The sequence below is a fragment of the Stutzerimonas stutzeri genome, assembly GCF_013522825.1.
In the GTDB taxonomy this organism is placed as follows: Bacteria; Pseudomonadota; Gammaproteobacteria; order Pseudomonadales; family Pseudomonadaceae; genus Stutzerimonas; species Stutzerimonas stutzeri_AK.
This window is the reverse complement of the sequence record NZ_JAAMQZ010000004.1, coordinates 1-115,343: the sequence shown is the minus strand read 5'-3', so window position 1 is coordinate 115,343 and position 115,343 is coordinate 1. Positions and strand designations below refer to the sequence as shown.

The following is a 115,343-nucleotide window of genomic DNA, read 5'->3' as shown; positions in this document are numbered from 1 at the left end:
CGATCACGTTGGCATCGGCAATACGGTTGTCGCGCAACATCAGGCGGCGCATCCAGTCCTTGCGATACAGATGCAACACACTGGCCAGACAGGCCGTATCCCGTCCGCGCCAGATGGCATAACGGGTATAACCGACCCAGCAGACGACAAACCAGACGACGGCGATCAGATGCGGCAGCAAATGCTCAGGAATGGACATCGGGCCTCCCTCCGACACTGCGCCGCATTATAGCCAGCACGGATACCGGGCTGTCGAGGCCTGCCAGCCGAACCTGAAAGGTCCGGCTGGCGCAGAACTCACTTCGCCGGGCGCACGCCCATTAGCCGATCCACGATGATCGCGGCCAACAAGGTGAGCAGCACCGGCAGCACCCAGCCCATGCTCTGCGCGGCCAGCGGCAGTTGCTTGAACAGTTCTGGAACCAGCTGATCGAAGCCAGCCGCCGCAAAGCCGTCCACCACACCGAAGATCAGCGTAACCGCCATCGTCGGAATGAAGATCCGCTGCTGCGATAACCACAAGCGATCCAGCAGGCTGAGGGCAACCAGCACGATCGCCAACGGATAGAGGCCCACCAGCACGGGCACCGAGACACTGATCAGCTGGGTCAGGCCCTGATTGGAAACCAGCAGACTGAACCCCGTGAACACCACCACCACGGTGCGATAGCTGACGGGCAGTACACCACTGAAAAACTCGCCACAGGCCGCTGTCAGGCCAACGGCAGTCGTCAGGCAGGCCAGCGTAATGACCACAGCCAGGAGCAGGCTGCCGGTGCTGCCAAAGGTGTGCTGCACATAGGTCGTCAGGATCTGCACGCCATTGGATGCATCCCCGGCGATACCCTGGCTGGTGGCGCCGAGGTAGAACAGCGTCAGATACACCAGCGACAGACCGGTTGCGGCAATCACCCCTGCGATCATGGAGTAACGGGTCACCAGTGCCGGCTCCGTTACGCCGCGGTCACGGATGGCGGTGGCAATCACGATGCCGAATACCAGCGCGCCGAGGGTGTCCATGGTCAGATAGCCGTCGAGGAACCCCTTGAGCAACGGGCTGGTGCGATAGCTTTCCGCCGTCTCGCCAATCGGCCCGGCTGGCGCGAAGAGCGCAGCCCCTCCAAGAACCAGCAGGGCCGCCAGCAGAACCGGCGTGATGAATTTGCCGATCCGGTCGATCAGTCGTCCGGGGTTCAGTACCAGCAGCAGGACTGCGACGAAGAACATCGAGGTATAGGCAAACAACGGACCGGCCGAGTTACCCGTAAAGGGCGCGATTCCCATTTCAAACGACACTGTTGCAGTACGCGGTGTTGCGAACAACGGACCGATTGCCAGATAGACTGCAACGGCCAGCCCCAGGCCTGCCCAGCGGCCCAACGGCGCAGTCAGGCGGTCCATGCCACCCCCCACGCGGGCCAGCGCCACCACCGTCAACAATGGCAAGCCGACAGCGGTCAGCAGAAAGCCAATGGCACCCGGCACAATCCGCTCGCCGGCGGCCATGCCGGCACTGGGTGGAAAGATAATGTTGCCCGCCCCCAGGAACAGCGCGAACGTCATGAAGCCAAGTGCCAGAAGATCCTGGCCTTTCAATCGAGTCATCGGAGTTACCACTGCAGGAGACGCGAGCGCGTCCAAGGCTATTCGGTTCAATTGCGGCACGAAACGCACGCAAAAAAGACGTCGCACCTTACTGGAATTGCCGTCTTCAGACGAGTTTATCGCGACAGAATTAGTGACCAGGCGGTCAGGTCCTGACGACTTTCACTCCGAATATGCTGAAAGCTTCGCGGCTGAAGCCGCTTGTATTCCACGGGAATGCTCGTAACGAACTTGTAGGAACGACTTCAACGGCAAATGGCTGGAAATACCAGTCAGTAACCTGACTGGTATTTTCGCGGCAGGACGGTTTCAGGCCTGCTTGCTTTCCCAGCCTGTCACCTCGGCCAGAGCCTTGCCGATATCAGCAAGGGAGCGCACGGTGGTCACGCCGGCATCCTGCAACGCGGCGAATTTCTCATCCGCCGTACCCTTGCCGCCGGAAATGATCGCGCCGGCATGGCCCATGCGCTTGCCGGGCGGAGCGGTCACACCGGCGATGTAGGAAACCACCGGCTTGGTGACGTTGGCCTTGATGTAGGCCGCCGCCTCTTCCTCGGCGGAACCGCCGATTTCGCCGATCATCACGATCGCCTCGGTCTGCGGGTCTTCCTGGAACATAGCCAGGATATCGATGAAGCTGGAACCCGGAATCGGGTCGCCACCGATACCCACGCAGGTCGACTGGCCGAAGCCTGCGTCGGTGGTCTGCTTGACCGCTTCGTAGGTCAGGGTTCCCGAGCGCGAAACGATGCCCACCCTGCCCGGCTGATGGATATGACCCGGCTGAATGCCGATCTTGCACTCGCCAGGTGTGATCACGCCCGGGCAGTTCGGCCCGATCAGGCGTACGCCCAGTTCGTCGCACTTGATCTTCACTTCCAGCATATCCAGCGTCGGGATGCCTTCGGTGATGCAGACGATCAGCTTGATGCCGCTCATCGCCGCTTCGATGATCGAATCCTTGCAGAAGGGAGCCGGCACGTAGATGACCGATGCATCGGCACCGGTGGCTTCCACCGCCTCGCGCACGGTGTTGAAGACCGGCAGACCCAGATGGGTGCTGCCGCCCTTGCCGGGCGTCACGCCGCCGACCATCTGAGTGCCGTATTCGATGGCCTGCTCGGAGTGGAAGGTACCTTGCGAGCCGGTGAAGCCCTGGCAGATAACCTTGGTGTCTTTGTTGATCAGGATGCTCATTATTTGCCCTCCGCAGCTTTGACGACCTGAACGGCTGCATCGGTGAGGCTGTTCGCACCGATGATGTTCAGCCCACTTTCGCTCAACATCCTGGCGCCCAGGTCGGCATTGTTGCCTTCGAGACGTACCACCACCGGCACCTTCACACCCACTTCCTTCACCGCGCCGATGATGCCTTCGGCAATCATGTCGCAGCGCACGATGCCGCCAAAGATATTCACCAGCACCGCCGCCACGTTAGGATCGGAGAGGATGATCTTGAAGGCTTCGGCAACCCGCTCCTCGGTCGCACCACCGCCGACGTCGAGGAAGTTGGCGGGCTTGCCGCCGTGCAGGTTGACGATGTCCATGGTGCCCATGGCCAGGCCGGCACCGTTGACCATGCAGCCGATGTTGCCATCGAGGGCTACATAGTTGAGTTCCCAACGTGCCGCGTGGGCTTCGCGCGGGTCATCCTGGGACGGGTCGGCCATGTCGCGCAGCTTGGGCTGGCGGTAGATGGCGTTGCTGTCGATATTGATCTTGGCGTCGAGGCAATGCAGGTTGCCATCCTTCTTGATCACCAGCGGATTGACTTCCAGCAGCGCCAGGTCGTAATCGACGAACAGCTTGGCCAGTCCGACGAAGATGTGCACGAACTGCTTGACCTGATCACCCTTGAGCCCCAGCTGGAAGGCCAGTTCACGCCCCTGGAACGGCTGCGCGCCAACCAGTGGGTCGACGGTGGCCTTGAGGATCTTTTCAGGGGTGTCGTGGGCGACTTTCTCGATATCCACGCCGCCTTCGGTGGAGGCCATGAATACGATCCGGCGCGAGGCGCGATCGACCACCGCGCCCAGGTAAAGCTCCTTGGCAATATCGGTACAGGCTTCGACCAGAACCTTGCTGACCGGCTGGCCATTGGCATCGGTCTGGTAGGTCACCAGTCGCTCGCCGAGCCATTGCTGGGCGAATGCACGTGCCTCGTCCTTGCTGCGCACCAGCTTGACCCCGCCGGCCTTGCCGCGACCGCCCGCATGCACCTGGGCCTTGACCACCCATTCAGTGCCGCCAATCTTGTCGCAGGCCTCGGCCGCTTCCCGGGGATTGTCTACCGCGTAACCCGCCGAAACCGGCAGACCGTATTCGGCAAAGAGTTGCTTACCCTGATACTCGTGGAGATTCATGCTTGGCTACCATTGGTTGATATGCATCAGACGAGGCACCTCTGCCTCGCCACCCCAAGTCACTGAAAACTATCGTGGATACCTTTCAAAGACCTGATGTTTCAATGCATCTGGTGCCGTAGCCGTATCGGCGCGCCGCGCAGCGAAACGGTACAGACGCCCAGATAGACAAAAGCCCGCAGTGTTCGCGAGAACAAGGCGGGCTTCGTCATTCACATGGCCATTAGCGCTTCTTGCGGTTGGCGATGTGAATTGCATGACCATTTACCGCCAACGCCGCTTCGTGCAGCGCTTCGGACATGGTTGGGTGCGAGAACACCATCATGCCCAGGTCTTCGGCACTGGTGCCGAATTCCATGCCGATGGCGCCCTGCTGAACCAGCTCGGCTGCCGCCGGCCCCATCACGTGGACACCCAGGACACGGTCGGTCTTGGCATCGGCGATGACCTTGACCAGGCCGGCAGTGTCGTTGGCTGCCATGGCGCGACCGCTGGCGGCGAACGGGAAGGTGCCGACGTTGATTTCCACGCCCTCGCCTTTCAGCGCCTGCTCGGTCTTGCCGACCCATGCGATTTCCGGATGGGTGTAGATGACCGACGGAATCAGGTCGTAGTTCATTTGCGACTTGTGCCCGGCGATGCGCTCGGCAACCATCACGCCTTCTTCGGAAGCCTTGTGGGCGAGCATCGCGCCGCGCACCACGTCACCGATGGCATAGACGCCCGGAACGCTGGTCGCACACTGATCATTGACGAAGATGAAGCCGCGCTCATCCATGTCCACGCCGGCATCGGCAGCCAGCAGGTCGGTGGTGACCGGACGACGGCCAACCGCGACGATCAGCTTGTCGAAGGTCTGCTGCTGCTCGCCTTCGGCGGTCGTGAAGCTGACGGTAACTTCGTCGCCCTTGACTTCAGAAGCGGTCAGACGCGCGCCCAGCAGAATCTTCAGGCCCTGCTTGGACAGCACCTTGAAGGCTTCCTTGGAGATTTGCTCATCGGCAGCCGGCAGGAACTTGTCCATCGCTTCGATGACGGTCACTTCGGCGCCCAGACGCGCCCAGACCGAACCCAACTCCAGACCGATGACACCTGCGCCGATCACACCCAGGCGCGCCGGAACGCTCTGGAAGTCCAGTGCGCCAGTGGAATCGACGATGGTGTTCTGATTGACCGGAGCGGGCGGAATATCCACCGGCTTGGAGCCCGACGCCAGAATGACGTTCTCGGCAGCCAGGGTTTCGGTGCTGCCGTCTAGTTTGGTGACTTCGACCTGCTTGCCGGCCAGCAGCTTGCCATGCCCCTCGAACACGGTGACGCCATTGGCCTTCAGCAGCCCGGCAACACCACCGGTGAGGTTTTTGACGATCTGGTCCTTGCGCGCCACCATGGTCGGCACGTCCATCTTGACGTCGCCAGTGCTGATGCCATGCACATTGAAGCTCTCTTGGGCTTCATGGAACTTGTAGGAGCTGTCCAGCAGGGCCTTGGACGGGATGCAACCCACGTTCAGGCAGGTACCGCCCAGTGCTGTCTTGCCGTCCTTGCCTTGGTATTTTTCGATGCAGGCGGTCTTCAGGCCCAGTTGCGCCGCACGGATGGCAGCCACATAGCCGCCGGGACCGGCACCGATGACGACGACGTCGAATTTCTGACTCATTGCAAATCCTCTCTAGCTTCAAGCGAAAAGCGGCAAGCCACAAGCGAGGCTGCCTCGTAGCAGCTCCCGCTTGCAGCTTGCCGCTGCTTTTTTAGATATCCAGCAGCAGGCGAGCCGGATCTTCCAGCAGGTCCTTCATGGTGACCAGGAAGGTCACGGCTTCCTTGCCATCAATCAGACGGTGGTCATAGGACAGCGCCAGGTACATCATCGGCAGAATGACGACCTGACCATTAACGGCCATCGGGCGTTCCTGGATCTTGTGCATGCCGAGAATGGCGGTCTGCGGCGGGTTGACGATCGGAGTCGACAGCAGCGAACCGAACACACCACCGTTGGAGATGGTGAAGGTGCCGCCAGTCATCTCTTCGATGGTCAGCTTGCCGGCCTTGGCCTTCTTGCCATAGTTGTTGATGCCACCTTCGATCTCGGCCAGGCTCATGTGCTCGGCGTTGCGCAACACCGGCACCACCAGACCACGATCGCTGGACACGGCGACACCGATGTCCTGATAACCATGGTAGACGATATCGTTGCCATCGATGGAGGCGTTGACGCCCGGCTGGCGCTTCAGAGCCTCGACCGCAGCCTTGACGAAGAAGGACATGAAGCCCAGGCGCACGCCGTTGTGGGTCTTCTCGAACAGATCCTTGTACTTGGCACGAAGCTCCATGATCGGCTTCATGTTGACTTCGTTGAAGGTGGTCAGCATCGCCATGGACGACTGTGCTTCAACCAGACGCTCTGCAACCTTGGCACGCAGGCGGGTCATGGGCACGCGCTTCTCGACGCGATCACCAACGGCAGCTACAGGTGCGGCGGCAGCGGCGGCAGGCTTGGCAGCCGGCGCGGATTTCTTGGCTTCAATGGCGGCAACCAGGTCTTCCTTGGTGACACGACCATCCTTGCCGGTGCCCTTCACGCTGTTGGGATCGATGCCGTTTTCCTCGGCAAGCTTGCGCGCAGCCGGCGCAAGGATCGCGTCTTCGGCGCTGGCAGCAGGAGCGGCAGCAGCAGCGACGGCTGGTTCAGCAGCAGGTGCAGGCGCGGCTGCAGCGGTGGCACCGGCTTCAAGCTTGCCAAGCAGCTCACCGCTGAGGACAGTGTCGCCTTCGTTCTTGACGATTTCAGTGAGCACGCCATCGGCTTCGGCAAGAACTTCCATCACGACCTTATCGGTCTCGATGTCGACGATCAGCTCATCGCGTTTGACCGCATCGCCTGGCTGCTTGTGCCAGGTGGCAACGGTGCCGTCAGCGACCGATTCGGGAAATTGAGGGGCTTTGATCTCGATAGCCATTAGCTGGGTCCTATTGATTCGGTTTCTACGGCGAGGCCGCGATGTTTCGCGGCCTCTTGCTCGAATGATTAAACGGTGAACGCGTCCTGCAGCAGTTTTTCCTGCTGTTCGGCATGCATGGAGGCATAGCCGACGGCAGGTGCGGCAGAGGCTTCACGGCCCGCGTACTGCAGGAACAACTCTTTCTTGTGCGCGACGGCGACACGACGCATATGGTGCTGACTGCAGTACCACGCGCCCTGGTTCATCGGCTCTTCCTGACACCAGATGATGTTCTTGAGGTTCTGGTAAGGCGCAAGCACCTCGGCCAGATCCTCTTCAGGGAACGGATACAACTGCTCGATACGCACGATGGCGATATCTTCGCGGCCTTCGTTGCGACGCTTGTCCAGCAGATCGTAATAGACCTTGCCGCTGCACATGATGAGCCGTTCGACCTTGGCCGGATCGATTTGATCGATTTCTCCGATCACGGTCTGGAACGAGCCTTCGGTCAGATCTTCCAGCGTGGAGATGGCCAGTTTGTGACGCAGCAGCGACTTCGGCGTAAGCGCTACCAGCGGCTTGCGCAGCGGGCGAATCGCCTGGCGACGCAGCATATGGTAGACCTGTGCCGGGGTGGTCGGCACGCACACCTGAATGTTCTGCTCGGCACAGAGTTGCAGGTAACGCTCCAGACGCGCGGACGAGTGCTCAGGCCCCTGCCCTTCATAGCCATGCGGCAACAGCATGGTCAGGCCGCACAGACGCCCCCACTTGTGCTCGCCACTGGTGATGAACTGGTCGATCACGACCTGGGCACCGTTGGCAAAATCGCCGAACTGCGCTTCCCATACCACCAGTGCGTTAGGCATGGTGGTGGCATAGCCGTATTCGAACGCCAGCACGGCCTCCTCGGAGAGGAAGGAATCGTACAAATCGAAGCGCGGCTGACCTTCGTACAGGTGCTGCAGCGGAATATGGGTGCTGCCATCCTTCTGGTTGTGCAGCGCAGCATGGCGATGCGAGAAGGTACCGCGACCCACGTCCTGGCCACTGATACGGATTGGGTGGCCTTCGAACAGCAAGGTGGCGTACGCCAGTGTCTCGGCATAACCCCAGTTGATGGCCAGGGCGCCGGCACCCATTTTCTGCCGGTCTTCGAGGATCTTCGACACCTGCCGCTGAACCACGAAGCCTTCGGGCACAGCGAGCATCTTGCTCGACAGTTCCTGCAGAGTTTTCAGATCGAAACGGGTGTCATGGCGCGCGGTCCAGGCATGTCCCAGGTAAGGACGCCAGTCAACGAACAGCTCCTTGTTGGGCTCCTTGACCAGGCTCTTGACCACGTGCAGGCCGTTATCCAGTGCGGTGCGATATTCATCGACCTTCGCCTGTACGCCCGTCTCATCGAGCACGCTCGACTGCATCAGCGAATCGGCATACAGCTCGCGCGTGGTGCGCTGCTTGGCGATCTTCTGGTACATCAGCGGCTGGGTACCGCTCGGCTCGTCAGCCTCGTTGTGGCCACGACGACGGTAACAAATCAGGTCAATGACGATATCGCGCTTGAACTGCATGCGGTAATCGACGGCGAGCTGAGTGACGAACAGCACGGCCTCGGGATCGTCCGCGTTCACATGGAAGATCGGCGCCTGGATCATCTTCGCCACGTCGGTGGCGTACTCCGTGGAACGCGCGTCTTCCTGCTTGTTGGTGGTGAAGCCGACCTGGTTGTTGACCACGATACGAATGGTGCCGCCGGTCCGATAGGCACGGGTCTGCGACATCTGGAAGGTTTCCATGACCACACCCTGGCCGGCGACAGCCGCGTCGCCATGGATGGTCACTGGCAACACCTTGTCGCCAATCGGGTCGCAACGACGGTCCTGACGCGCACGCACCGACCCCTCAACCACCGGGGAAACGATTTCCAGGTGGGATGGGTTGAAGGCCATGGCCAGGTGAATCTCGCCACCGGGCGTCATCACGTTGGAGGAGAAGCCCTGGTGATACTTCACGTCACCCGAGCTCAGGCCCTCGACCTTCTTGCCTTCGAACTCGTCGAACAGGTCACGCGGGTTCTTGCCGAAGGTGTTCACCAGCACGTTCAGACGGCCACGGTGGGCCATGCCGATGACGATTTCTTTGGTGCCGTAGGAACCGGAGCGCTGGATGATCTCGTCCAACAGCGGAATCAGGCTCTCGCCGCCCTCCAGACCGAAGCGCTTGGTGCCTGGGTACTTGGTGCCCAGGTACTTTTCCAGCCCCTCGGCAGCCGTCAGACGCTCGAGCAGATGGCTTTTGATTTCCGGCGAGAATTCAGGGCGCCCGCGCACACTTTCCAGGCGCTGGATAAACCAGTTGCGCTGCTCGGAATCAACGATATGGGTGAACTCGGCGCCGATGGTGCGGCAGTAGGTCTCTTGCAACGCCTGGTGAATTTCACGCAAGGTTGCCTCGTCCCGGCCCAGGGCGAGATCGCCGGTACGGAAAACCGTATCCAGATCGGCATCAGTCAGATTGTAGTGATTGATCGACAGGTCGGCTGGAGCCTTGCGCGACTGCAGCCCAAGCGGATCGAGCTGTGCAGCCTGATGACCACGCATCCGGAAGGCCTGGATCAGACGCAGGACTTCAACCTGCTTTTTCTCGTGCTCGCTGCTGACACTGCCTGCGGACACAGGCTGTGTACGACGCTGATTCCTGGCCAGCAGCACGAAATGATCGCGAATCGTAGCGTGCGAAACATCAGCCGTATTGCCGCCGCTGACGGGCAGCTTCTGGAAGTAGGTGCGCCACTCTTCGGGCACAGCGTTGGGATCGTGCAGGTAGAGCTCGTAGAGTTCTTCCACATAGGCAGCGTTACCACCGGATAGGTGGGCACTGTCCCACATGCGCTGCATTACGCTTTCTTGCATGTCTGGTCACCTTCGATAAGGAGACACCACCAGCGTGGAGACCGCAGCATGACTTTCCCAGTTCTGAAGCAGCGACCCAGGTAAAGCCACTACGGACCGCGCAGATAGTTTCCGAGAACCACCCCGGATGCTCCTGCTGGTCATCAAATTTTCAGAGCGGAACCCTGGCTTTGTAAGCTGGGATTCCTACTAAAACTACGGCGCCGAGGTTGAACTCAGCGCCGTAGGTATCGCGGTAAAACATTACGGCCCCATAGCTACACGAATAGCCACAGGCCCTTGCTCATCAAGTCGCGCTCTGCAGCAACATGTTGCGCACATGCCCGATTGCCTTGGTAGGGTTCAGACCCTTCGGACAAACGCTTACGCAGTTCATGATGCCACGGCAGCGGAACACACTGAACGGGTCATCCAGAGCAGCCAGACGCTCTTCGGTTTCGGTGTCACGGCTATCGGCCAGGAAACGATAGGCCTGCAGCAACGCCGCCGGACCGAGAAACTTGTCCGGATTCCACCAGAAGGACGGGCAGCTGGTCGAGCAGCAAGCGCACAGGATGCACTCGTACAGGCCATCCAGCTTCTCGCGATCTTCCGGGCTCTGCAAACGTTCGATAGCCGGTGCCGGTGTATCGTTCATCAGATAAGGGCGAACCTTCTCGTACTGCTTGTAGAAGATGCTCATATCGACGGCCAGGTCACGGATCACCGGCAGACCCGGCAGCGGGCGAACCACCAGCTTGCCGCCTGCGACAACAGCCGACAGCGGCGTGATGCAGGCCAGGCCATTCTTGCCGTTCATGTTCATGCCATCGGAACCGCAGACGCCTTCACGGCAGGAGCGACGATAGGAGAAACCTTCGTCCTGCTCCTTGATGAGCGCCAGCACGTCCAGAACCATCAGATCCTTACCGTCGGTATTGACCTGGAAGTCCTGCATGTAGGGCTTTTCGTCTTTTTCCGGGTTGTAGCGATAAACGCTCACTTGCAACATAACGACGACCTCAGTAAGTCCGAACCTTAGGTTCGAAAGTCGGAACTGTCTTCGGAGAGAAATTGACGCCACGCTTGGCTACGCGCTTCTCACCTGGGAAATACAGGGTGTGGCACAGCCAGTTCTCATCGTCACGCTCTTCGAAATCTTCACGCGCATGCGCGCCGCGCGACTCCTTGCGGGTCTCGGCGGCAATGGCGGTAGCTTCGGCGACTTCCAGCAGATTCTGCAGTTCCAGCGCTTCGATACGTGCGGTATTGAAAGCCTGGCTCTTGTCGGAAATCTTCACGTTGGCGATACGCTCGCGCAGATCGGACAGCTGAGCGATACCCTTCTGCATGTACTCGCCGGTACGGAACACGCCGAAGTAGTTCTGCATGCAGTTCTGCAGTTCCTTGCGCAGCGGTGCAACGTCTTCGCCGCTGGTGCGCTCGTTCAGGCTGGCCAGACGGTTGAGTGCCACGTCCAGATCGGTTTCGGTCGCACCGCGATGCTCGACGCCGTCCTTGAGGGCCTTTTCCAGATGCAGGCCGGCAGCACGACCGAAGACCACCAGGTCAAGCAGCGAGTTGCCGCCCAGGCGGTTGGCGCCATGCACCGATACGCAGGCCACTTCGCCCACGGCGAACAGACCCTCGATGATCTTGTCGTTGCCGTTGGCATCCTGGCTGATCGCCTGACCATGAATGTTGGTGGCGACACCACCCATCATGTAGTGGCAGGTCGGAACAACCGGAACCGGAGCGGTGACCGGATCGACGTGCGCAAAGGTCTTGGACAGCTCACAGATACCGGGCAGGCGGCTGTGCAGCACTTCCTCGCCCAGGTGATCGAGCTTGAGCATGACGTGGTCGCCATTCGGACCACAGCCATTGCCCGCCAGGATTTCCTTGACCATGGAACGTGCAACCACGTCACGGCCAGCAAGATCCTTGGCGTTCGGCGCATAACGCTCCATGAAGCGCTCGCCATGCTTGTTGATCAGGTAGCCACCCTCGCCACGGCAACCTTCGGTCACCAGCACGCCCGCGCCGGCGATACCGGTCGGGTGGAACTGCCACATTTCGATGTCCTGCACCGGCACGCCGGCGCGCAGCGCCATACCAATGCCGTCACCGGTGTTGATCAGAGCGTTGGTGGTCGAGGCGTAGATGCGACCCGCGCCGCCAGTGGCCAGAACCACGGCCTTGGAGCGGATATAGACGGTTTCGCCGTTCTCGATGCAGATCGCGATCACACCGACGATGGCGCCATCCTGGTTCTTTACCAGATCGACGGCGTACCACTCGTTGAGGAACGAGGTACCGGCCTTCAGGTTGGCCTGGTAAAGCGTATGCAGCAGCGCGTGACCGGTACGGTCGGCAGCGGCGCAGGTACGAGCGGCCTGCCCGCCCTTGCCGTAGTCCTTGGACTGGCCGCCAAACGGACGCTGATAGATGCGGCCCTGCTCGGTACGGGAGAACGGCAGCCCCATGTGCTCGAGTTCGAATACAGCTTCGGGGCCAACGGAACACATGTATTCGATAGCGTCCTGGTCACCGATATAGTCGGAACCCTTGACGGTATCGTACATATGCCAGCGCCAGTCATCGTTCGGGTCGGCCGAAGCGATGGCACAGGTGATGCCACCCTGAGCGGAAACGGTATGCGAACGAGTCGGGAATACCTTGGTGACTACAGCGGTCTTGTGGCCACCTTGGGCCAGCTGTAGTGCTGCGCGCATGCCTGCGCCACCGCCACCGATGATGATGGCGTCATAAGAAAGAGTACGAATGCTAGCCATGAATCAGATACCCCAAAGAATCTGCACGCCCCAGACGAAGAAAGTGAACATGGCGATGCCACACACTGCCTGGAACAGGAAACGTACGCTGGTAGCCCACTTGCCGATGGCCATGTTGGTCAGGTAGTCAGTGGAAATGGTCCACATGCCGACCCATGCATGGACACTCAGGGAAACCAGTGCCAGCAGACTGAAGATGCGCATCCAGTTGGCCGAGAACAGGGCATGCCACTGCTCATATTCCAGCCCCGGATTGACAACCAGGTATCCGATCAGAAAGAGGAAATAAACCGCCAGAACAACCGCGGAAACGCGCTGAGCCATCCAGTCATAGAGGCCCGAACGCGAAAAGTTCGTGACGTTGGTTACCATATCCACACTCCCGCCAGAACGATCAGCACCGCCGAAACGGCCAGAACGATTTTCGAGCCCAGCTTGCCGCCTTCCAGCGTCTCGCCATGCCCCGCATCCATAATCAGGTGACGCGTACCGGCCACCAGGTGATACAGCAGCGCAGACAGCAACGCCCAAACCACCAGCTTGGCCAACGGACTGCCGAAGCACGCCTTCACCTCTTCAAAGCCTTCGGCAGAAGAAAGCGAGGAGTCCAGCGCAAACAGCAGAACGGCCACACCGACGAACAGAATGACGCCGGAGATACGGTGAAGGATCGACGTGTAGGCAGTGATTGGGAGTTTTATTGTCCTAAGATCTAGGTTTACAGGTCGTTGGCTTTTCACGGCTTTTTTCACACTTGAGGCCCCAAGGCGCAGGGCAAAGTTGTTGGGAAGAGTACTCAGCGGCACCCGCCACCCACGAGTGACAACCCACAGGAAACTGCCTGTTAGGCCCCTGCCGGTCGGTTTCCGAGTATAAACAGTTAGGTCGCTAATGACAATGTGGTGAAGTGCCACTAAAGGTGGATAGCGACCCTTATATAAATGCCGTAAACAGGCTTCCTGTATTGTGAATTCACCCCGCAACCCCCTCTGCGATGGGGTTCCGCGCAAATTGACTTTGTGATTTATCTCACTATAGTGATGCGGGCCCTGCGTGGGGGGCCATGATGATTCCAAGCATAAAACAGGAGGCCATACATGGCTGACAACAAAGCGCAGTTGATCATCGAGGGCTCAGATGCCGTCGAACTGCCCGTTCTAACCGGTACCATGGGACCTGACGTAATCGACGTACGAGGCCTGACCTCCACGGGTCGCTTTACCTTCGATCCTGGCTTCATGTCTACAGCCTCTTGTGAGTCCCAGATCACCTTCATTGATGGCGACAAAGGCATCCTGCTGCATCGCGGCTACCCTATCGAGCAACTGGCCGCCAAAAGCGATTATCTAGAGACCTGCTATCTGTTGCTGCACGGTGAGCTCCCTACTCCCGAGGAAAAAGCCAAGTTCCTCAGCACCGTCCAGAACCACACCATGGTCCATGAACAGCTGAAGTCCTTCCTCAATGGCTTCCGCCGCGATGCTCACCCGATGGCCATCATGTGCGGCGTTGTCGGCGCGCTGTCAGCCTTCTATCACGACTCGCTGGACATCAACGATCCGAAGCATCGTGAAATCTCGGCAGTGCGACTGGTCGCGAAAATGCCGACCATCGCCGCCATGGTTTACAAGTACTCCATGGGTCAGCCGCTGATGTATCCGCGCAACGACCTGAGCTACTCGGAAAACTTCCTGCACATGATGTTCAACACCCCCTGCGAGATCAAACCGATCAGCCCGGTGTTGGCCAAGGCCATGGATCGCATCTTCATCCTCCATGCCGATCACGAGCAGAACGCTTCCACTTCCACCGTTCGCCTGGCTGGTTCCACCGGCGCCAACCCTTTCGCCTGTATTGCCGCCGGCATCGCAGCACTATGGGGTCCGGCTCATGGCGGCGCCAACGAAGCCGTGCTCACCATGCTGGACGAGATCGGTGACGTTTCGAACGTCGAGAAATTTCTGGCCAAAGCCAAGGACAAGAACGACCCGTTCAAACTGATGGGCTTCGGCCATCGCGTCTACAAGAACTTCGATCCGCGTGCCAAGGTCATGAAGCAGACCTGCGACGAAGTCCTGGGCGAACTGGGCATCAACGATCCGCAACTGGATCTGGCGATGAAGCTGGAAGAGATCGCTCTCAACGATCCGTACTTCGCCGAGCGCAACCTGTACCCGAACGTAGACTTCTATTCGGGCATCATTCTCAAGGCCATCGGCATTCCGACCAGCATGTTCACCGTCATCTTCGCCCTGGCGCGGACTGTCGGCTGGATTTCCCACTGGAAGGAAATGATCGCCAGCGGCCAGAAGATCGGTCGCCCACGCCAGCTCTACACCGGCCACACCAAGCGCGATCTGCCATTCTGATCCGTCCACCGATATGAAGGGCTTCTCCAAAAGCCTTTCAGATCACCCCCAAAACCCCGACTTTCGTCGGGGTTTTTGATTTTAGAGCTACCGGGTTTGAAGCGTCGCGATATTGTGGTCGCCCCAAAGGCCGGTAAGGTGTGCAGCGGCGATGAGAATGCTTCAGGGCTGTATTGAGTGAGCATGCGTGAACGCATCGAGGGCGCTTCCTGGCCAGCTTGCCGGGGGAACGCTCGATGATCACTTCCACACCAGCGCCCAGGCCCATATCCACGGCGTAGCTGCCCGTACTGGCAGCACAGGCAAACGTCACTAGCCAAGCCAATCCAAGGTCAAGACCAGCCGTTTCTCGCTCATTTCCATTTGCGGAGAGCGATGAATAAGCCCCTTCCCTTCGTTACCCAGCCACTTTTCCCCTTTGAACAAGGCCACATGGCCACATCCGAGCTGATGGATGGAGTGTCGTGGCTCTTCTGCGGGATTGCCCAGTTGGGAGCGACACATCGCCCCCTCTTCCAGCCACTGGCTGCCGGCGCCCACATAGGTGGTAATCAAGCGCAAGGGCACATAGTCGACGTGAAAGCGAGGACACATGGTGCGCTCCAGGACTCGCAGCCGTAGTCCAACTCTCCTCGCCCCCAGCAGACAACTGTAGGCTTGCACCAGCCAACCGACATCCGCCATGAAATCCGCGCACCCATCGATATGCCGGTAGCCTGCAACCAGGCCTTGCAGGCCGGGTTGCGCATCCTCGGTAGGCAGCTCCACGGCAAGGCTTTCAGTCAGATGAGTGACTGTATTGATCAAGGTCGAGGTAAATGCCTTCACTGAAGCAGGCAAACGCCGCTCCCAGACAGAGAGGTTGACTCCCTCCTCCAGCGCTGTGGCCAGCACTTCGGGTGTAGGCCCGGAAACCTGTCTCGCAAGCAGCCCAGGCTTGATCGCCAGCATCAGGCAACGACCTCTTGCCATTCGTCGAACGGATCGGGAAGCCACTCCCAGGCTTCCACCCCCGCAGCCAGCTCCTGGTCGTCGAGCAGGCAGGCATCCAGTTCGGTGCTCAGCCGTTCGAAATCGATGTTCTGCCCGATAAACACCAGCTCCTGCCGGCAATCGCCAATCTGGCCGTCCCAGTGCCTGAGAATTTCCTGCAGACCCTCGTCATCCGTCGGCCATTGAGTCTTGGGTACGAAACGCCACCAGCGCCCCGCCAGGCCATGACGCATCAGGCCGCCGGCCTGAGACCAGCTTCCAGCGTCCCGGTGCCTGCTTGCCAGCCAGAAAAAGCCTTTTGAGCGCAGCAGTTTGCCGTTATTCCAGGGGCGATTGAGGAACTCGTGAAAGCGCTGCGGGTGGAATGGCCGGCGAGCACGGTAGGCGGTCGAGGCGATGCCGTATTCTTCGGTCTCCGGCACATGCTCGCCACGCAACTCCTTCAACCATCCCGGCGCCATGGCTGCACGCTCGAAGTCGAAACGGCCAGTGCTGAGGATCTTGTCGAGCGTTACCTGCCCCATGCTCATCGGCAGGATCTCGGCATGGGTGTTGAGGCTGCGCAGGATTGCCGACAGTTCCTCGCGGTCGGCACTGCTGATCAGATCGATCTTGCTGATCAGAATGACGTCGGCGAATTCCACCTGCTCGATCAGCAGGTCGGTAATCGAGCGCTCATCCTCCTCACCCAAGGTCTCGCCGCGGCTGGCCAGACTTTCCGATTCGTGGAAATCGCGGAGAAAGTTGACCCCGTCGACCACCGTGACCATGGTGTCCAGGCGCGCCAGGTCGGACAGGCTGCGCCCCTGCTCGTCGCGAAAAGTGAAAGTCTCGGCCACCGGCAAGGGTTCGGCGATGCCGGTGGACTCGATCAGCAGGTAGTCGAAACGGCCTTCGCGGGCCAGCCGGCTGACTTCCTCCAGCAGGTCCTCGCGCAGGGTGCAGCATATGCAACCGTTGCTCATCTCCACCAGCTTCTCTTCGGCCCGGTTGAGACTGACATCGCGCTGTACCTCGCTGCCGTCGATGTTGATTTCGCTCATGTCGTTGACGATCACCGCGACACGACGGTTCTCGCGGTTCTTCAATACATGGTTGAGCAGCGTGCTCTTGCCGGCGCCAAGAAAGCCGGACAGTACGGTGACGGGAAGTTGAACACTCATAAGGGGAACCTCAGCTATCACGTAGGTGTTTTTCTTTCTTCTCCTGCCGCTCCTTGGCCTCGATGCACAGGCTCGCGGTAGGTCGCAGCAGCAGGCGGCGCAGGCCGATCGGCTCGCCCGTCTCCTCACACCAGCCGTATTCGCCACAGGCCAGGCGTTCGAGGGCCTGGTCAATCTTGTCGAGCAGCTTCTTCTCCCGCTCAAGCAGTCGCAGCTGCCACTGGCGCTGCTCTTCGGCACAGCCGATATCCACGGGGTCGCTGTTCGGTTCGAGCTGACGCAACGCATCGAGCTCACCTGATATCCGCTCCTGTAGCTCGCATCGCTGGTTCAGCAGCAACTCACGGAAAAATATCTGCTGCTGCCCGTTCATGTAGGCATCGGAGGGTTGCCGAAGAAGCTCTTGCTCAGTCATGGACAGCACCATTAAATTCAAAAGTTATAACATAACATTTGAATTGAAAACTGCTTACAGCTTTTCGTCAATATTCAGGGGCACATATAACGACTCCAGGGCAAGTGCGTGAGGAGATCGGTCGCCAGCCCGAGTGCCGGCAGCAACAGGTGATGATCGACGCTGCCCAGCAGCCCACGCGCCACTTGGGCGCCCGAGGCCGAGAAAGCTACCAGCCCGCAGAAAGCAGTGACCAGGCAACAAAGGTATGGGATCAGCCAGAACGGCCTAGAAACGCTTGGAGAGCCTGAGCAGTCAGGCAAAAGAAAACGGCGATCCATAGGTTCGGGTTTGTGCTACAAAAACGCTACAAACCGTTGCTACAAATCGCCGTTTCGGCTTCCTTGTAAATGCTTGATTTACAGGGATTTTACAATAGTGGCGGAGAGATAGGGATTTGAACCCTAGGAACAGTTGCCTGTTCAACGGATTTCGAATCCGTCCCGTTCGGCCACTCCGGCATCTCTCCAGCGGCGCGCATGATATCAGTTCATGCGCTTTTGTCGAACCCTGCGACAGGGCTTTTTTGCCTGTTTTTCAGTGTATTGCACGCCCGCAAGGCTTTTCGCAGGTACAGCAGCCTCAAGCCGTAAGGCGGGTCAGGGCTTCGCGGTATTTGTCGGCCGTTTTCCGGGCGACATCAGCCGGTACCGCTGGAGCGGGTGGCTCCTTGTTCCAGCCAGTGGATTCGAGCCAATCGCGTACGAACTGCTTGTCGAAGCTGGGTGGATTGCTGCCTTCACGGTAGCTGTCTGCTGGCCAGAAACGACTGGAGTCAGGCGTCAGCACTTCATCCATGAGCGTCAGGTTACCGTCTTCATCGAGACCGAACTCGAACTTGGTGTCGGCGATGATGATGCCGCGAGTTGCTGCGTACTCCACGGCGGCACTATAGAGCGCGATGGAGACGTCGCGCACCTGCGCAGCCAACTCCTTGCCGATGATGGCCTCACACTGCTCGAAGGAGATGTTTTCATCGTGATCGCCCACGGCGGCCTTGGTCGAGGGGGTGAAGATCGGTTGCGGCAGCTTGGCCGCTTCCTTCAGGCCAGCGGGTAATTGTATCCCGCAGACGGTGCCGCTCTTCTGGTATTCCTTCCAGCCAGAGCCGACGATATAACCGCGCACGATGGCTTCGACCGCAACCGGCTTGAGACGCTTGGCAACCACCGCTCGGCCTTCCACTAGCGGCAACTCATTGGGACTCACCACATCCTCGACCCTGTCGCCGGTGAAATGGTTGGGCACCAAGTGATTGAGCTTGTCGAACCAGAAGTTGGAGATGGCGGTGAGAATCTTGCCTTTCTCCGGAATCGGTTCGGCGAGAATCACATCGAATGCCGAGAGCCGGTCGGTGGCGACCATGAGCATGCGTCTGTCATCGATTTCGTAAAGGTCGCGAACCTTGCCGGAGTAGATTTTCTTCAGGCTGAGGGCACTTGGAGTAGTCATGTCGATTCTCTGGATTCCGATACGCTGCCGAAACCGGCAACCGTAGCAAAGAAGGTCTGTCATCAAACGAAACAGGCGAAACCAATGGTTTCGCCTGTTTCGGCATTCCGGGCCGCCGCGTCGATCAGCCCAGACTGTCCTTGAGCATGTTCAGTACACGCCGCGCAACATCGGCCGGAGCTACTGTGTCGAGGTCCTTGTCGAGAGTGATCTGAACGTTTCCGCTCACTTCCGTCACGCGAACCTGATAGCGCTCGGCGCGGGCTTCGATTTCCTTGCGGTCCGGGGTTCCGCCGAACAGCCTGGAGAAGAAGCCCGGTTTGTCGTCCGGATTCGCTGCGCCTTCGGCCAGGTTGATGTAGTACACACCCAGGCTTCGATCCAGGTCTTCGACAAGAATGTCGCTGGCGGCCAGCGCACGACCAACACTGGACCAGGCGCGGTTGAAGTCGGTGTCGAGCTGCAACACCGGGCTGCCGCTGCCGGCTTCGCTGAGTGTCACCCGGCTCGGCGCGTCAAATGCTCGCTCAGCCAACAGCGAGGTAGAACCGCCCTGCTCCGCGCTGCTGGTCAAATCGGCCTGCAGCTCATCGAGAAGGACCCGGTCAAGCTCGGCATTGACGGTTTTTTCAGGCCAGCTGATGTCGGCAGTGCTGCCAGCTGGACGCTGGACGCTGAGCAGGAAGATTTCGCTGGTGTTGCGCTGAACACCAGGCTCTACGCGCACCCGAACACGGGTTTCGCCTTCGCCCAAGCCAAGGTTACGCACCAGAGCCGGAGTCAGTTGATCCCGGGTCTGCCAAGCAGTGGTGAATTCTCCGGTCTGCGGACGTTCATCGGCAATCTGGAAACCGTTGTCGGTAAAGAACTGCCGCGCCGCAGCCCAGACTTGCGTCGGCGCACGGAGCGCAACCAGCCAGCGCGCATCTTCAGATGTTTGCAGACTGAATTCACTGGCTTCTTCGGTGACGACCAGCCGTTGTGGTCGTGGCACCTCATATTCGCCTGTCGAGCGGGTGTCGGCGATATGCTGGGGAATTGGCAACAATGGCTCGACCGAACGCAGCTCGGCGCTGGCCGGGATTTGCATGGGCGCGACCTGATGCGCTTGCAGATAATCGCTGCCACGGTCGCGGAAATATCCCTCTTCACCCCACAACCAGCCACAGCCGCTGGTTCCAGAGATGATCAGGGCAAGGGTCGAGAGTCCGGCCAGTCGCTTCATGCGTGTTCCTTCATTGTTAAAACCGGTACACCGGAATGGTTCAAACCAGCACACCGGACTGCCGCATGGCCTGACGCAGGGGATCATGGCAACGCTGGCTGAGCCAGGTCAGGGGCAGGCGAATGCCGTCGGGTATCAGGCCCATTTCGTGCAACGCCCATTTCACCGGTATCGGGTTGGCTTCGATGAACAGCGCCTGGTGCAGAGGCATCAGTTGAGCGTTGATCGCACGCGCCTTTTCCGCCTCACCAGCGAGCGCGGCGATGCACAGATCGCTCATTGCACGTGGCGCGACGTTGGCGGTGACGGAAATATTGCCCTTGCCGCCCATCAGCATCAGTTCCACGGCGGTGGCATCATCACCGGAATAGACGAGGAAATCCTTGCTGACCCGATCGAGCACTTCCTGGCCGCGCTTGAGGTCGCCGGTGGCTTCCTTGATGCCGATGATATTCGGCACCTTGGACAGCCGTTCCACGGTTTCCGGCAGCATGTCGCAAGCGGTGCGACCGGGTACGTTATAGAGGATCTGCGGAATCGCCACGGCTTCGGCGATGTGTCGGAAGTGCAGGTACAGACCTTCCTGGGTCGGCTTGTTGTAGTACGGGGTAACCAGCAGGCAGGCATCGGCACCCACGGCCTTGGCCTTTTCGGTCAGTTCCAGCGCCTCACGGGTGGAGTTGGCTCCCGTGCCGGCGATCACCGGGATACGGCCATTGACCTGATCGACCACACGGCGGATCACTTCGATGTTTTCGCTGTAATCGAGGGTCGCCGATTCGCCCGAAGTACCAACCGCCACGATTGCGTCGGTGCCTTCCTGCAAATGGAAGTCCACCAGTTTGCTCAGGCTGTCCCAATCGAGGCCACCCTGCGCATCCATGGGCGTGACCAGTGCCACCATACTGCCCGCAATCATGCAACCGCTCCTGCCGGAAAAAGAGAGGCGTAATGGTACAAGGCTCCTTTGCGCTTTGCGAGTACGCCGGAGGCATCCGGCGCAATGAAAATCCCGTTCGATTCGATGCCATCCGGGCTGCGCCATCGCTGTAGATTTCCCTCTGGCGGCGCTTTTCGCTACTCTTGCTCGTTTTCGGCTTGGCTGGCCGCCCGATTCATTACCGCCAGGAATGCTGCATGTCCACCCCTCCAGTACCCCGTGAACAGTTTCTCGTCATCAGCGCCATGGGCCGCAGCCCAATGGAGCTCACCAACGTGCTCTGCAGGGCCAGCAACGAGAATCGCTGCGCCGTAGTCAACACCCGACTGACCCGGCATGGCGAATACTGCGCGCTGGTACTGGAGATCACCGGGACCTGGGATGCCCTCGCACGCATGGAAACGGCGCTGCCGGGTCTGGCGAAAAAGCATGACTTCACCACCCACGTGGTACGCAGCGAAGCGCTGGAAGTCCGTCCCCAGGCACTGCCATACGTGGCTTACGTCAGCTCTGTCTACCGTCCGGACATTCTCAATGAGCTGTGCCAGTTCTTCATCGACCATCGTGTCGAGCTGGAAAGCCTGATCTGTGACACCTATCAGGCGCCACAAACCGGCGGCACCATGCTCAACGCCACGCTGACCGTCACCCTGCCGGCCGGTACGCAGATCAGCTGGCTGCGCGACCAGTTCCTCGACTTCGCCGATGCGCTGAATCTGGATGCCCTGATCGAACCCTGGCGCCCGCAGAACCCATAAAAGAGGAAACCATCATGTCCGTCGAGATCGACCAACCGCTACCCGCTTTCCAGGCCCAGGCTACCAGCGGCCAGCTGATCAACCTCGAAGCGCTGCAGGGCAAGCAGGTGGTGCTTTACTTCTACCCCAAGGACAACACGCCGGGTTGCACCACTGAAGGCCAGGGCTTTCGTGATCTGCACGAAGCATTCGCAGCGGCCAACACGCTGGTATTCGGCGTTTCACGCGACAGCCTGAGAACCCACGAGAACTTCAAGGCCAAGCAGGGGTTCCCCTTCGAACTCATTTCCGACAAGGACGAGCAGCTCTGCCAGCTGTTCGACGTCATCAAGCTGAAGAAGCTGTACGGCAAGGAATACATGGGCGTTGACCGCAGCACCTTCCTCATCGACAGCGCAGGCATTCTTCGCCAGCAATGGCGCGGCGTGAAGGTCCCAGGCCATGTCGAAGCCGTATTGCAGGCCGCCCAGGCACTGAACCCGCAATAACGAACGACGGGCCGGAAAAATCCGGCCCTGTCTCTCTTGCCGGCGCCCCCCCGTCAGGTCTTGCGCAGCCAGTAGCGATAAACACCCTCTTCCATTTCTTCATGCAGCAACGCATGACCTGCAAGCCTGGCGAAGCTGCGAAAATCCCGTTGCGAGCCCGGATCGGTCGCCGTCACCTTCAGTACCTGCCCGCTGGCCAGCCCGTTGAGCGCCAGCTTGGCCTTGAGCAACGGCATCGGACAGGCAAGCCCGCTGGCGTCCAGCTCGGCGTCATGAGTTGTGACGCAAGCGTCCTGTTCAGTCATTGATCGTCTCCTCGAAAGGACTGCAGGATACCGAGCCGCAAGCAGCTCTGGCCAGCCACCCGAGCACAAGGCTACAGTAGCGATCCCCCGAATCGATGAGCCCGCCCGGATGAAACTGCTGCGCCCTACCCTGCTGACACTGGCCGTTCTGATCGGGCAGCCGGCAATGGCCAACGACCTGCCTTCCCTGGGCGACTCCAGCTCGGGGATTGTCTCGCCGGAGCAGGAATACCAGCTGGGGCGCGCCTGGCTCAGCCTGTTGCGCGGGCAGGTTCCACAGCTGTCCGACCCCCTGCTCAAGGACTATCTGGAGCGCAGCGTCTACCGTCTGGCCGAAACCAGCCAATTGCAGGATCGACGCCTGGAGTTCGTGTTGCTGAAAAGCCCTCAGCTGAACGCATTCGCAGCCCCTGGCGGGATTATCGGGGTCAATGGCGGGCTGTTCATTCATGCCCAGACCGAGGCCGAATATGCTTCCGTGATGGCGCACGAACTGGCGCACCTTTCCCAACGCCACTTCGCACGCGGCCTGGAAGCGCAGAAACGCATGCAACTGCCGTTGATGGCAGCCATGCTCGCCGGGGTGGTGGCCGCAGCCGCCGGTGCTGGCGATGCAGGTATCGCCGCCATCGTCTCGACCCAGGCTGCCGCCATCCAAGCGCAACGACGCTTTTCCCGGCAGAACGAACAGGAAGCCGACCGTATCGGTCTTCTCAATCTGGAACGTGCCGGCTATGACCCGCGTGCGATGCCGGAGATGTTCGGTCGCTTGATGCGCCAGTATCGCTACGATCAGAAACCGCCGGAATTCCTGCTGACCCACCCGGTCAGCGAATCGCGTATCGCCGACACCCGCAACCGGGCCGAGCAGTACCCTCAGGGCGGCGTGCAGGACAGCTTGCGTTATCAACTGATGCGCGCGCGCGTGGACTTGCAGTTCGAGAGCACGCCCGGCCTCAGCGCCAAGCGTTTTCGCGCCATGCTCAGCGAAAATGAAGGCCTGGATTCCGCCCGCTATGGCCTGGCATTGGCGCAGATCAGGAGCGCTCAGCTCCAGGAGGCTGCAGCCACTCTGCAGCCTCTGCTGCTGAAAGCACCCAACGAAATCAGCTACAACCTGGCACAGGTCGAGCTCGACATCACCGCCAACCGCATGGGCGAAGCGCAGAAACGAACCAAGCAGTTACTCGAACTCTATCCCGGCAGCTACCCGGTGCGTCAGACGCACATCGACTTGCTGATCAAGCAGGGCCTTTTGCAGGAGGCAGAACACGAGTTGGACAGGCTGGTCGAAGCACGCCCCAGGGATCCTGACGTCTGGTATCAGGTATCGGAAGTTCGCGGCCTGACCGGCAACATCCTCGGCCTGCACCAGGCCCGTGCAGAGTTCTTCGCACTGGTTGGCGACTACACCCAGGCCATCGAGCAGCTGGACTTCGCCAAACGTCGCTCCAGCACCTTCCAGACATCCGCCCGTATCGACGCGCGCCAGCAACAACTGGCCGATGAAAAGCGCATGATCGAAGACATGCTACGCTGATTGCTCACCCGCGCAGCATGGGCTTCGTGGGTGGCATCAGGCGTTGCCAGCCTGCTTGAGGCGCGCTGCCCTGGTGAAATCCAGCATGCGCTTGAGCGGTTTGACCGCTCGCGGAATCAACACGGGATCAACGAGTATTTCATTGCTGCCCGTGCGCAGGCTCTGCAGGATGCGCTCAAGGGTATTCATCGCCATCCAGGGGCAATGCGCACAACTGCGGCAGGTTGCACCGCTGCCGGCTGTAGGCGCCTCGATAAAGCTCTTTTCCGGGCACAGCTGCTGCATCTTGTAGAAGATGCCGCGGTCGGTAGCGACGATGAAGGTCGAGTTGGGCAGGGTTTGCGCCGCCTTGATCAACTGGCTGGTGGAACCGACCGCATCGGCCAGGGCAATCACCGCTTCCGGCGACTCGGGATGCACCAGCACGGCCGCCTCGGGGTACAGCGCCTTCATGTCTTCGAGCTGTTTCGCCTTGAACTCTTCATGGACGATACAGGCGCCATCCCAGAGCAGCATGTCTACACCGGTTTCGCGCTGCACATAACTGCCCAGATGCTTGTCCGGCGCCCAGATGATCGTCTCGCCGTTATCCATCAGGCTCTCGACGATTTCCAGCGCACAACTGGAAGTAACGACCCAGTCTGCCCTCGCCTTCACCGCAGCCGAGGTATTGGCATACACCACCACCGTGCGCTCGGGGTGCTGATCGCAGAACGCCGAGAACTCTTCGACCGGACAGCCAAGATCCAACGAACAGGTCGCCTCCAGCGTCGGCATCAGCACGCGCTTTTCCGGGTTGAGGATCTTCGCGGTTTCGCCCATGAACTTGACACCAGCAACCACCACGGTTTGCGCCGGATGCTCATTGCCGAAACGTGCCATTTCCAGCGAGTCGGAGACGCAGCCTCCGGTCTGCTCGGCCAGCGCCTGAACCACCGGATCGGTGTAGTAATGCGCCACGAGGACCGCATTCTGCCGTTTCAGCTCAGCGGTGATCTCGTTACACAAGTGCGCTTCCTGTTCGGGCGTCAACGGTACAGCCTGCCTGGCCGCCAGATGAGCCTGCACAAGAATGCGTTCGGGGATGTCCGTCATGTTCACAGGTCCTGCAAGCACGTTATTGCATGAAGTGCCGAGTATAACCCGAGCGATGAAGTCGACCCTGGGCAGAACACGGTAAGCAAGCGCCACGCGCAGGCTTGCGTGCTCTGGCCGGTCAAAGGGGCAGGAATACTAGCCGAAGCATTCACAAAAGGGAAAGCGAGGCGATTCCATCAGCGTTTTGTCGGCGCCTGCAAGCTGCCAGCGTATGACAAACCGATACCCCTGAGAAAACCAGAGGCATTAAAAAAGCCGGATACCTTGCGGTATCCGGCTTCGCATCTCACAAGGAGAATATGGTGGGTCGTGTGGGACTCGAACCTACGACCAATTGGTTAAAAGCCAACTGCTCTACCAACTGAGCTAACGACCCGATGCGGAGCGCATGATACTGATTTGATTGAGTAAATCAAAGTTTTTTTTGAAAAAAATCAGTGATATCGAGTCGGGTCCTCGATACCTGCTGCCTCGAAGCCAGCCGCGCGCAGGCGACAGCTGTCGCATTTGCCACATGCGCGCCCCATGTCATCGGCCTGATAGCAGGACACCGTCATCGCGTAATCGACACCCAGGCGGACACCTTCCTGGATGATCTGCGCCTTGCTGAGATTCTGCAGAGGCGCACGAATGGTGAACCCCTGCCCCTCGACGCCAGCCTTGGTCGCAAGATTGGCCAGTCGCTCGAAGGCCTCGACGAACTCCGGACGACAATCGGGATAACCCGAATAATCGACAGCATTCACGCCAATGAAGATGTCTCGCGCACCCAGCACTTCAGCCCAGCCCAGCGCCAGGGAAAGGAACAGAGTGTTGCGAGCCGGCACATAAGTCACAGGAATGCCGTCAGCCAGCTCCTCAGGCACATCCATACTGGTGTCGGTGAGTGCCGAGCCGCCAATGCCGTTGAGGTTCATGCCGATCACCTTGTGCTCGACCACACCCAACTGCCGGGCAACCCGTTCGGCAGCATGCAGCTCTGCACGATGCCTCTGGCCATAATCGAAACTCATGCTGTAGCAGGCATAGCCCTGCGCCTTGGCCATTGCGACCACGGTCGCGGAATCGAGCCCGCCCGAGAGCAGGATTACGGCTTTCTTTTCAGTCATTGCAATTACCTTCAAATGCCATCGACGATGGATGCCGAGTGATCAGTGCCCGGGAGCATCGTTCCAGAGAATCTTGTGCAACTGGAGTTGCAGGCGCACCGGGAGGTTATCGCTGACGATCCAGTCAGCCAGTGCTCGTGCATCGACCTGGCCGTGACTGGGCGAGAACAGCACTTCACCTGCACGCGCATCCAGCCGGTACTCGATCAGCTTGGATACTGCCCAGTCATAATCCTCCCGTGAACAGATGACGAATTTCACCTGGTCGTTGGGAGTCAGCCAGCGGATGTTCTCGTAGAGATTGCGCCCCATTTCAGCCGAGCCTGGCGTCTTCAGATCGACGACCCGACTCACGCGCTCATCGACAGCGGAAATATCCAGCGCACCGCTGGTTTCGAGCGACACCTCATAACCGGCATCACACAGCTGCCGCAGCAACGGCACACAGCCCGGCTGGGCAAGTGGCTCGCCGCCTGTGACGCAGATGTAGCGGGGATTGAAGGATGCAACGCGCTGCAGAATCGCTTCGAGCGTCATGATCTCGCCGCCAGTGAAGGCATAGGCGGTATCACAATACTGGCAACGCAGGGGACAGCCGGTCAGGCGGACAAATACCGTGGGCAGGCCACTGGTACGCGTCTCGCCCTGCAGCGAGTAAAAAATCTCGGATATTCGCAGGGTATGGTGCATATCAGCCACGGGCGTAACGGCTAAACAGGCCGTCCGCCTCCGTTGCGGGAATTAGGGGGCAGCAATTCTAACGAAAAAACCCGCTGTCAGGCGGGTTTTGTCAGCCGTGCCATTGATTGCCTATCGATTCAATTGACGCTGGGCCAGCTGTGCAGCCGAACTGCTGGGGTAGTCGGCGATGACCTGACGGAAAATCCCGTGAGCCCTGTCACGATTACCCAGACGCAATTCGACATCGGCAAGCTTGTACAGCGAATCCGGTACCTTGCTGTGCTGCGGATAAGCCTGGCTGACCTTGGCAAAAGCCTGGCCGGCAGCCTGCAGATCACCCTTGGCAAGATTCACCTCACCCAGCCAGTACTGGGCATTACCGGCATAAACGCTCTCGGGATACCTGCGCAAAAACGCAGCAAAGGCCTGACTGGCCTTATCGAAATCCTTGGCCTTGATCAGATCGAAGGCGGCATCGTAATACAGCTTTTCCCTTTCCGGGTCGGCACTCGCCGCCCCTTGCGCCGGAGCACCCGAAGGTGCCTGGGCGGCTCCACCGGCGTTATTGGCGCCAACGGTTGAAGAATTCTGACTGGCCTGGCTACCTGACGCACCTTGCGACAAGCGACGATCCAGATCCTGGTAACGCTCCAGCCCTTCCTGTTGCAGGCGCTGGATATCATTCTGCTGCACTTCGAGCATGCCGCGCAGTTGCGCAATCTCTTCCTGCATCTGCTGCAATTGGACGAAGAGCATGCCCTGTGCCGAGGACGGAGCAACCGCTCCGCCTCCGGCATAGGCACCGCCAGTATCCGAGCCCGCAGAATATCCCGACTCAGGCGCAGCATTTCCGCTGCGCGAGTCATATTCCACGATCGGGACCTGAGCCACCGCGGCAAGCGGCAGCCCAAGCGCGAGAAGCATCAGAGCATGACGGTACTTGAGCATGGCTTATTACTTGCGCAGTTCTACGCGACGGTTCTGAGCCCAGGACTGCTCGTCGTTGCCCATGGCAACCGGACGCTCTTCACCGTAGGAAACCAGTTCCAGCTGTGCAGGAGACACGCCCTGCAGAACCAGGTAGCGCTGAACGGCCTTGGAACGACGCTCGCCCAGAGCCATGTTGTACTCGCGGGTGCCACGCTCGTCGGTGTGACCTTCCAGAACGACGCGGTTACCAGCGGACTGCAGATCCTTGGCGTGAACGTCCAGAGCGCGCATGGCTTCCGGCTTCAGGTCGGAGCTGTCGTACTCGAAGTAGAAGGTGGTGATGGCGCGCAGAGCAGCTTCTTCGCTCATGCTGCCGTCAACGGCACCGCTATCAGCGCCATAACCGGCGTTCGGATCGATGGCAGAGCCTTCGCCGGAGTCATCGCCGCCTTTGGACGAACAACCAACAGCTACGGCCATAGCCAGTGCCAGAGCAGCAAACTTACCGAATTTCAGCATTTCCATGTGTAACAACCCCAGGTGTGTTTATTGGTTAGGTTAAGCGTTGATACCGCATCAGTTCAGGTAAGGGGACCACGATGGCTCACGGACTTCGCCTTGAGCAGTAGGAAGCGGGAGCCTAACTCGACCATTGATTGATACGAGCATCAAGACTCCCCGGCCCTGCTGGCGGGTCGCATAGATTAGCATGGTGCCATTAGGCGCAACAGTGGGCGACTCATCTAAACTTGTGTCAGAGAGTAGTCGCAAATTGCCGCGCTGCAGGTCCTGTGCCGCCACCTTGAAATTGGTATAGCCCTCCTGGCGATGGATCATCACCAGCGTCTTTTCATCTGCCGAAAGCTTGGGATTCGCGTTGTAGTTGCCTACGAAGGTCACCCGCTCGGCGTTGTTGCTACCCAGACGCTGCTTGTATATCTGCGGCTTGCCGGCGCGATCGGAAGTGAAATAGATGGTCTGTCCATCGGCTCCCCAGAAAGGCTCCGTATCGATGGCGTAATGATTGGTCAGCCGCTGCAGCTGACGCGAATTGAGGTCCATCACGTAGACTTCCGGGTTGCCGTCCTTGGACAGCACAAACGCCAGACGGTTGCCATCAGGCGAAAATGCCGGCGCGCCATTGAGCCCCTCGAAATTGGTGACCTGCTCACGGCGACCGGTATCGATGTGCTGGATAAAGATGCGCGGGCGCTTCTGCTCGAACGACACATAAGCGATGCGACGGCCATCCGGCGAGTAGCGCGGCGACAGGATCGGCTCACGCGATTGCAGCAGCGTCACGGCCCGCGCACCGTCATAATCGGAACGCTGGAGTGTGTAGCGGGTATTGGCGCTGCCGAGGCGTTCGGCGGTGACATAGAGCAGCCGCGTTGAAAACGCACCCTTGATTCCGGTGAGCTTCTCGAAGGCCTGGTCCGCCGCAAAATGCGCCATGTCGCGGATTTGATCCTGGCTGCCACCCACCGTACCGTTCATGACCTGCTGCTCGGTGGTGACGTTGAAGACTTCATAGCGAATCTGCAGCTTGCCGGCCGATGGCTCGATATTGCCCACCATCACGTACTGTGCACCCAGTGCTTTCCAGTCACGAAAGATGATTTCACTGCCACGGGTCGGCAGGCTGATCATGTTCTGCTTGGGAATGGGCTCGAATACGCCGGTGTTGCGCATGTCATTACCGATGATCTCGGCCATGTCGTCCGGCAGCACACTGCCGCCCTGCCAGCCAAAGGGCACGACGGCGATGGGAATGGCACGATCAGTACCGCTGGTGACCACAATGTTCTTTTCCTGGGCAACGGCACTGCCCATTACCAGCAGGGAAAGGACGATAAAACCTCGAAGGTAATTGATCACAACGCAAGATCCTCAGGCGTAAATGTCATCATGAACGAGCGGTACGGCTGAAAATCCTGTGCAGACAATCCCTGCATCTCGGTCAGCCGACCGATATTCTTTACCGCAGCCACTGCGGAATTGTCGAATGGTGCATCACCACTCGAGCGGGAAACGCTCACAGCCGTGATGGTGCCATCCGGCAGCATATTGACCCGCAGCGATACCGACATGTTGTTGCGCGCCGAAGGTGGCCGGGTCCAGTTTTCTGCCGCACGCATGCGGATCAGGTCATCGAAGTCGCCAGCCACCTGATCACCCTGGGTATCGGCCATGGCCTGCTGGCGCTGGGTATCCTCCGACAACAGTTCAGCCAGCGCCTGGGCTTTTTTATCTTCCGCCGCCTTGCGTGCAGCATCAGCCGCGGCTTTTTTCTTCGCAGCTTCGGCAGCCGCCGCCTTTTTCTTCGCCTCTTCAGCTGCTTTTTTCTTGGCGGCCTCGGCAGCGGCTTTCTTTTTCGCTTCTTCGGCGGCTTTCTTCTTCGCCGCCTCATCAGCCGCTTTCCTGGCGACTTCCGCCTGTTTTTTCTGTTCAGCTATTTTCCTGGCTTCTTCGGCCTTTTTCGCATCGGCGGCCTTCTTTGCCGCGTCAGCCTTGGCCGCTTCGGCCTTTCGAGCATCCTCGGCCTTCTTTTGTTCCGCAGCCCTGGCAGCCGCCTGCTTCTGCTGCTCGACCTTGCGCTGCTCCATCTGCTCGGCTTCGTACTGTTTGGCAGAGGTCTTCTGTGCTTCGCCAGCGATTTTCTGGTTGGTCTGGGTCGTCGCCTGACTCTGCGACTTGAGCTGATACAAAGTCGCCTGAACGATCGGCTTGGACGGCGGCAGCTCAGGCGTCATGGCGAAGCTGACGAACAACGTACCGAAAATGATGACGTGCAGGCCCACCGCGAGAATCGTGGGCCAGTAATAGCTCTCCGAGCGCGAACGATCAGACTGGCGCATCAAGGTGCCTCGGTGATCAGGCCGACGTTACCGACACCCGCTTCCTGCAGCCCGCCCATGGCGGACATGACCGATCCATAGTCCACAGCCTTGTCGCCACGCACGAACACCTGCACCTGCTTACCCTGACTGCGATTCTGGTTCATGATCGCCGTGACCGCCCGGGTCATCTCCTCCAGCGTCAGCGCCTGGTCCTGCACCGTTTCGGTGTCGACCTCCGTCCCCATGTTCCAGAAGTAGGTCTTGTCGGCCTTGATCGAAATGGTCAGTACCTGGGCATCGTTATCCTGCGGCAACACCTCACTGCTGACCTGCGGCAGATCGACCTTGACGCCCTGATTGAGCATCGGCGCGGTCACCATGAAAATCACCAGCAGCACCAGCATCACGTCGATGTAGGGCACCACGTTCATCTCGGCGACCGGCTTGCGTCTATTGCGAATTCTGGCCATGGCCTGGGGGCCTCAATCTTCGGTGGTGTGGACTTTGCGATGGAGAATCGCCTGGAACTCGTCGGCAAAGGTGTAGTAACGACCGATGAGCAGCTCGCCACGCGCCGAGAAGCGGTTGTAGGCGATGACCGCCGGAATCGCCGCGAACAGGCCGATTGCCGTGGCGATCAGCGCTTCAGCGATACCCGGCGCGACGGTGGCCAGCGTCGCCTGTTGTACCTGGGCCAAACCGCGGAAGGAGTTCATGATGCCCCAGACCGTGCCGAACAGGCCGATATAGGGGCTGGTGGAGCCAACGGTCGCAAGGAACGGCAGGCTTTGCTCGAGTTTTTCCTCTTCACGGGAGATGGCGACGCGCATGGCCCGGTTCACCGCATCCATCACCGCATCGGGATCGACGCCCGGCTGCTGACGCAGACGGGAAAACTCCTTGAAACCGGCACGGAAGATCTGCTCGACGCCCGAATCCGGGTCCGGGTTGCTGCCGGACTGGCGATACAGCTTGGACAAGTCGATACCCGACCAGAAACGCTCCTCGAAGGTATCCAGCGAGCGCTTGGCGGCACGCAGCATATTGCCGCGCTGGAAGATGATGATCCAGGACATCACCGAGGCCGCCACCAGGATCAGCATGACCAGCTGAACCACAAAGCTGGCATTGCTGATCAGGCTCCACATGGACATATGATCGACGTTGGGTTCCACGCTTACTCTCCTGCAGGGGGTAGACCCGACCCGGCGAAGGCTGACCGCAGCGCTTCGGGAATGGGGCGGGGTTTCAAACTCTCGGCGCGTACACAGGCCACCAGAAACTGCCCTTCGCAGAGCAGCAGATCATCCTTGGCACGCTTCACCTGCTGCCTGAAACGCAGGCTTGCGCGCTTTATCTCGACTACCTCGGCAGTAACCAGTAATTCATCGTCCAACCGCGCCGGTGCGTGATAACGCGCCTCGCTGGAGTGCACGACGAACAGCAGGTCTTCGCCCGCCAGCTGCGACTGGGCAAAACCCAGGCTGCGCAACCGCTCGGTACGGGCCCGCTCCATGAACTTGAGGTAGTTGACGTAATAAACGATGCCGCCCGCATCGGTATCTTCGTAATAGACGCGACAACGATGAGTGAACGGCTGAACAGGTGATTCCGCGCGCATACTAGTGCCAGACACTGCAAATTCCAATTGGCTGAAACAAGAATATTTTCATCACATTGTGTCGCCGTCGAAGAGGTCCGCTACTGGCGAATCGCCCAGGCGTTTGGGTAGGTTCAGGCCGAAGTGCAGATAGGCATGACGGGTAACCACACGCCCGCGTGGTGTGCGCATGACGTAGCCCTGCTGGATCAGGTAAGGCTCAAGCACATCCTCGATGGTATGTCGCTCCTCGCTGATTGCCGCGGCAAGACTGTCAATACCGACCGGCCCACCGTCGAACTTCTCGATCAATGTCAGCAGCAGCCGCCGATCCTGGTGGTCCAGGCCCCTCTCGTCGACATCGAGCATGTTCAAGGCAAGATCGGCGGTGGCTCTGGTAATCTCGCCATTGCCCCGCACTTCGGCAAAATCGCGCACCCGTCGCAACAGGCGATTGGCGATACGTGGCGTACCCCGCGCACGGCGGGCGATCTCGAATGCGCCCTCGCTCTCGATGGGCAGGCCGAGAATGCCGGCGGAACGACTGACGATGGTTGCCAGATCAGCTGTGGAATAGAACTCGAGGCGCTGCACGATGCCGAAGCGATCACGCAACGGATTGGTCAGCATGCCCGCTCGGGTAGTGGCACCGACGAGGGTGAAGGGCGGCAGGTCGAGCTTGATCGAGCGCGCCGCCGGACCTTCGCCGATCATGATGTCCAGCTGAAAATCCTCCATCGCCGGATATAGCACCTCCTCGACGATGGGCGAAAGTCGATGAATCTCATCGACGAAGAGCACATCGCCCTCCTCCAGGTTGGTCAGCAGCGCGGCAAGATCACCAGGCCGCTCCAGCACCGGACCGGAAGTGCTCTTGATCGAGACGCCCATTTCCTGAGCGATGATGTTGGCCAGCGTGGTCTTGCCCAGACCGGGAGGACCGAAGATCAGGGTGTGATCCAGCGCTTCACTGCGCCCACGCGCGGCGCGGATGAACAGATCCATCTGCTCGCGTACGACCGGTTGGCCAATATATTCGGCCAGGCTCAGCGGACGAATGGCGCGGTCAAACTGTTCTTCGCGATCACGACCGGTGGCGGTAATCAGACGATCAGCTTCAATCATGGGCTTACACCATTCCCTTGAGGGCACGGCGAATCAGATCTTCACTGCTCAAATCGTCTTCCTGTACGGCGGATACGGCACGGCTGGCTTCTTGTGGCTTGAAACCGAGGGAAATCAGCGCACTGACCGCATCATTCTCGGCGCTTGAGACTGCCATACTCGCACGGGGTTCCATTACCAGAGGAGCAATGGACGGCATGCTTTCCCAGGCCTTGAAGCGATCCTTGAGTTCGACCAACAGGCGTTCGGCTGTCTTCTTGCCGACACCCGGAATCTTCACCAGCACGGACGTGTCCTGCGCCTGAACGCAACGCACCAGCTCGTCCACCTCAAGCCCAGACATCAGTGCCAGCGCCAGCTTGGGTCCGACGCCATTGAGGCGGATCAGCTCGCGAAACAGCTCGCGGTCGCGCTTTTCGGAAAAGCCGTAGAGCAGTTGCGCATCTTCACGCACAACCAGGTGGGTGTGCAGCGTCACCGGCTCGCCAAGCGCCGGCAGACGGTAAAGCGTCGTCATCGGCACTTCGACTTCATAGCCGACGCCATTTACATCCAGTATCAGATGCGGCGGCTGTTTCTCCGCCAGGGTGCCACGCAAACGTCCAATCACAGTATCGCTTCCTCTCTTGACCGATCGAGCGGCTCGAATGACCTGCATGCTCGCTTTTACAAACGCAAGCGACCGCCTCTGCGCTTGGCGCCGGCCAGGCCGTGCGGAATCAGGCTCTGCCGATGATGCGCATGACACAGGGCAATCGCCAGCGCGTCGGAGGCATCGATCTGCGGCTTCTTCACCAGCTTCAGCAGGTGCATCACCATCATCTGCACCTGCTGCTTGTCGGCGCCACCAGTTCCGGCAATCGCCTGCTTGACCTGGGTGGCGGTGTATTCGGCGATTTCCAGACCCAGCTCTGCAGCAGCCACAATCGCAGCGCCACGGGCCTGGCCGAGCTTGAGTGCGGAATCGGCGTTGCGCGCCATGAACACCTGCTCAATGCCCATGGTTACCGGCCCATGCAAGCGAATCACCTCACTGACGCCGACGAACACCGCGCGCAGGCGTTCGGGCAATTCGCCACTGCCGGTGCGAATGCAACCGGAAGCCACGTATTCGCAGCTGCGACCGGTATCACGGACGACGCCGTAGCCAGTAATTCGTGAACCTGGGTCTATCCCGAGGATAAGCGTCATGCTGCCGCCATACTGTCTATTTATCCAGCGGCAAGTATAGGGAGCTCATGGCGCGGCGGCTAGCCACATAACTCCGCGCTCGCGACGAAACCCGCAGGGCCGAACCTGTTCGGCCTTCTCGAATCCATGGCCAAATGAATTCGGCCCTACAGAACCCGAAGACTGTACGGCGACAACAAAAAGCCGGAAGCACCGAGGTACTTCCGGCTTCGACTCACCTAAGGCCTCAATCCAGCTGTTCCACGATCTCGTCCGGAATCTCGGCGTTGTGGTAGACATTCTGCACGTCGTCCAGATCTTCCAGCGCGTCGATCAGGCGCAGCACCTTCTGGGCGGTTTCCAGATCGGCGAGCGGTGCGGCAATCGAAGGAATCATCGCGATCTCCGCCTCCTCGCCCTTGAAGCCGGCAGCACTCAGCGCCTCGTTGACGGCATGGAAATCGGCGAAGCTGGTGGAGACCAGCGCCGAGCCGTCATCACCCATTTCCACATCATCGGCACCCGCTTCCAATGCCGCTTCCATCAGCGCATCTTCGTCAACGCCGGCGGCAAAACTGATCTGCCCCTTGCGGTCGAACATGTAGGCGACCGAACCATCGGTGCCCAGGTTGCCGCCATGCTTGCTGAAGGCATGACGCACTTCGGCAGCAGTGCGGTTGCGGTTGTCGGTCATGGCCTCGACGATGATCGCCACGCCGCTGGGTGCGTAACCTTCATAGCTCAGCTCGACGACATTGTCGGCCTCGTTGTTGCCGGCGCCACGGGCGATGGCGCGGTCGATCACGTCTCGCGACATGTTGGCGACCAGCGCCTTGTCCACTGCCAGGCGCAGGCGCGGGTTGTCCGCCGGGATCGGGCCGCTCTTGGCGGCAACGGTCAGCTCACGAATGATCTTGGTGAAGATCTTGCCGCGCTTGGCGTCTTGGCGCCCCTTGCGGTGCTTGATGTTGGCCCATTTGGAATGACCAGCCATAACTGTCTCCCTCTTTGATCAACTTTCTTCTTGCAGGCCGTTGAAAAACTACCTGCGTTGACAATACGTCGTTAAAAACAGCCTCAGAATGCTCATTTAGAACACCTAAACTCCGCTTCTTCGGCTGTTTTGACTCGCTGCGCTCGCCCTTCGGGTCAGCCTACGACTGTTACTCCCGTTGGTCGTTGCGCCTCGTCTTGCCTGCCTCGCCTACGTTTTTCAACAGCCTGCTAGCTATAACGCAGAAGCCCAGGTTTCCCTGGGCTCCGGCTTTGCCGTTATTCGGCTTTGGGCTGCTCGCGCAGGCGAATATGCAATTCGCGCAGTGCCTTGCTGTCCACCGCACCCGGCGCCTGGGTCATGACGTCCGCCGCGCTCTGGGTTTTCGGGAAGGCGATCACTTCACGGATCGACTGCGCGCCGGTCATCAGCATCACCAGACGGTCCAGGCCGAAGGCCAGGCCACCGTGCGGCGGCGCACCGTACTTCAGTGCATCGAGCAGGAAGCCGAACTTCTCGTTCTGCTCCGCCTCGTCGATGCCGAGGATGCGGAATACGGTCTGCTGCATGTCCTTGCGATGAATACGGATGGAGCCGCCACCGAGCTCGGTGCCGTTGAGTACCATGTCGTAGGCGCGCGACAGTGCGGCGCCCGGATTGGCTTCCAGTTCCTCGGGAGAGCACTTGGGTGCAGTGAAGGGATGGTGCAACGCCGACAGCGAACCGTCGTCGTTTTCCTCGAACATCGGGAAGTCCACCACCCACATCGGTGCCCACTCGCAGGTCAGCAGGTTCAGGTCATGCCCCAGCTTGATGCGCAGCGCACCCAGCGCCTCGGACACGATCTTGGCCTTGTCGGCGCCGAAGAAGACGATATCGCCATCGACCGCACCCACGCGATCGAGGATCGCATCGAGGTTGGCTTCCGGGATGTTCTTGACGATCGGTGACTGCAGACCTTCGACACCCTTGGCGCGCTCGTTGACCTTGATGTAGGCCAGGCCCTTGGCACCGTAGATGCCGACGAACTTGGTGTAGTCGTCGATCTGCTTGCGCGGCATGCTCGCCCCGCCCGGCACGCGCAGCGCGGCAACGCGGCACTTGGGATCGTTGGCCGGGCCGGCGAACACCTTGAATTCGACGTCCTTGAGCTGGTCTTCGACATCGACCAGCTCCAGCGGGATACGCAGGTCCGGCTTGTCCGAGCCGTAGCGACGCATGGCTTCCTCGAATGGCATGTGCGGGAACTCGCCGAACTCGACGCCCAGCACTTCCTTGAACAGCTTGCGCACCATGCCTTCGGTGATGCCGATGATGTCGGATTCGTCGAGGAAGCTGGTCTCGATGTCGATCTGGGTGAATTCCGGCTGGCGGTCGGCGCGCAGGTCTTCGTCGCGGAAGCACTTGGCGATCTGGTAGTAACGATCGAAGCCGGCCACCATCAGCAGCTGCTTGAACAGCTGAGGCGACTGCGGCAGGGCGAAGAAGCTGCCGGGATGGGTGCGGCTGGGCACCAGATAATCGCGGGCGCCTTCAGGGGTGGCGCGGGTCAGGATCGGCGTCTCGACATCGAGGAAACCGTTTTCATCCAGATAACGACGGATGCTGGTCGTGATACTGGAGCGCAACTTGAGCTTCTCGGCCATTTCCGGGCGGCGCAGGTCGATGAAGCGGTAGCGCAGACGAGTTTCCTCGCCCACGTCGCTGTATTCGTTGAGCGGGAACGGCGGGGTCTCCGCCTCGTTCAATACCTCCAGCTCATAGCCCAGCACTTCGATGGCGCCGGAGGCCATGTTCGGGTTGCGCGCGCCTTCCGGGCGCAGGCGGACCTTGCCGGTGATCTTCACGACATACTCGCTGCGCACCCGGTCGGCGGCAGCGAACGTCTCGGCGCGGTCGGGATCGAACACCACCTGGGCCATGCCTTCGCGATCACGCACGTCGAGGAAAATGACCCCGCCGTGGTCGCGGCGGCGATGGACCCAACCGCAAAGAGTGATTTCCTGGCCGTCCAGGCTTTCGTTCAACTGGCCGCAATAGTGGCTGCGCATCATGGTGGGGTTCGCTTCTCGTATCTTGAAATTCATCGGGTCGCGCAAGGTGCGACTGGTCACAGGACACCGCACAAGCATCCTGTCGAACCGCATCACTCGCTATACGGACTGATGCAGGCAATCGTGATCAAGCGCTGGCGTCGCCCACAGGAAAGCGGGTCGCCGGGCACAAGCGCGAGATTATATCCACATAATCGCTCCGACGCAGCCGCTGGCGACACCCTAGCCTCGTCGAGAGCATGTGCAAGAAAATGAAACCGATTCCCCCGGGCGACTTCAAAGAACGAACTCGCCACGCACATATGCAGCACGCCATGTTTTCTGGCATAACTACAGCTACTTCATCGATCAGGAGAAAAATCATGAAAATCGACATCGGTATTGGCGAACAGGATCGCGCCGCCATCGCAGAAGGCTTGTCCCGACTGCTCGCGGACACCTACACGCTGTACCTGAAAACGCACAACTTCCACTGGAATGTGACAGGCCCGATGTTCAACACCCTGCACACCATGTTCGAGACGCAGTACACCGAACTGGCCCTGGCCGTGGATGACATTGCCGAGCGCATTCGCGCCCTGGGCTTTCCGGCTCCCGGCACCTATGCCGCATACGCCAAGCTGTCCTCGATCAAGGAGCAGGAAGGCGTCCCCTCCGCCGAAGAAATGATCAAGCTACTGGTAGAAGGCCAGGAAGCGGTCGTGCGCACCGCACGCGGCATTTTCCCCTTGCTGGAAAAAGTCAGCGACGAGCCGACTGCAGACCTTCTGACCCAACGCATGCAGATTCACGAAAAAACAGCGTGGATGCTGCGCAGCCTGCTGGCCGCCTGAGGCAAGGCATCGCCTCGTTCATCCTGGACAGTTGCGCAAGCGACTGTCCAGAGCCTGCCGGCAATGTCCCGATCACGATACGGCTTGCCACCCCACCCGCCGGAACCACCCCGCCCACCAGGCACGCGATTTGAGCAGCGCTCCCCTTTACTGTTAAATACGCCCGCGCCGCAGCCTGGGCACCTCAAAGCCAGGCAAACGATTTATCGTCTGTCTGCACATTCCTTTCGCCCGGTTCCTGCCGCTTTTTCCATCGTGCTATTCAACTGTGAGTCATAACAATGCTTAAGATCGTTCATGTATTGACGGGCGTTGCCGCCCTTGTGCTGTCATTCGTTCCCAGCCTTTCCAGCGGCTTGTCACCCCTTATACAACCCGAGGCGCTTTGCCTGCTGCTGCTGGGCCTGCTGAACGCACAGTTCGCTTCGTTTGCGCAACCAGACAGCAATGATCGTACCCGTCCTATCATCCTTGCCGTGTCCGCATTGCTGATTGCAGCTGTCGTGATTCAGGCCCTGGTGCTGCTGGCCCCGATAGCCGCCATTGCAGGCCAGCCTGCTACGCTTGCCAGCCTGCTACCGGCATTTATCGCCGTCGTACTGCATCTGGCCACCGCCCAGACCGGCCAGGTACAGCCTGTGCGCCACGCTCCCGTAACGGCTGCACGTACAAAAAGCGCCCCAATGAACACTGCCGCACCTTCCGCCGGTCGCGAGACCGGGACGGTCAAATGGTTCAACACTTCGAAGGGGTTTGGCTTTATCTCACGCGACAGCGGTGACGATGTATTCGTCCACTTTCGCGCCATTCGCGGCGATGGCCACCGCATTCTGGTTGAAGGCCAGCGCGTGGAATTCACCATCATGATGCGCGACAAGGGATTGCAAGCCGAAGACGTAGTGCAGACCAACCACTGACCCCTCGTCAACCTCCGCCGCGAAACCTCAGTAATGCGGCGGAGGCGCCTCATCCCCCTCTATCCCGATCCCGCTCTGCATATCCTCCTGGCGCCTGGCCAGCATCTTCAATTGTGCCTGCAGCCGCTCGACAGCCGCCTGCTGGGCAACCAGCACATCGTTCAGCGCCTGAATCGTGTCGTCCTGGAAGGCCAGGCGCGTTTCAAGATCGGCGATACGTCGCTCCAGCTCCATCTCATGACTCCGCAAAACGAAAATCATCGGTCAACACAAGCCTGAACTTCTGCCGGATGGCCGCAACCTGTTCGTCAGTGTAGGGCCGCGCAGGCTGATGCCCCCAGACGGGCGCCGGCCAGGCCGCATCGTCCCGGCGGCGGGCGATGACGTGCATGTGCAACTGGCTGACCATATTGCCAAGCGTCGCAACATTCATCTTGTCGGCGCCGAAGGTGTCTTTCAGCGTCTCGGCCAGCGCCGTCGCTTCACGCCATAGCGATTGCTGATCGGCACCATCGAGTTGAAACAGTTCACTGACCTCTTCGCGGCGTGGCACGAGGATGAACCAGGGATAGCTGGAATCATTCATCAACAGCAGTCGGCACAACGGAAAATCACCCAGCGGCAGAGTGTCCTGCTCCAGGCGCGAATCAAGAACGAACATAATCGCACTCCTGCTCATGTCGGGAATCGACGCAACATCGAGTGCCGCGCCGTATCGTCGGGTGAAGAATACTCCACCAGCCACCACAGCGGCTCGCACCAGACGAGCGCACGGATGGCTCAAAAGCGCTCTGCTTTGGCGCGATCAGAGGATGGACAGCAACACGTGCGAGGCACAAAATCACCTTTTAAGACTTTGTGCATGATTATTGCTGTAGGTCAGTAAAGGCTGAAAACAGGCAGGAGAAAAGCAGAAGAGCCGGGTTACACTTGCCGTCACGAGCTTCCCCGGCTACACAGTAATTTCAGGAAATATTTTTCTGATTCTGTCGTGACAGCAATCAGCCGGGTCAACAGGAACCGAAATCGAATAGCAAAAAAGATGTCTCTTTCTCTCGAAAGCAGGCAGCCGTTTGAAACCGAGGAGCAATCACAATGAGCGTGATGAAGTGGAGCGTAATCGCCCTGGCAGTCGCCGCGGGCACTTCCCAAATGGCTTTCGCCAGCCAGCAATCCGAATCCAAGGGCTTCGTCGAAGATGCGAAGCTGGATCTGTTGCTGCGTAATACCTACTGGAATCGCGACCATAAAGACGGCAACGACGACGTCAATACTTGGGGTCAGGGCTTCATCGCTACCTTTGAGTCTGGCTTCACTCAAGGCACCATTGGCGTAGGCATCGATGCTTACGGTCTGTTGGGTGTAAAACTTGATGGCGGCCAGGGCGATATGTTCCCAGGCGAACCGAAAAACTGGGAAGATGACCTTTCGGAAGCCGGAGCAGCCATCAAACTTCGCCTCTCCAATACCACTGCCAAGTATGGCAATCAGTTTGTGGGGCTACCGGTAATCGCATCCGATGATTCCCGCCTGCTTCCGCAAGCATTCACCGGCACCCTGGTCACCAGCAACGAAATCGAAGGCCTGGAACTGAATGCCGGTCGTTTCACCGCAGACAGCCCCATGGGCTCTCCTGCTCGCGATGATGGTCGCCTGAAAAGCCTCGACGTTTTTGGCGGCACCTATGCCTTCAATGAAAACCTGAGCGCCTCTCTGTACTTCTCCGATGTCGAAGACACCTACGACAAGAAGTACGCCAACATCAACTACGTCATGCCGCTGTCCGATGATCAATCGCTGGCATTCGACTTCAACTATTACAAAACAGATGATATCGATCAGCGCTTCGCAGGTGCGACCGGCGAGAGCGTGGACGACAACACCATCTGGAGCCTGTCGGCCAAGTATTCTGTCGGATCACACGCTTTCATCATCGCTCACCAGCGCGTTTCGGGTGACACCGGCTACCTGTACGACAACGGTGACGGCGGCGGCGCGATCTGGGTCGCCAACTCCTTCCTTTCCGACTTCAATGCCAAGGATGAGCGTTCCTGGCAAGCCAGCTATGAGCTGGACTTCACCGGGTATGGCGTGCCGGGCCTGTTCTGGAAAACCGCTTATCTGCGCGGCAGCAACATCGATATGGAGTACTACGGCGGCACTGGCGAAGGAACCAACAGGGAAATCTTCAACCAGGTTTCTTACACCGTACAGAGCGGTGCAGCGAAGGACCTGAGCCTGAGAGCACGAAACTCTATCCTGCGTACCAGCAACGGATACTGGAACGACCTGAACGAGTGGCGTCTGTTCATCGAATACCCCCTGAGCATCCTGTAACCCAGGCGCCTCAGCTATTCGAAGCAAAATGGAGCCCGGCGAAAGCCGGGCTCTTTCGTTTCGGCAAAGCTTTCCAATCCAGCCCCGCATTCTGTACGCCGCATTCCCCGCACCGTACAATGCCCAGCCAAATTTTCGCTCTTGCAAGGACACCACGGCCCTCATGCGCACCAGTCAGTTCCTGCTTTCGACCCTGAAAGAAACTCCATCCGATGCAGTGGTCATCAGCCACCAGCTGATGTTGCGTGCCGGCATGATCCGCAGGCTGGCTTCCGGCCTGTACACCTGGATGCCCATGGGCCTGCGCGCGCTGCGCAAGGCCGAAGCCATCGTGCGTGACGAGATGAACAAGGCCGGAGCCCTGGAAGTGCTGATGCCGGCGATCCAGCCCGCCGAACTGTGGCAGGAATCCGGTCGCTGGGAGCAGTACGGCCCCGAGCTGCTGCGCCTCAAGGATCGCCACGACCGCGAGTTCTGCGTCGGTCCCACCCACGAGGAAGTCATCACCGACCTGGCCCGCAACGAACTCAACAGCTACAAGCAGTTGCCGATCAACTTCTTCCAGATCCAGACCAAGTTCCGCGACGAGATCCGCCCGCGCTTCGGCCTGATGCGTGGTCGCGAGTTCCTGATGAAGGACGCCTACTCCTTCCATGCCGACCAGCCGTCGCTGCAGGAAACCTACGACCGCATGCACCAGGCCTACTGCAACATCTTCACCCGTCTGGGCCTGAACTTCCGCCCCGTGCAGGCCGATACCGGCTCCATCGGCGGCACCGGCTCCCATGAGTTCCACGTACTGGCCGAATCCGGCGAGGACGATATCGCCTTCAGCGACAGCTCCGATTACGCTGCCAATATCGAAAAGGCCGAGGCGATTCCGCGTGAAACCGAGCGTGGCGCCGCGACCGAGGAACTGCGCCTGGTCGATACACCCGATACCCGTACCATTGCCGACCTGGTCGAACAGTTCCAGCTCGCCATCGAAAAAACCATCAAGACTCTGGTGGTGCACGGCTCGGAAGAAGGCCAGCTGGTAGCGCTGATCGTCCGTGGCGACCATGAGCTGAACGAAATCAAGGCGGCGAACCTGGCCCAGGTGGCAAGCCCGCTGGTGTTCGCTTCCGAAGCCGAAATCCGCGCCGCCATCGGTGCCGGCCCTGGCTCGCTCGGCCCGCTGAACCTGCCGATCGACTGCGTCATCGACCGTTCCGTAGCACTGATGAGCGACTTCGCCGCTGGCGCCAACAGCGATGACAAACACTATTTCGGCCTCAACTGGGAGCGCGACCTGCCGCTGCCGGAAATCGCCGACCTGCGCAACGTGGTGGCCGGTGATCCGAGCCCCGATGGCCAGGGCACCCTGGTGATCAAGCGCGGCATCGAGGTCGGGCATATCTTCCAGCTCGGCACCAAGTACAGCGAAGCCATGAACTGCAGCGTCATGGGCGAGAACGGCAAGCCGGTCACCCTGACCATGGGCTGCTACGGCATCGGTGTATCGCGTGTGGTCGCCGCCGCCATCGAGCAGAACTACGACGAGCGCGGCATTCTCTGGCCGGAGGCCCTGGCGCCCTTCCAGATCGCCCTGGTGCCGATGAAGTACGAAAACGAAGCCGTCCGTGAAGCGACCGACGGGCTCTATGCCGAGCTTACCGCCGCCGGTTACGACGTTCTGCTCGATGACCGTGACAAGAAGACCAGTCCGGGCGTCAAATTCGCGGATATGGAGTTGGTGGGCATCCCGCATCGCATCGTCATCGGTGATCGCGGCCTCGCCGAAGGCACCCTGGAATACAAGCATCGTCGCGATGCCCAGAGCCAGGCCGTACCTGCCGCCGACATCCTTGAGTTCATCAATTCGCGTGTCAATCGCTGACGGACATCATGCTCAACCGAAGTATTCTGGCTTCAACCAGCGCCACGCTTTGCGTGGCGCTGCTGCTTGGCGGCTGCGCCAATCACCTGCCGCAACGCAGCGAACATGAGGCGCGCACCGAGCGCAAGCTGCTCGATCACAGCCTGCGTATCGAGGTGGGCGAGCCCTTGCTGGAGCTGCCGCAGCGGCGTATCCGCGTACTCGACCAGAAAACCTGGGAAGTCACCGACATCGAAGTGACACGCCGCTACGACCGCTACACGCCGTACCAGGCATGGCGCAAGCTTTACGAAATCCCCCTGGGCGCCGTTGCCGTAGTCGCTGGTGTGGGCGCCAACGTGCTCAACGTGGTGATGCTCGGCAAACTGCCGGAAAGCGCCACACGCGGCTGGATCAACTATGGCTTTGCAGGGCTCAACCCCTTTCTCAACGTCGAATCCAATGGCCGCTCGCAACAGAACCTGGCCAGCCTGGAAGAACAACGCCGGGATGCACGCCTGGAATACTCCAGCCTGCCCTGGGCCGAACGCCCGGTGCTGGTCACGGCAGGCGCCGAGACGCATGAATTGAGCACCGACCGCAACGGCCTGCTGCGCCTGAACCTGCTCGACGGCCCCTTCGCCGAGCAGGACATCAGCCTGATCGGCAAATTGCAACTGCAGGTCGAAGACCCGCAGGACGCCACTCACGCCGATGCCACGCTGCTGGTCAGCCGCAGCCTGCGCAGCAAGCTCCTCGAAGCCCACGAGCTGATCTTCAACGACCTCGAAGGCGACGATGTGGGCCAGTGGGTGCATCGCGTCAAGCGCCTCTCGGAGCTGGGGCTGGAAGAGGAAGCCAGCGAACTCGAACAGAGCCTGGTGGAGCTGACGCGCAATGACCCCGAGCTGCAGCAGGAGTTTCTGCGCAGCCTGCTGCAGGACGCCGGTCGCCAGGCCAGCGACCTCGGCGAAGACGACTGAGGAAGATGAAGCTGCGCGCCTGCCTGCTGATGCTGTGGCTGGCGTTCGTGCTGCCGGCCTCGGCGAATCTGCGCCAGGCGCCCGAGCCGGAACTGCGCGACCTGCTGCAGAAAACCGTCGCCGAGGCGGACAGCTTTCAGGATCGCTTCGAGGCCGAAGTCTGGCTGGTGGACATGTCCGCCCGACTCAAACGCTATCTGCCCGACGCCCAGGAACGCCTGTCCCTGCTGCGCCTGGTGCACCAGGAAGCCAGCAAGGCCGGGCTCAGACCCGAACTGGTGCTGGCGCTGATCCATGCCGAAAGCCATTTCGACCGCTTCGCCATCTCCAGCGTGGGCGCGCAGGGCATGATGCAGGTCATGCCCTTCTGGAAAGCCGAACTTGGTCGCCCACAGGACAACCTCACCGACAACGCGACCAACCTGCGCTACGGCTGCACCATCCTCAGCTACTACCTCAAGCGCGAAAAAGGCGACATCAACCGCGCCCTCGCCCGCTACAACGGCAGCCTCGGCCAGACCCGCTATCCCAGCAAGGTCATCGGCTTCTGGCAGGACTTCTGGTACGTGAAACCTTAAGCAGCTGTAAGCCGCAAGCTACAAGCTACAAGCTGCAAGTTAAGAGCAAGAGCTAGAGTGGCGCTTTTACTTGTAGCTTGAGGCTTGCCGCGCTTAACGCTGCCTTAACTCTTGCAGTTGCGTCTGCAACCCTTCGGCGGTCTGTTCACCCACCAGCCGTTGGCGTACCTTTCCGGCGCTATCGACGAGATAGGTCACCGGCAGTACCGCACTGCGTGGCAGATCCAGGCGCTCGGCGGGATCGAGGCTGAGCACGCGGAAATCGATCCCCAGATCAGTTGCCGCCGTCGCCAGCTCTTCCCCCTGCAGCCCATCGAAATTGACGCCCAGTACGGTGATGTCGCCGTGCGCATCATCCAGTGCATTCAACTCGGGAATCTCGGTGCGGCACGGTCCACACCACTCCGCCCAGTAGTTGATCACCAGCCACTGGCCGTCGAGTTGCTGCGCCGTCACTTGCGCACCATGCTGGTCCGGTCCCCAGTCTTCACTGCAGCCCGCCAACGCCAGGCAGGCCAGCAGACTGAATCCCATCAGGGATCGCTTGATCATTCTCGACTCCTTGCATCATCACCCGCAGGCGCGCTTGCCGACTCCGCCTGCAGCCAATCGGCAACACTACCGCCGAATAGCTTCGACCGCTCTTCCTGCAGCGACTCCATGGCCTGACGCAAAGCCGGGTACCAAGGCTCATCCAACTGCTCAGGCAGCGCGTGCATGCCCGAAAGCGGCCAGGGATTACTGCGCAGCAACTGATCGAAGCTGTAATGATGCAGATCCCGAGACATGACCCAACCGGACGAGCCAGTGCGACAGACCAGACGCTCGCGCTCGAAGAATTCCAGTATCTCGTCCCACTCATCCTCAGGCAACAACCAGCCGTTGCGATGGGCATCTCTGAGCCGCACTGCGCGTCCGGCCTGCTGATGCTGGTAGAAAATCCTCAGCAGCGCCAGCATCACCAGCAAGCGAGGCGCCGGCTGACGTCGCCATTGTTGCGAAGACGACAGGCCGCAGACCAGCTCGGCCCCGAACAGCACGATCATCCAGGACAGGTAAATCCACAGCAGAAACAACGGCACAGCGGCAAAAGCGCCGTAGATCAGCTGATAGCTGGGAAAGTAACTGACGTACAGGCCGAACACCTGCTTGGCCGCCTCGAACAGCACCGCCGTGAAAATACCGCCGACCAGCGCATGCCGCAGCGGCACACGGGTATTGGGCACGGCGGCGTAAATCAGCGTGAAGGCGGCAATGCTCAGCAGCAGCGGCATCGCCTTGAGCATGGTGCCAGCGCCGATCAGCGCGTAGGGGCCGGACAGCAGCGACAACGAGGCGATATAGGTGCTCATGGCGAAACCCGCGCCAAGCAACAGCGGGCCGAGGCTGAGAATCGCCCAGTACAGCAGGAAGCTCGACATCCCCCGGCGCGGCTGACGCACGCGCCAGATCAGGTTGAAAGCCTTTTCGATGGTCAGCAACATCATCAGCGCCGTCGCCATCAGAAAACCCACACCAAACCAGGTCAGTTGCCGCGCCTGATTGGTGAAGGCGACCAGGTATTCCTGAATGGTTGCGCCCGTCGAGGGAATGAAGTTGTTGAAGATATACATCTGAATCTGCTCGCCCACGCCCTGGAAGGCCGGAATGGCCGAAAGCATGGCGAAGGTGACGGTCATCATCGGCACCACCGCGAACAGCGTGGTGTAGGTCAGCGCCGCCGCGCTCTGAGGCCCGTGATCCACGAGAAAACGCTGCACCAGAAAACGGCAGAACTCCACGAAATCGTTGATCCGTTGCTGCATTCCATCTCCTCGGTGAACGCCTGCTGCTGCCTGCCAGCGTTTCAGTCATCGCCGCTTTGAAGGTTAGAATGACCAACTACATTGGCGCGAAGCAACCTCAAATGACCGAACTCACCCTTTACCACAATCCACGCTGCTCGAAATCACGACAGGCCCTGGAATTGCTCGAAGAGCGTGGTCTGCAGCCGACCATCGTCCACTATCTGGAAACGCCGCCCACAGCGAGCGAACTCCGGGTGCTCCTTGCCAGCCTGGGCATCACCCCGCGACAGTTGCTGCGCAGCGGCGAAGAGGAATACAGCAACCTCAACCTGTCTGACCCTGCGCTCAGCGACGCACAGCTCATTGCAGCGATGGCCGCTCATCCCCGCCTTATCGAGCGTCCGATCCTGACTGCTGGCGATGTAGCAGTAATTGGTCGACCGCCGGAAAAGGTACTGGAGATCCTGCCATGAGCGCGCCCTATATTCTGGTGCTGTATTACAGCCGCCACGGCGCCACGGAGGAAATGGCCCGGCAGATTGCCCGTGGCGTGGAACAGGTCGGGCTCGAAGCACGACTGCGCACCGTGCCTGCCGTTTCCACCGAGTGTGAGGCCGTTGCGCCGAGCATCCCGGAACAGGGCGCAATCTACGCAACGCTCGACGACCTGAAGAACTGCGCAGGCCTGGCGCTCGGTAGCCCGACCCGATTCGGCAACATGGCCGCCCCGCTGAAATACTTTCTCGACGGCACCAGCGGTCTCTGGCTGACCGGTGAACTGGTCGGCAAGCCAGCCGGCGCCTTCACGTCCACCGCCAGCCTGCACGGTGGCCAGGAGAGCACCCTGCTCTCCATGCTGCTGCCACTGTTGCATCACGGCATGTTGCTGATGGGCCTGCCGTACAGCGAAAGCGCACTGCTGGAAACACGCGGTGGAGGCACCCCCTACGGTCCCAGCCATTTCGCCGGAGCGGATGGCAAGCGCCCGCTGGACGAGCATGAAATTACTCTGTGTCGTGCTCTCGGCGAACGCCTGGCCCGCACAGCAACCGCACTGGAGTGCAAACGTGGCTAGAAAGAAAAAGCCGTTGCCGACGCTCGAATGGCTGAAACCGCGAGTCAAGATCAGCCGGACGATCAGCATGGTCAGCTTTGTCGCCCTCGCCGCATTACTGCTGGTCTGGAACCTGGCATTTGCCGAACTCTACGGCGCGCGTACCTGGGTGGTGATCAGCATTCAGCTGATTCCCTTGCTGCTGGTCGCGCCCGGAATGATAGGCGGCAGCCCCCGCGCGCATGCCTGGACCTGCTTTATCGTCAATCTGTACTTTATCCAGGGTGTACTTGCTGCCATCGACCCGGCACGAATGATCTATGGCTGGCTGGAAGCGAGTATCAGTCTGACCTTGTTCATCAGTGCCCTGCTCTACACCCGCTGGGGCTATCAGTACGAGCGAAAAGCCGCTGGCGAGAGCTGATCGGGAGCATTTCGATGCAACCTGAACCATCGACTTTCGTATAACTGCCAAAAAAGCAGGGAACCCTAGAATGGGGCGAGCAAGTAGGGCCTGCTCCCGTTCCCTCGTGATTCGACGAAACGGGAATAGCCCCTTGGGGAATGTAAAATTGCATGCACACCACCCTCAATGGACTTCCGCAAGTGCGGGTGGTAAAAGAGTCGGGTTTTTGCCTTCCAGTTTGGAAGACAGCTGCATCCAGCGCCTTTCAGGGCGCCAGGTAAATCACGGATGCAGAACCTCGACAGACATTCATGAGACGAATTCTACGGTGACTTCATGACAACGGATTTGAACAAATACATTCGCAATGCTGCATTCCTGGATAAAGTCGTTTCCGCAGAAGAAGCTGCATCGTGGATCGAAGACGGCATGACACTGGGCATGAGTGGCTTCACTCTGTTCGGTGAGCCAAAAGAATTCCCCAGAGCATTGTCTGAGCGCGGCCAAAAAGAGAAGTTCAAGGTCAACCTGTTCACCGGCGCCTCCATGGGGCCTGCCGCTGACCAATCCATGGCTGAAGCCGGCATCATCAACAAGCGCATTCCCTATCAGGGCAACCCGGTCCAGCGCAAGAAAATCAACGCCGGTGAAGTCCTCTATATCGACCAGCATCTGTCCCACATGGCAGAGCTGATCCGCCAGGGCGTCCTGCCTCAGGTCGACTACGCGATCATCGAAGCGGCAGCCATTACCGAAGACGGCCAGATCATTCCGACCGGCTCCGTGGGTAACTCGCCGATCTTCGTACAGACCGCCAAGCACGTGATCATCGAGCTGAACACCTCCGCTCCGCGCGAGTACGAGGGCATGCACGATATCTATGTGCCTGGCCCTGCCGGTGAAAACGCTCGTAAAGACATCCCTGTCTATGACATCAGTACCCGTATCGGCACCGTGGGCATCCCGGTTGATCCGGCCAAGGTTCGCGGCATCGTCCTGTCCAGCCAGCCGGACATCCCGTCGCCGCTGTTCGAACCGAACGAAGAAACCCAGCAGATCGCCGACAACCTGCTGGACTTCCTCCGCGCAGAAGTAAAAGCCGGTCGCCTGACCAACAGCCTGGCTCCGCTGCAGTCCGGTGTGGGTTCCGTAGCCAACGCCGTACTGAACGGCATGCGCACCTCCGAGTTCAAAGACCTGGTGGTGGCTTCGGAAGTACTGCAGGACGGCGTATTCGACCTGATCGACGCTGGCGTGGTGAAGTTCGCTGCCGGCACCGCCTTCTCGCTGTCCAAGAAGCGCGTCGACAACCTGGCTTCCGACATGGCCAAGTACGCAGGCAAGGTGGTATTCCGTCCGCAGGAAATCTCCAACCATCCTGAAGTCATCCGCCGCCTGGGTATCATTTCCTTCAACACTGCGCTGGAAGCCGATATCTACGGCAACGTGAACTCCACTCACGTCAGCGGTACCCACATGATGAACGGTATCGGCGGTTCGGGTGACTTCGCCCGTAACGCACGCATCAGCATCTTCGTGACCACCTCCACGGCGAAGCAGGGCAAGATCTCTTCGATCGTGCCGTTCGCAACCCACATCGACCATACCAACCACGATGTGGACTGCATCATCACCGAACAGGGCTACGCCGATCTGCGCGGCCTCGCGCCCGTCGAAGCGGCTCAGCGCATCATCGAAAACTGCATGCATCCCGATTACAAGCAGCAAGCCTATGACTATCTGGAAGAGGCCAAGGCGCGCGGCGGCCACACTCCGCACGTACTGGAAAAAGCCTTCTCCTGGCACGCCAACCTGGCTGAGCATGGCACCATGCATCTGAAGAAGTAATCGGCACTGCCAGCAACTGAAAAGGGTCCCGCGAGGGACCCTTTTTTGTGGCCTGCCATCCCTGGCAGCCACCCTGCGGGCCGTCGCTGGCGCGACGTCAAAAATCGCTCCCGGCGATTTTTTGTGGGTATCTTCGCAAGCAGGGAAGCACTTTCCTTGAGAGTTGCAGCTCGCCCTCGTCGGGTTACGCCTTCGACTAACACGACCTGCGAAACTTGCCGCCGCCCTCAACTTTCCAGGCGTTCAGCCGATAGGGTTGGATAGCGCAAGGAGTGCAGGCATGACCCTCTTTCTCGATACCGCTTCCAAAGCATCTTTCATCCAGCGTGCCGATGCGAGCACGTCACGTATCGCCCAAGCCGCTGTCGAGTCCGATGAGTCCACGCCTGATGTACGCCAGACCCTCGGCGCAGCCTTGAAGAAAACAGGCGAAGCCGCCCACGCCTTTGGCAGCGCACTCTCCACTCGCTTCGATGAAGCCCGCAAAAACAGCGCTCGCGAGCAGGTGGCGCAGGTTCATCAACGCATCCAGATGCTCAAGCGGATGATTTTGCTCTTTGGCGGCTCCAAGGCCCTGCTGCGTGAGCTCAAGCAACTGGCTGGCACACTCGCCGCAGCGGCCAAAGTGCTGAACGAAGGCGGCAACGGCATGAGCACGCCGACATTGACCTACAGCGAGACAGGCGCCCTGCCCAGCCAACCCGGCATGCCGACCGACAGCCCTGACACCTCATCCATGCCGGAGAGCAACGAACAACAGCAAGCCCAGACGCTCACCGCGCAAGTCCAGCAAGAACTTGCCGATCAGCAAGCCAGCGCCGAAGAAGAAAACGAAGACGAAGAAGCGCCCCACCCGCAGCCCACCTCGTTCGACGCCCAGCGCCCTGCAGGAAGCCGGCAATCCCAACGCCATTCCGACGCCAAACTGCTCGCAGAGACCCTGCGCGAACTCAAGGCCCTGGTGGCCGCCGCCAAGGCAGCCCAGCGCAAACCCGACCGCGAAGACCAGAAAGACCTCAATAAAATAGAGAGAGACCTGAAACAGGTCGAGCAGACCATAAGCAGCCTGAACGCAACGACAGCACCCATGCCTGGCAGCCTCTCCATCCACGCATAGGCTGGCACAACCCTTCGCGCCTGAAGTCGCTTCCACGAATGCTCCGCCCCGTGGAGCAGCCTGCCTTCAGATCGGCTTGGCGTTTACCAGCCGAGCGTTTCCTTGAGGAAGGGAATGGTCAGTTTGCGCTGGGCCTGCAATGAGGCCTGATCGAGGCGGTCGAGGAGTTCGAACAGGGCGTTCATGCTCCTTGCGCCGCGTGTGAGGATGAAACGACCCACATCATCCGGCAGGTTCAGGCCACGCCGCGAGGCACGCAACTGAAGCGCGCGCAGCTTGTCCTCATCAGAGAGCTGCTGCAGCTGGAACACCAGCGCCAGGCTCAGCCGGGACTTGAGATCGGGCAGCTGCACGGCGATTTCACGCGGCGAGGCATCTGCCGCGAGCAGTAGACGGCGCCCGCTGTCGCGCAGGCGATTGAACAGATGGAACAGCGCCTCTTCCCAAAGCGGGTCAGCGGCGACCGCATCCAGGTCATCCAGGCACACCAGCTCGCATTGCTCCAGATTATCCAGCAGCGCCGGACCATACTCGGCTACTTCAGCCAGCGGCAGATAGACAGCCCGCTCACCACGCTGTTCGACACGCAGGCAGGCAGCCTGTAACAGGTGACTGCGCCCGACGCCAAGATTGCCCCAGAGATAGATCAGCTCATCCGACCAGCCGGCCTCGGGCGAACAGACACGCTCGACATAGCCCATCGCAGCAGCATTGGCGCCCGGATAGAAGTTGGCGAAGGTTGCATCGTCACGAAGACGGATGCCCAGAGGGAGCTGGATGGGTTTCATGGCTGACTTGGCGGCTCGATGGGTGCGGGCGCTTCGACGACGGGCTCGGCGTACAAATCGGAGAGTTTATAGAGATCATGCACATGACGCAGCAGAACCATGATCACCGCCGCCACCGGCAGCGCCAGCAACACCCCGGCGAAGCCGAACAGCTGCCCGCCGGCCAGCACCGCAAAGATCACCGCCACGGGATGCAGGCCGATCCGATCCCCCACCAGCAGCGGCGTCAGCAACATGCCTTCGAGCATCTGCCCCACCGTGAATACCGCCACAACGCCCAGCAAGGGATAGGGATCGAGACCGAACTGGAACAGTACCGCGACGATCGCCGCACCGATGCCGACCACGAAGCCCATGTAGGGCACGATGCTGGCGAGCCCGGCCAGCACCCCGATCAACAGCCCCAGCTCGACACCGACCAGCATCAGACCAGCGGAATAGACCACCGCCAGCGCCAGCATCACCAGCAACTGACCACGCAGGAAGGCGCCGATCACCTCATGGCATTCACGCATCAGCAGCATGATGGTCTGCTCGCGCCGGCGCGGCAGCAGCCCGCGCAACTTGGCCATGATCAGGTCCCAGTCACGCAGCAGATAGAAACAGACCACCGGCACCAGCAGCAGATTCGCCAGCCAGGCCAGCAGCGCCAGGCTCGAAGCCGTCGCCTGACTGAGGATCACCGCCAGCACATCCTTTGTGCTGCCGAGGTTGCCTGAGAATGCGCTCTTGAGCTGGTCGAAGCGCCAGAAGTCTTCTTCGAGGCCGAACCGCGTCTGCACCCAGGGCAGCGCCGTGACCTGCAGCCAGTCGAGCCCCTGCGGCGCCAGCTCGTACAAATGCATCAATTGCTTGCCGAGCATCGGCAGCAGCACCAATAGCAGCAGCATGCAGAGCAAGGTAAACAGCGTGAACACCACGATCACGCCCCAGGTACGGGAAAGGTTCCGGCGCTCCAGGCGATCCACCAGCGGGTCGCCCAGATAGGCCAGCAGGATGCCCACCAGAAACGGCGAAAGAATCGGCGAAAGCCGATAGACCAGCCAGCCGAGCAGCACGAGCGCCGCCAGCCATAGCCAGCGGTTGGTATGCGTAATCGTCATCTTCAGTGTGCCTTGTTCAGATATGTTCGCGGACCGCAGGGTGGCTGCAGCCGCGAATCCAGCATGCGCACCGGAATGCGGCGCGCCATGCGCCGGCCAAAGAGTGAACGTCCATCACCAGCGATAGCGCAGCACTTCGCCTTCGTCGGGCTGCTGCGGTTGCTCGGCGGTAGGCTGATCCGGCTCTGCCAGCGCAGCCTCGGCATCCAGCGGCATTTCGACATCCGCCGATACTCCGGTATCCAGCGGCAGCGGGGCTGCAACCTCGTCGGCTGGCACTTCCCGCAGTCGCGCCAGGGCAAGCTGCGCTCGCAACTGCTCGGGGCTCGCGTTGAGCTGATAGACCAGCCGGTCACTTTCCACCCGCAGCAGACGCGCGCCGAAGGGCTCCAGCAGACGATCCAGCTCGGCAAAGCGCTCGACATCGGCGCCCAGCACCTCAAGGGTGATCTCCGCAGTCGCACCCGGCGCGACACGGTAGTGGGGTGCGAGGAATGCGCTGACCGCCCGCATCACCGCATCGGCCAGCCCGGCGCGATCATCGCCATTCGCCTTGCCCTGGGTCTGCTTGTCGGCCAGCCAGAATATCCAGTCCGCCTCCCAGCGCTCGCCGGACTGGCGCGCCCTCACGGCCAGCAAGCCATCCGCATCGTAGCGTTCGGACAGCTCGCGAAGGGCCTGCGGATCTTTCGCGGCCAGGGTTTCCGCGGTGATGGCAAGCTGTTCGCTCAGATCGGCGAGCGGCAGGCGCAACGGCAGGCCACGGTGCTGGGCGGCGGCCTGCAGATCGGCGGTGCCTTCCTGCGCATCACCCACGAGCCGGGAGCCTTCGATCGATTCGACCAGCCACCAGGCCAGAATACCGGGGCGCTCCGCGCCCCACAGCGACAGCCCGGCGGAGCGCAGCGCACGTTCGGTCGTGAGTGGGTCGAAGTCCACCACCAGCGCACCTTCTTCATAGACATATCGGCTGACCAGTTGCTGCGGGTCCTGGCGCAGCCGCGCAACGGCCTCGCTCGGCATATCCGCATCGCCCGTCAGGCGCAGCAGCAATGTGTCGAATGCCTGGCGCAATGCATGCTCGCGCTCATCCGAGCGCTGCGTGGCAACCGCTTCACGCACCTTGTACAGATCGGCAAGCGGCGCGGCCATGGCTGAAGAAGTGGCCAGCAGTGCGCAGCAGAGAGTCAAAAGACGGGGAATAAGACGCATGAAAGTACTCGCTGGCTGGGCAGACGGGAAAGCCCGGTTGCAACGGCCCATCAGGCCGCCGGGAATCAGGCTCACACCTTAAACAGGCCCCTGAATCAGGGCAACCGCTGCGCTGCATGTTGGGCGACAAACAACGATGGATAGGCAAAACTTCACCGGTCAGGAATCATGCGCGGGATGGCCGCTATGCGGCAAGCCTGATAAAATCGCGCGCTTTCCGCAGACCGGTCTGGCGCCCTCGCCACGTCGAGGCTCAGCCTCGTTCCGACCTGGTCGCCCCGCATTCCCTTCACAGGTCCGGATTCTCTATGAGCAAGCAACCCTCCATCAGCTACAAGGACGCTGGCGTCGATATCGATGCGGGCGAAGCGCTGGTCGAACGCATCAAAGGCGTCGCCAAGCGCACCGCGCGCCCTGAAGTCATGGGCGGCCTGGGCGGCTTCGGCGCGCTCTGTGAAATTCCCGCCGGCTACAGGCAGCCGGTACTGGTTTCCGGCACCGACGGCGTGGGCACCAAGCTGCGCCTGGCGCTGAACCTGAACCGTCACGACAGCATCGGCCAGGACCTGGTCGCCATGTGCGTCAACGACCTGGTGGTGTGCGGTGCCGAGCCGCTGTTCTTCCTCGATTACTACGCCACCGGCAAACTCAACGTCGATATCGCCGCCACCGTGGTCACCGGCATCGGCGCCGGCTGCGAGCTGGCCGGCTGTTCGCTGGTCGGCGGTGAAACCGCCGAAATGCCCGGCATGTACGAGGGCGAAGACTACGACCTGGCCGGCTTCTGCGTCGGCGTGGTGGAAAAGAGCGAAATCATCGATGGCTCGAAAGTCGCCGCCGGCGATGCACTGATCGCGCTGCCCTCTTCCGGCCCGCATTCCAATGGTTACTCGCTGATCCGCAAGATCATCGAAGTCGCCGGCGCCGATATCGAGCAGATCCAGCTCGACGGCAAGCCGCTGACCGAACTGCTGATGGCGCCGACACGCATCTACGTCAAGCCGCTGCTCAAGCTGATCAAGGACACCGGCGCGGTCAAGGCCATGGCCCATATCACCGGCGGCGGTCTGCTGGACAATATCCCGCGCGTCCTGCCCGAGGGCAGCCAGGCGGTCATCGACGTCGCCAGCTGGCAGCGTCCGGCAGTGTTCGACTGGCTGCAGCAGCAGGGCAACGTCGACGAGCACGAGATGCATCGCGTGCTCAACTGCGGCGTCGGCATGGTCATCTGCGTGGCGCAGGAACAGGTCGAAAGCGTTCTCGGTAACCTGCGCGCAAGCGGCGAGTCGCCCTGGGTCATCGGCGAGATCGCAACCGCTGGCGCTGATGCCGAGCGTGTCGTGCTGAACAATCTGAAAAACCGCTGATGAGCGCACCCTGCAATGTCGTCGTACTGATTTCCGGGTCTGGCAGCAACCTCCAGGCCCTGATCGACAGCCTGGGTGACGAAAACCCTACCTGCATCCGCGCGGTGATCTCCAATCGCGCCGAAGCATTCGGACTGCACCGCGCGCAGGCTGCCGGTATTCCCGCCCATGTGGTGCAGCACAAGGACTTCAGTGATCGCGAGGCCTTCGATACCGCGCTGATGGCGATCATCGACCAGTATTCGCCGCAACTGGTGCTGCTGGCCGGCTTCATGCGCATTCTCACACCCGCATTCGTGCGCTATTACCAGGGCCGTCTGCTCAATATCCATCCCTCTCTGCTGCCCCGGCACAAGGGACTGGATACGCATCGCCGCGCCCTCGAAGCCGGCGACAGTGAGCATGGTTGCAGCGTGCACTTCGTCACCGAAGAGCTTGATGGTGGCCCCGTGGCACTACAGGCCGCCTTCACCATCGGCAGCGATAACAGCGTCGACGCCCTGACCAGCCGGGTACACGCCGCCGAACATGTCATCTACCCGCTGGCCGTTCGCTGGTTCGCCGAAGGCCGCTTGCGTCTCGCAGCCCAGGGCGCGATGCTGGACGACGTTCCGCTGCCGGTCACCGGCCACCTGATAAGAATCTAGGAGACTCCAATGCGCCGCGCCCTGCTGCTCGCTCTTGCCGTACTGGCCCTGCCGGCCCACGCCCTGGAACTCAAGCCCTTCTCCGCCACCTACACGGCGGACTGGAAACAGGTGCCCGTCAGCGGCACGGCCCAGCGCAGCCTGGAAAAACTCGACGATGGCAACTGGCGGCTCGATTTCGAAGCCTCCATGCTGGTCGCCAGTCTCAACGAGCGCAGCACCTTTGCGCTCGAAGGCGAAACCTTCCTGCCTCAGAGCTACCGCCTCAAGCGCAGCGGTCTGGGCAAGGGCAAGGCGGTCAAGCACACCTTCGACTGGGATGCCAAACAGGTAGTCGGTGAGGATCGCGGCGATCCGGTCAAGCTGCCGCTCAATCGTGGGCTGCTGGACAAGTCCACCTACCAGATTGCGCTGCAACATGCCGTGGCGGCTGGCGAGCGGAGCATGAGTTACCAGGTCGTCGATGGCGATGAAATCGAAACCTACGACTTCCGCGTGCTGGGCGAGGAACAGGTCAGCACCAAGGCTGGCCAGGTCGATGCGATCAAGGTCGAGCGCGTGCGCGATCCCACGCAGAGCAAGCGCCAGACCATTCTCTGGTTCGCCACCGACTGGGACTATCTGCTGGTGCGCCTGCATCAGGTGGAAAAGGACGGCAAGGAATACCAGATCATGCTCGAAGACGGCATCGTCGGCGGCAAAACCGTAAAGGGCAACTGATCCTTCTGCGCCAGCCCGCTGGCGCTCATCTACCTCGAGCTACGCCATGATCAGCCATCGCACTCTGCTGTTTGCCTTGCTGCCACTCTTCGCCGGCTGTCAGATGCTCGGCTGGAATGAGCGCGCCACGCTCCAGCCGACGGAACGCCTGCAAGGCGAGATCACCCGCAGCGAGGGCCAGCTCCTGCTGCGTACCTGCCAGGGTCAGCGCCAGCTGGAACTCGTCGATACCGCCGCAACAGGCCTGTCGGACGATGCCCAGGCCCTGTGGAGCGACGGCGGTCAGGCCCTGTTCGCCGATGTGCGCGGCAAACTGGTTTCCAGAGCTGACGGCACAGGCCAGCTGCAGCTGACCCGCGTCTATCGCCTGCAGAACGAAGGCCACGGCTGCAATGCCGACAACTTCCAGCACCTGATGCTGCGCGCCAGCGGCAACGAGCCCTTCTGGAGCCTGAGCATCACCCGCCAGGGCATGCTGTTCGAGCGCCCCGATCATCCCCCGCTGGCGCTGCCCTATCTCGAAGAGCAACTGCCCAGTGGGCAAGCCAGCTTCAGCAGCGAAGCCGACAATCAGCGACTCAATCTCTGGGTCGCGCCGCAGCGCTGCGTGGACAGCGCCTCGGGCGCCCTCAGCCACCTGAGCGCCGAACTGCGCCTCGACGACGGCCAGACCCTTCGCGGCTGTGCCTACTATGGCGGCGCGCGCAACGACTGAAGAGCACCTCTAAAAACTACCTGCGTTGCCATCGCTGCGTTGAAAACAACCTCAAAATGCTCATTTACAGCTGTAAACTGCGCTTTTTCGCCTGTTTTCGCCTTGCGCTGGCTGCTTCGCCTACGTTTTTAGAAGCACCCTTGAGATTATTTCCCGACGTGTCGAAGACTCCAACAATGAATGACGCCCTGAACCTGCTGCAGCCCTACCCCTTCGAAAAACTCCGCGCCCTGCTTGCCGATGCCCAGCCGCCCGGCGACAAGCGCTCCATCGCGCTGTCCATCGGCGAGCCGAAGCATCGCTCACCAGACTTCGTCGCCCAGGCGCTGGCGGACAACCTCGACCAGTTGGCCGTGTACCCGACCACCCTCGGCATTCCCGCACTGCGCGAATCCATCGCCGGCTGGTGCGAGCGCCGCTTTGGCCTGAACCAGGGCGCAATCGACCCGGCGCAACATGTGCTGCCGGTCAACGGCACCCGCGAGGCGCTGTTCTCCTTCACCCAGGCCGTGGTCAACCGCCAGCCCGACGCCCTGGTGCTCAGCCCCAACCCCTTCTACCAGATCTACGAAGGCGCCACGCTGCTGGCCGGCGCCACGCCGCATTACCTGCCCTGCACGGCGGAGAACGGCTTCAACCCGGATTTCGACCAGGTTTCGGACGACATCTGGAAGCGCACCCAGATTCTCTTTCTCTGCTCGCCCGGCAACCCCACCGGCGCCCTGGTGCCGCTGGAGACGCTGAAGAAGCTGATCGCGCTGGCCGACGAACATGATTTCATCATCGCCGCAGACGAGTGCTACAGCGAGCTGTATTTCGACGAAGACCAGCCTCCACCCGGCCTGCTGAGCGCCTGCGCGGCCCTGGGACGCGACGATTTCAGCCGCTGCGTGGTCTTTCACAGCCTGTCCAAACGCTCCAACCTGCCGGGCCTGCGCTCGGGCTTCGTCGCCGGCGACGCGCACATCCTCAAGGCCTTCCTGCTCTACCGTACCTACCACGGCTGCGCCATGTCGGTGCCGACGCAACTGGCCAGCATCGCCGCCTGGAACGACGAAGCCCACGTCCAGGCCAATCGCCGGATGTACCGGGAAAAATTCGCTGCCGTGCTGGATATCCTCGCACCGGTTCTGGACGTACAGCGCCCCGATGGCGGCTTCTACCTGTGGCCGAAAACACCCATCGACGACCAGCGCTTTACCCGCGAACTTTATGCGCGTGAACACGTGACCGTAGTACCGGGCTCCTACCTGTCGCGCGAAGTCGATGGCTTCAACCCTGGCGCGGGCCGCGTGCGCCTGGCGCTGGTCGCGCCGCTGGCCGAGTGCATCGAAGCCGCCGAGCGGATTCGCGCGTTCGTCCTTTCTCTGGATGGCGAAAAGTAGGGGTTACGCCTGCGGATCGTCGGATTACGCCTTCAAGCCGTCGGATTACGCCTTCGGCTAATCCGACCTACAAATGCCTGGGCTTCGTAGGTCGGGTCACGCTTTATCGACCCGACGGGCGGAGTCAACGTTATTCGCCGGATTACGCCCCTGAAGCCACGAAGCTTTTGCTTAAAAAAAACGGGAGCCGAAGCTCCCGTTTTTCATTCAGCGCAGACTCAGCGCGGGAAGGCCGGCGGGTTGACCCCGGCCATGTCTTCCATGACGCGCACGACCTGGCAGCTGTAGCCGAACTCGTTGTCGTACCAGACGTACAGCACGACACGGTTGTCGCAGCTGATGGTCGCCTCGGCATCGACGACACCGGCATGGCGCGAGCCGACGAAGTCGGTCGACACCACTTCCTGCGAGTTGACGAAGTCTATCTGCTTCTGCAGATCCGAGTGCATGGCCATCTGGCGCAGGTACTCGTTGATTTCTTCGCGGGTGGTGGCCTTCTCCAGGTTCAGGTTGAGAATCGCCATCGAGACGTTGGGCGTTGGCACACGAATGGCGTTGCCGGTCAGCTTGCCCTTGAGCACCGGCAGCGCCTTGGCCGCGGCAGTGGCGGCGCCAGTCTCGGTGATGACCATGTTCAGCGCGGCGCTACGACCACGACGGCTGCCCTTGTGGAAGTTGTCGATCAGGTTCTGGTCGTTGGTGTAGGAATGCACGGTTTCCACGTGGCCGTTGACGATGCCGTACTGGTCATTGACCGCCTTGAGCACCGGCACGATGGCGTTGGTAGTACAGGAAGCCGCGGAGATGATCTTGTCATCGGCGGTGATGTCGCCATGGTTGATGCCATGCACGATGTTCTTCAGTTCGCCCTTGCCTGGCGCGGTCAGCACCACGCGTGCAACGCCTGGGCACTTGAGGTGCTGACTCAGGCCTTCGGCGTCACGCCACTTGCCGGTATTGTCGACCAGCAGCGCGTTCTCGATGCCGTACTGGGTGTAGTCCACCGAGGCCGGATCGTTGGAGTAGATCACCTGGATCAGGTTGCCGTTGGCGGTGATAGTGTTGTTCTCGGCATCGATATGGATAGTGCCGTCGAACGGGCCGTGTACCGAATCGCGGCGCAGCAGGCTGGCACGCTTGACCAGATCGTTCTCGGCACCCTTGCGCACGACGATGGCGCGCAGACGCAGGCCATCGCCGCCACCGGTCTTCTCGATCAGGATACGCGCCAGCAAGCGGCCAATACGGCCAAAACCGTAGAGCACCACGTCGGTGCCCTTGCGCTCGGTGGCTGCGGTGCGCTTGCCCGCGACCTCGGCCAGCTCGTCACGCACGAACTGGTCCAGAGTACGGCCATTGCCTTCGGCCTTGAACTTGCCCACCAGCTTGCCCAAGTCGACCGAAGCGGCGCCCAGGTTCATGTCGGTCATGGTGGTGAGGATCTGGTGGGTTTCGTGGACGGACAGTTCCGCCTTATCGGCCTGGCGGTGGCGAGCGAAGCGATGTGCCTTGAGAATGGCGATCACCGAGCGATTGATCAGGCCACGACCATAGATGGAGGTCACCACGTTGTTGTTGCGGTACAGCTGGCCAATCAGCGGAATCATCGCTTCAGCGAGCGCTTCGCGGTCAATCCATTCACCAAGACACTGGTCGGGCTTCTGAGTCACGGGCAGTTCCTTCCAACATGTAGGGGCAGAGAAAAAGGGCTACATTATGCCGTCGCGCCCCAACTCGGGCAATTGCAACGGACGAAACACTGACAGCCGCGCTCCACGATAGTTACAATCCCGGAGATCTTTTTCCCCGTCCGGAGTCACGTCCACTCGTGTCCGTATTGCGCCTTCCGCCCATGCCTGCCGCCAGCGGCAAGCAAACCTGGGGCAACCTTCCCGGAGCCGCGCTGAGCCTGGCCATCGCCGAATCGGCCAGCCACGCAGAGTGCTTCACCCTTCTTCTCACTGCCGACAGCCAGAGCGCCGAGCGCCTCAAGGAAGAACTCGCCTTCTTCGCCCCCGAGCTGCCGGTGCTGCATTTCCCCGACTGGGAAACGCTGCCCTACGACGTGTTCTCGCCGCACCAGGACATCATTTCCCAGCGCATCGCGGCGCTCTACCAGTTGCCCGAACTGACGCACGGCGTACTGGTAGTTCCGATCACCACCGCGCTACACCGCCTGGCGCCCAAGCGCTTCCTGCTGGGGTCGAGCCTGGTGCTGGACGTCGGCCAGAAGCTCGACGTCGAGCAGATGCGTTCGCGCCTGGAAGCAGCCGGCTACCGCTGCGTCGATACGGTGTACGAACATGGCGAATTCGCCGTGCGCGGCGCGCTGATCGACCTTTACCCCATGGGCAGCACCCTGCCCTACCGCATCGACCTGTTCGATGACGAAATCGAGACGCTGCGTACCTTCGACCCGGAGAACCAGCGCTCCATCGAGAAAGTGGATTCCGTGCGCCTGCTGCCGGCCCGCGAATTCCCGCTGAAGAAGGAATCGGTCACCGGCTTTCGCGCGCGCTTCCGTGAACGCTTCGACGTGGATTTTCGCCGCTGCCCGGTCTATCAGGACCTGTCCACCGGCATCACCCCGGCGGGCATCGAGTACTACCTGCCGCTGTTCTTCGACGAGACCTCGACCCTGTTCGACTACCTGCCCGAGGACACCCAGGTGTTTTCCCTGCCGGGCATCGAGCAGGCCGCCGAGCAGTTCTGGAAGGATGTGCGCAACCGCTACGAGGAACGCCGCGTCGATCCCGAGCGCCCTTTGCTGCCGCCCGCCGACCTGTTCGTCCCGGTCGAAGACTGCTTCGCCCGTCTCAAGTTGTGGCCGCGCGTGGTCGCCAGCCAGGAGGATGTGGAAACCGGCATCGGCCGCGAGCGCTTCCCCGCCAGCGTGCTGCCGGAGCTGGCCATCGAAGCCAAGGCCAGCGAGCCGCTGGGGGCGCTGCGGCGCTTTCTCGATGAATTCCCCGGTCGCGTGCTGTTCACCGCCGAATCGGCAGGCCGGCGCGAAGTGCTGCTGGAGCTGCTGGCCCGCCTGAAACTGCGTCCACAGGAAGTCGATGGCTGGCCGGCATTCCTGCAGAGCGAGGAACGCCTGGCGATCAGCATCGCGCCGCTGGACGACGGTCTGCTGCTGCAACAGCCGCAGCTGGCGCTGATCGCCGAAAGCCCGCTGTTCGGCCAGCGCATCATGCAGCGCCGCCGCCGCGAGAAGATCCGCGATGCCGGCGACAACGTCATCAAGAACCTCACCGAACTGCGCGAAGGCGCGCCGGTGGTGCACATCGACCACGGCGTCGGTCGCTATCAGGGCCTGATCACCCTGGAGATCGAAGGCCAGTCGGCAGAATTCCTCCAGCTGCAATACGCCGAGGAAGCCAAGCTCTACGTGCCGGTGGCCAGCCTGCACCTGATCGCCCGCTACACCGGCAGCGACGACGCCCTGGCGCCGCTGCACCGGCTGGGCTCGGAAACCTGGCAGAAGGCCAAGCGCAAGGCCGCCGAGCAGGTGCGCGACGTCGCCGCCGAACTGCTCGACATCTATGCCCGCCGCGCCGCCCGCGAAGGCTACGCCTTCCAAGACCCGCAGCTGGACTACGACACCTTCAGCGCCGGCTTCCCCTTCGAGGAAACCCCGGACCAACAGGCAGCCATCGAGGCCGTGCGCGCCGACATGCTCGCGCCCAAGCCCATGGACCGGCTGATCTGCGGCGACGTCGGCTTCGGCAAGACCGAAGTGGCCATGCGCGCGGCCTTCATCGCCGTCCACAGTGGCCGCCAGGTCGCCGTGCTGGTGCCCACCACCCTGCTCGCCCAGCAGCACTACAACAGCTTCCGCGACCGCTTCGCCGACTGGCCGGTGAAGGTCGAGGTGATGAGTCGCTTCAAGTCCACCAAGGAAATCCAGGCGGCAGTGGACCAACTGGCCGAGGGCAAGGTGGACATCCTGATCGGCACCCACAAGCTGCTGCAGGAGGACGTCAAATTCACCAACCTGGGGCTGGTGATCATCGACGAGGAGCACCGTTTCGGCGTACGCCAGAAGGAGCAGCTCAAGGCGCTGCGCAGCGAGGTAGATATCCTCACCCTCACGGCGACGCCGATTCCCAGAACGCTGAATATGGCCGTGGCGGGCATGCGCGACCTGTCGATCATCGCCACGCCACCGGCACGCCGGTTGTCGGTGCGCACCTTCGTCATGGAGGCCAATAAGCCGACCATCAAGGAAGCGCTGCTGCGCGAGCTGCTGCGCGGTGGCCAGGTCTACTACCTGCACAACGACGTGAAAACCATCGAGAAATGCGCCGCCGACCTCGCCGAACTGGTGCCCGAGGCGCGCATCGGCATCGGCCACGGGCAGATGCGCGAGCGCGAGCTGGAACAGGTGATGGGCGACTTCTATCACAAGCGCTTCAACGTGCTGGTGGCCTCGACCATCATCGAGACCGGCATCGACGTGCCCAGCGCCAACACCATCATCATCGAGCGCGCCGACAAGTTCGGCCTGGCCCAGCTGCACCAGCTGCGCGGTCGGGTCGGGCGCAGCCACCACCAGGCCTACGCCTACCTGCTCACCCCGCCGCGCAAGCAGATGACGCCGGACGCGGAAAAGCGCCTGGAGGCCATCGCCAATGCCCAGGACCTGGGCGCCGGCTTCGTGCTGGCTACCCACGACCTGGAAATCCGCGGCGCCGGCGAGCTGCTCGGCGACGGCCAGAGCGGGCAGATCCAGGCGGTCGGTTTCACCCTTTATATGGAAATGCTCGAACGCGCGGTCAAGGCCATCCAGAAAGGCGAACAGCCGAACCTGGACCAGCCACTGGGCGGCGGCCCGGAAATCAACCTGCGCGTTCCGGCGCTGATCCCCGAAGATTATCTACCGGACGTGCATGCCCGGTTGATCCTCTACAAGCGCATCGCCAACGCCGCCGACCAGGACGGCCTGAACGAGCTGCAAGTGGAGATGATCGACCGCTTCGGCCTGCTGCCGGAACCGGCCAAGCACCTGATCCGCCTGACGCTGCTCAAGCTGCAGGCCGAGAAGCTCGGCATCACCAAGATCGACGCCGGCCCGCAGGGCGGGCGCATCGAGTTCGCCGCCGATACGCCGGTGGACCCGATGGCGCTGATCAAGCTGATCCAGTCCCAGCCCAAGCGCTACAAGTTCGAGGGAGCGACGGTGTTCAAATTCCAGGTGCCCATGGAGCGGCCCGAGGAACGCTTCAACACGCTGGAAGCGCTGCTCGAACGCCTTGCGCCGGCGCCCGAGCCGTGAAGCCGGTCACCGGGGATGCCGCGGCACAGCCCGGCACACCGGGCCGCCCGCAGACAAGGCGTATCGATGATCTGGCGCCCCGCCCGCGTCTGGCGCTGGGCAGCCATCAGTCGCTGAACTACCACCTTGGCAGCGGGCGGATGATCAGCGAGCAGCAGCACCGCGCCGGGCTCAGCTTCGTCTACGACCGCACCGCGACCCACGGCAAGGGCAAGGCCGACGAGCGCCTGCGCCAGCCCGGTGAGCGGGAAATCCTCAGCATTGCCCGCCAGCCCGCCGCCGAGCAGGCCTTGCGTCAGCGCTTGCAGCACCTGGGGCTGCGCCCTGCCCTGCGCCAGAGCCTGGCGCTGCCGAAAGACTCCGCCGAGATGTACGAACTGCACAATGAAAGCGCCTGGCTGCAGTTCGTGCAGGTGCAGCTGCCGATATTGCGTGACGAAGGCTGGGAAATCCTGATCCAGCCGGGGTTCGCCTACGATCTGCGCGAGGTCGAACAGTGGTACGCCGAGGTCGAGGAATCGCCGGAACACAGCTGGTTCGAGCTGGAACTGGGTATCGTCGTCGAAGGCGAGCGCATCAGCCTGTTGCCGGTGCTGCTGGACGTGATCCGCAAGACGCCGATGCTGCTGGCCCCGGAACAACTGAGCCTGCGCGGCGACGACGAAGTGCTGCGCATCAGCCTCAAACGCCGCGACAGCGAATATCCGCTGCAGGTGCTGCTGCCCTTCGGCCGGCTCAAGCCGATTCTCGCGACCCTCGGCGATCTCTATCTGCAACCGTCCCTGGGCGACAGCCTGCGCCTGGGCCAGGCCGATGCCGCCCGCCTGGCCCAGCTCGACGCAGTACCCCTGCAATGGCGCGGCGGCGAACACCTGCGTGATTTCGCCCAGCGCCTGCGCGACTATCAGCAGCGCCCCTGCCTGCCACCCGCGGGGCTGCGCGCCGAATTGCGGCCCTATCAGCTGCAGGGCCAGTGCTGGATGCAGACCCTGCGTGAGCTGGAAGTGGGCGGCATTCTCGGCGACGACATGGGCCTGGGCAAAACCCTGCAGACCCTGGCCCACCTGCTTACCGAAAAAAACGCCGGTCGCCTTGATCATCCTGCGCTGGTGGTGCTGCCCACCAGCCTGATTCCCAACTGGCAGGACGAGGCGGCGCGCTTCACCCCCGACCTGCGCGTGCTCACCCTGCATGGCCCGAACCGGCAGAAGCACTTCGACGAACTGGCCAACTACGACCTGCTGCTGACCACCTATGCGCTGCTGCCCAGGGATATCGAACAGCTGGTCGAACAACCGCTGCACGTGCTGGTCCTCGACGAGGCGCAGAACATCAAGAACGCCACCAGCAAGGCCGCCCAGGCCGCCAGCCGGTTGCAGGCACGACAACGCCTGTGCCTGAGCGGCACCCCCATGGAAAACAACCTGGGCGAACTCTGGGCGCTGTTCCATTTCCTCATGCCCGGCTGGCTAGGCAGCGCCAGGGAGTTCACCCGCACCTATCGCACGCCCATCGAAAAGCATGGCGACCCGCTGCGCTTGCAGCACCTGAACGAGCGCATCCGCCCCTTCCTCCTGCGCCGGCACAAGGAAGAAGTAGCGCACGAGTTGCCGCCGAAGAACGAAATCATTCACTGGGTAGAGCTGAGCCCGGCGCAACGCGACCTCTACGAGACGGTGCGTCTGGCCATGGATCGCAAGGTGCGCGAGGAGATCGACCGCAGGGGCCTGGCGCGCAGCCAGATCATCGTTCTCGAAGCCCTGCTCAAGCTGCGCCAGGTCTGTTGCGATCTGCGCCTGGTCAAGGGCGAAAGCGCACGCGCGGTTCGCGGCGGCAGCTCGGGCAAGCTCGACAGCCTGCTGGAGATGCTGCAGGAACTGCTGGCCGAAGGGCGCCGGGTGCTGCTCTTCTCGCAGTTCACCTCGATGCTCGCGCTGATCGAGGAAAGCCTGCGGCAGCGCGGCATCGATTACGTACAGATCACCGGCGACACCCGTGACCGTCGCACCCCGGTGCGGCGCTTCCAGAGCGGCGAGGTACCGGTGTTCCTGATCAGCCTCAAGGCCGGCGGAACCGGGCTCAACCTCACAGCCGCCGACACCGTGATCCATTACGATCCCTGGTGGAACCCGGCTGTGGAGAACCAGGCCACCGACCGCGCCTACCGCATCGGCCAGGACAAGCCGGTATTCGTCTACAAGCTGATCGCCCGTGGCACGGTGGAGGAAAAGATCCAGCAACTGCAAGTGCGCAAGGCCGAACTGGCCGCCAGCGTGCTGCAAGGCACGACGAGTACGGACTGGGCGCTGGAGGAAAGTGATATCGAGACGCTGCTGGGGCCGATTGTAGCTTGAGCGTAGAGTAGATGTCGCTGGCTCCGCACGTCGGATCGGTGAAGCGTGATCCGACCTACACTGTTACCCGTACAAAGGAGATATCCATGAGCCGCTACGAAATCGCCTTTTCCGGGGAGCTGGCGCCCGGTGCCACGCTGGAGCAGGTCGAGGCCAATCTGGCGCGGCTGTTCCAGGCCGATGCCCAGCGCATCGCCCTGCTGTTTTCCGGTCGCCGCATCGTCATCAAGCAGGATCTGGACTACGACAGCGTCGAGAAATACCGCCAGGCCATGGCCCGCGCCGGGGCGGTTGCCGAGGTGCGGCCCATGCCGGTGGAAGTCGAGGAAATCGAACTGGCGCCGCCGCCTGTCGAAGCATCTGCCGCCCCACCGGCCCATGAGCCCGGCACAACGCCCAAGCCATTGAAAGTCGCACCGCGCGATGAATACATGGCCGCCTTCGTCGATGTCCAAGCGCCGGACTTCGGTATCGCCCCCGTCGGCGCCGACCTGCAGGACGCCCGCCCTTCAGCCCAGCCGCCGGCGTTGGACCTGTCGCAGTTCAGCCTGGCGCCGGTGGGCAGCGACATGAGCGAGCGCCGCCGCGCCAGCGACGCACCGGCACCGGACACCTCGCATCTGAAGCTGGTGGATTGACCGCCACCGGGCAACGGCGGAAAAATTTCCGCCCTACGGATTCGCCGAACTCACGCTGTCCCGGCAGGTTCCAAGACTACAAGCCCTCAACCTGCCTGTAGCCATGGACCTTGTCGTCGCCCGCCCCGAAGGCCTCTATTGCCCGTCCGGTGATTTCTACATCGACCCCTGGCGCCCGGTGGAGCGTGCCGTCATCACCCACGCCCACGGCGACCATGCGCGCTGGGGCATGGGGCATTACCTTGCCGCCGCCGACAGCGAAGGCATCCTGCGCTCGCGCATCGCCGCCGACATGCCGCTGCAGACGCTGGCCTACGGCGAAACCATCACTCATCACGGCGTAACGCTCAGCTTCCATCCCGCCGGCCATGTGCTCGGCTCGGCCCAGGTGCGCCTGGAATACAAGGGCGAGATCTGGGTCGCCTCGGGCGATTACAAGGTTGAGCCCGACGGCACCTGCGCACCCTTCGAGCCGGTGCGCTGCCATACCTTCATCACAGAATCGACCTTCGGTCTGCCGATCTACAAATGGCCCGCGCAAAGCGAAGTGTTCCGCGACATCAACGACTGGTGGCGCGCCAATGCCGCTACAGGGCGCGCCAGCGTGCTGTTCTGCTACGCCTTCGGCAAGGCGCAGCGGATTCTCCACGGTCTCGACGAAAGCATTGGCAGCGTGGTGGTGCACGGTGCGGTCGAGCCACTGAACCGCGTCTATCGTGAGGCCGGTGTGTATCTGCCTCCCACGGTCTATGCCGGCGATCTGAAGAAAGGCGATCCGCGCCTGAAACAGGCGATCATTCTCGCCCCGCCTTCGGCGGGCGGCAGCACCTGGATGCGTCGCTTCGGCGACTATGCCGACGCCTTCGCCAGCGGCTGGATGATGCTGCGCGGCACCCGTCGCCGGCGCGGGGTGGATCGCGGCTTCGTGCTGTCCGACCATGCCGACTGGCCGGGCCTGCTCTGGGCCATCGAGCAGACCGGCGCCGAACGGGTGATGGTCACCCATGGTTCGGTACCGATACTGGTGCGTTACTTGCGCGAACAGGGCCTCGATGCGCAGGCATTCGAGACCGAGTACGGGGACGAGGACGACGTGGCGCAGCCAGAAGCGGAAAGCACGCCATGAAAGCCTTCGCCACCCTCTACAGCCGCCTCGACGCCACCACCTCGAACAACGCCAAGCTGGCCGCCATGCGCGACTATTTTCGCGAAGCGCCAGCCGAGGACGCCGCCTGGGCCGTGTATTTTCTGGCCGGTGGCCGTCCGCGCCAGTTGATCCCGACGCGCGTGCTGCGCGAAACCGCGATGCAGGTCGCGCAACTGCCCGAATGGCTATTCGAGGAAAGCTATCAGGCCGTCGGCGACCTGGCCGAAACCATTTCCCTGCTGGTGCCCGAGGTTAGCCACAGCTCCGATGAAGGCCTGGCCGTCTGGCTGCAGGACAGGCTGCTGCCCCTGCGCGGCCTGCCACCCGAAGAGCAGGCCGCGCGCCTGCCCGAGCTCTGGGCGCAACTGGACCGGCTCAGCCTGATGGTCAGCATCAAGCTGATCACCGGCGCCTTCCGGGTCGGGGTTTCGAAGCTGCTGGTCACCCGTGCCCTGGCCGCGCTGGCCGATCTCGACCCGAAACGGGTGGCGCAGCGGCTGGTGGGCTACACCGACCTTTCCCATCGCCCCAGCGCCGAAGGCTACCGGGCGCTGATCGCCGACGAATCGGAACACGAACACGCCCAGCGCGGCGGCCAACCTTATCCCTTCTTTCTCGCCCACTCGTTGCAGGCGCCTCTGGAGGAGTTCGACACGCTGCTCGGCGCAGCGGAGAACTGGCTGGTCGAATGGAAGTGGGACGGCATCCGCGCGCAACTGGTCAAGCGTGACGGGCAGATCTGGATCTGGTCGCGTGGCGAGGAGCTGGTCAGCGAGCGCTTTCCCGAGCTGTGCGAACTGGCCGGCTGCCTGCCGGACGGCACGGTGATCGATGGCGAAATCCTGGTCTGGAAACACCCGCCCGAGCAACCGCCCGCCGCCCTGCCGGGAATCGATGCCGCCGCACCGCCCCCTGCAGAGTCCGGCGTACAGCCCTTCGCCCTGCTGCAACAGCGCATCGGGCGCAAGAACCTCAGCGCCAGGGTGCTACAGGACGCACCCGTCTCCGTGCTCGCCTACGATCTGCTGGAATGGCAGGGCGAAGACTGGCGGCAACGCCCGCACCACGAGCGCCGGCATCGGCTCGAAGCGGTGGTCGCGCAATGTCCCAACCCGCACCTGATGATTTCGCCGCAGGTCACGGGCTCCGACTGGCAGGACCTGGCCCGCCGGCGCGAAACCTCCCGCGCCCTGGGCGTCGAGGGCATGATGATCAAGGCCCGCGCCGCCCAGTATGGCGTCGGTCGGACCAAGGATGTCGGCCTCTGGTGGAAATGGAAGATCGATCCCTATTCGGTGGATGCCGTGCTGATCTACGCCCAGCGCGGCCACGGCCGCCGCGCCAGCCTCTATACCGATTTCACCTTCGCCGTATGGGACGGCGAACCGGGCGATCACGAACGCAAGCTGGTGCCCTTCGCCAAGGCCTATTCGGGCCTCACCGACGAGGAAATGCGCAAGGTGGATGCCATCGTGCGCAAGACCACCGTGGAAAAATTCGGCCCGGTGCGCAGCGTGACGCCGACACTGGTGTTCGAGCTGGGCTTCGAAGGCATCGCCGCCAGCAGCCGTCACAAGAGCGGCATCGCGGTGAGATTCCCGCGGATGCTGCGCTGGCGTCATGACAAGCCAGTGGAAGAGGCCGATACGCTGGAGACGCTCAAGGAACTGCTAGGATAAGAGTGCTCTGGCACGGTCCTACAACACAGCCACAACTCGCCCCCGATCGTAGGTCGCTCTAAGTGCACCACTCCGACGCGTGATGGGAAGGCTGCACGCATCAAGCACCATCCTGGTGCAATCATTTAACTCCCCAAATCCTACAGCCCTGATTACGACAAGGCGCAGCGACCATCCAGTATCCAAAGGCACGACTATTGCTGAGATAGCGGTTCATCTAACAAAGAACTCTGTTTGCGATGACCGCACTGACGCCCCTGTTCACCCCTCACTGGCACGCCGAGCTGGAACTCGGTTATGCGCGTTTCGGTGAATCGACGCGCCCGGTACAGCGGCGGCACAGCGGCCCCCTGCGGGTGCAGAAGCATCTGTATGCCGAAGGGCCTGAAGTCTGCCAGCACATCATCGTGCATCCACCCGGCGGGATTGCCGGCGGGGATCGTCTGGATATCAGCGCGCAGGTAGGCGCCAACGCCTGGGCGCAGCTGACCAGCCCCGGCGCGGCCAAATGGTACCGCGCCGCTGGCCCGGCGTTTCAGCAGGTGCGGCTGCATGTCGAAGCCGGCGCCACGCTGGAATGGTTGCCCCAGGAAAGCATCGTCTACTCCGCTGCGCAGGCCGAACTCACTACCGCCATCGAACTGGAAGCTGACGCCCGGCTGTTCTACTGGGACATGGTCGCGCTGGGCCGCCCGGCGGCGAACGAACGCTTCGACGCCGGATATTTTCAGGCGCGACTGGATATCCGCCGTGACGGCGAGCTGCTCTGGCACGAATGCCAGCGGATAACAGGCGACGACGGCCTGCTGGATTCACCGATTGGTCTCGATGGCCAACCCGTATTCGCCACGCTGATCGCCAGCGGCGAGATCGATGGCGAGCTGCTGGAACGCTGCCGAACACTGCCGAGCCGGGTTCGCGGCGATCTGAGTCAGTTGCCGGGGCTGATCATCGGGCGCTGCCTGGCCAGCGAAGCCCTGCATGCGCGTGCCTGGCTGATCGAGCTGTGGCGCCTGCTGCGCCCGGCACTGCTGGGACGCAAGGCCGTGCCGCCACGGATCTGGAATACCTGACACCCTGGTGGGCAAGGCTTCGCCGTTGCCGACCCTACGAATGGAGCAAGCGATGGACCTCACACCCAGAGAGAAGGACAAGCTGCTGATCTTCACCGCAGGCCTGGTCGCCGAGCGCCGTATGGCACGTGGCCTGAAACTCAACCATCCCGAGGCTGTGGCCTATATCTCGGCGGCGCTGCTCGAAGGCGCCCGCGATGGCCAGACCGTCGCCGAGCTGATGCACTACGGGACCACCCTGCTCAGCCGCGAACAGGTTATGCAGGGCGTACCGGAGATGATTCCGGAAATCCAGGTGGAAGCGACCTTTCCTGACGGCACCAAACTGGTCACCGTTCATCAACCAATTCCCTGAAAACGGGTCGATGTCTACTGCGCCCTATCGCCAACCGCATTGAAGGATTTGACCGTGCAGCTACGTGACGCCCTGGACACCGACCTTGAAGGCATCCTGCTGATCTACAACGACGCGGTGCAGAACAGCACCGCAATCTGGAACGACCGGCTTGTCGATCTCGACGAACGCCGCGCCTGGCTGGCCGAACGCCGCGCACAGGGCTACCCGGTACTGGTTGCCGTCGATGAGCGGCAACAAGTGATCGGCTACGCCTCCTTCGCACCCTGGCGCCCGCACGACGGCTTTCGCCATACGGTGGAAAATTCCGTCTATGTGCGCCCCGGCCAGCGCGGCAGCGGCGTCGGACGCAGCCTGATGGAAGCCCTGATCGAGCGCGCCCGGCGGTTGGACAAACATGTGATGGTCGCGGCAATCGAGAGCGAAAACCGCGCTTCGGTGCATATGCATCAGCAGCTCGGCTTCATTCACGTGGGGCAGATGCGCCAGGTCGGCTGCAAATTCGGTCGCTGGCTGGACCTGACCCTCATGCAACTGAACCTGAACAGGACGTCCGCCCCATGATCCCCGGCGAATACCAGATCCAGGATGGCGAGATCGAACTCAATGCCGGGCGCCGCAGCCTGAGCCTGACCGTGGCCAACAGTGGCGACCGGCCCATCCAGGTCGGTTCGCACTACCACTTCTTCGAGGCCAACGATGCGCTGGCCTTCGACCGTGCCGCCGCGCGAGGCATGCGCCTGAACATCCCCGCCGGCACCGCAGTGCGCTTCGAACCGGGCCAGAGCCGCGAGGTGGAGCTGGTCGAGCTGGCCGGAGAGCGCCGGGTGTTCGGCTTCGCCGGGCGGGTGATGGGAAATATCTGAAAAGACGACAAGAGCGGCTGGAGGCTAGAAGCTGGACGGATGATCTGCTTTTTCGTCCAGCCTCCAGCCTTTAGCCTCCAGCGAATTGGAAGGAACTCAAAGCATGAAGATTTCCCGTCTGGCCTACGCCGACATGTTCGGCCCCACCGTTGGCGACAAGGTGCGCCTGGCCGACACCGAGCTGTGGATCGAGGTCGAAAAGGACTTCACCACCTATGGCGAGGAAGTGAAGTTCGGTGGCGGCAAGGTGATCCGCGACGGCATGGGGCAGAGTCAGCTGTGCGCAACCGAGGTGGTCGATACGCTGATCACCAATGCGCTGATCATCGATCACTGGGGCATCGTCAAGGCCGACGTGGGCCTCAAGGACGGGCGCATCGCCGCCATCGGCAAGGCCGGCAACCCGGACATTCAACCAGACGTGACCATCGCCATCGGCGCGGCGACAGAAGTCATCGCGGGTGAAGGCATGATCCTCACCGCCGGCGGCATCGATTCGCACATCCACTTCATCTGCCCGCAGCAGATCGAAGAAGCCCTGATGAGTGGCACCACCACCCTGATTGGCGGCGGCACCGGGCCTGCCACCGGCACCTGTGCCACCACCGTGACGCCCGGCCCGTGGCACATGGCGCGGATGCTCCTGGCTGCCGAAGCCTTTGCGATGAACATCGGTTTCACCGGCAAGGGCAATGTCTCGCTGCCCGAGCCGCTGATCGAACAGGTGAAAGCCGGCGCCATCGGACTCAAGCTGCACGAAGACTGGGGCACCACCCCGGCCGCCATCGACAATTGCCTGTCAGTCGCGGACCAGTACGACGTGCAGGTGGCGATCCACACCGACACCTTGAACGAATCCGGCTTCGTCGAAACCACCCTCGGCGCATTCAAGGGCCGCACCATCCACACCTACCACACCGAGGGCGCCGGCGGCGGCCACGCACCGGACATCATCAGGGCCTGCGGCTTGCCCAACGTGCTGCCCAGCTCGACCAACCCGACCCGGCCCTTTACCCGCAACACCATCGACGAGCATCTGGACATGCTCATGGTCTGCCACCATCTGGACCCGAGCATCGCCGAGGACGTGGCCTTCGCCGAGAGCCGCATCCGCCGCGAAACCATCGCCGCCGAGGACATCCTGCACGACCTCGGCGCCTTCTCCATGATCAGTTCCGACAGCCAGGCCATGGGCCGCGTCGGCGAGGTGATCATCCGCACCTGGCAGACCGCCGACAAGATGAAGAAACAGCGCGGCGCTTTACCCGGTGACGGGCCGGGCAATGACAATTTCCGCGTCAAACGCTACATCGCGAAATACACCATCAACCCGGCGATCACCCACGGCATCAGCCACGAAGTGGGTTCCATCGAAGTCGGCAAGTGGGCCGACCTGGTGCTCTGGCGCCCGGCCTTCTTCGGCGTCAAGCCCACGCTGATCCTCAAGGGCGGCGTCATCGCCGCCAGTTTGATGGGTGATGCCAACGCCTCGATTCCGACTCCGCAGCCGGTGCACTACCGACCGATGTTCGGCAGCTACGGCGGCTCGCTGCATGCGTCGAGCTTCACCTTCATCAGCCAGGCGGCATTCGACGCCGGCGTGCCCGGGCAGCTCGGCCTGAAGAAGAAGATCGGCGTGGTGAAGGGCTGTCGTTCGGTGCAGAAGAAAGACCTGATCCACAACGACTACACCCCGGACATCGAGGTCGATCCGCAGAATTATCAGGTCAGGGCAGACGGCCAGTTGCTCTGGTGCGAGCCGGTCGAGGTGCTGCCGATGGCGCAGCGCTATTTTCTCTTCTGAAGGGCTGCTTCGCAGGAACCGTACCGCACGGTACGGCGGTCGTATCTCGGAAACGCTCCTTGAGCGTGGCGTATTCGTCCAGATACGCAGGACCCCATCGCTGCGCTTTCAATGCCCACGGCAGACAGCAAAAGATATCAGCGCAGCTGGCTATCCTTGCTGCCGCGGCGGTTATAGCCGCTGAACTGTGCGTCCTGCTTATCCTGCTCGGCCTGGCACACCACGCAGAGCCGTACGCCCGGCACCGCCTGGCGCCGCGCCTCGGGAATCTTCGCATCGCATTCCTCGCAGTGCGTCAGGCTTTCGCCCTGCCCCAGCCTGCTGCGGGCACGCTGCACCGCATCATCGATGGTGCTGTCGATCTGTTCCTGCACCGCACCTTCCTTCGCCCAACCAGTCGCCATTGCAACCTCCTGCCTGCTCGGGCAGCCCATGGGTATTCAAGACATTGGAACCGCGGGGCGACAGGCCGTTCAGTGCCGGGCACGTCGCCAGCCGCTGCGTTGAAGATACTCACAACCTGCACATGGCGGGAAGCATTGCACCAAAGTGAGGCGCAGAGCCGTTCTGCGCACCACGACGAAACGGGCCGATCCCCCTTTCAAGGCACATCCGCCTGAGAAACCCGCGCGACGCTTCCGCCCTCAAGGTTGGCAAGGGCCTTGCTCTGCTTGTTCCATCACACAAGCGGAACTGCCCATGCTGGTCATTCATCAACGTATCACCGCGCAGGCCACCGGCGACGCCGAGCTGGAACTGACCTGCGAGGCGCGCAGCAAATCGCGGTTGCGCTGTTTCTCCACGGCTGGCGAAGAGGTTGGCCTGTTTCTCGAACGCGGCCAGCCGCCGCTGCAGGATGGCGAAGCCTTGCTGGCCCAGGACGGTCGCATCGTTATCGTGCGCGCCCGCGCCGAAAAGTTGCTTCACGTGACCTGCGCCAACAGCTTCGAGCTGACGCGGGCGGCCTACCATCTGGGCAATCGCCATGTGGCCCTGCAGGTGGGCGATGGCTGGCTGCGCCTGCTCGACGACTACGTACTCAAGGACATGCTGCTGCAACTCGGCGCGCGGGTCGAAGCCATCGAAGCCCCCTTTCAGCCGGAGCATGGCGCCTACGGCGGCGGCCATCATCACTCCCATGCCGGCGAAGCCGAGTTCAGCTATGCGCCACGCCTGCATCAGTTCGGTGCGCGCAGGTGAATCACACGGCGTTCGCATTGCTGCGGCTGGCCAGCCCGCAACTGCCCATCGGCGGCTACAGCTATTCCCAGGGCCTGGAAATGGCGGTGGAACAGGGCCTCGTGCAGGACGAGACCAGTGCCGGAAACTGGCTCGCCGACCAGATGCTGCTGAACCTGGCGCGTTTCGAGATGCCGTTGCTGCTGGCCCATTGCGAGGCAGCCGCCGCCGAAAACTGGGCCGAACTGGAGCGTCTGGCCGCCCGCCATCGCGCCAGCCGCGAAACCCGGGAATTGCGCCAGGAAAGCCGGCAGATGGGCTACTCGCTCAAGCAACTGCTGAGCAATCTGCCGGAACTGGACGAGCCTGCCCGCACCCTGTTTGCACGCATTGAAGAACCCGGCCTCGCCCTGGGCTGGGCGCTGGCCGCACGCGCCTGGGGCATCTCGCCCGAAGATGCGCTCACGGCCTGGCTCTGGGGCTGGCTGGAGAACCAGCTGGCGGTGCTGATGAAGACCCTGCCGCTGGGCCAGCAGGCCGCACAGCGCCTGACGTCCGGGCTTTTGTCGACACTGCGGCAAGCCCAGCACACCGCGACCGAGATTGCCCCCGAACACTGGGGCAGCGCTTCCTTCGGCCTGATGCTGGCCAGCATGGCCCATGAGCGCCAGTACAGCCGCCTGTTCCGTTCATAAGCGAGGCAGACAGCGCCTCGAACGCGACCCACGCATCCGCTCCCATTACAGAGGACCTCACCATGAACACCCAACCCCTGCGTGTCGGCATCGGCGGCCCGGTCGGCTCCGGCAAGACCGCGCTGACCCTCGCCCTGTGCCTGGCATTGCGCGAGCGCTACAACCTGGCCGTGGTCACCAACGACATCTACACCCAAGAAGACGCCCAGTTTCTGGTGCGCAACGAAGCCCTGGCACCCGAGCGCATCATCGGCGTGGAAACCGGTGGCTGCCCGCACACGGCAATCCGCGAAGACGCCTCGATCAATCTGGAGGCCGTGGAGCAGCTCAATCGGCGCTTTCCGGGGCTGGACCTGATCATCGTCGAATCCGGCGGCGACAACCTCTCGGCCACCTTCAGCCCGGAACTGTCCGACCTGACCCTCTACGTCATCGACGTTTCTGCCGGCGACAAGCTGCCGCGCAAGGGCGGGCCGGGCATCTGCAAATCCGATCTGCTGGTGATCAATAAGATCGACCTGGCGCCGATGGTCGGGGCCTCGCTGGAGGTCATGGACCGCGACACCCGCAAGATGCGCGGCGACAAGCCCTTCGTGTTCAGCAACCAGAAGGTTGGCCAGGGCCTCGACGAGATCATCGCCTTTATCGAAAAACAGGGAATGCTCCGCGCAGCCTGACACCCCAATCCAAACCAAGGAGATCCATCGATGAAGCTTCGCCTGCCCCTCGCCATGAGCGCCCTGCTACTGACTCCGGCCCTGGCCTTTGCCCATCCGGGACACGACCATTCAGGCCTGATATCCGGCATTGCCCACCCGATTCTGGGCCTCGATCATCTGCTGGCCATGCTCGCCGTCGGCCTGTGGGCCTCTCAACAGCAGGGCAATGCGCGCCTGGCGCTGCCGTTGAGCTTCGTTGTCACCATGCTTATCGGCGGCCTGCTGGGTTTCGCCGGCATTCAGCTGCCATTGATGGAAACAGGCATCGCCGGTTCAGTCCTTGCGCTCGGCCTGCTGGTGGCGCTGGCGGTGCGCCCGGCATTGCCGCTGGCAGCCGGCCTGACCGCATTGTTCGCGCTCGGTCACGGCATGGCCCACGGTCTGGAACTGCCGGAACTGGCCAGCCCCTGGGCTTATGCCGCCGGATTCATCGCCGCCACGACCGCCCTGCATGCCGCCGGCTATGTCGCTGCCCGCAGCCTGCCGGACGCTGCCGCACCCCTGGTGCGCATCGCCGGGATCGCCTCGGCACTGGCCGGCGCCTGGCTGCTGGCGGGCTGAGCGAAGCGGCATCCGCTCTCGCACCATGAACGTGCAGCACCCTGCCACAGCCTTTCACACCGCCCCGTTTTCGCTCTGCAGCAACGCGCCGCCCCTCGCGGCGCAGACCCGAAAAAAGCCCGCAAAGCCCTGCCACACAAGGCTTTCAGGAAATTGGCACGGATGCTGCCATTGCTCCTTGCGTCCCGATGGACCCAACCCACAGTTACGCATGGACAGCCAAGGAGCCGCCCACCATGAAACGCCGTCCTCTACTGAAGTCCACCCTCGCCGCCAGCGCGCTGATGCTGTCCGGCCTGTTCCCCTTCACCCTGCAGGCCGCCGAAACCATCAAGGTCGGCATCCTGCATTCGCTGTCCGGCACCATGGCCATTTCGGAAACCTCCCTGAAAGACATGGCGCTGATGGCCATCGACGAGATCAACGCCAAGGGTGGCGTGCTCGGCAAGCAGCTGGAGCCGGTGGTGGTCGATCCCGCCTCGAACTGGCCGCTGTTCGCCGAGCGTGGCCGTCAGCTGCTGACCCAGGACAAGGTCGCGGTGACCTTCGGCTGCTGGACCTCCGTTTCGCGCAAATCCGTGCTGCCGGTCTACGAAGAACTGAACGGCCTGCTGTTCTACCCGGTGCAGTACGAAGGCGAGGAGCTGTCGCCCAACGTCTTCTACACCGGCGCCGCGCCGAACCAACAGGCCATCCCCGCCGTGGAATACCTGATGAGCGAGGACGGCGGCAGCGCCGAGCGCTTCTTCCTGCTGGGCACCGATTACGTCTATCCGCGCACCACCAACAAGATTCTGCGCGCCTTCCTGATCAGCAAGGGCGTGCCGGAAGCGAACATCGAAGAGGTCTACACCCCCTTTGGCCACAGCGATTACCAGACCATCGTCGCCAACATCAAGAAGTTCTCCGCTGGCGGCAAGACAGCGGTGGTGTCGACCATCAACGGCGACTCCAACGTGCCCTTCTACAAGGAACTGGCCAACCAGGGCCTGGAAGCCACCGACGTGCCGGTGGTCGCCTTCTCGGTCGGCGAAGAGGAGCTGCGCGGCATCGACACCAAACCGCTGGTCGGTCATCTGGCCGCCTGGAACTACTTCCAGTCGGTGGAGAATCCGGTCAACGAGCAGTTCGTCGCCAAGTGGAAGGCCTACGCCAAGGACAAGGGCCTGCCGGGCGCCGACAAGGCGGTAACCAACGACCCGATGGAAGCCACCTATGTCGGCATCCACATGTGGGCGCAGGCGGTCGAGAAGGCCGGCAGCACCGACGTCGGCAAGGTGCGCGATGCCCTGGCCGGGCAGACCTTCGCAGCGCCGAGCGGCTACACCCTGACCATGGACAAGACCAACCACCACCTGCAAAAGCCGGTGATGATCGGCGAGGTACAGGAAGACGGCCAGTTCTCGGTGGTCTGGGAGACCGAAAGCCCGGTCCGCGCCCAGCCGTGGAGTCCGTATATCCCGGGTAACGACAAGAAGCCGGATTACGCGGTGAAGTCGAACTGACAGCGATCGTTGCGGTGGATGGATGAAGCGCCATCCACCCTACATTCGCTCGGCTTTCGTAGGGTGGATCGGAACGCGGAGTCGACGCTTTTCTCATCCACCTGTCGGTCGCCACAGGCGCCATCAAGAGAGCACGCGGCCTCCCCTGGGAAATACACAGATGAACACTGCCCTGCACCGATTATTGCTGTTGCTCCTGCTCGCGCTGCCCTGGGCAGCCCAGGCCGGAGACGCAGCCGATTACGCCAAGGCCAGCCCGGCCAAACAGGCAAAACTGCTGGAAACCTGGGCCGCCGCTCCCGCCCCCGAGCGGCTGACGCTGATCGAAGCGCTGCGCGCCAACCGCGTGGTTATCGACGCCGACAACGTCCCCTTCATCGAAGAGAGCACTGGCTTTCGCGCCCTGCAAGGCGACGCCGAACCCGTCGGCACGCTGAAGAAGCTGCGCCTGAACAATCGCCTGCGCGGCCTGCTGAATACCGCGCTGGCCAGCCACCAGCTGTTCGCCGAAGATCCGGCGCAACGCCTGAGCGCCGCCAAACGCCTGCAGCGCAGCGCCACACCGGACCAGCTGAGGCTGCTGGAAGAGCGCCTTGAAGCTGAAGAAGATCCGGCAGTGAGCGAAGCCCTGACCCTGGCACTGGCCAATCTGCAACTGACCGCGACCGACCCGGCGATCCGTCTGGCCGCCGTGCGCCTGCTCGGAGAAACCGGTGCGCCGCTGGCGCGGGTACGCCTGGAAAACCTGCTGGCCGACGCAGCGGAAACCGACGCCGAGGTGCTCAAAGCCGCGGAGGCCAGCCTGGTTCAGGTCAAGCGCAAGCTGCTGATCGGCGAACTGCTCGGTCAGGCCTTCAGTGGCCTGTCGCTGGGTTCGATCCTGCTGCTCGCCGCCCTAGGCCTGGCCATCACCTTCGGCCTGCTGGGTGTGATCAACATGGCCCACGGCGAGATGCTGATGCTCGGCGCCTACACCACCTACATGGTGCAGGTGCTGATGGCGCGGCTCGCCCCGGAAGCGCTGGCGTTCTACCCGCTGGTGGCGCTGCCGGTGGCCTTTTTCGTCACCGCCGCGATCGGCATGGCGCTGGAGCGCACGGTGATTCGCCATCTCTATGGCCGCCCGCTGGAAACCCTGCTGGCGACCTGGGGCATCAGCCTGATCCTGATCCAGCTGGTGCGGGTGGTGTTCGGCGCGCAGAACGTCGAAGTCGCCAACCCCGCCTGGCTGTCCGGCGGGCTGCAGGTGCTGCCGAACCTGGTGCTGCCCTACAACCGCATGGTGATCATCGGCTTCGCACTGTTCGTGGTGCTGCTGACCTGGCTGCTGCTGAACAGGACCCGCCTGGGCCTGAACGTGCGCGCAGTCACCCAGAACCGCAACATGGCCGCCTGCTGCGGCGTGCCGACCGGGCGCATCGACATGATGGCGTTCGGACTGGGTTCGGGGATCGCCGGGCTGGGCGGCGTGGCGTTGAGCCAGATCGGCAACGTCGGCCCGGACCTTGGCCAGGGCTACATCATCGACTCCTTCCTGGTGGTGGTGCTCGGCGGCGTCGGCCAACTGGCCGGCAGCATCTTCGCCGCGTTTGGCTTAGGCATCGCCAACAAGATCCTCGAACCGCAGATCGGCGCCGTGCTGGGCAAGATCCTCATCCTCGCGCTGATCATCCTCTTCATCCAGAAACGTCCGCAGGGACTGTTCGCCCTCAAGGGGAGGGTCATCGATTGAACCAGCCACTCACGATCACTGCCGCGCAGAAAGCCGGCCCGACACTCACCGCCGCCGCCCTCGGCACGGTGCTCGCCATCCTGATCGCCATGCCGCTGCTGCACCTGCTGCCGGCTGACCACGCGTTCCATGTCTCGGCCTACACCCTGACGCTGGTCGGCAAGATCCTCTGCTACGCCATCGTCGCCCTGGCGCTGGATCTGGTCTGGGGCTACGCCGGGCTGCTGTCGCTGGGCCACGGCCTGTTCTTCGCCCTCGGCGGCTATGCCATGGGCATGTACCTGATGCGCCAGAGCGCGGGTGATGGTCTACCGGCATTCATGAGCTTCCTCGCCTGGAACGAGCTGCCCTGGTACTGGTACGGCACCTCCAGTTTTCTCTGGGCCATGTGCCTGGTGGTGCTGGTGCCGGGCGTGCTGGCCTTCGTGTTCGGTTACTTCGCCTTCCGCTCGCGGATCAAGGGTGTGTATTTCTCGATCATGACCCAGGCGCTGACCTTCGCCGGCATGCTGCTGTTCTTTCGCAACGAAACCGGCTTCGGCGGCAACAACGGCTTCACCGATTTCAGGACCATCCTCGGCTTCTCGATCTCGGCGCCCGCCACCCGCGCCACGCTGTTCCTGGCCACCGTCACCCTGCTCGTCGGCAGCCTGTACCTCGGCTGGCGGCTGGCGCGCAGCAAATTCGGCCGGGTGCTGACGGCGCTGCGCGATGCGGAAAATCGCCTGATGTTCTGCGGCTACGACCCGCGCAGCTACAAGTTGTTTATCTGGGTATTGAGCGCAGTGTTGTGCGGCCTGGCCGGCGCGCTCTACGTGCCGCAGGTCGGGATCATCAACCCCAGCGAGATGGCACCGACGCAATCCATCGAGGCCGCCGTCTGGGTCGCCCTGGGCGGGCGCGGCACGCTGATCGGGCCGCTGCTGGGCGCCGGTCTGGTCAACGGCATGAAGAGCTGGTTCACCGTGGCCTTCCCCGAATACTGGCTGTTCGCCCTCGGCGCACTGTTCATCATCGTCACCCTGTACCTGCCCAAGGGCGTGATCGGGCTGCTGCGCAAGGAGAAAGAACAATGAACGCTACCACTTGCCAGGCCGAGCTGTCGCCGGACAAAGGCCAGCTGATCGGCAAGACCGTCAATGTCCGCCACGGCACCATCCTCACCCTGGAGGAGATCAACGTCAGCTTCGATGGCTTCAGGGCGCTAACCGATCTCAACCTGTACATCGGCATCGGCGAACTGCGTTGCATCATCGGTCCCAACGGCGCCGGCAAGACCACCCTGATGGACGTGATCACCGGCAAGACCCGCCCCGACACTGGCAAGGCCTGGTTTGGCGAGCAGTTCGACCTGACCCGCATGAGCGAAGCCGAGATCGCCCAGGCCGGCATTGGCCGCAAGTTCCAGAAACCCACGGTATTCGAGGCGCTTTCGGTGTTCGAGAACCTTGAGCTGACCCAGAAAACCGACAAATCGGTGTGGGCCAGCCTGAAAGCGAAGCTCTCCGGCGAGCAAAAGGACCGCATCGACGAAGTGCTGGCCACCATCCGCCTGGAGGGTGCGCGGCGCCGCCCTGCCGGGCTGCTCTCGCACGGCCAGAAACAGTTCCTGGAGATCGGCATGCTGCTGATGCAGCAGCCGCACCTGCTGCTGCTCGACGAGCCGGTGGCCGGCATGACCGATGCCGAAACCGAATTCACCGCCACGCTGTTCAAATCGCTGGCGCGCAAGCACTCGCTGATCGTGGTCGAGCACGATATGGGCTTCGTCGGCTCCATCGCCGATCACGTCACCGTGCTGCACCAGGGCCAGGTGCTGGCCGAAGGGTCGCTGGAAAAGGTCCAGGCGGACGAGCGGGTGATCGAGGTGTATCTGGGGCGTTAAAAACCGGAAAAAGCGCTGGAGGCTGAACGGAAAAGCTGCTTTTCGTTCAGCCTCCAGCCTCAAGCCTTCAGTGGCTTATAAGGATTCAAAGCATGCTCAATGTCGAAAATCTGCATCAATACTACAGCGGCAGCCACATCCTGCGCGGCCTGTCGTTCGAGGCCAGGATCGGCGAAGTCACCTGCCTGCTCGGGCGCAACGGGGTTGGCAAGACCACGCTGCTCAAGTGCCTGATGGGCCTGATTCCGGCCAGGGAAGGCTCGGTGAACTGGGAAGGCAAGCCGATCACCGGACTGAAACCGCACCAGCGGGTGCAGGCCGGCATCGCCTACGTGCCCCAGGGAAGGGAAATATTCCCGCGTCTGGCCGTGGAGGAAAACCTGCTGATGGGTCTGTCGCGGTTCAGCGCCAGGGAGGCCAGGGAAGTACCGGAATTCATCTACGAACTCTTTCCAGTGCTATACGAAATGAAACACCGCCGTGGTGGCGATCTCTCCGGTGGCCAGCAACAGCAACTGGCCATTGGCCGGGCGCTGGCCAGCAAGCCGCGCCTGCTGATCCTCGACGAACCCACCGAAGGCATCCAGCCCTCGGTGATCAAGGAAATCGGCGTGGTGATCAAAAAGCTCGCAGCCCGCGGCGACATGAGCATCCTGCTGGTCGAGCAGTTCTACGACTTCGCCGCAGAACTGGCCGACCAGTACCTGGTGATGAGCCGCGGCGAGATCGTCCAGCAGGGCCGGGGCGAAACCATGGAAGCCGACGGCGTGCGAGGGCTGGTGGCAATCTGAGACAGCGCGGTCGAGCCAGGCGGCGCCGCGCGCTGTCAGACCAGGTGGTGCTTACGGAAGACCGGCCCGTCATGGCCGGCCAGGCCCTGCGAGGGCCTGAATGTCCGGCAGGCAAGATCCCACCAGACGGAATGGCACATGACGCAGTCCCCGCTGAAAACTGGCCCTCTCGCCGAAACCTGGTTCGCCCGCCATGGCTGGCAACCCTTTGCGTTCCAGCGGGACGTCTGGCAAGCCGTGCAGAACGGCGAGTCCGGTCTGCTCCACGCCACCACCGGCTCGGGCAAGACCTATGCCGTCTGGCTCGGCGCGCTCGATCGTTTCGCTTTAGTAGGGGCGGGCTTGCCCGAGCAGAAGCCACAGGTACCTGTCAAACCATCGGACAAACCCGCCCCACTCAGCGTCCTCTGGATCACGCCCATGCGCGCCCTGGCCGCCGATACCGCGCGAGCCTTGCAAGCGCCACTGGACGATCTCGGCATCGCCTGGAGCGTCGGCCTGCGCACCGGCGACACCGGCAGTGCCGAACGCGCACGCCAGAGCCGACGCCTGCCCAGCGCGCTGATCACCACGCCGGAAAGCCTGACGCTGCTGCTGACCCGCGCCGATGCCCGCCAGGCCTTCGGCAGCCTGCGCATGCTGGTGGTGGACGAGTGGCACGAGCTGCTGGGCAACAAGCGTGGCGTGCAACTGCAACTGGCGCTCGCGCGGCTGCGCCGCTGGATACCGGAGCTGATCGTCTGGGGCCTGTCCGCCACCCTGGGCAACCAGCCCCACGCGCTCGACGTATTGCTGCACCCAGGACAGGGGCGGTTGATCCAGGGGCGCATCGACAAGGCGCTCAAGGTCGACTCCCTGCTGCCTCCCAGCCTCGAACGCTTTCCCTGGGCCGGGCACCTGGGCCTGCGCATGCTGCCGCAGGTGGTCGAGGAGATCGAATCGGCCGCCACCTCACTGGTGTTCACCAACACCCGCTCGCAGTCGGAACTCTGGTATCAGGCGATTCTCGATGCACGCCCGGATTGGGCCGGGCTGATCGCTCTGCACCACGGCTCGCTGGCCCGCGAGGTGCGCGACTGGGTCGAGCTGGGCCTGAAACAGGGTGCGCTGAAGGCCGTGGTCTGCACGTCCAGCCTGGACCTGGGGGTGGATTTCCTGCCGGTCGAACGCGTGCTGCAGATCGGCTCGCCCAAGGGCGTCGCCCGCTTGATGCAGCGCGCCGGGCGTTCCGGTCACGCGCCGGGGCGTACTTCGCGGGTGACGCTGGTGCCCACCCACAGCCTGGAAGTGATCGAAGCCGCCGCGGCGCAGGTGGCGGTAGCCGAACGCCGGATCGAGGCCCGCAGCGCCCCGCAAAGGCCGCTGGATGTGCTGGTGCAGCATCTGGTCAGCATGGCTCTGGGTGGCGGTTTCCGCCCCGAAGAACTCTTCGCCGAAGTGCGCCAGGCCTGGTCCTATCGCCAGCTGGACGACGACCAGTGGCAATGGGCGCTGGCGTTCGTGCGCCACGGCGGCCATTCGCTGACAGCCTACCCGGATTATCAACGCGTCGAGCCGGACGAAAGCGGCCTGTGGAAAGTGCCGAGCAAACGCGTGGCGCTGCGCCATCGCATGAGCATCGGCACCATCGTCAGCGATGCCAGCCTGACGGTGAAATTCTGGGCCCGAGGCGGCACCGGGCGTTCGTTGGGCTCCGTCGAGGAAGGTTTCATCGCGCGCCTGCGGCCGGGTGACAACTTCCTCTTCGCCGGACGCCTGCTGGAGCTGGTGCGGGTGGAGAACATGACCGTCTACGTCAACCGCGCCAGCGGCAAGAAGGCGGCTGTGCCGCGTTGGAACGGCGGGCGCATGCCGCTTTCCAGCGAACTGGCCGATGCCGTGGTGGAGCAACTGGGCGCCGCCGCGCGGGGACGCTTCGACAGCCAGGAGATGCGCCTGGTACAACCGCTGTTGCAGGTGCAGATGAACTGGTCGGCGCTGCCCAGCGAGACCACGCTGCTGGCCGAGGTGCTGAAATCCCGCGAGGGCTGGCACCTGTTCCTCTACCCCTTCGCCGGTCGCCACGTGCACCTCGGCCTGGCCAGCCTGCTCGCCTGGCGCATGGGCCAGCGTCAGCCGCTGACCTTTTCCATCGCGGTGAACGACTATGGCCTGGAACTGCTCTCGGCCACCGAAGTGGACTGGTTGCAGGGGCTGACCCCGGCGCTGTTCGACACAGGCAACCTGCTGCACGACGTGCTGGCCAGCCTCAATGCCGGCGAGCTGGCGCGCCGGCGCTTTCGCGAGATCGCGCGCATCGCCGGGCTGGTCTTTTCCGGTTATCCCGGTGCGCAGAAGAGCGCGCGACAGTTGCAGGCTTCCAGCGGGCTGTTCTTCGACGTGTTCCGCCAGTACGACCCGGCCAACCTGCTGCTGACCCAGGCCGAGGAAGAAGTGCTGCGCCAGGAGCTGGATGTGGAGCGGCTGGAACAGACCCTGACGCGCCTGCAGCAGCGCCGGCTGGACGTGCATCAGGTCAAACGCACCACCCCGCTGGCCTTCCCGCTGATGGTCGAGCGTTTTCGCGAAAGCCTGACTTCGGAAAAGCTGGCCGACCGCATCCGGCGCATGGTCGCCGAGCTGGACAAGGCCGCCGGCCCCGGTGGCTATCAGCCCGAACGGAACGCCGCCATCGCCGTCGAAAAGGAGACCGGCCCGAAACGCAAACCCCGCACGCGCAAGGACGGCACACCGAGACCGCGAAGATGAACGACCGTAGGGCCGAACCTGTTCGGCCTGGCACAACCGCTGGCCGAATAAATTCGGCTCTACAGCCTCTCGCAACGATCGACCGAACGGGTTCGACCCGATAGGCGACGAAAACGGCCCGCTACGGGACAACGATGAACCCCTACCTCCCCATCGAACTGGAACAGACCGAGCTCTGGCTACTCGCCGACAAGGCCGTCTACTGGCCGGGCGAACGTGCGCTGTTGATCGCCGACATTCACTTCGGCAAGGCCGCCGCCTATCGCCGGCTCGGCCAGCCGGTGCCCCAAGGCACCACCCAGGCCAACCTGCAACGCCTCGACGCACTGCTGGCGCAGTACCCCAGCCGCCGGTTGATATTCCTCGGTGACTTCCTGCACGCCCCCGAATCCCGCACGCCGGCGACGCACGCACAATTGCTCGCCTGGCGCCAACGGCATCCGTGGCTGGAAATCACCCTGATACGCGGCAACCATGACCGCCGCGCGGGCGATCCACCCAAGGAACTGGACATCGGCGTCGTGCCCGAACCGCTGCTGCTCGGCCCCTTCGCCCTGCAGCACGAACCCGAGCCGCATCCCAGCCACCACGTGTTGGCCGGCCATCTGCATCCTGCCTTTCGCCTGCAGGGGCGCGGTCGGCAAAGCCTGCGTCTGCCATGCTTCTGCATCGGCGAGCGAATCAGCCTGTTGCCCGCCTTCGGCGCCTTCACCGGCATGCTGGAAGTCGGCGCCGAAGACGCTCAGCGCATCTATGTGGTGGGCGAGGACAGCGTCTGGAGAGTGCGCTAGGGTTCGTTCCCGTTTCGTCGCGAGTCGCGCCTCAGGCCTGGGAAATCCCCGTGATGGTGATGCCGTAGCGCTCGGCCAGGCGGGTGGCCGGCGTGTCCTCCAGGTCCGGGTCATGTTCGTGATCCAGATCCCCTTCGCCAAATTCGCGCCGGGCCATCTGGGTGACCCGTTCGACCGCCTCGTCGATATCCGGCTGGTGATCGGACTCGGTTTTCAGGGTCTCGGTATTGCCGTCCTTGTTATAAGCGATGATCCAGGTGGTCATGGGCAGCCCCTCTCTAAATAGCGCCTTCGGCCGGAAAAGCCCGCCGACATCGACGTCCATCCGTTAGAGGCCCGCGCGCCTCTTTCAGTTCGGCGGTTCGGATTACTTCGGCCTTCCGTCGAGCCGAATGAACAGGGCCTGTGGGGCTGGGTCATTGATAGACACCCCACCGAGAGGAGCGAGGCCATGAGCGAACCCCGCCTTAGAGCCTCTGCCGAGGTCAGCGAAAAACAACTGGTGGCCCTGCTGCGTGCCCATGCAATCGCGCTTCCGTCGATCGACGACCCGCATTTTGCCGACCCTTTCGAGCGCTTCGCCGATGCCCGCGTGGTGCTGATCGGTGAGGCCAGCCATGGCACCTCGGAGTTCTATCGCGCCCGCGCCGCCATCACCCGGCGCCTGATCGAGCGCCACGGCTTCAACATCGTCGCCGCCGAAGCGGACTGGCCGGACGCCGCACAGATCGACCGCCACGTGCGCCAGCGCCAGCCCGCCACCTGGGTCGAGGATTCCTTCAAGCGCTTCCCCGCCTGGATGTGGCGCAACCGCGAGGTGGCGGACTTCACCCGCTGGTTGCGCCGGCACAACGATGCGCTGCCGACCGAGCGGCGTGTGGAGTTTCGCGGGCTGGACGTCTACAGCCTGGGCGCCTCGATACGCGAGGTGCTGAGCTATCTCGACCAGGTCGACCCGGCTGCGGCCAGCGCCGCCCGCCGACGCTACGGCTGTCTGAGCCCCTGGCACGAAGAACCGGCAGGCTATGGCCACAACGTGATGCTCGGCCAGCCATCCTGCGAGCAGGCGGTGACCGAGCAGCTCAGCGCACTGCTGGCACAGCGCCTGGAATACATGGGCCGCGACGACGGTGACTTCTTCGATGCCGAGCGCAACGCCCGGGTGGTGATGGCCGCCGAGCACTATTACCGCGCCATGTATCGCGGCTCCACCGAGTCCTGGAACCTGCGCGACCGGCACATGTTCGACACCTTGCGCGCGCTGCTGGAGCATCGCGGCGCGGACGCCCGTGCGGTGGTCTGGGCGCACAACTCGCACATCGGCAATGCCGCCGCGACATCCATGGGCTGGGGCGGCGAGTTCAACATCGGCGAGCTCTGTCGCACCGCCTTCGGCCGTGAGGCGGTGCTGATCGGCATGGCCACGGACCGCGGCGAAGTCGCCGCCGCAGACAACTGGGACGAGCCCATGCAGCTCAAGCAGGTGCGCCCGTCCCGACCGGACAGCTGGGAACAGCTGTTCCTGCAGGCCGGCCATCCCGCCTCGCTGACCGAGTGGCGCGGCGACAACCATCGCGAGCTGCGCCAGGCACTGACGCGGCCACGCCTGGAACGGGCGATCGGCGTCATCTACCGGCCCCAGACCGAACGCCAGAGCCACTACTTCCAGGCGATCCTGGCCGAGCAGTTCGACGCGCTGCTCTGGCTGGAACAGACCACGGCAGTTACGCCCATCGGCCCGCGCCGTATCGACGAAACCACCGTGCCCGACACCTACCCGTTCGGAGAATGAGCCATGCGCATGTTCGTTCCTGAATCGAGCCTGTTCCGCGACCGTGTCCACGCCGGTCAGGAACTGGCCGAAGCCCTCCTCCACCTGGCGAGCGAACAGCCGCTGGTGCTCGCCCTGCCGCGCGGCGGCGTGCCGGTCGCCTTCGAGGTAGCCAGCCTGCTCAAGGCGCCGCTGGATCTGGTGCTGGTGCGCAAGATCGGCGCGCCGGGCAATGAGGAACTGGCGCTGGGCGCGGTAATCGACGGCGCCGATCCGCAATGGGTGGTCAACCAGGCGCTGCTGCAGCAGATAAACCCGCCGCCGAGCTGGTTCGAGGAAGAGATGCAGCGCCAGCTGACCGAGCTGGAGCGGCGGCGCCAGCATTATTGCGGCGATCGTCCGGCACCTTCGGTGGCAGGCCGCTGCGTGATCGTCATCGATGACGGCATCGCCACTGGCGCGACCGTGCGGGCAGCGCTCAAGGGCCTGCGCCAGGCCGGCCCACGGCGAATGGTGCTGGCAACCCCCGTGGGTCCACGTGACGTCATCGAAGTGCTGCAAGGTGAAGTGGATGAGCTGATCTGCCTGGCCATGCCCGAGCCCTTCATCGGCGTCGGCCGGCATTACGCCAATTTCGACCAGACCCGCGACGAGGAAGTGACCGAACTGCTGCGGCAGGCCGAGGGCCTGGCAGCGAATACCGCGGCGGACTAGGGCTGCGTGGGCTGAACCTGTCCGCCCTTGGGCAACGGCTGGCCGAATGAATTCGGCCCTACGGGTGGAGCTTGCCAAACCGTAGGGCCGAACTCGTTCGGCCTGATGCGATGCCTAAGGTGCCTGGTGTCCTTCTCAGGCCACCGGTGCGGGTGGCGGCTGATCCGGCACCGTTGGCACACCCGGCTCGGTGGGCAGGTCCGGTACACCGGGCTCTTCCGGATCGCCCGGTACACCGCCGGCTTGCAGGTCGAGCCTGTCGAATACGTAATGACGGATGGATTCGTTACCCATAGCGTGAGTCTCCACTGCGGCAATCGGACGATCCGATCGAGTCTATGGGTAGAGGGCTGAGGGCCGCTTTCTATCCCTCCTTCCGTCGGCGACTCACCACATCAGATCGTCGGGAATCTGATAGGCGGCGTAGGGGTCGTCGGCATCCGGCGCTTCGGTCTGCACGTTGAGCTGCACGATCCGGCGCGGGTCGCGCTCCTGGATCTTCAAGGCGGCCTCGCGCGGAATCACCTCGTAACCACCGCCGTGACGGACGATCGCCAGCGAGCCGCTGGAGAGCTTGTCGCGCATCAGCTTGTTCACCGACAGGCGCTTGACCTTCTTGTCGTCGACGAAGTTGTAGTAATCCTCGGTAGTCAGCTTGGGCAGGCGGCTGGTTTCGATCAGCTGCTTGATCTGTGCGGTACGCGCCTTCTGCTCGGCCTTTTGCTGCTGCTGGCGGTTGAGCTCCTGATCGCGCGCCTGCTTCTCGGCCTGCGCCTTGAGCGCCGCCTCGCGCTGCGAGTCATCTTTCTCGGCTTGGCCTTTGTGCACCAGACGCTGCTGTTTCTTTTGCTGCTTGCCGGCCTGTTTGACCTGCTTCTCATTGACCAGCCCGGCTTTGAGCAGCTGATCGCGAAGGGAAAGACTCATGTTTCGGCTCGTCTGTCGTGAATTCAAATTAAGCGAAGGGTCGATTGTCGTGGATGTGCGAAGCAACATCCACCAGTTACCTGCGGCCCCCGTGGCTGCTGGACCTGCGTAGGGCCTAACTTGTTCGACCTTTGGGGCACCGTGGCCGAATGAATTCGGCCCTACAGGCATGAAGGGATTGTGGTGGATGTGAAAAGCGACATCCACCCTACGGAGCGTCCAGCTGCTTCTTGGCCTGCTCCCACAGCTCATCCAGCTCAGCCAGGTTGCAGCTGTCGAGGGGCCGCCCCGCTTCCCGCAAGGCCTGCTCGATATAACGGAAGCGCCGCTCGAACTTGCGGTTGGCCGCGCGCAGGGCATTTTCCGGGTCCACCTTCAGGTGCCGCGCCAGGTTGACGGTGACGAACAGCAGATCGCCGATCTCCTCGGCCATGGCCTCGGCGTCGTTCTCGCTCATGGCCACGAGCACTTCATCCAGTTCCTCGCGCACCTTATCGACCACCGGCAGTGCGTCCGGCCAGTCGAAACCGACCTGGGCCGTGCGTTTCTGCAGCTTGGCGGCGCGGCTCAATGCCGGCAGCGCGCCGGGAACGTCATCGAGCAGGGACAACTGCTCGGGCGCGGCGGATTTCTCGGCGCGTTCCTCGGCCTTGATCTCTTCCCAGCGCTGCTTGATGGCCGCCTCGTCGAGGCGCGGCAGATCGAACGAGCCGTACAGGTCGCCGTCGGGAAAGACATGCGGATGACGCCGGACCAGCTTGCGGGTGATCGCATCGACCACGGTGGCGAAATCGAAACGCCCCTCTTCCTGGCCCAGCTGGCTGTAGTAGACGACCTGGAACAGCAGATCGCCCAGCTCGCCCGGCAGGTGCTCGAAATCACCGCTTTCGATGGCATCGGCCACCTCGTAGGCCTCTTCCAGCGTATGCGGGACGATGCTGGCGTAATCCTGCTGCAGATCCCAGGGACAGCCATGCTGCGGATCGCGCAGCCGGGCCATCAGGTGCAAGAGATCGTTGAGTTGGTACATGGGAATTCTCGGCTGGAGGCTGGAGGCTGGAGGCTGGAGGCTGGAGGCTGGAGGCTGGAGGCTGGAGGCTGAACGTCGCGCTTTATCGTCCAGCTTTCAAGCCTCCAGCGCTTTTATCGTCTTCACCTACGAGGCCCTTTGCCGCTTGGCCTCGATAATATTGGGCAACTGCGATATCCGCCCCAGCAAGCGGCCCAGAGCGTTCAGGCCAGGGATCTCGATGGTCAGCTGCATCTGCGCGGTGCTGTCTTCCTTGTTGGAGCGGGTGTTCATCGACAGTACGTTGATCCGTTCGTTGAGCAGCATCTGCGAAATGTCACGCAGCAGGCCGGAGCGGTCGTAGGCACGGATGATGATATCCACCGGATAGGTTTTCTCCGGGATCGGTCCCCAGCTGACCTGAATGATCCGCTCCGGCTCGCGGCCAGCCAGTTGCAGTACCGAGGCGCAATCCTGACGGTGGATGCTGACGCCACGCCCAACGGTGATGTAACCGACGATGGGATCGCCCGGCAGCGGCTGGCAGCAGCCGGCCATCTGCGTCAGCAGGTTGCCGACGCCCTGGATCTGCACGTCGCCACGCTTGCCCGGCTTGTGAGGCGCCGAGCGCCGGGGAATCAGCTCAAGCTGGTCATAGCCGCGCTCCGGCTCCACCAGTTGCTGCGCCAGGTTGACCAGATGGGCCAGGCGCAGGTCGCCGGCGCCCAGCGCGGCGTACATGTCTTCGGCAATCTTCAGGTTGGCCTTTTCCGCCAGCTTGTCGAAATCCACCGGCGGCAAATCCAGGCGACCCAGTTCACGTTCGAGCATTGCCTTGCCGGCGGCGACGTTCTGGTCGCGCGCCTGCAACTTGAACCAGTGGACGATCTTCGCCCGCGAGCGCGAGCTGGTGATGTAGCCCAGGTTGGGGTTCAGCCAGTCGCGGCTCGGCGAGCCCTGCTTGCTGGTGATGATCTCCACTTGCTCGCCGGTCTGCAGGCTGTAGTTGAGCGGCACGATGCGCCCGTTGACCTTGGCGCCACGGCAGTTGTGGCCGATCTCGGTGTGCACGCGGTAGGCAAAGTCCAGCGGCGTGGCGCCCTTGGGCAGATCGATGGCGTGGCCGTCGGGGGTGAAGACATAGACCCGGTCAGGCTCGATATCGACCCGCAGCTGCTCGGCCAGGCCACCGATATCGCCCAGTTCCTCGTGCCATTCGAGCACCTGGCGCAACCAGGCGATCTTTTCCTCGTAGTGATCAGAACCGGAATTGACGTCGGTGCCCTTGTAGCGCCAGTGGGCGCATACGCCCAGCTCGGCCTCCTCGTGCATGGCCTTGGTACGGATCTGCACTTCCAGCACCTTGCCTTCCGGGCCAAGCACGGCGGTGTGCAGCGAGCGGTAGCCGTTCTCCTTGGGGTTGGCGATGTAGTCGTCGAATTCCTTGGGAATGTGCCGCCACAGGGTGTGCACGATACCCAGCGCGGTGTAGCAGTCGCGCACTTCGGGCACCAGCACGCGCACCGCGCGAACGTCGTAGATCTGGCTGAATTGCAGGCCTTTCTTCTGCATTTTCCGCCAGATGGAATAGATATGTTTGGCACGGCCATCTATATCGGGTTCGATGCCCGCCGCGGTCAGTTCGTCGCGCAGTTGCTGTACCACGCTTTCGATGTATTGCTCGCGATCCAGGCGCCGCTCGTGCAGCAGTTGGGCGATCTGCTTGTACTGCTCCGGCTCCAGGTAGCGAAAGGATAGGTCCTCCAGCTCCCACTTGATATGGCCGATACCCAGGCGATGGGCCAGCGGCGCGTAGATATCGAACACCTCACGGGCGACACGGTGGCGCTTGTCGTCATCGGCATTCTTCACCGCGCGGATGGCGCAGGTGCGCTCGGCCAGCTTGATCAGCGCGACGCGCACGTCATCGACCATGGCCACCAGCATCTTGCGCAGGTTTTCCACTTGGGTCTGGGTGCCGAGCACCAGGGATTCGCGGGGGTTGAGACTGGTGCTGATCGCCGCCATGCGCAGCACGCCGGCAATGAGCTTGGCGACCACCGGCCCGAATTGCCGGTGGACATCGGCCAGCTGGATCTTGCCCTCGCGCACGCCGCGATAGATCACGGCGGCGACCAGGCTTTCCTGATCGAGCTTGAGGTCGGCGAGAATCTCGGCAATCTCAAGCCCCGTCTGATAACTGGACGTGCCTTCGCTCCACAGGTTCTGTGCCGCGTTGGCCTGCTGCTCGGCCTCGCGGGCATACTCGCAGGCTTTCCTCAGTGTGTCGCGGTCGAGCGCCGGGACCATGTCCAGCACATGATCGAGCCAGCCTTCGAGATTGATGCTGCCGTCGGTATTGATCGGCTGAAGTGCTCTGACCTGAACCATCTGTTTACCTTCCCTCTACGCAGTATCTGCGTCGAATACGCCGACTTTCTAGGAATCGGTCGGTTGAACTGGCAGGCCGTTCGCCTGCCGGAAAATACCCGCTACGCGGATCGCACGAAAAGCGCCATCGCCTCGACATGCGCCGTTTGCGGAAACATGTCCAATACCCCGGCCCGTTCCAGTCGATACCCCTGACGGACCAGCTCCGCCGCATCCCGCGCCAGCGTCGCAGGATTGCACGAAACATAGACCACACGCCGTGCACCTAAAGTAGATATCTGCCTGACCAGCTCGAACGCACCGTCACGCGGCGGGTCCAGCAGTACCGCGGCAAACCCGCCCGTTGCCCATTCGGCTTCCGCCAGCGGCTTCGACAGATCCGCCTGATAAAAGTGCGCCTTCTCCAGGCCGTTGCGCACCGCATTGGTGCGGGCGCGCTCGACCATGTCCTGCACACCTTCGACCGCCACCACTTCGGCGCCGTTGCGCGCCAGCGGCAGAGCGAAATTGCCCAGCCCGCAGAACAGATCCAGCACGCGCTCACCGGCTTCGGCTGCCAGCCAGTCCAGCGCCTGAGCGATCATCGCCTCGTTCACCGGCGCATTGACCTGGACAAAATCGCCCGGACGCCAGTCCAGCTGCACGTCCCATGCGGGCAAGCGATAGCCCAGCGCATGGTCCGCTTCCAGCGGTTGCGGCGGGCCTTCGCCCTGTAGCCAGAGCTGAACGCCCTGCTCCCGTGCAAAATCCGTCAGCCGTTGCAGATCCGCCTGCGCCAGCGCCGCCGTGTGGCGAACCAGTACAGCATCGGCGAAGCCGCTGAACAACTCCACATGGCCCAGCACCTGGGGCTTGTCCAGAGCATGCAGGGTCGCCAGCAACGCCGGCAACAGTGTTTGCAAGGGTTGTACCAGTACAAGGCATTCGTGGATCGAAACGATATCCTGACTGGCAGCGGCACGAAATCCCACGTCCAGCCGCCGCAAACCGGCATTCCAGCGCACCGCCAGCCGCGCTCGCCGGCGATAGCCAAACTCGGGACCGCTCAGCGCGGGCGCCCAGACCTTCGGTTCGATTCCCGCCTGACGTGACAACTGATCGGCGAGGCTGCGCTGCTTGAGCGTCAGCTGATCGCTGGCCGACAGATGCTGCAGGCTGCAGCCGCCGCAGGTTCGCGCATGGGCACAAGGCTCGGCACGGCGCTGCTCGCTGGCGGTCAGCACTCGCTCGCTGCGCGCCTCGACCACCTTGCTGCGTGTCGCCAGCACCCGCGCCTCGACGTTTTCGCCGGGCAAAGCCCCCTCGACGAACCAGGTCCGGCCCTCGACAAAGGCGATACCGCGTCCGTCGTTGGCCAGGCGCTCGACGCTCAGGCGCTGTTTCTTGCCCACCGGGACCTGCGGTTTCTTCTCGCCGCCGCTGGGCTGGAAGCGCAAGCCGCCACCGTGTCGGGCCATCAGTTGCTCCAGCCGATCAGGCTTGCATGATTCAAAACGGCGCCGCTCATTTGGGCTCGTCGTAGACGCCGGTCGACAGGTAACGGTCGCCCCGGTCGCAGATGATGGCGACGATCACTGCGTTCTCGACTTCTTGCGACAGGCGTAGCGCAGCCGCTACCGCGCCACCCGAGGACACCCCGCAGAAAATGCCTTCCTCGCGCGCCAGACGGCGCATCACCTGCTCGGCCTCGGCTTGGGACATATCGACGACACGGTCCACGCGCTCGGCCTGGTAGATCTTCGGCAGGTATTCCTGCGGCCAGCGGCGAATGCCCGGAATCGCCGCGCCCTCCATCGGCTGCAGGCCGATGATCTGCACCTGCGGGTTCTGCTCCTTGAGGTAGCGCGACACGCCCATGATGGTGCCGGTGGTGCCCATGGAACTGACGAAATGGGTGATGCCGCCGCCGGTCTGCTGCCAGAGTTCGGGACCGGTGCTGCTGTAATGCGCCTCGGGGTTATCGCCGTTGGCGAACTGGTCGAGCACCTTGCCACGGCCTTCGGCCTGCATCTTCAGCGCCAGATCGCGGGCGCCTTCCATGCCCTCTTCCTTGCTCACCAGAATCAGCTCGGCGCCATAGGCGGTCATCGCCGCCTTGCGCTCGGCGCTGGAGTTGTCCGGCATGATCAGGATGAATTTGTAGCCCTTGATCGCCGCCGCCATGGCCAGGGCGATGCCGGTATTGCCGGAGGTGGCCTCGATCAGGGTGTCGCCGGGTTTGATGTCGCCACGCGCCTCGGCGCGGGCGATCATCGACAGTGCCGGACGGTCCTTCACAGAGCCAGCCGGATTGTTGCCTTCGAGCTTGACCAGCAGGGTGTTGCTGGTTTCACCGGGCAGGCGTTGCAGGCGAACCAGCGGAGTGTTGCCGACGCAATCGGCAATGGTCGGGTACTGAATAGTCATGGCGTGGTAGAACCGCACGGCGTGAAAAGGCGCACATGATACCGGCATCGACCGATGACGGGCAGATCGCTTTAAAACAGCGACAAGCTGAAAGCGACAAGCGTGATCGCGCTATGGCGTCATCTGCGATGGTCGTTCGATAAAAGCGCTGGAGGCTGGACGGAAAACGCCATGTGCGCTCGAACCTGGGTCGCTTGTCGTTCAGCCTCCAGCTTTCCAGCGCTGTTTTCGGCTCTTTGAGCACATAGCGCGATTGTCCTGTGGCTCCCATGCCTGGGAACGATCCATCCGGCGCCTTTTCTGTAAGCTGTCGGCTAACCTTTCCGCCAGCAGGTAACTCTCCATGCGCAACCCACGCATCGCTCTTCTTTCAAGCCTGCTGTTGATGGCCGTAAGCGCCTGCCATGCCCCTGAACACCTCTCTGAAACGGCACGGATTGCCCCCGAAGCCGCCAGCGGCCATAGCGCCAAGCCCGGCTGGGCCGTCGAACGTTTTGCCGTGGCCGCCGCCAACCCGCTGGCCACCGAAGCCGGTTATGAGATCCTCAAGGCCGGCGGCAGTGCCCTGGACGCTGCCATCGCCGTGCAGATGGTGCTGACCCTGGTCGAGCCGCAATCGAGCGGCATTGGCGGCGGTGCCTACCTGTTGCACTGGGATGGCAAGCGGGTAGCCGCCTTCGATGGCCGCGAAACGGCACCGGCAAGCGTTGATGAAAATCTGTTCCTGAAAGCCGACGGCACACCAATGGGCTTTCTCCAGGCTGTGGCGGGTGGCCGCTCGGTGGGGACCCCCGGCGTTCTGAAGATGCTTGAACTGGCCCACAAGGAACATGGCCGGCTGCCCTGGAAAGACCTGTTCCAGGGCGCCATCGGTCTGGCCGAAAACGGTTTCGAAATCAGTCCGCGCCTGCACACCCTGCTCGCACGGGACCCGGCACTGCGCGACAACCCGCAGGCCGCCACCTTCTACTATCAGGCGGATGGCTCGCCATGGCCGGTTGGTCACCGCCTGCGCAATCCCGCCCTCGCCGCACTGCTGCGCGATATTGCCGAGCAAGGCAGCGCAGCCTTCTATGGGGGACGCAACGCCGAAGCGCTGATCGACCAGGTGAGCCAGCATCCAAGCAATCCGGGACATCTTTCCCTTAGCGATCTGCACAGCTATGAGCCGCGCCAGCTCGACGCCATCTGCACCCTCTGGCAACAGCGTTACCGGGTCTGCGGTTTCCCGCCACCCTCCTCCGGGCATATCACCCAGATGCAGATTCTGGGAATGCTGGAGCACTTCTCGCCGCTGCCGGCGCTGAACCAGGGCGTGCCATCCGCCGACTTTCTGCATCGCTACACCGAGGCGGCGCGCCTGGCCTATGCCGACCGCGCGCAGTACCTGGCCGACCCGGATTTCGTGCCGCCTCCCGGCGGTGACTGGAACAGCCTGCTCGCACCCGGCTATCTGCAACAACGCGCCGCCCTGATCGGCGAACGCAGCATGAAAACGGCCAAAGCCGGCAAGCCGGGATCGATGCCCATCGCGTTCGCCGCGCAACCCGAACAGCCCGAGTACGGCACCAGCCATATCAGTATCGTCGATGCGCAAGGCAATGCGCTGGCGATGACCGCCAGCATCGAGCAGGCCTTCGGCTCGCGCCTGCTCAACGACGGCGGCACCGGCCTGCCGGGCGGCTATCTGCTGAACAACGAACTCACCGATTTCGCCTTCATCCCGCGTGATGCCGAAGGCCGGCCCGTGGCCAACCGCGTCGAAGCGAACAAGCGCCCGCGTTCAAGCATGAACCCGACGCTGGTCTTCGATGCCGAGGATAATCGACTACTGGCCAGCGTGGGTTCACCCGGCGGCTCGGCGATCATCCACTTCACCGCCAAAACGCTGCTGGGCCTGTATGGCTGGGGGCTGGATGCACAGCGGGCAATCGACCTGCCGAACTTCGGCAGCTTCAACGGGCCGACGGTGCTGGAGGCCGGTCGTTTTCCGGCAAGCACCGTCAAATCGCTTGAAGCACGCGGTCACAAGGTCACGGAAACGCCATTGACCAGTGGTCTGCAAGCCATCCAGCGCACGGAAAGCGGCTGGTTCGGCGGCGCCGACCCACGCCGCGAAGGCGTGGTGATGGGGGAATAGCCCGCTCGTCGGGTTGGTGAAGCGTAACCCGACCTACGAACTACGTCCGGGATCACCTTACGTGTGGGGAGACAGACCGTAGCCTGGATTAGCCGAAGGCGTAATCCGGGTTTCAAAAGGCCTAATCCGACAAAGCGAGGCGTAATCCGGCGAATCACCTCGGCCCCACCTGTCGGGTCGGTGAAGCGTGACCGACCTACGGCCCTGAAGCCGCGAATGGAGGTTGGGCCAAGGTCCGCGCCCGATTGAACAGCCCATGCCGTGTTGAGCGCTAGGCGATCCGGGTTTCCTGCTGCAGTCGGTCAATGGCCATATCCAGTTCATCCAGGGCGTGGGCGGCGTTGGGGTGATCCTGCTTGAGCAGGATCTCGCTGCGCTCGCAAGCCGCACGCAGCTGCGGAACTCCGCAATAGCGCGTAGCACCATGCAGCCGATGCACACGGTCGATCAATGCCTGGCGGTCATCCCCTAGCCGCGCCTCACGGATGGACAGACGATCACTCTCCAGAGAAGCCAGCAGCATGCTGATCATTTCTGCCGCCAGATCAGGCTTGCCCGCCGCCAGGCGCAAACCCTCTTCTGTATCCAGCACCTTGAGGTTGTTTTCGGGTGGTGCCTGCTCGACAGGCGCAACACCAACGCTGCGAGGCAATGGCAAGCCGGTCCACTTCAGCACCACCTGCGCCAGCTGCCGTTCGCTGATCGGCTTGGTCAGATAGTCATCCAGTCCGCTCTGCAGCAGCGAACGCTTCTCGCTGGACAGCGCGTGTGCGGTGAGCGCAACAACCGGAAGGGGCGGTTGACCGCTATCGGCCTCCCATTGGCGGATCGCCTCGGTGGCCTGACGACCGTCCATGCCAGGCATCTGCATATCCATGAACACCATGTCGAAGGTTTTGCGCCTGACGGCCTCAAGCGCTTCCTGCCCACTGCTCACCGCCTCAGCCTCACCACCCATATGGATCAGCAGGGTTTCCAGCAGCAGCAGATTGGCGGGGTTGTCGTCGACACAGAGTACCCGTGGCGGACGGCTTGTACTCACCAGCGGAGATTCGACCAAGCCCTGCTGCGGATGCAACAGATCGAGCAGTATCCGCTGCAGTTTGCGCGTGCAGGCAGGCTTGCCCTGCAACTGGGCATGGGTGTGGGATTCGGGCAGCGCTTCATGAAACTGCGCCTGCTCGCTGGTCGGGCATAGCACGATGCACTTGCAGCCGAGCCCTTCGAACTCCCACAGGCGCTGACGCAGTTGCGCAGGCGCAATTTCGCGACCGGTCACGCCAAGCACGGCAGCTTCGACCGGCTGTTCGCCTGCTCGCTGCGCGGCTACCGCTTCCTGCAACTGATCCAGACTGTCGAACGGCAGCACTTTCAGGCCACAGCTTTCCAGCTGGTGCCGCAGCGCCTCGCGGGCCAGCGGGTGCTGTTCGAGCAGCGCGACCCGACGCCCCAGCAGGGCCGGACGCGGCAAGTCTTCAATATCGTCGTGAGCTCTGGGCAGGCTCAGGCTGATCCAGAATTCGGAGCCCTCATCAGGAATGCTGTCGACCCCGATCTCACCACCCATCTGTTCCACCAGGCGCTTGGAAATCACCAGCCCCAGGCCGGTACCGCCCGGCTGGCGCGACAGCGAGTTGTCCGCCTGGCTGAAGGCCTGGAACAGCGCCCGCAGGTCCTGATCGGTCAAACCGATGCCGGTGTCCTGCACGCTGATGCGCAATTGCGCACGATCCGCACGCTCGTCCTCGACCATGGCGCGAACCACGATGGTGCCTTCATTGGTGAACTTGATGGCATTGCTGACCAGGTTGGTCAATATCTGCTTGAGCCGCTGCGGATCGCCCACCAGCGACAGCGGCGTGTCGCGATAGACCAGGCTGACCAGTTCCAGCTGCTTGGCATGCGCCGCCGGGCCGAGGATGGTCAGGGTTTCCTCGATCAGGTCGCGCAGATTGAAGGGTATGTTTTCCAGTATCAGCTTGCCGGCTTCGATCTTGGAGAAGTCGAGAATCTCGTTGATGATGCCCAGCAGGCTGTCGGCGGACTGTTCGATGGTCGCCAGGTAATCCTGCTGACGCGGCGTCAGGTCGCTTTTTTGCAACAGATGAGTGAAGCCGAGTATGCCGTTGAGCGGCGTGCGGATTTCGTGGCTCATGTTGGCGAGGAACTCGGACTTGATCCGGCTCGCCTCCAGGGCTTCCTTGCGCGCCAGATCGAGTTCGATGTTCTGGATTTCAATGGTTTCCAGGTTCTGCCGTACATCCTCGGTGGCCTGATCGATGCTCTGCTGCAATTCCTCGCGAGCGCTGAGCAGGGCCTCGGCCATGCGGTTGATGCCGGCGGCCAGCTCGTCCATCTCGTGACTGCCCAATGCCGGCAGGCGGGTTTCAAGATGGCCGTCCCGAAGTTGCGCCACGGCCACCTTGACCCGATGCAGCGGCTTGCTGATGGCGGTGCTCATGCGTAGCGCCAGCATTGCGGTAATGACCAGCCCGGCGCCGATCAGCAGCAGGCTGGTGAACATGCTGCGGTAGCCACGCAACAGCGTACCCTCGTGCGACAACTCCAGCTCCAGCCAGCCAATCTGTCGCAAATCGCTGTTCTGGGTGTCCCCGGCAAGGTTCAGATGCTTGCCCAGTATCGGCAGCAGAATACGTGTGGTGTCGAGGCTGCTGACCTGGGTCAGGGCTTCGGGGTCGGCTGGCGGCGAGGGCGTGACCATGTTCGGCCCGGCGTGGGCGAGCAGGTTGCGCTCGATACCAAGCACCGTTACCGCACGCACATCCGGCTGGTCGAGCACCTGGTTGAGAATACGCTGCAGGCGCCGACCATAGCCCTGCGCCATGGCCGGCGCGGCCAGCGGTGCCAGCTGCGTGGCAATCAGCTGGCCGCGTTCATCGAGCTGGTGACGCATCTCGCTCAGCTGCATCCAGGAGAAATACGCCCCGAGCACCAGCGCCAGCGCGGTCCCCGGCAGCAACGTCAGCAGCACTACACGACTCTTTATTCCCAGGTCCTTGAGCATGGATCCATTCCCATGATTGCCAGCTTGGCAGTGTAGCGGCTCGACGAAGGGGAATCTGCCCTGTCACCTGACCGAACGGCTGGAGTCAGCTGAATCAGTCCAGGCCGCGAATGTCCTTGCCGTTGAAGTCCGGCAGTTTCCAGCCAAAACTCATGGCCAGCACGCGGAACAGGAAACCGCTGCCCAAGGCCAGTAATGTCGCGACCGAGCTGTTGACCTCCAGCCAGAGCATGCCCACGTAGAACACGCCAGTGAACAGCGCCACCGTGGCATAGAGTTCGCGCTGCAGCACCAGCGGCACCTGATTGCAGAGGATGTCGCGCAGCAGACCGCCGAAGATACCGGTGATCACCCCGGCCAGCACCACGATGGACGGGTGCGCCTCCATTTCCATCGCCACGCCGCAGCCGATGACCGTGAAAGCCACCAGCCCCAGGCCATCGACCAGCAGAAACACCTGACGCAGGTGATGCATATGCCGCGCGATCATGGCGGTGACGATGGCCGCGCCGATGGTGAAGCTGAGGTACTCGGGATTGGCGATCCAGCCCACCGGATAGTGCCCGAGCAACACGTCACGCGCCGTGCCGCCGCCAAGCGCGGTGACGGTGCCCAACAGGCAGATGCCGAACAGGTCCATACCGCGCCGCATGCCCATGATGGCCCCGGACATGGCCTCGGCCGTGATCGCGATCAGATAGATAGTGTGCAACAGGGTCACGGCAACTCCAGAGCGGGCAGGGTGAAAGGCGGCGCGATTATGAGGCACACTGCGCCTGAACTGTTGTAGCTAAGCAAATTTAGGCAATACAAATATTTACTTAACCGGAGCAGCGCGCCGTGCATCTCGACCCCCGACAGACCGAGGCCTTCCGCGCCGTCATCAGGACTGGCAGCTTCGAGCAGGCCGCTGTGCACCTGCACCTGACGCCACCGGCGATTTCGCAGCGCGTGCGCGCCCTGGAAAGCACCCTGGGCAACGCCCTGGTGGTACGCAGCCGTCCCTGTCGCCCGACCGAGATCGGCCAGCGGCTGCTGCAATACCTCAAGCGCGCCACCCTGCTGGAAGCCGATCTGCTGGCCGACCTGGCCGAGCGCAGCGACGCACCGCTGGTGGTGGTCGCAGCGCTGAATGCCGACAGCCTCGGTACTTGGTTCTTCCCGGCCCTGGCCGAGGTGCTGATGCGCGAGCGCGTGCTGCTCGACCTGACCGTCGAAGACCAGGACCACACCTACAGCCTGCTGGAAACCGGCCTGGCCATCGGCTGCATCAGCACCGAACCCAAACCCATGCGTGGCTGCAGCGCAAGCCCGCTGGGCAGCATGCGCTATCGCCTGGTGGCCTCAAGCGAATTTCGCCAGCAGTACTTCGCCACTGGCCTGACCCGCAACGCGGCGCGCAAGGCCCCGGTGGTCGCCTATACCCGCAAGGACCGCCTCACCTCATCCTTCCTGCTGCGCCAGCTGGGCCTGCCGGAAGGCGCCTATCCCTGCCACTACGTGCCCGGCACCGAAGCGCGCTTCAATGCCATCCGCTTTGGCCTGGGTTACGGCATGGTGCCGGAACTGCTGCTGCACGAGGCCCTGGCCCAGGGCACCCTGGTCGATCTGGCCGGCGCTGCGCCGCTGGACATCTCGCTGTACTGGCACACCTGGAAGGTGCAATCACCCAGAATGGAAAACCTCTCGCGACAGATTCTCGCAGCCGCCCCGAAGATCCTCGCCCGCCCCGACGAAGCCGCCGTGGCCTCGGAGACATGAGCCCGATGAGCCCTCAACCGTCCCATCCCGCCTGCTGCTCGCCGCTGCTCGACCACTGGCCCCTGCCACGCGCCCTGCCCGGCGTGCGGTTGCTCAGCACCCGTTTCGACCCAAGCCTGCTGGAGGCCGAGGATTTCAGCCGCTGGGACATTCCAATGCCGGACGCGGTGAGCAAGCGCCAGGCCGAATTTCTCGCCGGACGCCTCTGCGCCCATGAAGCGCTGCGCAGGGTCACCGGCGTAGCGGGCATACCCGCCATTGGCGAAGACCGCGCGCCCTGCTGGCCCACAGGCGTGGTCGGCTCCATCACCCACGGTGCCGGCTGGGCGGCGGCGGTGGCGGCGCCCAGCGAGCAGTGGCGCGGGCTGGGGCTGGATGTGGAAAGGCTGCTGCCGGTGGCACGCGCCGACCGCCTGGTCGGCGAAATCCTCACCCCCCGCGAGCAGGAAGGCTACGCCGCGCTGGATGACACGCAGCGTGCGCTGCGGGTGACCCTGACCTTCTCGATCAAGGAAAGCCTGTTCAAGGCGCTCTATCCCCTGGTGCACAAGCGCTTCTATTTCCAGGAAGCCGAGTTGCTCCACCACGACAGCAGCGGCCATGCACGCCTGCGTCTGTTGAATGACCTTTCGCAAGAGTGGAAAAGCGGCACCGAACTGGAGGGGCAGTTCGTACAGTTCGAGAATTATCTGCTGAGCCTCGTCAGCATCCCGAGATAGGCCGTCGCTTCGCAAGAGGATCACACCGCAACGCCGAACGTGTTCGGCCTGTGCGCCCCCCTGCGGTCGAATGAATTCGACCCTACAGGGCAAGAGCAAACCGTAGGGTCGAACGTGTTCGACCTGTGCTCCCCTGCGATCGAATGAATTCGACCCTACAGCAAGAGCAAACCGTAGGGCCAAACTTGTTCGGCCTGTGTGCCCCCTGCGGTCGAATGAATTCGACCCTACGGGACAACCTGCCTGCGCGGCCAGGCCAGGCTGAAGCAGGCGCCACCCAGCTCACTGCGGCTGATCTGCGCGCGGCCACCGTGCCAGTAGGCAATCCGCCGCACGATGGACAACCCCAGCCCATGCCCGCCGGAGGCCCGCGTGCGGCTGTCGTCCAGACGCAGGAAGGGCGTGAATACCTTCTCCCAATCCGCCTCCGGCACGCCCGGCCCGTCATCGTCGACGCTCAGACTCGCCCGTTCAACATCCAGTGCAAAGCTCACCAGCACCCGCGTTTCGGCATGACGCATGGCGTTACTGACCAGATTGATCAACGCTCGACGCAGATAATGCGGCTCGGCCTCGACCTGGCTGTCATCACCGAGCGTCACACGAACGCCACACTCGATCCGGATATCCGGGCGCAACGGCGCCAGCTCGACGATCACCTGATCGACCAGCGTGCCCAGGTCGATGTTCTGGAAATTCAGCGCTGGCGAGCCGCGTTCGAGCCGGGTATAGACCAGCATTTCATCCACCAGCCGGTCGAGGTCGTCGATATCGGCGTCCATGCCCTGCAGGTATTTATCCCGCGCCTGGGCATTCTGCGCCTCGGCGGTCATCTCCAGGCCGAAGCGCAGGCGCGCCACCGGCGTGCGCAGCTCGTGGGCCACCGCGCTGACCATCTCGCGCTGCACTGCCAGCAGTCGTTGCAGGTGAACGGCCATGCCATTGAAGGCCCTCGCCAGCTGCCCCACCGAATCGGTGCCGGCGTCCGGCACGCGCGTGGCCAGGTTGCCATTGGCGATGCGTGTGGCGGCACTTTCCACCTCGCGCAGACGCCGTTCCAGCTGGCGCACCAGCAGATAGACCGTCAGCCCGATCAGCGTCAGCCCGAGTGCACCGATCAGCAGCAACAGGTGCGGCGGATAGGGGTTGAACGGGTACAGCGGTCCCAGCGCCATGATCCGGGAGGTGCCGGATACCGCCGCGAATACGCGAATCGCCTCGCCGCCCCGGTCCAGTGCCATCACCGTATCACCCTCGTCAAGGCGACGACGCTGGTCGTCATCAAGGCTGGCGCTGTCGCGCGTGAGCAGTTCTAGGGCATAGCCGAAACCGTGGGTCTGCTTGAGTTCGGCCAGGCGCTGCGGCTGTTCGTCTTCGGGAAAGCGGATCAGCTCGTCAATCAGCAGATAGATGGTTGCACGCGCCAGTTGCTCACTGATCTGTTCGACTTCGGCGGTCAGCACCAGCCTGTCGGTGTCGCTGACCAGCGCAAAGACGGTCGTACTGTGCGGGCGCAGTTTCTCCACCAGCACCTGCCCACGCAGCAGTCGCGCCTCCAGGCGGCTTTCCAGATTGACGTCATCCAGGGTACGCACCCGCAATGGCACGCCCAGCAAACGGCCCCAGAGGTTGGCCGCCTGGCGCCGCTCGATGGGCGTCATGCTCTGCATGTTGTGCGCCATCAGGCGGAAGGTGCCACTGGCCAGCGTCTCCCGATGGCGGTCGGCACGTACCTCGTTGAGCAACTGCAGACCGCCCGCGCCCAGCAGCGCGACCAGCACCAGTACGGCGAGCATGCCGCCGTAGATACGCAGGAAGATGGAGTTCACTGCAGCGCTTGCGCCGCTTCGGAGACGAAAAGGTAGCCCTTGCCGCGCACCGTCTTGATCAACCGCGGGTGCTCGGGATCGTCGCCGATGCGGGGCCGGATGCGCGAAATGCGTACATCGATGGAGCGATCCTGACCGTCGTATTCGATACCGCGCAGTTCGGCAAAGATTTCCTCGCGGGACATGATCCGCCCCGGATTGGACGTCAGCAGCCAGAGCAGGTCGAACTCCGCCCCGGTCAGTTCGATGCCCTCGCCGCGCAACCAGGCCTCGCGCAGGGCACTGTCGATCACCAGCGGACCATATTGCAGCCGCTTGCTGTGCGTGGTTGGCGCTTCAAGATGTTCGCGGCGCCGCAACAGGGCACGAATCCGCGCCAGCAGCAGCCGGGGACGCACCGGCTTGCAGACATAATCGTCGGCGCCGGTTTCCAGGCCCAGTACCTGATCGAGGTCGTCGGCGCGGGCGGTCAGCATCAGGATCGGACCCTCGTAGCGCTCGCGCACCTTGCGGCAGACGCTCAGGCCGTCTTCGCCCGGCAGCATCAGGTCGAGCACCACCAGATCGGGCCGCCCGTTGATGATGCGTTCGACCGCTTGGGCACCATCGGCCTCGATCGATACCTGCAAGCCGTTGCCTTCGAGATACTCCCGGGTCAGCTCGGCCAACCGCTGGTCATCTTCGACAATCAGGATGTTCCACGACTCTTGATCCACCATGCGCCCTCCCCCTGAAGCATCGGCGGCATTGTAGCGTCACGTCGGCACCGCAGGGCAGCGCCGCAACCGTCGCACCGGGCTTGCCCATTTCCAGCCAGCCCTCATTTTAAACGCCTTGGCAAGCACGCCACCCACTTTGACAAAACACTATATGTAGTGTTTGGCCGGAAACACTCCCAAGCGCGAACCGGGCGCCGGCGAAGGGCATTTCGTCCGGTTGGCGGCTAACCCGGCAGTGGTGCGGGCCGGTGATTTTTAACCCACAAACGACCCACATGTTATCCACAGCTTGTTCAATCCTGGCGCCTTGCACAAAGCGAAACCCGGCATTATCGTGTCGCCCCTGACGATAAAGACCCCATATGTTGGGTTGAGAAGAACCATCAAGCACAACTGACGACAAAAGCAAGCGAAATAATTTTAGCCCGGCCTTTCCGCCCAAATCCTCCTTTCGAAGACCCGGCAAACCACTTTCGGGCTGCGCTCCCGACGCCAATGCCCTTGATTGTGCTCAATTCCAGAAATGGTGTACCCGAGGACCAGCTCACACTACATGTAGTGTTTTGAGGTTGTGAACTTCACGACTGATGACTATCCTTCGGGACAATCGATTCGCCACACCCAGACAGGTGAGAAATTCCCTTTTGTTGTCCCGCGCCGGCGAGCCGGCGCGTATTCATTGCAAGTACGAACCTTACGTGCCATCGAGACAGAGAGAATCCGGAGACCCCATGCAGAACGATTCCATTCGCGAGAACCCGCAGGCAGCCGAGACCACGCTGGATCTGGCCGCCACCGCGCCGGGCCAGTTGCGCGTGATCAAGCGCAACGGCACTGTCGTCGCCTACACCGATGACAAGATCACCGTGGCCATCACCAAGGCCTTTCTCGCAGTGGAAGGCGGCAACGCCGCCGCATCAAAGCGCATCCACGACACCGTCGCGCGCCTGACCGAGCAGGTCACCGCCACCTTCAAGCGCCGCATGCCCTCGGGCGGCACCATCCACATCGAGGAAATCCAAGACCAGGTCGAACTGGCCCTGATGCGTGCCGGCGAGCAGAAGGTCGCCCGCGACTACGTGATCTACCGCGAAGCGCGTAGCCAGGAGCGCAAGCGTGGTGCCGTCGATACTCCGGTCGACGCCCACCCGAGCATCCGCATCAAGCGTACCGACGGCAGCCTGGCGCCGCTGGACCTGGGCCGCCTGAACACCATCATCAACGAAGCCTGCGAAGGTCTCGCCGAAGTCGATGGCGCGCTGATCGAGCGCGAAACCCTGAAGAACCTCTACGACGGTGTCGCGGAAAAAGATGTCAACACCGCCCTGGTGATGACCGCGCGCACCCTGGTCGAGCGCGAGCCGAACTATTCCTACGTCACCGCCCGCCTGCTGATGGATACCCTGCGCGCCGAAGCACTGGGCTTCCTCGACGTCGCCGAAGCCGCCACCCACCACGAGATGGCCGACCTCTATGCCAAGGCGCTGCCGGCCTACGTTGAAAAAGGTGTCGAGTTCGAACTGCTCGACCCACGCCTGAAGGAATTCGACCTGGCCAAGCTGGGCGCCGCGATCAACCACGAGCAGGACCAGCAGTTCACCTACCTCGGCCTGCAGACGCTCTACGACCGCTACTTCATCCACAAGGACAACATCCGCTTCGAGCTGCCGCAGATCTTCTTCATGCGCGTCGCCATGGGCCTGGCTATCGAGGAAGAACAGCGCGAAGCCCGCGCCATCGAGTTCTACAACCTGCTGTCGTCCTTCGACTACATGGCTTCCACGCCGACCCTGTTCAACGCCGGCACCTTGCGTCCGCAGCTGTCCTCCTGCTACCTGACCACCGTGCCGGACGACCTGGGCGGCATCTACGATTCCATCCGCGATAACGCCCTGCTCTCCAAGTTCGCCGGCGGCCTGGGCAACGACTGGACCCCGGTGCGCGCGCTGGGCGCCTACATCAAGGGCACCAACGGCAAGTCCCAGGGCGTCGTGCCCTTCCTGAAAGTGGTCAACGACACCGCCGTGGCCGTGAACCAGGGCGGCAAGCGCAAGGGCGCGGTCTGCGCCTATCTGGAAACCTGGCACCTGGACATCGAGGAGTTCCTCGAGCTGCGCAAGAACACCGGTGACGACCGCCGCCGCACCCACGACATGAACACCGCCAACTGGATTCCGGACCTGTTCATGAAGCGCGTGTTCGACGACGGCAAGTGGACCCTGTTCTCGCCGAGCGAAGTACCCGACCTGCACGACCTCACCGGCAAGGCCTTCGAGGAGCGCTACGAGTACTACGAGGCCATGATCGAGTACGGCAAGATCAGGAACTTCAAGACCCTGCAGGCCAAGGATCTGTGGCGCAAGATGCTCTCCATGCTGTTCGAGACCGGCCACCCCTGGCTGACCTTCAAGGATCCGTGCAACCTGCGCAGCCCGCAGCAGCACGTCGGCGTGGTGCACAGCTCCAACCTCTGCACCGAGATCACGCTGAACACCAACAAGGACGAAATCGCCGTCTGCAACCTGGGCTCGGTCAACCTGCCGAACCACATCGTCGACGGCAAGCTCGACACCGCCAAGCTGGAGCGCACCGTGCGCACCGCCGTGCGGATGCTCGATAACGTCATCGACATCAACTACTACTCGGTGCCGCAGGCGCGCAATTCCAACTTCAAGCACCGCCCGGTGGGCCTGGGCATCATGGGCTTCCAGGACGCGCTGTACCTGCAGCACATCCCGTACGGTTCCGATGCCGCCATCGACTTTGCCGACAAGTCCATGGAAGCGGTCAGCTACTACGCCATCCAGGCCTCCTGCGACCTGGCCGACGAGCGTGGCGCCTACGAGACCTTCCAGGGCTCGCTGTGGAGCCAGGGCATCCTGCCGCTGGATTCGCAGCAGATCCTCATCGAAGCTCGTGGCCAGAAGTACATCGACGTCGACCTTTCCGAGTCCCTGGACTGGGCCCCGGTACGTGCCCGCGTCAAGAACGGCATCCGCAACTCGAACATCATGGCCATCGCGCCGACCGCGACCATCGCCAACATCACCGGCGTGTCGCAGTCCATCGAGCCGACCTACCAGAACCTGTACGTGAAATCGAACCTGTCCGGCGAATTCACCGTGATCAACCCCTACCTGGTACGCGACCTCAAGGCGCGCGGCCTGTGGGACGCGGTGATGATCAACGACCTCAAGTACTACGACGGTTCGGTGCAGCAGATCGAGCGCATCCCGCAGGAGCTCAAAGACCTCTACGCAACCGCCTTCGAAGTGGAAACCAAGTGGATCGTCGACGCCGCCAGCCGCCGTCAGAAGTGGATCGACCAGGCGCAGTCGCTGAACCTCTACATCGCCGGCGCCAGCGGCAAGAAGCTCGACGTGACCTACCGCATGGCCTGGTACCGTGGCCTGAAAACCACCTACTACCTCCGTGCCCTGGCCGCGACCAGCACCGAGAAATCCACCGTCAACACCGGCAAGCTCAACGCCGTATCCAACGGCAGCGGCGACGGCTTCAGCGGCGCGCCGGCGAAGGCGGCTCCGGCCCCGGAACTGTCCGCCGGCCCGGCACCAGTACCAAAAGCTTGTGCCATCGATGAGCCCGACTGCGAAGCCTGCCAGTAACAGCAGCTGCAAGCTGCAAGCCATAAGCGACCAGCTGAAAAGCAGCGATTGCCGCAGTGTGCAGTCACGACGGGCCGGATCGAACTCCCGATCCGGCCCCAACACCGACCCCCTTGCAGCTTGAAGCTTGCCGCTTGAAGCTGCTCCTGAAAGGAGCCTCCCCCATGCTGAGCTGGGACGAATTCGACGAAGAAGAAACCACCACTGCCGCGCCGGTCGCCGCTACCGCACAGCCCGCGCAACAGAACACCGCCAAGCTGGACAACGAAGCCGCCGGCTCCGTCGAAGAAGCCCGCGCCGTCGCCGCTGACGACTCCGCTGCCATCGCCCGCGCCAAGCAGGCGCTCAACGAGCTCGACATTCGCGAAGGCCTCGCCGAACTCGAAGGCGAATCCGCCCGCGTTCACGTCGGCGACAAGCAGATGATCAACGCCCGCGCCGACCTCAACCAGCTCGTACCCTTCAAGTACGACTGGGCCTGGCAGAAGTATCTGGATGGTTGCGCCAACCACTGGATGCCGCAGGAAGTGAACATGAACGCCGACATCGCCCTGTGGAAGAGCCCGGACGGCCTCTCCGAGGACGAGCGCCGCATTGTCAAGCGCAACCTCGGCTTCTTCTCCACTGCCGACAGCCTGGTCGCCAACAATCTCGTGCTGGCCGTGTACCGCCTGATCACCAACCCCGAATGCCGCCAGTACATCCTGCGCCAGGCCTTCGAAGAGGCGATCCACACCCACGCCTACCAGTACTGCATCGAGTCCCTGGGCATGGATGAAGGCGAGATCTTCAACATGTACCACGAGATCCCGAGCGTCGCGAAGAAAGCCTCCTGGGGCCTCAAGTACACCCGCTCCATCTCCGACCCGACCTTCCAGACCGGCACCGTCGAGACGGACAAAGAGTTCCTGCGCAACCTCATCGCCTACTACTGCGTACTGGAAGGCATCTTCTTCTACTGCGGCTTCACCCAGATCCTCTCCATGGGCCGCCGCAACAAGATGACCGGCACCGCCGAGCAGTTCCAGTACATTCTGCGCGACGAGTCCATGCACCTGAACTTCGGCATCGACGTGATCAACCAGATCAAGATCGAAAACCCCCACCTTTGGGACGCCGCCATGAAGGACGAAGCGACCCAGATGATCCTCCAGGGCACCCAACTGGAAATCGAATACGCCCGCGACACCATGCCCCGCGGCGTGCTCGGCATGAACGCGGCGATGATGGAGGACTACCTCAAGTTCATCGCCAACCGGCGTCTGACGCAGATTGGTTTGAAAGAGGAATATCCGGGCACCACCAACCCGTTCCCATGGATGAGCGAGATCATGGACCTCAAGAAGGAAAAGAACTTCTTTGAGACGCGGGTGATTGAGTATCAGACGGGTGGGGCTTTGAGCTGGGATTGACAGCATGACAAAACGCTATCTGTGGCGCGCCACATCGACCTGCGAGATTACTCAGCAGAGCCATTTAAGCCTCGCATCACGCGAGGCCACCTAATGAGTTAACAAACCACGCTCAAACTCCATCTATTACCAACGCCACACTAACAGCATAATTAAAAGGACTTTTCATGCATCTTGTAACTAAATCATACTTCGACGGCTTCTGCAGAGACTTCGGCGCGCCGTACGATGAATCTAAAAACTTCGAAGCCTTCGTTAATTACTGTGTTTTCTCCAAATATTCAGGAGACAGCGTTGAAGTTAGCGACCTTGTTTATGAAGGCTCAGACCCAGGCATTGATGGCGCACTGCTATTCCTTGACGATCGCGCTGTATTCTCTCCAGAGGAACTCGATGAAATATTCAAAGGCACACGGCGAGAATATCAGGTATCAATAATCCTGACACAAGCAAAAAGATCTACAAGCTGGTCGAAACAGGAAATTGATTCTTTTGTTGCTGCCATTGTTGACTATCTATCAGAGGAGCCAGCCCAGCCTCATAGCCAGTATCTAGCCGACTTCAAGTGTATGTTTACAAAGATATACGAGAACATAGGCCGGATCAAAGGTGGACTCCCAGCTTTACACGCCTATTTCCTCACAGCAGCCCCCGACACGGATGCGGTGGAAATCAATGCTGCCTTTCAGGTTGGTGAATCTGCACTAAAAAAAATGGGCTACTCTAACGAAACCCTTTTAATAAAAGCACACCGAGATACTATTCATGACCTTTGGCTTTCGGCTGATGGCCCGATGGAGACAAAGCTCGCAACCATTGGATATGCTCCATTTCCCGCCGCGCCAAATATCAACAATGCTTACGTCGCTACCGTAGCAGCACGTAGCTTTATTGACTCGATTCTTAAGGACCAAAACGGCACTCCACGCAAGAAGCTCTTTGAAGAAAACGTCAGAGACTTCCTAGGCGTTGATGTAGATGTAAACTCAGAGATTGCCGAAACCTTGAACAACGGAGATAAAAAACAGAGATTCGGCCTAATGAATAACGGTGTAACGATCGTTGCATCAAGCGTTCGACCCGCCGGCCAAGAAATTTACATAAGAGACTTCCAAATTGTAAATGGCTGCCAGACTTCTAACGTATTGATCTCATTAGACAGCCAGGTCGACAACTCCGTAAGCTTAATGGTAAAGCTTATTGAGGCCGACGAACCAGCAATAATTGACGACATTGTTCGCGCGACCAACAGACAATCAAAGGTCGAAGACGCTCAGTTCATATCGACATTATCTGCCCTCCGCGATCTGGAGCAATACTTCAATGCCAGAGGCGCAGGAGAAGCCAATAGAATCTATTTTGAACGCAGAAAAGGTCAATATCGACCAGAAAATGTCGCACCAGTGAGAATTTTCGATGTAAGAGAGACAGCACGCTGCTATGCTGCAGTTGCCATGATGCGTCCAGACCTAGCAAGTCGATATCCAAATAGACTTACTGGCGAGCTTCTGAATGATGTTTTCGCAACTGGCGCGCAAGAGGAGGATTACTATACGGCTTGCTACATTCATTATCGCCTGAGGATGCTAACTTCTAACAAGCGATTTGACGGCAAGTACTCAAAGCTAAGATGGCACCTAATGACGGCCGCAGCCAAATATTGCGCGATCAAGCATAAAGGACTTGGCTGCAAGACGAAAAACGAGGCGCTCTACAATCTATTCTCCGCAAATGACGGGATATGGTTCGAAAGGCTTGACCTGATCATAAAAACGGCAATTCCTGACCCGGACATTTCACGCGACCTGCTTAAATCGCCTCCTCTTACCGCAACGGTCCTTGCAAACATTGACTCGTTACTCGTTTGAATAACGAGGTAGCTTGGAAGGAGAAAAGGGGACAGATTTATTTTCGGCAGCCATCGCGCCGCTCGCGCTTCCCCGTCACGCTTTCCTCGCCCCCACCGACAGGTTTCGCCTTGCACGGCGAGTCACTTTCTCTGTAAGCGCTCCATAAACCCCGCCCGCCAGGACGGGATTTATTTTCAGGAAGCAGGAGCAGAAGCCGGCGAGCAGTTCCAAGGCAGCAGCGCTTCGTAGTCCTCAACGTTCTGTGCTGTTGGCAGGCGTTCGAGGATGTGGCGCAGCCAGGCGTAAGGCTCCTGGCCATTGGCCTTGGCGGTTTCGATCAGGCTGTAGATCTGCGCGCTGGCCGTGGCGCCCTTGGGCGTGTCGCTGAACAGCCAGTTCTTGCGGCCGATGACGAAGGGGCGGATGGCGTTCTCGGCGCGGTTGTTGTCGATAGGCAGGTGCCCACCTTCGACGTAGCGCACCAGGCGGCTCCAGTTGCTGGCCAGGTAGTTCACCGCCTTGCCCAGGGCCGTCTGCCCGGCGACCTGCGGCTGGGTTTTGTCGAGCCAGGCCTTGAGCTGGTCGAGCAGTGGCTGACTGCGTTGCTGCCGGGCGGCCAGGCGCTCGCTGTCGTCGGTGTCTTTCAGGTCGCGCTCGATGCCGTAGAGCTTGTTGATCAGGTTCAGCGCCATGTCGGCCCGGCCGGTCTTGCCCTTAGGCTGCACCTTCTGCGCCTCGAGGAACTTGCGTCGCGCATGCGCCCAGCAGGCCAGACGTTCGATGCCCTCTTGCGCGGCCACAGCGTTGTAGCCGGCGTAGTCGTCGGTCATCAGGTAGCCGCGATAGCCGTCGAGCAGGCGCAACGGCACCTCCTGCGCGCGGCTGGTGCTGTAGTCGAAGAGGATTACCGGCTTGTCCGGCGGCCCACCGCTTTGCACCCACATCCAGGACTGCGCGGTGGGATCGCGTCCCGGTTCATGCAGCACCTGCAGGCGCGTTTCGTCGCAGTGCAAAACGGGGTATTCGAGCAGCTTGTCGCGCAGCAGGTTGAGCAGCGGTTGCAGTTGCTCGCCGCACTGGATCACCCAGCGCGCCAGGGTCTGGCGTGGTATGTCGATACCGTGGCGGCTGAGCATCTTCTCGAAGCGGTACAGCGGGATGCCGTCGGCGTACTTGGTGGTCAGCAGCATGGCCAACACGCTGGGGCTGGCCAGGCTCTTCTCGATCAGTTGGGCCGGCTTGTCGGCAGTGATCGGCGCCGCTTCGCAGGCCTTGCAGGCGTAGGTCTTGCGGATATGGCGGATGACCCGCACCTGCATCGGGATGATCTCCAGCTGTTCGCTGGTCTCCTCGCCGATGACCTGTTTGCAGGCGCCACAGGCGCAAGTCAGCTCGTGCTCGGGCAGGTCGTGGATGACCTCGACACGCGGCAGGTTGGCCGGCAACGGCTTGCGCTTGCCACGGCGCTTGACCGGCGCAACGATTTCTTCGGCTTCGGCTTCGGCTTCGGCTGGCGCGGCGGACAGCGCTTCGATCAGCTCTTCGGCCTCGTTGAACATGGCCAACTGCGGCGAGTCGGTATCTTCAGGGCTGCGCTCGGACTTGGGCGAGAACAACTTGTGGCGCAGCAGAGCAACTTGTTCTTGGAGTTGCGCCACTTTTCCGTGCGCCAACAGCAACATCTGCTTGAGCAGGACGG

103 protein-coding genes and 2 tRNA genes (1 of these 105 running past the window's edge) are annotated in these 115,343 nt (G+C 62.0%); 49 read left to right on the top strand and 56 right to left on the bottom strand.

Features of this window, described 5'->3' with window-relative positions; translation table 11 throughout:
- The 11 genes from G7020_RS04295 to sdhC form a co-directional block, all read right to left on the bottom strand.
- On the bottom strand, positions 1–199 hold the beginning of the coding sequence (locus tag G7020_RS04295) for a DUF599 domain-containing protein (RefSeq protein WP_181082702.1). It extends 527 nt beyond the left edge of the window; 199 of the gene's 726 nt are visible here — the first part of the coding sequence; its start codon is at positions 197–199; its stop codon lies off the left edge, out of view.
- Positions 200–297: 98 nt separating this feature from the next.
- The gene (brnQ, locus tag G7020_RS04290) at positions 298–1,605 is read right to left on the bottom strand and encodes a branched-chain amino acid transport system II carrier protein (RefSeq protein WP_181082701.1); all 1,308 of its coding nucleotides are present in this window, start codon (positions 1,603–1,605) and stop codon (positions 298–300) included.
- Between the two features lie 309 nt (positions 1,606–1,914).
- On the bottom strand, positions 1,915–2,802 hold the full coding sequence (gene sucD, locus G7020_RS04285) for a succinate--CoA ligase subunit alpha (RefSeq protein ID WP_181082700.1): 888 nt from the start codon (positions 2,800–2,802) through the stop codon (positions 1,915–1,917).
- Entirely contained in the window at positions 2,802–3,968 is a 1,167-nt protein-coding gene (sucC, locus tag G7020_RS04280) for an ADP-forming succinate--CoA ligase subunit beta (RefSeq protein WP_181082699.1), read from the bottom strand. Before sucC ends, sucD begins: the two co-directional genes overlap by 1 nt.
- Positions 3,969–4,191: 223 nt before the next feature.
- Positions 4,192–5,628, bottom strand: coding sequence for a dihydrolipoyl dehydrogenase (lpdA, locus tag G7020_RS04275; RefSeq protein WP_181082698.1), 1,437 nt, complete (start codon positions 5,626–5,628; stop codon positions 4,192–4,194).
- A 91-nt stretch (positions 5,629–5,719) separates the two neighbouring features.
- On the bottom strand, positions 5,720–6,928 hold the full coding sequence (gene sucB, locus G7020_RS04270) for a dihydrolipoyllysine-residue succinyltransferase (RefSeq protein WP_181082697.1): 1,209 nt from the start codon (positions 6,926–6,928) through the stop codon (positions 5,720–5,722).
- Positions 6,929–6,996: 68 nt separating this feature from the next.
- Positions 6,997–9,828: a 2-oxoglutarate dehydrogenase E1 component gene (locus G7020_RS04265; protein WP_181082696.1), complete on the bottom strand. Its 2,832-nt coding sequence runs from the start codon at positions 9,826–9,828 to the stop codon at positions 6,997–6,999.
- A 286-nt stretch (positions 9,829–10,114) separates the two neighbouring features.
- The gene (locus tag G7020_RS04260; protein WP_181082695.1) at positions 10,115–10,819 is read right to left on the bottom strand and encodes a succinate dehydrogenase iron-sulfur subunit; all 705 of its coding nucleotides are present in this window, start codon (positions 10,817–10,819) and stop codon (positions 10,115–10,117) included.
- A 10-nt stretch (positions 10,820–10,829) separates the two neighbouring features.
- Complete coding sequence (gene sdhA / locus G7020_RS04255; protein ID WP_181082694.1) at positions 10,830–12,602, bottom strand: succinate dehydrogenase flavoprotein subunit; 1,773 nt, start codon at positions 12,600–12,602, stop codon at positions 10,830–10,832.
- Between the two features lie 3 nt (positions 12,603–12,605).
- Positions 12,606–12,974 (bottom strand): succinate dehydrogenase, hydrophobic membrane anchor protein, encoded by a 369-nt coding sequence (sdhD, locus tag G7020_RS04250; protein WP_181082693.1) that lies wholly within the window; start codon positions 12,972–12,974, stop codon positions 12,606–12,608.
- Positions 12,968–13,354, bottom strand: coding sequence for a succinate dehydrogenase, cytochrome b556 subunit (gene sdhC, locus G7020_RS04245; protein ID WP_181082692.1), 387 nt, complete (start codon positions 13,352–13,354; stop codon positions 12,968–12,970). Before sdhC ends, sdhD begins: the two co-directional genes overlap by 7 nt.
- Positions 13,355–13,699: 345 nt before the next feature.
- Between sdhC and gltA the strand changes: the two genes are divergently transcribed.
- The gene (gene gltA, locus G7020_RS04240) at positions 13,700–14,971 is read left to right on the top strand and encodes a citrate synthase (RefSeq protein WP_181082691.1); all 1,272 of its coding nucleotides are present in this window, start codon (positions 13,700–13,702) and stop codon (positions 14,969–14,971) included.
- A gap of 312 nt (positions 14,972–15,283) precedes the next feature.
- Here gltA and G7020_RS04235 read toward each other — a convergent pair whose 3' ends face one another.
- The 7 genes from G7020_RS04235 to dapA all read right to left on the bottom strand — a co-directional run bounded on the left by G7020_RS04235 (position 15,284) and on the right by dapA (position 21,177).
- A complete protein-coding gene (locus G7020_RS04235; protein WP_181082690.1) occupies positions 15,284–15,922 on the bottom strand; it encodes a DUF1826 domain-containing protein in 639 nt (212 codons plus the stop codon).
- Positions 15,922–17,127: a zinc metallochaperone GTPase ZigA gene (gene zigA / locus G7020_RS04230; RefSeq protein ID WP_181082689.1), complete on the bottom strand. Its 1,206-nt coding sequence runs from the start codon at positions 17,125–17,127 to the stop codon at positions 15,922–15,924. Before zigA ends, G7020_RS04235 begins: the two co-directional genes overlap by 1 nt.
- A gap of 10 nt (positions 17,128–17,137) precedes the next feature.
- Positions 17,138–17,542, bottom strand: coding sequence for an RNA polymerase-binding protein DksA (gene dksA / locus G7020_RS04225; RefSeq protein ID WP_181082688.1), 405 nt, complete (start codon positions 17,540–17,542; stop codon positions 17,138–17,140).
- Between the two features lie 418 nt (positions 17,543–17,960).
- Positions 17,961–18,050 (bottom strand) — tRNA-Ser (locus tag G7020_RS04220).
- A gap of 113 nt (positions 18,051–18,163) precedes the next feature.
- On the bottom strand, positions 18,164–19,033 hold the full coding sequence (locus G7020_RS04215; RefSeq protein ID WP_181082687.1) for a phosphoribosylaminoimidazolesuccinocarboxamide synthase: 870 nt from the start codon (positions 19,031–19,033) through the stop codon (positions 18,164–18,166).
- 124 nt (positions 19,034–19,157) lie between these two features.
- Entirely contained in the window at positions 19,158–20,258 is a 1,101-nt protein-coding gene (gene bamC, locus G7020_RS04210) for an outer membrane protein assembly factor BamC (RefSeq protein ID WP_181082686.1), read from the bottom strand.
- 40 nt (positions 20,259–20,298) lie between these two features.
- Positions 20,299–21,177, bottom strand: coding sequence for a 4-hydroxy-tetrahydrodipicolinate synthase (gene dapA, locus G7020_RS04205; RefSeq protein WP_181082685.1), 879 nt, complete (start codon positions 21,175–21,177; stop codon positions 20,299–20,301).
- Between the two features lie 218 nt (positions 21,178–21,395).
- Between dapA and G7020_RS04200 the strand changes: the two genes are divergently transcribed.
- Both G7020_RS04200 and G7020_RS04195 read left to right on the top strand, forming a co-directional pair.
- Complete coding sequence (locus G7020_RS04200) at positions 21,396–21,956, top strand: glycine cleavage system protein R (RefSeq protein WP_181082684.1); 561 nt, start codon at positions 21,396–21,398, stop codon at positions 21,954–21,956.
- Between the two features lie 14 nt (positions 21,957–21,970).
- Positions 21,971–22,444 (top strand): peroxiredoxin, encoded by a 474-nt coding sequence (locus G7020_RS04195; protein ID WP_181082683.1) that lies wholly within the window; start codon positions 21,971–21,973, stop codon positions 22,442–22,444.
- A gap of 53 nt (positions 22,445–22,497) precedes the next feature.
- Here G7020_RS04195 and G7020_RS04190 read toward each other — a convergent pair whose 3' ends face one another.
- On the bottom strand, positions 22,498–22,749 hold the full coding sequence (locus G7020_RS04190; protein WP_181082682.1) for a sulfurtransferase TusA family protein: 252 nt from the start codon (positions 22,747–22,749) through the stop codon (positions 22,498–22,500).
- A gap of 109 nt (positions 22,750–22,858) precedes the next feature.
- On the opposite strand from G7020_RS04190, the gene G7020_RS04185 reads away from it, so the two are divergent.
- Positions 22,859–24,289, top strand: coding sequence for a M48 family metalloprotease (locus G7020_RS04185; protein WP_181082681.1), 1,431 nt, complete (start codon positions 22,859–22,861; stop codon positions 24,287–24,289).
- Between the two features lie 36 nt (positions 24,290–24,325).
- On the opposite strand, the gene nadA is transcribed toward G7020_RS04185, so the two are convergent.
- From nadA to aspS, 16 genes are all read right to left on the bottom strand, one after another.
- The gene (nadA, locus tag G7020_RS04180; RefSeq protein WP_181082680.1) at positions 24,326–25,384 is read right to left on the bottom strand and encodes a quinolinate synthase NadA; all 1,059 of its coding nucleotides are present in this window, start codon (positions 25,382–25,384) and stop codon (positions 24,326–24,328) included.
- A gap of 303 nt (positions 25,385–25,687) precedes the next feature.
- A tRNA-Lys gene (locus G7020_RS04175) sits at positions 25,688–25,763 on the bottom strand.
- Positions 25,764–25,821: 58 nt separating this feature from the next.
- Positions 25,822–26,496 carry a 7-cyano-7-deazaguanine synthase QueC gene (gene queC / locus G7020_RS04170; protein ID WP_181082679.1) on the bottom strand — a complete coding sequence of 225 codons (675 nt, stop codon included), beginning with the start codon at positions 26,494–26,496 and terminating at the stop codon, positions 25,822–25,824.
- A 42-nt stretch (positions 26,497–26,538) separates the two neighbouring features.
- Positions 26,539–27,186 (bottom strand): 7-carboxy-7-deazaguanine synthase QueE, encoded by a 648-nt coding sequence (gene queE / locus G7020_RS04165; protein ID WP_181082678.1) that lies wholly within the window; start codon positions 27,184–27,186, stop codon positions 26,539–26,541.
- Positions 27,187–27,306: 120 nt separating this feature from the next.
- Positions 27,307–28,125 (bottom strand): tol-pal system protein YbgF, encoded by an 819-nt coding sequence (ybgF, locus tag G7020_RS04160; RefSeq protein WP_181082677.1) that lies wholly within the window; start codon positions 28,123–28,125, stop codon positions 27,307–27,309.
- Positions 28,126–28,131: 6 nt separating this feature from the next.
- A complete protein-coding gene (pal, locus tag G7020_RS04155; RefSeq protein ID WP_181082676.1) occupies positions 28,132–28,632 on the bottom strand; it encodes a peptidoglycan-associated lipoprotein Pal in 501 nt (166 codons plus the stop codon).
- A 51-nt stretch (positions 28,633–28,683) separates the two neighbouring features.
- Positions 28,684–29,985 carry a Tol-Pal system beta propeller repeat protein TolB gene (gene tolB / locus G7020_RS04150; protein ID WP_181082675.1) on the bottom strand — a complete coding sequence of 434 codons (1,302 nt, stop codon included), beginning with the start codon at positions 29,983–29,985 and terminating at the stop codon, positions 28,684–28,686.
- Positions 29,982–30,965 (bottom strand): cell envelope integrity protein TolA, encoded by a 984-nt coding sequence (tolA, locus tag G7020_RS04145; protein WP_181082674.1) that lies wholly within the window; start codon positions 30,963–30,965, stop codon positions 29,982–29,984. Before tolA ends, tolB begins: the two co-directional genes overlap by 4 nt.
- On the bottom strand, positions 30,965–31,417 hold the full coding sequence (gene tolR / locus G7020_RS04140; RefSeq protein WP_181082673.1) for a protein TolR: 453 nt from the start codon (positions 31,415–31,417) through the stop codon (positions 30,965–30,967). The genes tolA and tolR overlap by 1 nt, the downstream gene beginning before the upstream one ends.
- Before the next feature lie 12 nt (positions 31,418–31,429).
- Positions 31,430–32,122, bottom strand: a complete 693-nt coding sequence (gene tolQ, locus G7020_RS04135) for a protein TolQ (protein WP_181082672.1) — start codon at positions 32,120–32,122, stop codon at positions 31,430–31,432.
- Between the two features lie 2 nt (positions 32,123–32,124).
- Positions 32,125–32,568: a tol-pal system-associated acyl-CoA thioesterase gene (gene ybgC, locus G7020_RS04130; protein ID WP_181082763.1), complete on the bottom strand. Its 444-nt coding sequence runs from the start codon at positions 32,566–32,568 to the stop codon at positions 32,125–32,127.
- A gap of 51 nt (positions 32,569–32,619) precedes the next feature.
- Positions 32,620–33,672 (bottom strand): Holliday junction branch migration DNA helicase RuvB, encoded by a 1,053-nt coding sequence (gene ruvB / locus G7020_RS04125; protein WP_181082671.1) that lies wholly within the window; start codon positions 33,670–33,672, stop codon positions 32,620–32,622.
- Between the two features lie 4 nt (positions 33,673–33,676).
- Entirely contained in the window at positions 33,677–34,282 is a 606-nt protein-coding gene (gene ruvA, locus G7020_RS04120; RefSeq protein WP_181082670.1) for a Holliday junction branch migration protein RuvA, read from the bottom strand.
- Positions 34,283–34,338: 56 nt separating this feature from the next.
- Positions 34,339–34,863, bottom strand: a complete 525-nt coding sequence (ruvC, locus tag G7020_RS04115; RefSeq protein WP_181082669.1) for a crossover junction endodeoxyribonuclease RuvC — start codon at positions 34,861–34,863, stop codon at positions 34,339–34,341.
- Positions 34,864–35,089: 226 nt separating this feature from the next.
- A complete protein-coding gene (locus tag G7020_RS04110; protein WP_181082668.1) occupies positions 35,090–35,836 on the bottom strand; it encodes a YebC/PmpR family DNA-binding transcriptional regulator in 747 nt (248 codons plus the stop codon).
- Positions 35,837–36,114: 278 nt separating this feature from the next.
- On the bottom strand, positions 36,115–37,890 hold the full coding sequence (aspS, locus tag G7020_RS04105; RefSeq protein ID WP_181082762.1) for an aspartate--tRNA ligase: 1,776 nt from the start codon (positions 37,888–37,890) through the stop codon (positions 36,115–36,117).
- Positions 37,891–38,252: 362 nt separating this feature from the next.
- On the opposite strand from aspS, the gene G7020_RS04100 reads away from it, so the two are divergent.
- Together G7020_RS04100 and G7020_RS24245 are read left to right on the top strand one after the other, a co-directional pair.
- Positions 38,253–38,723, top strand: coding sequence for a Dps family protein (locus tag G7020_RS04100; RefSeq protein WP_181082667.1), 471 nt, complete (start codon positions 38,253–38,255; stop codon positions 38,721–38,723).
- 281 nt (positions 38,724–39,004) lie between these two features.
- Positions 39,005–39,640: a cold-shock protein gene (locus G7020_RS24245; RefSeq protein WP_181082666.1), complete on the top strand. Its 636-nt coding sequence runs from the start codon at positions 39,005–39,007 to the stop codon at positions 39,638–39,640.
- A gap of 27 nt (positions 39,641–39,667) precedes the next feature.
- Here the strand turns inward: G7020_RS24245 and G7020_RS04090 are convergent, their stop codons facing one another.
- Both G7020_RS04090 and G7020_RS04085 read right to left on the bottom strand, forming a co-directional pair.
- Positions 39,668–39,874 carry a SlyX family protein gene (locus tag G7020_RS04090; protein WP_181082665.1) on the bottom strand — a complete coding sequence of 69 codons (207 nt, stop codon included), beginning with the start codon at positions 39,872–39,874 and terminating at the stop codon, positions 39,668–39,670.
- Between the two features lies 1 nt (position 39,875).
- Entirely contained in the window at positions 39,876–40,301 is a 426-nt protein-coding gene (locus G7020_RS04085) for an HIT family protein (protein ID WP_181082664.1), read from the bottom strand.
- 434 nt (positions 40,302–40,735) lie between these two features.
- On the opposite strand from G7020_RS04085, the gene G7020_RS04080 reads away from it, so the two are divergent.
- The 4 genes from G7020_RS04080 to G7020_RS04065 all read left to right on the top strand — a co-directional run bounded on the left by G7020_RS04080 (position 40,736) and on the right by G7020_RS04065 (position 45,396).
- A complete protein-coding gene (locus G7020_RS04080; RefSeq protein ID WP_181082663.1) occupies positions 40,736–41,977 on the top strand; it encodes an OprD family porin in 1,242 nt (413 codons plus the stop codon).
- Between the two features lie 163 nt (positions 41,978–42,140).
- Positions 42,141–43,856 carry a proline--tRNA ligase gene (locus G7020_RS04075; protein WP_181082662.1) on the top strand — a complete coding sequence of 572 codons (1,716 nt, stop codon included), beginning with the start codon at positions 42,141–42,143 and terminating at the stop codon, positions 43,854–43,856.
- 8 nt (positions 43,857–43,864) lie between these two features.
- Positions 43,865–44,818: a hypothetical protein gene (locus G7020_RS04070; protein ID WP_181082661.1), complete on the top strand. Its 954-nt coding sequence runs from the start codon at positions 43,865–43,867 to the stop codon at positions 44,816–44,818.
- Between the two features lie 5 nt (positions 44,819–44,823).
- A complete protein-coding gene (locus G7020_RS04065; protein WP_181082660.1) occupies positions 44,824–45,396 on the top strand; it encodes a transglycosylase SLT domain-containing protein in 573 nt (190 codons plus the stop codon).
- A 93-nt stretch (positions 45,397–45,489) separates the two neighbouring features.
- Here the strand turns inward: G7020_RS04065 and G7020_RS04060 are convergent, their stop codons facing one another.
- Entirely contained in the window at positions 45,490–45,948 is a 459-nt protein-coding gene (locus G7020_RS04060) for a TlpA family protein disulfide reductase (protein ID WP_181082659.1), read from the bottom strand.
- Positions 45,945–47,201, bottom strand: a complete 1,257-nt coding sequence (locus tag G7020_RS04055; RefSeq protein WP_181082658.1) for a virulence factor BrkB family protein — start codon at positions 47,199–47,201, stop codon at positions 45,945–45,947. The genes G7020_RS04060 and G7020_RS04055 overlap by 4 nt, the downstream gene beginning before the upstream one ends.
- A gap of 101 nt (positions 47,202–47,302) precedes the next feature.
- Here G7020_RS04055 and arsC point away from each other — a divergent pair, with 101 nt between their 5' ends.
- The 5 genes from arsC to G7020_RS04030 all read left to right on the top strand — a co-directional run bounded on the left by arsC (position 47,303) and on the right by G7020_RS04030 (position 51,608).
- A complete protein-coding gene (gene arsC / locus G7020_RS04050; RefSeq protein ID WP_181082657.1) occupies positions 47,303–47,656 on the top strand; it encodes an arsenate reductase (glutaredoxin) in 354 nt (117 codons plus the stop codon).
- A complete protein-coding gene (wrbA, locus tag G7020_RS04045) occupies positions 47,653–48,258 on the top strand; it encodes an NAD(P)H:quinone oxidoreductase (protein WP_181082656.1) in 606 nt (201 codons plus the stop codon). The genes arsC and wrbA overlap by 4 nt, the downstream gene beginning before the upstream one ends.
- Complete coding sequence (locus G7020_RS04040) at positions 48,251–48,661, top strand: DUF2069 domain-containing protein (RefSeq protein WP_181082655.1); 411 nt, start codon at positions 48,251–48,253, stop codon at positions 48,659–48,661. Before wrbA ends, G7020_RS04040 begins: the two co-directional genes overlap by 8 nt.
- Positions 48,662–48,979: 318 nt before the next feature.
- Complete coding sequence (locus G7020_RS04035) at positions 48,980–50,491, top strand: succinate CoA transferase (protein WP_181082654.1); 1,512 nt, start codon at positions 48,980–48,982, stop codon at positions 50,489–50,491.
- 163 nt (positions 50,492–50,654) lie between these two features.
- The gene (locus G7020_RS04030; RefSeq protein ID WP_181082653.1) at positions 50,655–51,608 is read left to right on the top strand and encodes a hypothetical protein; all 954 of its coding nucleotides are present in this window, start codon (positions 50,655–50,657) and stop codon (positions 51,606–51,608) included.
- Between the two features lie 83 nt (positions 51,609–51,691).
- Here the strand turns inward: G7020_RS04030 and hda are convergent, their stop codons facing one another.
- From hda to G7020_RS04015, 3 genes are all read right to left on the bottom strand, one after another.
- Positions 51,692–52,396, bottom strand: a complete 705-nt coding sequence (gene hda / locus G7020_RS04025; protein WP_181082652.1) for a DnaA regulatory inactivator Hda — start codon at positions 52,394–52,396, stop codon at positions 51,692–51,694.
- Positions 52,393–53,499, bottom strand: a complete 1,107-nt coding sequence (locus G7020_RS04020; RefSeq protein WP_181082651.1) for an AI-2E family transporter — start codon at positions 53,497–53,499, stop codon at positions 52,393–52,395. Before G7020_RS04020 ends, hda begins: the two co-directional genes overlap by 4 nt.
- Before the next feature lie 114 nt (positions 53,500–53,613).
- Positions 53,614–54,711, bottom strand: a complete 1,098-nt coding sequence (locus G7020_RS04015; protein WP_181082650.1) for a DUF2066 domain-containing protein — start codon at positions 54,709–54,711, stop codon at positions 53,614–53,616.
- Positions 54,712–55,019: 308 nt separating this feature from the next.
- Between G7020_RS04015 and purM the strand changes: the two genes are divergently transcribed.
- The 5 genes from purM to dapC all read left to right on the top strand — a co-directional run bounded on the left by purM (position 55,020) and on the right by dapC (position 59,545).
- A complete protein-coding gene (gene purM / locus G7020_RS04010) occupies positions 55,020–56,078 on the top strand; it encodes a phosphoribosylformylglycinamidine cyclo-ligase (protein ID WP_181082649.1) in 1,059 nt (352 codons plus the stop codon).
- Entirely contained in the window at positions 56,078–56,725 is a 648-nt protein-coding gene (purN, locus tag G7020_RS04005; RefSeq protein ID WP_181082648.1) for a phosphoribosylglycinamide formyltransferase, read from the top strand. The genes purM and purN overlap by 1 nt, the downstream gene beginning before the upstream one ends.
- A gap of 9 nt (positions 56,726–56,734) precedes the next feature.
- On the top strand, positions 56,735–57,445 hold the full coding sequence (locus tag G7020_RS04000) for a DUF3108 domain-containing protein (protein WP_181082647.1): 711 nt from the start codon (positions 56,735–56,737) through the stop codon (positions 57,443–57,445).
- A gap of 46 nt (positions 57,446–57,491) precedes the next feature.
- Complete coding sequence (locus G7020_RS03995; protein ID WP_181082646.1) at positions 57,492–58,160, top strand: COG3650 family protein; 669 nt, start codon at positions 57,492–57,494, stop codon at positions 58,158–58,160.
- 176 nt (positions 58,161–58,336) lie between these two features.
- Positions 58,337–59,545, top strand: coding sequence for a succinyldiaminopimelate transaminase (gene dapC, locus G7020_RS03990; RefSeq protein WP_181082645.1), 1,209 nt, complete (start codon positions 58,337–58,339; stop codon positions 59,543–59,545).
- A 218-nt stretch (positions 59,546–59,763) separates the two neighbouring features.
- On the opposite strand, the gene G7020_RS03985 is transcribed toward dapC, so the two are convergent.
- Complete coding sequence (locus G7020_RS03985; protein WP_181082644.1) at positions 59,764–61,215, bottom strand: glyceraldehyde-3-phosphate dehydrogenase; 1,452 nt, start codon at positions 61,213–61,215, stop codon at positions 59,764–59,766.
- Between the two features lie 158 nt (positions 61,216–61,373).
- Here G7020_RS03985 and mfd point away from each other — a divergent pair, with 158 nt between their 5' ends.
- From mfd to ureC, 10 genes are all read left to right on the top strand, one after another.
- Positions 61,374–64,823: a transcription-repair coupling factor gene (gene mfd, locus G7020_RS03980; protein ID WP_181082643.1), complete on the top strand. Its 3,450-nt coding sequence runs from the start codon at positions 61,374–61,376 to the stop codon at positions 64,821–64,823.
- Positions 64,824–64,963: 140 nt separating this feature from the next.
- Entirely contained in the window at positions 64,964–67,177 is a 2,214-nt protein-coding gene (locus G7020_RS03975; protein ID WP_258189243.1) for a DEAD/DEAH box helicase, read from the top strand.
- A gap of 86 nt (positions 67,178–67,263) precedes the next feature.
- On the top strand, positions 67,264–67,815 hold the full coding sequence (locus G7020_RS03970) for a hypothetical protein (protein WP_181082641.1): 552 nt from the start codon (positions 67,264–67,266) through the stop codon (positions 67,813–67,815).
- A 103-nt stretch (positions 67,816–67,918) separates the two neighbouring features.
- Positions 67,919–68,941, top strand: a complete 1,023-nt coding sequence (locus G7020_RS03965; RefSeq protein WP_181082640.1) for a ligase-associated DNA damage response exonuclease — start codon at positions 67,919–67,921, stop codon at positions 68,939–68,941.
- Positions 68,938–70,641: an ATP-dependent DNA ligase gene (locus G7020_RS03960; protein WP_181082639.1), complete on the top strand. Its 1,704-nt coding sequence runs from the start codon at positions 68,938–68,940 to the stop codon at positions 70,639–70,641. Before G7020_RS03965 ends, G7020_RS03960 begins: the two co-directional genes overlap by 4 nt.
- A gap of 239 nt (positions 70,642–70,880) precedes the next feature.
- Positions 70,881–71,714 carry an urease accessory protein UreD gene (locus G7020_RS03955; RefSeq protein WP_181082638.1) on the top strand — a complete coding sequence of 278 codons (834 nt, stop codon included), beginning with the start codon at positions 70,881–70,883 and terminating at the stop codon, positions 71,712–71,714.
- A gap of 52 nt (positions 71,715–71,766) precedes the next feature.
- Positions 71,767–72,069 carry an urease subunit gamma gene (locus G7020_RS03950; protein ID WP_181082637.1) on the top strand — a complete coding sequence of 101 codons (303 nt, stop codon included), beginning with the start codon at positions 71,767–71,769 and terminating at the stop codon, positions 72,067–72,069.
- A gap of 54 nt (positions 72,070–72,123) precedes the next feature.
- Positions 72,124–72,633 (top strand): N-acetyltransferase family protein, encoded by a 510-nt coding sequence (locus tag G7020_RS03945; RefSeq protein WP_336509700.1) that lies wholly within the window; start codon positions 72,124–72,126, stop codon positions 72,631–72,633.
- The gene (locus tag G7020_RS03940; RefSeq protein ID WP_181082635.1) at positions 72,630–72,935 is read left to right on the top strand and encodes an urease subunit beta; all 306 of its coding nucleotides are present in this window, start codon (positions 72,630–72,632) and stop codon (positions 72,933–72,935) included. Before G7020_RS03945 ends, G7020_RS03940 begins: the two co-directional genes overlap by 4 nt.
- 103 nt (positions 72,936–73,038) lie before the next feature.
- On the top strand, positions 73,039–74,739 hold the full coding sequence (ureC, locus tag G7020_RS03935) for an urease subunit alpha (RefSeq protein ID WP_181082634.1): 1,701 nt from the start codon (positions 73,039–73,041) through the stop codon (positions 74,737–74,739).
- 137 nt (positions 74,740–74,876) lie between these two features.
- Here ureC and G7020_RS03930 read toward each other — a convergent pair whose 3' ends face one another.
- A complete protein-coding gene (locus G7020_RS03930; RefSeq protein WP_181082633.1) occupies positions 74,877–75,143 on the bottom strand; it encodes a DksA/TraR family C4-type zinc finger protein in 267 nt (88 codons plus the stop codon).
- Between the two features lie 295 nt (positions 75,144–75,438).
- Here G7020_RS03930 and ureE point away from each other — a divergent pair, with 295 nt between their 5' ends.
- The 11 genes from ureE to pdeM all read left to right on the top strand — a co-directional run bounded on the left by ureE (position 75,439) and on the right by pdeM (position 87,345).
- Entirely contained in the window at positions 75,439–75,939 is a 501-nt protein-coding gene (ureE, locus tag G7020_RS03925) for an urease accessory protein UreE (RefSeq protein WP_181082632.1), read from the top strand.
- Positions 75,936–76,613 carry an urease accessory UreF family protein gene (locus G7020_RS03920; protein ID WP_181082631.1) on the top strand — a complete coding sequence of 226 codons (678 nt, stop codon included), beginning with the start codon at positions 75,936–75,938 and terminating at the stop codon, positions 76,611–76,613. The genes ureE and G7020_RS03920 overlap by 4 nt, the downstream gene beginning before the upstream one ends.
- 62 nt (positions 76,614–76,675) lie before the next feature.
- Positions 76,676–77,290: an urease accessory protein UreG gene (gene ureG / locus G7020_RS03915; RefSeq protein ID WP_181082630.1), complete on the top strand. Its 615-nt coding sequence runs from the start codon at positions 76,676–76,678 to the stop codon at positions 77,288–77,290.
- A 30-nt stretch (positions 77,291–77,320) separates the two neighbouring features.
- The gene (locus tag G7020_RS03910; RefSeq protein ID WP_181082629.1) at positions 77,321–77,893 is read left to right on the top strand and encodes a HupE/UreJ family protein; all 573 of its coding nucleotides are present in this window, start codon (positions 77,321–77,323) and stop codon (positions 77,891–77,893) included.
- Between the two features lie 236 nt (positions 77,894–78,129).
- Complete coding sequence (urtA, locus tag G7020_RS03905) at positions 78,130–79,398, top strand: urea ABC transporter substrate-binding protein (protein WP_181082628.1); 1,269 nt, start codon at positions 78,130–78,132, stop codon at positions 79,396–79,398.
- A gap of 160 nt (positions 79,399–79,558) precedes the next feature.
- Positions 79,559–81,130, top strand: a complete 1,572-nt coding sequence (urtB, locus tag G7020_RS03900; protein WP_181082627.1) for an urea ABC transporter permease subunit UrtB — start codon at positions 79,559–79,561, stop codon at positions 81,128–81,130.
- The gene (urtC, locus tag G7020_RS03895) at positions 81,127–82,206 is read left to right on the top strand and encodes an urea ABC transporter permease subunit UrtC (protein WP_181082626.1); all 1,080 of its coding nucleotides are present in this window, start codon (positions 81,127–81,129) and stop codon (positions 82,204–82,206) included. The genes urtB and urtC overlap by 4 nt, the downstream gene beginning before the upstream one ends.
- Positions 82,203–83,015 carry an urea ABC transporter ATP-binding protein UrtD gene (gene urtD, locus G7020_RS03890; RefSeq protein ID WP_181082625.1) on the top strand — a complete coding sequence of 271 codons (813 nt, stop codon included), beginning with the start codon at positions 82,203–82,205 and terminating at the stop codon, positions 83,013–83,015. The genes urtC and urtD overlap by 4 nt, the downstream gene beginning before the upstream one ends.
- A gap of 92 nt (positions 83,016–83,107) precedes the next feature.
- Positions 83,108–83,806, top strand: coding sequence for an urea ABC transporter ATP-binding subunit UrtE (gene urtE, locus G7020_RS03885; RefSeq protein WP_181082624.1), 699 nt, complete (start codon positions 83,108–83,110; stop codon positions 83,804–83,806).
- Positions 83,807–83,944: 138 nt separating this feature from the next.
- Positions 83,945–86,554 carry a ligase-associated DNA damage response DEXH box helicase gene (locus G7020_RS03880; protein WP_181082623.1) on the top strand — a complete coding sequence of 870 codons (2,610 nt, stop codon included), beginning with the start codon at positions 83,945–83,947 and terminating at the stop codon, positions 86,552–86,554.
- Between the two features lie 134 nt (positions 86,555–86,688).
- Positions 86,689–87,345 (top strand): ligase-associated DNA damage response endonuclease PdeM, encoded by a 657-nt coding sequence (gene pdeM, locus G7020_RS03875; protein ID WP_181082622.1) that lies wholly within the window; start codon positions 86,689–86,691, stop codon positions 87,343–87,345.
- Positions 87,346–87,376: 31 nt separating this feature from the next.
- Here the strand turns inward: pdeM and G7020_RS03870 are convergent, their stop codons facing one another.
- The gene (locus G7020_RS03870; protein ID WP_181082621.1) at positions 87,377–87,610 is read right to left on the bottom strand and encodes a hypothetical protein; all 234 of its coding nucleotides are present in this window, start codon (positions 87,608–87,610) and stop codon (positions 87,377–87,379) included.
- Between the two features lie 186 nt (positions 87,611–87,796).
- Between G7020_RS03870 and G7020_RS03865 the strand changes: the two genes are divergently transcribed.
- Both G7020_RS03865 and G7020_RS03860 read left to right on the top strand, forming a co-directional pair.
- Positions 87,797–89,137: an erythromycin esterase family protein gene (locus tag G7020_RS03865; protein WP_181082620.1), complete on the top strand. Its 1,341-nt coding sequence runs from the start codon at positions 87,797–87,799 to the stop codon at positions 89,135–89,137.
- A gap of 3 nt (positions 89,138–89,140) precedes the next feature.
- Positions 89,141–89,830 carry a phosphoribosyltransferase gene (locus tag G7020_RS03860; RefSeq protein WP_181082619.1) on the top strand — a complete coding sequence of 230 codons (690 nt, stop codon included), beginning with the start codon at positions 89,141–89,143 and terminating at the stop codon, positions 89,828–89,830.
- A 135-nt stretch (positions 89,831–89,965) separates the two neighbouring features.
- Here G7020_RS03860 and G7020_RS03855 read toward each other — a convergent pair whose 3' ends face one another.
- The 6 genes from G7020_RS03855 to cysM form a co-directional block, all read right to left on the bottom strand.
- Entirely contained in the window at positions 89,966–90,124 is a 159-nt protein-coding gene (locus G7020_RS03855; RefSeq protein ID WP_181082618.1) for a hypothetical protein, read from the bottom strand.
- A 93-nt stretch (positions 90,125–90,217) separates the two neighbouring features.
- Complete coding sequence (locus G7020_RS03850; protein ID WP_181082617.1) at positions 90,218–90,757, bottom strand: DUF2058 domain-containing protein; 540 nt, start codon at positions 90,755–90,757, stop codon at positions 90,218–90,220.
- 208 nt (positions 90,758–90,965) lie between these two features.
- Positions 90,966–91,787, bottom strand: a complete 822-nt coding sequence (mazG, locus tag G7020_RS03845) for a nucleoside triphosphate pyrophosphohydrolase (protein ID WP_181082616.1) — start codon at positions 91,785–91,787, stop codon at positions 90,966–90,968.
- Positions 91,788–91,913: 126 nt separating this feature from the next.
- Positions 91,914–94,157, bottom strand: a complete 2,244-nt coding sequence (relA, locus tag G7020_RS03840; RefSeq protein WP_181082615.1) for a GTP diphosphokinase — start codon at positions 94,155–94,157, stop codon at positions 91,914–91,916.
- A 101-nt stretch (positions 94,158–94,258) separates the two neighbouring features.
- Positions 94,259–95,614: a 23S rRNA (uracil(1939)-C(5))-methyltransferase RlmD gene (gene rlmD / locus G7020_RS03835; protein WP_181082614.1), complete on the bottom strand. Its 1,356-nt coding sequence runs from the start codon at positions 95,612–95,614 to the stop codon at positions 94,259–94,261.
- Between the two features lie 46 nt (positions 95,615–95,660).
- Positions 95,661–96,563, bottom strand: a complete 903-nt coding sequence (gene cysM, locus G7020_RS03830) for a cysteine synthase CysM (RefSeq protein WP_181082613.1) — start codon at positions 96,561–96,563, stop codon at positions 95,661–95,663.
- A 343-nt stretch (positions 96,564–96,906) separates the two neighbouring features.
- Between cysM and G7020_RS03825 the strand changes: the two genes are divergently transcribed.
- Complete coding sequence (locus tag G7020_RS03825) at positions 96,907–98,703, top strand: gamma-glutamyltransferase family protein (protein ID WP_181082612.1); 1,797 nt, start codon at positions 96,907–96,909, stop codon at positions 98,701–98,703.
- A gap of 271 nt (positions 98,704–98,974) precedes the next feature.
- On the opposite strand, the gene G7020_RS03820 is transcribed toward G7020_RS03825, so the two are convergent.
- Positions 98,975–101,728 (bottom strand): response regulator, encoded by a 2,754-nt coding sequence (locus tag G7020_RS03820; protein WP_181082611.1) that lies wholly within the window; start codon positions 101,726–101,728, stop codon positions 98,975–98,977.
- Positions 101,729–101,822: 94 nt separating this feature from the next.
- Complete coding sequence (locus G7020_RS03815) at positions 101,823–102,449, bottom strand: TRIC cation channel family protein (protein WP_181082610.1); 627 nt, start codon at positions 102,447–102,449, stop codon at positions 101,823–101,825.
- Positions 102,450–102,568: 119 nt separating this feature from the next.
- Between G7020_RS03815 and G7020_RS03810 the strand changes: the two genes are divergently transcribed.
- A complete protein-coding gene (locus G7020_RS03810; RefSeq protein ID WP_181082609.1) occupies positions 102,569–103,489 on the top strand; it encodes an HTH-type transcriptional regulator ArgP in 921 nt (306 codons plus the stop codon).
- Positions 103,490–103,494: 5 nt separating this feature from the next.
- Positions 103,495–104,208 carry a 4'-phosphopantetheinyl transferase family protein gene (locus tag G7020_RS03805; RefSeq protein ID WP_181082608.1) on the top strand — a complete coding sequence of 238 codons (714 nt, stop codon included), beginning with the start codon at positions 103,495–103,497 and terminating at the stop codon, positions 104,206–104,208.
- 227 nt (positions 104,209–104,435) lie between these two features.
- Here G7020_RS03805 and G7020_RS03800 read toward each other — a convergent pair whose 3' ends face one another.
- On the bottom strand, positions 104,436–106,037 hold the full coding sequence (locus G7020_RS03800) for an ATP-binding protein (RefSeq protein WP_181082607.1): 1,602 nt from the start codon (positions 106,035–106,037) through the stop codon (positions 104,436–104,438).
- Positions 106,034–106,753 carry a response regulator gene (locus tag G7020_RS03795; protein ID WP_181082761.1) on the bottom strand — a complete coding sequence of 240 codons (720 nt, stop codon included), beginning with the start codon at positions 106,751–106,753 and terminating at the stop codon, positions 106,034–106,036. The genes G7020_RS03800 and G7020_RS03795 overlap by 4 nt, the downstream gene beginning before the upstream one ends.
- Positions 106,754–107,487: 734 nt before the next feature.
- On the opposite strand from G7020_RS03795, the gene G7020_RS03790 reads away from it, so the two are divergent.
- From G7020_RS03790 to G7020_RS03780, 3 genes are all read left to right on the top strand, one after another.
- The gene (locus G7020_RS03790; protein WP_181082606.1) at positions 107,488–110,382 is read left to right on the top strand and encodes a ribonucleoside-diphosphate reductase subunit alpha; all 2,895 of its coding nucleotides are present in this window, start codon (positions 107,488–107,490) and stop codon (positions 110,380–110,382) included.
- Between the two features lie 164 nt (positions 110,383–110,546).
- Positions 110,547–111,794 (top strand): ribonucleotide-diphosphate reductase subunit beta, encoded by a 1,248-nt coding sequence (locus G7020_RS03785; RefSeq protein ID WP_181082605.1) that lies wholly within the window; start codon positions 110,547–110,549, stop codon positions 111,792–111,794.
- 167 nt (positions 111,795–111,961) lie between these two features.
- A complete protein-coding gene (locus tag G7020_RS03780; protein ID WP_181082604.1) occupies positions 111,962–113,662 on the top strand; it encodes an AIPR family protein in 1,701 nt (566 codons plus the stop codon).
- 176 nt (positions 113,663–113,838) lie between these two features.
- On the opposite strand, the gene tnpC is transcribed toward G7020_RS03780, so the two are convergent.
- On the bottom strand, positions 113,839–115,343 hold a 1,505-nt coding region (gene tnpC / locus G7020_RS03775; protein ID WP_423835550.1), incomplete at its 5' end, for an IS66 family transposase.

Coding starts and splice junctions, on each gene's coding strand:
- hda (WP_181082652.1), bottom strand. CDS start 52,396: ATGAAACCCATCCAGCTCCCTCTGGGCATCCGTCTTCGTGACGATGCA.
- G7020_RS04080 (WP_181082663.1), top strand. CDS start 40,736: ATGAGCGTGATGAAGTGGAGCGTAATCGCCCTGGCAGTCGCCGCGGGC.
- G7020_RS03870 (WP_181082621.1), bottom strand. CDS start 87,610: ATGACCACCTGGATCATCGCTTATAACAAGGACGGCAATACCGAGACC.
- purM (WP_181082649.1), top strand. CDS start 55,020: ATGAGCAAGCAACCCTCCATCAGCTACAAGGACGCTGGCGTCGATATC.
- G7020_RS03960 (WP_181082639.1), top strand. CDS start 68,938: ATGAAAGCCTTCGCCACCCTCTACAGCCGCCTCGACGCCACCACCTCG.
- G7020_RS04265 (WP_181082696.1), bottom strand. CDS start 9,828: ATGCAAGAAAGCGTAATGCAGCGCATGTGGGACAGTGCCCACCTATCC.
- arsC (WP_181082657.1), top strand. CDS start 47,303: ATGACCGAACTCACCCTTTACCACAATCCACGCTGCTCGAAATCACGA.
- lpdA (WP_181082698.1), bottom strand. CDS start 5,628: ATGAGTCAGAAATTCGACGTCGTCGTCATCGGTGCCGGTCCCGGCGGC.
- G7020_RS03780 (WP_181082604.1), top strand. CDS start 111,962: ATGCATCTTGTAACTAAATCATACTTCGACGGCTTCTGCAGAGACTTC.
- sucD (WP_181082700.1), bottom strand. CDS start 2,802: ATGAGCATCCTGATCAACAAAGACACCAAGGTTATCTGCCAGGGCTTC.
- G7020_RS04035 (WP_181082654.1), top strand. CDS start 48,980: ATGACAACGGATTTGAACAAATACATTCGCAATGCTGCATTCCTGGAT.
- bamC (WP_181082686.1), bottom strand. CDS start 20,258: ATGAAGCGACTGGCCGGACTCTCGACCCTTGCCCTGATCATCTCTGGA.
- G7020_RS04075 (WP_181082662.1), top strand. CDS start 42,141: ATGCGCACCAGTCAGTTCCTGCTTTCGACCCTGAAAGAAACTCCATCC.
- G7020_RS04190 (WP_181082682.1), bottom strand. CDS start 22,749: ATGACTGAACAGGACGCTTGCGTCACAACTCATGACGCCGAGCTGGAC.
- G7020_RS04235 (WP_181082690.1), bottom strand. CDS start 15,922: ATGCTGGCGATCAAGCCTGGGCTGCTTGCGAGACAGGTTTCCGGGCCT.
- ureC (WP_181082634.1), top strand. CDS start 73,039: ATGAAGATTTCCCGTCTGGCCTACGCCGACATGTTCGGCCCCACCGTT.
- ruvB (WP_181082671.1), bottom strand. CDS start 33,672: ATGATTGAAGCTGATCGTCTGATTACCGCCACCGGTCGTGATCGCGAA.
- G7020_RS04070 (WP_181082661.1), top strand. CDS start 43,865: ATGCTCAACCGAAGTATTCTGGCTTCAACCAGCGCCACGCTTTGCGTG.
- G7020_RS24245 (WP_181082666.1), top strand. CDS start 39,005: ATGCTTAAGATCGTTCATGTATTGACGGGCGTTGCCGCCCTTGTGCTG.
- wrbA (WP_181082656.1), top strand. CDS start 47,653: ATGAGCGCGCCCTATATTCTGGTGCTGTATTACAGCCGCCACGGCGCC.
- G7020_RS03790 (WP_181082606.1), top strand. CDS start 107,488: ATGCAGAACGATTCCATTCGCGAGAACCCGCAGGCAGCCGAGACCACG.
- G7020_RS04185 (WP_181082681.1), top strand. CDS start 22,859: ATGAAACTGCTGCGCCCTACCCTGCTGACACTGGCCGTTCTGATCGGG.
- ybgF (WP_181082677.1), bottom strand. CDS start 28,125: ATGCTCAAGTACCGTCATGCTCTGATGCTTCTCGCGCTTGGGCTGCCG.
- gltA (WP_181082691.1), top strand. CDS start 13,700: ATGGCTGACAACAAAGCGCAGTTGATCATCGAGGGCTCAGATGCCGTC.
- dksA (WP_181082688.1), bottom strand. CDS start 17,542: ATGACTGAGCAAGAGCTTCTTCGGCAACCCTCCGATGCCTACATGAAC.
- G7020_RS03865 (WP_181082620.1), top strand. CDS start 87,797: ATGAGCGAACCCCGCCTTAGAGCCTCTGCCGAGGTCAGCGAAAAACAA.
- G7020_RS03955 (WP_181082638.1), top strand. CDS start 70,881: ATGACCGCACTGACGCCCCTGTTCACCCCTCACTGGCACGCCGAGCTG.
- pal (WP_181082676.1), bottom strand. CDS start 28,632: ATGGAAATGCTGAAATTCGGTAAGTTTGCTGCTCTGGCACTGGCTATG.
- G7020_RS03850 (WP_181082617.1), bottom strand. CDS start 90,757: ATGAGTCTTTCCCTTCGCGATCAGCTGCTCAAAGCCGGGCTGGTCAAT.
- G7020_RS03995 (WP_181082646.1), top strand. CDS start 57,492: ATGATCAGCCATCGCACTCTGCTGTTTGCCTTGCTGCCACTCTTCGCC.
- relA (WP_181082615.1), bottom strand. CDS start 94,157: ATGGTTCAGGTCAGAGCACTTCAGCCGATCAATACCGACGGCAGCATC.
- G7020_RS03820 (WP_181082611.1), bottom strand. CDS start 101,728: ATGCTCAAGGACCTGGGAATAAAGAGTCGTGTAGTGCTGCTGACGTTG.
- G7020_RS04215 (WP_181082687.1), bottom strand. CDS start 19,033: ATGACTACTCCAAGTGCCCTCAGCCTGAAGAAAATCTACTCCGGCAAG.
- G7020_RS03910 (WP_181082629.1), top strand. CDS start 77,321: ATGAAGCTTCGCCTGCCCCTCGCCATGAGCGCCCTGCTACTGACTCCG.
- sucC (WP_181082699.1), bottom strand. CDS start 3,968: ATGAATCTCCACGAGTATCAGGGTAAGCAACTCTTTGCCGAATACGGT.
- ureE (WP_181082632.1), top strand. CDS start 75,439: ATGCTGGTCATTCATCAACGTATCACCGCGCAGGCCACCGGCGACGCC.
- G7020_RS03940 (WP_181082635.1), top strand. CDS start 72,630: ATGATCCCCGGCGAATACCAGATCCAGGATGGCGAGATCGAACTCAAT.
- ybgC (WP_181082763.1), bottom strand. CDS start 32,568: ATGCGCGCGGAATCACCTGTTCAGCCGTTCACTCATCGTTGTCGCGTC.
- G7020_RS04110 (WP_181082668.1), bottom strand. CDS start 35,836: ATGGCTGGTCATTCCAAATGGGCCAACATCAAGCACCGCAAGGGGCGC.
- G7020_RS03950 (WP_181082637.1), top strand. CDS start 71,767: ATGGACCTCACACCCAGAGAGAAGGACAAGCTGCTGATCTTCACCGCA.
- G7020_RS03880 (WP_181082623.1), top strand. CDS start 83,945: ATGACGCAGTCCCCGCTGAAAACTGGCCCTCTCGCCGAAACCTGGTTC.
- G7020_RS04100 (WP_181082667.1), top strand. CDS start 38,253: ATGAAAATCGACATCGGTATTGGCGAACAGGATCGCGCCGCCATCGCA.
- cysM (WP_181082613.1), bottom strand. CDS start 96,563: ATGACTATTCAGTACCCGACCATTGCCGATTGCGTCGGCAACACTCCG.
- G7020_RS03975 (WP_258189243.1), top strand. CDS start 64,964: ATGATCAGCGAGCAGCAGCACCGCGCCGGGCTCAGCTTCGTCTACGAC.
- G7020_RS04020 (WP_181082651.1), bottom strand. CDS start 53,499: ATGACGATTACGCATACCAACCGCTGGCTATGGCTGGCGGCGCTCGTG.
- aspS (WP_181082762.1), bottom strand. CDS start 37,890: ATGATGCGCAGCCACTATTGCGGCCAGTTGAACGAAAGCCTGGACGGC.
- G7020_RS03860 (WP_181082619.1), top strand. CDS start 89,141: ATGCGCATGTTCGTTCCTGAATCGAGCCTGTTCCGCGACCGTGTCCAC.
- queC (WP_181082679.1), bottom strand. CDS start 26,496: ATGACTGAAAAGAAAGCCGTAATCCTGCTCTCGGGCGGGCTCGATTCC.
- rlmD (WP_181082614.1), bottom strand. CDS start 95,614: ATGGCCCGACACGGTGGCGGCTTGCGCTTCCAGCCCAGCGGCGGCGAG.
- urtE (WP_181082624.1), top strand. CDS start 83,108: ATGCTCAATGTCGAAAATCTGCATCAATACTACAGCGGCAGCCACATC.
- purN (WP_181082648.1), top strand. CDS start 56,078: ATGAGCGCACCCTGCAATGTCGTCGTACTGATTTCCGGGTCTGGCAGC.
- tolA (WP_181082674.1), bottom strand. CDS start 30,965: ATGCGCCAGTCTGATCGTTCGCGCTCGGAGAGCTATTACTGGCCCACG.
- G7020_RS03855 (WP_181082618.1), bottom strand. CDS start 90,124: ATGGGTAACGAATCCATCCGTCATTACGTATTCGACAGGCTCGACCTG.
- nadA (WP_181082680.1), bottom strand. CDS start 25,384: ATGACGGACATCCCCGAACGCATTCTTGTGCAGGCTCATCTGGCGGCC.
- G7020_RS03970 (WP_181082641.1), top strand. CDS start 67,264: ATGAGCCGCTACGAAATCGCCTTTTCCGGGGAGCTGGCGCCCGGTGCC.
- G7020_RS04015 (WP_181082650.1), bottom strand. CDS start 54,711: ATGCGTCTTATTCCCCGTCTTTTGACTCTCTGCTGCGCACTGCTGGCC.
- G7020_RS03930 (WP_181082633.1), bottom strand. CDS start 75,143: ATGGCGACTGGTTGGGCGAAGGAAGGTGCGGTGCAGGAACAGATCGAC.
- brnQ (WP_181082701.1), bottom strand. CDS start 1,605: ATGACTCGATTGAAAGGCCAGGATCTTCTGGCACTTGGCTTCATGACG.
- G7020_RS03965 (WP_181082640.1), top strand. CDS start 67,919: ATGGACCTTGTCGTCGCCCGCCCCGAAGGCCTCTATTGCCCGTCCGGT.
- dapA (WP_181082685.1), bottom strand. CDS start 21,177: ATGATTGCGGGCAGTATGGTGGCACTGGTCACGCCCATGGATGCGCAG.
- G7020_RS04060 (WP_181082659.1), bottom strand. CDS start 45,948: ATGATCAAGCGATCCCTGATGGGATTCAGTCTGCTGGCCTGCCTGGCG.
- G7020_RS03805 (WP_181082608.1), top strand. CDS start 103,495: ATGAGCCCTCAACCGTCCCATCCCGCCTGCTGCTCGCCGCTGCTCGAC.
- G7020_RS04090 (WP_181082665.1), bottom strand. CDS start 39,874: ATGGAGCTGGAGCGACGTATCGCCGATCTTGAAACGCGCCTGGCCTTC.
- ureG (WP_181082630.1), top strand. CDS start 76,676: ATGAACACCCAACCCCTGCGTGTCGGCATCGGCGGCCCGGTCGGCTCC.
- tolR (WP_181082673.1), bottom strand. CDS start 31,417: ATGGCCAGAATTCGCAATAGACGCAAGCCGGTCGCCGAGATGAACGTG.
- sdhA (WP_181082694.1), bottom strand. CDS start 12,602: ATGGCTAGCATTCGTACTCTTTCTTATGACGCCATCATCATCGGTGGC.
- G7020_RS04000 (WP_181082647.1), top strand. CDS start 56,735: ATGCGCCGCGCCCTGCTGCTCGCTCTTGCCGTACTGGCCCTGCCGGCC.
- zigA (WP_181082689.1), bottom strand. CDS start 17,127: ATGAGTGTTCAACTTCCCGTCACCGTACTGTCCGGCTTTCTTGGCGCC.
- G7020_RS03785 (WP_181082605.1), top strand. CDS start 110,547: ATGCTGAGCTGGGACGAATTCGACGAAGAAGAAACCACCACTGCCGCG.
- pdeM (WP_181082622.1), top strand. CDS start 86,689: ATGAACCCCTACCTCCCCATCGAACTGGAACAGACCGAGCTCTGGCTA.
- G7020_RS04065 (WP_181082660.1), top strand. CDS start 44,824: ATGAAGCTGCGCGCCTGCCTGCTGATGCTGTGGCTGGCGTTCGTGCTG.
- urtD (WP_181082625.1), top strand. CDS start 82,203: ATGAACGCTACCACTTGCCAGGCCGAGCTGTCGCCGGACAAAGGCCAG.
- ruvC (WP_181082669.1), bottom strand. CDS start 34,863: ATGACGCTTATCCTCGGGATAGACCCAGGTTCACGAATTACTGGCTAC.
- G7020_RS04085 (WP_181082664.1), bottom strand. CDS start 40,301: ATGTTCGTTCTTGATTCGCGCCTGGAGCAGGACACTCTGCCGCTGGGT.
- urtB (WP_181082627.1), top strand. CDS start 79,559: ATGAACACTGCCCTGCACCGATTATTGCTGTTGCTCCTGCTCGCGCTG.
- mazG (WP_181082616.1), bottom strand. CDS start 91,787: ATGTACCAACTCAACGATCTCTTGCACCTGATGGCCCGGCTGCGCGAT.
- G7020_RS04055 (WP_181082658.1), bottom strand. CDS start 47,201: ATGCAGCAACGGATCAACGATTTCGTGGAGTTCTGCCGTTTTCTGGTG.
- G7020_RS04200 (WP_181082684.1), top strand. CDS start 21,396: ATGTCCACCCCTCCAGTACCCCGTGAACAGTTTCTCGTCATCAGCGCC.
- G7020_RS04195 (WP_181082683.1), top strand. CDS start 21,971: ATGTCCGTCGAGATCGACCAACCGCTACCCGCTTTCCAGGCCCAGGCT.
- urtA (WP_181082628.1), top strand. CDS start 78,130: ATGAAACGCCGTCCTCTACTGAAGTCCACCCTCGCCGCCAGCGCGCTG.
- G7020_RS03825 (WP_181082612.1), top strand. CDS start 96,907: ATGCGCAACCCACGCATCGCTCTTCTTTCAAGCCTGCTGTTGATGGCC.
- queE (WP_181082678.1), bottom strand. CDS start 27,186: ATGCACCATACCCTGCGAATATCCGAGATTTTTTACTCGCTGCAGGGC.
- sdhD (WP_181082693.1), bottom strand. CDS start 12,974: ATGGTAACCAACGTCACGAACTTTTCGCGTTCGGGCCTCTATGACTGG.
- sucB (WP_181082697.1), bottom strand. CDS start 6,928: ATGGCTATCGAGATCAAAGCCCCTCAATTTCCCGAATCGGTCGCTGAC.
- dapC (WP_181082645.1), top strand. CDS start 58,337: ATGAATGACGCCCTGAACCTGCTGCAGCCCTACCCCTTCGAAAAACTC.
- G7020_RS04260 (WP_181082695.1), bottom strand. CDS start 10,819: ATGTTGCAAGTGAGCGTTTATCGCTACAACCCGGAAAAAGACGAAAAG.